Source organism: Pseudomonas sp. SID14000 (assembly GCF_002165135.1).
In the GTDB taxonomy this organism is placed as follows: domain Bacteria; phylum Pseudomonadota; class Gammaproteobacteria; order Pseudomonadales; family Pseudomonadaceae; genus Aquipseudomonas.
Genome location: NZ_NFZQ01000003.1, coordinates 55,568 through 169,464, shown reverse-complemented (window position 1 = coordinate 169,464; position 113,897 = coordinate 55,568). Strand labels below are relative to the sequence as shown.

101 protein-coding genes and 1 tRNA gene (2 of these 102 running past the window's edge) are annotated in these 113,897 nt (G+C 62.5%); 44 read left to right on the top strand and 58 right to left on the bottom strand.

Annotated elements, in window-relative coordinates:
* From CAY82_RS05850 to CAY82_RS05795, 12 genes are all read left to right on the top strand, one after another.
* Positions 1-920 carry the 3' portion of an AAA family ATPase gene (locus CAY82_RS05850; protein ID WP_087500338.1) on the top strand. The gene continues 415 nt to the left of window position 1, outside the view, so the window shows 920 of its 1,335 coding nt (coding positions 416-1,335); its start codon lies off the left edge, out of view; its stop codon occupies positions 918-920.
* A gap of 12 nt (positions 921-932) precedes the next feature.
* On the top strand, positions 933-1,745 hold the full coding sequence (cpaB, locus tag CAY82_RS05845) for a Flp pilus assembly protein CpaB (protein WP_087500337.1): 813 nt from the start codon (positions 933-935) through the stop codon (positions 1,743-1,745).
* An 87-nt stretch (positions 1,746-1,832) separates the two neighbouring features.
* A complete protein-coding gene (locus tag CAY82_RS05840) occupies positions 1,833-3,320 on the top strand; it encodes a type II and III secretion system protein family protein (RefSeq protein WP_087500336.1) in 1,488 nt (495 codons plus the stop codon).
* A 15-nt stretch (positions 3,321-3,335) separates the two neighbouring features.
* Positions 3,336-3,617 carry a hypothetical protein gene (locus CAY82_RS05835; protein WP_087500335.1) on the top strand — a complete coding sequence of 94 codons (282 nt, stop codon included), beginning with the start codon at positions 3,336-3,338 and terminating at the stop codon, positions 3,615-3,617.
* Between the two features lie 11 nt (positions 3,618-3,628).
* The gene (locus tag CAY82_RS05830; protein WP_170931034.1) at positions 3,629-4,975 is read left to right on the top strand and encodes a TadE/TadG family type IV pilus assembly protein; all 1,347 of its coding nucleotides are present in this window, start codon (positions 3,629-3,631) and stop codon (positions 4,973-4,975) included.
* Positions 4,976-4,984: 9 nt separating this feature from the next.
* A complete protein-coding gene (locus CAY82_RS05825) occupies positions 4,985-5,455 on the top strand; it encodes a TadE family protein (RefSeq protein WP_087500333.1) in 471 nt (156 codons plus the stop codon).
* The gene (locus CAY82_RS05820) at positions 5,455-5,961 is read left to right on the top strand and encodes a TadE/TadG family type IV pilus assembly protein (RefSeq protein WP_087500332.1); all 507 of its coding nucleotides are present in this window, start codon (positions 5,455-5,457) and stop codon (positions 5,959-5,961) included. The genes CAY82_RS05825 and CAY82_RS05820 overlap by 1 nt, the downstream gene beginning before the upstream one ends.
* Entirely contained in the window at positions 5,955-7,172 is a 1,218-nt protein-coding gene (locus CAY82_RS05815; protein WP_087500331.1) for an AAA family ATPase, read from the top strand. Before CAY82_RS05820 ends, CAY82_RS05815 begins: the two co-directional genes overlap by 7 nt.
* A gap of 3 nt (positions 7,173-7,175) precedes the next feature.
* Positions 7,176-8,618 (top strand): CpaF family protein, encoded by a 1,443-nt coding sequence (locus tag CAY82_RS05810; protein WP_087500330.1) that lies wholly within the window; start codon positions 7,176-7,178, stop codon positions 8,616-8,618.
* A complete protein-coding gene (locus CAY82_RS05805) occupies positions 8,615-9,601 on the top strand; it encodes a type II secretion system F family protein (RefSeq protein ID WP_087500329.1) in 987 nt (328 codons plus the stop codon). The genes CAY82_RS05810 and CAY82_RS05805 overlap by 4 nt, the downstream gene beginning before the upstream one ends.
* A gap of 26 nt (positions 9,602-9,627) precedes the next feature.
* The gene (locus CAY82_RS05800) at positions 9,628-10,596 is read left to right on the top strand and encodes a type II secretion system F family protein (protein WP_087500538.1); all 969 of its coding nucleotides are present in this window, start codon (positions 9,628-9,630) and stop codon (positions 10,594-10,596) included.
* A 1-nt stretch (position 10,597) separates the two neighbouring features.
* On the top strand, positions 10,598-11,641 hold the full coding sequence (locus tag CAY82_RS05795; RefSeq protein WP_087500328.1) for a lipopolysaccharide assembly protein LapB: 1,044 nt from the start codon (positions 10,598-10,600) through the stop codon (positions 11,639-11,641).
* Between the two features lie 84 nt (positions 11,642-11,725).
* On the opposite strand, the gene CAY82_RS05790 is transcribed toward CAY82_RS05795, so the two are convergent.
* The 6 genes from CAY82_RS05790 to CAY82_RS05765 form a co-directional block, all read right to left on the bottom strand.
* A complete protein-coding gene (locus tag CAY82_RS05790; protein ID WP_087500327.1) occupies positions 11,726-12,736 on the bottom strand; it encodes a DUF4917 family protein in 1,011 nt (336 codons plus the stop codon).
* Between the two features lie 116 nt (positions 12,737-12,852).
* The gene (locus tag CAY82_RS05785) at positions 12,853-14,559 is read right to left on the bottom strand and encodes a SulP family inorganic anion transporter (protein ID WP_087500326.1); all 1,707 of its coding nucleotides are present in this window, start codon (positions 14,557-14,559) and stop codon (positions 12,853-12,855) included.
* 164 nt (positions 14,560-14,723) lie between these two features.
* A tRNA-Gly gene (locus CAY82_RS05780) sits at positions 14,724-14,797 on the bottom strand.
* A gap of 111 nt (positions 14,798-14,908) precedes the next feature.
* The gene (gene phaG, locus CAY82_RS05775) at positions 14,909-15,796 is read right to left on the bottom strand and encodes a (R)-3-hydroxydecanoyl-ACP:CoA transacylase (RefSeq protein ID WP_087500325.1); all 888 of its coding nucleotides are present in this window, start codon (positions 15,794-15,796) and stop codon (positions 14,909-14,911) included.
* Between the two features lie 387 nt (positions 15,797-16,183).
* The gene (locus CAY82_RS05770) at positions 16,184-16,876 is read right to left on the bottom strand and encodes a pseudouridine synthase (protein ID WP_087500324.1); all 693 of its coding nucleotides are present in this window, start codon (positions 16,874-16,876) and stop codon (positions 16,184-16,186) included.
* Positions 16,877-16,885: 9 nt separating this feature from the next.
* Positions 16,886-17,098, bottom strand: coding sequence for a cysteine-rich CWC family protein (locus CAY82_RS05765; RefSeq protein WP_087500323.1), 213 nt, complete (start codon positions 17,096-17,098; stop codon positions 16,886-16,888).
* 143 nt (positions 17,099-17,241) lie between these two features.
* Here CAY82_RS05765 and CAY82_RS05760 point away from each other — a divergent pair, with 143 nt between their 5' ends.
* Entirely contained in the window at positions 17,242-17,691 is a 450-nt protein-coding gene (locus CAY82_RS05760; protein ID WP_087500322.1) for a hypothetical protein, read from the top strand.
* A gap of 57 nt (positions 17,692-17,748) precedes the next feature.
* On the opposite strand, the gene CAY82_RS05755 is transcribed toward CAY82_RS05760, so the two are convergent.
* Positions 17,749-18,855 (bottom strand): enoyl-CoA hydratase/isomerase family protein, encoded by a 1,107-nt coding sequence (locus CAY82_RS05755; RefSeq protein ID WP_087500321.1) that lies wholly within the window; start codon positions 18,853-18,855, stop codon positions 17,749-17,751.
* A gap of 126 nt (positions 18,856-18,981) precedes the next feature.
* On the opposite strand from CAY82_RS05755, the gene ung reads away from it, so the two are divergent.
* A complete protein-coding gene (ung, locus tag CAY82_RS05750; RefSeq protein WP_087500320.1) occupies positions 18,982-19,674 on the top strand; it encodes a uracil-DNA glycosylase in 693 nt (230 codons plus the stop codon).
* A 120-nt stretch (positions 19,675-19,794) separates the two neighbouring features.
* On the opposite strand, the gene CAY82_RS05745 is transcribed toward ung, so the two are convergent.
* From CAY82_RS05745 to CAY82_RS05725, 5 genes are all read right to left on the bottom strand, one after another.
* Complete coding sequence (locus CAY82_RS05745; RefSeq protein WP_087500319.1) at positions 19,795-20,826, bottom strand: AbrB family transcriptional regulator; 1,032 nt, start codon at positions 20,824-20,826, stop codon at positions 19,795-19,797.
* A complete protein-coding gene (locus tag CAY82_RS05740; RefSeq protein ID WP_087500318.1) occupies positions 20,819-22,333 on the bottom strand; it encodes a tripartite tricarboxylate transporter permease in 1,515 nt (504 codons plus the stop codon). Before CAY82_RS05740 ends, CAY82_RS05745 begins: the two co-directional genes overlap by 8 nt.
* A gap of 3 nt (positions 22,334-22,336) precedes the next feature.
* Positions 22,337-22,795 carry a tripartite tricarboxylate transporter TctB family protein gene (locus CAY82_RS05735; RefSeq protein ID WP_087500317.1) on the bottom strand — a complete coding sequence of 153 codons (459 nt, stop codon included), beginning with the start codon at positions 22,793-22,795 and terminating at the stop codon, positions 22,337-22,339.
* 200 nt (positions 22,796-22,995) lie between these two features.
* Positions 22,996-23,976 carry a tripartite tricarboxylate transporter substrate binding protein gene (locus tag CAY82_RS05730; protein WP_087500316.1) on the bottom strand — a complete coding sequence of 327 codons (981 nt, stop codon included), beginning with the start codon at positions 23,974-23,976 and terminating at the stop codon, positions 22,996-22,998.
* Between the two features lie 46 nt (positions 23,977-24,022).
* The gene (locus CAY82_RS05725; protein WP_087500315.1) at positions 24,023-25,312 is read right to left on the bottom strand and encodes an OprD family porin; all 1,290 of its coding nucleotides are present in this window, start codon (positions 25,310-25,312) and stop codon (positions 24,023-24,025) included.
* Positions 25,313-25,512: 200 nt separating this feature from the next.
* Between CAY82_RS05725 and CAY82_RS05720 the strand changes: the two genes are divergently transcribed.
* A complete protein-coding gene (locus CAY82_RS05720) occupies positions 25,513-26,184 on the top strand; it encodes a response regulator (RefSeq protein WP_013974005.1) in 672 nt (223 codons plus the stop codon).
* Positions 26,177-27,556 (top strand): sensor histidine kinase, encoded by a 1,380-nt coding sequence (locus CAY82_RS05715; RefSeq protein WP_087500314.1) that lies wholly within the window; start codon positions 26,177-26,179, stop codon positions 27,554-27,556. The genes CAY82_RS05720 and CAY82_RS05715 overlap by 8 nt, the downstream gene beginning before the upstream one ends.
* A gap of 127 nt (positions 27,557-27,683) precedes the next feature.
* Here CAY82_RS05715 and CAY82_RS05710 read toward each other — a convergent pair whose 3' ends face one another.
* Positions 27,684-28,490, bottom strand: a complete 807-nt coding sequence (locus CAY82_RS05710) for an HDOD domain-containing protein (protein ID WP_087500313.1) — start codon at positions 28,488-28,490, stop codon at positions 27,684-27,686.
* A gap of 56 nt (positions 28,491-28,546) precedes the next feature.
* On the bottom strand, positions 28,547-29,488 hold the full coding sequence (locus CAY82_RS05705; protein WP_087500312.1) for a folate-binding protein YgfZ: 942 nt from the start codon (positions 29,486-29,488) through the stop codon (positions 28,547-28,549).
* Between the two features lie 133 nt (positions 29,489-29,621).
* On the opposite strand from CAY82_RS05705, the gene CAY82_RS05700 reads away from it, so the two are divergent.
* Together CAY82_RS05700 and CAY82_RS05695 are read left to right on the top strand one after the other, a co-directional pair.
* Positions 29,622-29,876 (top strand): succinate dehydrogenase assembly factor 2, encoded by a 255-nt coding sequence (locus CAY82_RS05700; RefSeq protein WP_003252043.1) that lies wholly within the window; start codon positions 29,622-29,624, stop codon positions 29,874-29,876.
* Positions 29,860-30,324 carry a protein YgfX gene (locus CAY82_RS05695; RefSeq protein WP_087500311.1) on the top strand — a complete coding sequence of 155 codons (465 nt, stop codon included), beginning with the start codon at positions 29,860-29,862 and terminating at the stop codon, positions 30,322-30,324. Before CAY82_RS05700 ends, CAY82_RS05695 begins: the two co-directional genes overlap by 17 nt.
* Here the strand turns inward: CAY82_RS05695 and CAY82_RS27260 are convergent.
* Positions 30,315-30,668, bottom strand: a complete 354-nt coding sequence (locus CAY82_RS27260; protein WP_368681554.1) for a hypothetical protein — start codon at positions 30,666-30,668, stop codon at positions 30,315-30,317. The two genes, CAY82_RS05695 and CAY82_RS27260, sit on opposite strands and share 10 nt — an antisense overlap.
* Before the next feature lie 485 nt (positions 30,669-31,153).
* Entirely contained in the window at positions 31,154-32,758 is a 1,605-nt protein-coding gene (nadB, locus tag CAY82_RS05690) for an L-aspartate oxidase (protein ID WP_087500310.1), read from the bottom strand.
* A gap of 434 nt (positions 32,759-33,192) precedes the next feature.
* Here nadB and rpoE point away from each other — a divergent pair, with 434 nt between their 5' ends.
* The 10 genes from rpoE (at position 33,193) to pdxJ (ending at position 43,172) form a co-directional block, all read left to right on the top strand.
* Positions 33,193-33,774: an RNA polymerase sigma factor RpoE gene (gene rpoE / locus CAY82_RS05685; RefSeq protein WP_003252049.1), complete on the top strand. Its 582-nt coding sequence runs from the start codon at positions 33,193-33,195 to the stop codon at positions 33,772-33,774.
* Positions 33,775-33,805: 31 nt separating this feature from the next.
* Positions 33,806-34,396: a sigma-E factor negative regulatory protein gene (locus tag CAY82_RS05680; RefSeq protein ID WP_087500309.1), complete on the top strand. Its 591-nt coding sequence runs from the start codon at positions 33,806-33,808 to the stop codon at positions 34,394-34,396.
* Positions 34,397-34,408: 12 nt separating this feature from the next.
* Positions 34,409-35,371 (top strand): MucB/RseB C-terminal domain-containing protein, encoded by a 963-nt coding sequence (locus tag CAY82_RS05675; protein ID WP_087500308.1) that lies wholly within the window; start codon positions 34,409-34,411, stop codon positions 35,369-35,371.
* A 189-nt stretch (positions 35,372-35,560) separates the two neighbouring features.
* The gene (locus CAY82_RS05670; protein WP_087500307.1) at positions 35,561-36,994 is read left to right on the top strand and encodes a DegQ family serine endoprotease; all 1,434 of its coding nucleotides are present in this window, start codon (positions 35,561-35,563) and stop codon (positions 36,992-36,994) included.
* A 180-nt stretch (positions 36,995-37,174) separates the two neighbouring features.
* The gene (gene lepA / locus CAY82_RS05665) at positions 37,175-38,974 is read left to right on the top strand and encodes a translation elongation factor 4 (protein ID WP_025340425.1); all 1,800 of its coding nucleotides are present in this window, start codon (positions 37,175-37,177) and stop codon (positions 38,972-38,974) included.
* 5 nt (positions 38,975-38,979) lie between these two features.
* Positions 38,980-39,834 carry a signal peptidase I gene (gene lepB, locus CAY82_RS05660; protein WP_087500306.1) on the top strand — a complete coding sequence of 285 codons (855 nt, stop codon included), beginning with the start codon at positions 38,980-38,982 and terminating at the stop codon, positions 39,832-39,834.
* A 161-nt stretch (positions 39,835-39,995) separates the two neighbouring features.
* On the top strand, positions 39,996-40,685 hold the full coding sequence (gene rnc, locus CAY82_RS05655) for a ribonuclease III (RefSeq protein ID WP_003258487.1): 690 nt from the start codon (positions 39,996-39,998) through the stop codon (positions 40,683-40,685).
* Positions 40,678-41,580, top strand: a complete 903-nt coding sequence (gene era / locus CAY82_RS05650; protein WP_063913172.1) for a GTPase Era — start codon at positions 40,678-40,680, stop codon at positions 41,578-41,580. The genes rnc and era overlap by 8 nt, the downstream gene beginning before the upstream one ends.
* Before the next feature lie 124 nt (positions 41,581-41,704).
* Positions 41,705-42,388, top strand: a complete 684-nt coding sequence (recO, locus tag CAY82_RS05645; protein ID WP_087500305.1) for a DNA repair protein RecO — start codon at positions 41,705-41,707, stop codon at positions 42,386-42,388.
* Positions 42,389-42,431: 43 nt separating this feature from the next.
* Complete coding sequence (gene pdxJ, locus CAY82_RS05640) at positions 42,432-43,172, top strand: pyridoxine 5'-phosphate synthase (protein WP_087500304.1); 741 nt, start codon at positions 42,432-42,434, stop codon at positions 43,170-43,172.
* 126 nt (positions 43,173-43,298) lie between these two features.
* Here pdxJ and CAY82_RS05635 read toward each other — a convergent pair whose 3' ends face one another.
* Both CAY82_RS05635 and CAY82_RS05630 read right to left on the bottom strand, forming a co-directional pair.
* Entirely contained in the window at positions 43,299-44,681 is a 1,383-nt protein-coding gene (locus CAY82_RS05635) for a heavy metal sensor histidine kinase (RefSeq protein WP_087500303.1), read from the bottom strand.
* A complete protein-coding gene (locus CAY82_RS05630; RefSeq protein ID WP_087500302.1) occupies positions 44,678-45,352 on the bottom strand; it encodes a heavy metal response regulator transcription factor in 675 nt (224 codons plus the stop codon). Before CAY82_RS05630 ends, CAY82_RS05635 begins: the two co-directional genes overlap by 4 nt.
* A gap of 348 nt (positions 45,353-45,700) precedes the next feature.
* Between CAY82_RS05630 and CAY82_RS05625 the strand changes: the two genes are divergently transcribed.
* Entirely contained in the window at positions 45,701-45,904 is a 204-nt protein-coding gene (locus CAY82_RS05625; protein ID WP_003258490.1) for a hypothetical protein, read from the top strand.
* Between the two features lie 70 nt (positions 45,905-45,974).
* Here the strand turns inward: CAY82_RS05625 and cmoB are convergent, their stop codons facing one another.
* Positions 45,975-46,931 carry a tRNA 5-methoxyuridine(34)/uridine 5-oxyacetic acid(34) synthase CmoB gene (cmoB, locus tag CAY82_RS05620; protein ID WP_087500301.1) on the bottom strand — a complete coding sequence of 319 codons (957 nt, stop codon included), beginning with the start codon at positions 46,929-46,931 and terminating at the stop codon, positions 45,975-45,977.
* Positions 46,928-47,671, bottom strand: coding sequence for a carboxy-S-adenosyl-L-methionine synthase CmoA (gene cmoA / locus CAY82_RS05615; protein ID WP_087500536.1), 744 nt, complete (start codon positions 47,669-47,671; stop codon positions 46,928-46,930). Before cmoA ends, cmoB begins: the two co-directional genes overlap by 4 nt.
* A gap of 211 nt (positions 47,672-47,882) precedes the next feature.
* On the opposite strand from cmoA, the gene CAY82_RS05610 reads away from it, so the two are divergent.
* Both CAY82_RS05610 and CAY82_RS05605 read left to right on the top strand, forming a co-directional pair.
* Complete coding sequence (locus CAY82_RS05610; RefSeq protein ID WP_170931029.1) at positions 47,883-49,076, top strand: alpha-xenorhabdolysin family binary toxin subunit A; 1,194 nt, start codon at positions 47,883-47,885, stop codon at positions 49,074-49,076.
* Positions 49,069-50,022, top strand: a complete 954-nt coding sequence (locus tag CAY82_RS05605) for an alpha-xenorhabdolysin family binary toxin subunit B (RefSeq protein ID WP_256576227.1) — start codon at positions 49,069-49,071, stop codon at positions 50,020-50,022. The genes CAY82_RS05610 and CAY82_RS05605 overlap by 8 nt, the downstream gene beginning before the upstream one ends.
* Here the strand turns inward: CAY82_RS05605 and CAY82_RS05600 are convergent.
* The 5 genes from CAY82_RS05600 to CAY82_RS05580 form a co-directional block, all read right to left on the bottom strand.
* Complete coding sequence (locus CAY82_RS05600; protein WP_087500300.1) at positions 50,019-50,411, bottom strand: protease inhibitor I42 family protein; 393 nt, start codon at positions 50,409-50,411, stop codon at positions 50,019-50,021. The genes CAY82_RS05605 and CAY82_RS05600 overlap by 4 nt on opposite strands.
* Before the next feature lie 170 nt (positions 50,412-50,581).
* Positions 50,582-53,002 carry an endopeptidase La gene (gene lon, locus CAY82_RS05595; protein ID WP_087500299.1) on the bottom strand — a complete coding sequence of 807 codons (2,421 nt, stop codon included), beginning with the start codon at positions 53,000-53,002 and terminating at the stop codon, positions 50,582-50,584.
* A 217-nt stretch (positions 53,003-53,219) separates the two neighbouring features.
* Entirely contained in the window at positions 53,220-55,631 is a 2,412-nt protein-coding gene (locus CAY82_RS05590; RefSeq protein ID WP_087500298.1) for a glucose/quinate/shikimate family membrane-bound PQQ-dependent dehydrogenase, read from the bottom strand.
* Positions 55,632-55,661: 30 nt separating this feature from the next.
* The gene (locus CAY82_RS05585) at positions 55,662-56,996 is read right to left on the bottom strand and encodes a carbohydrate porin (RefSeq protein WP_087500297.1); all 1,335 of its coding nucleotides are present in this window, start codon (positions 56,994-56,996) and stop codon (positions 55,662-55,664) included.
* Between the two features lie 343 nt (positions 56,997-57,339).
* A complete protein-coding gene (locus tag CAY82_RS05580) occupies positions 57,340-59,391 on the bottom strand; it encodes a TonB-dependent receptor (protein WP_087500296.1) in 2,052 nt (683 codons plus the stop codon).
* 165 nt (positions 59,392-59,556) lie between these two features.
* Here CAY82_RS05580 and CAY82_RS05575 point away from each other — a divergent pair, with 165 nt between their 5' ends.
* Together CAY82_RS05575 and CAY82_RS05570 are read left to right on the top strand one after the other, a co-directional pair.
* Entirely contained in the window at positions 59,557-59,778 is a 222-nt protein-coding gene (locus tag CAY82_RS05575; RefSeq protein ID WP_003252112.1) for a VF530 family DNA-binding protein, read from the top strand.
* A gap of 1 nt (position 59,779) precedes the next feature.
* Positions 59,780-60,415, top strand: coding sequence for a Pr6Pr family membrane protein (locus CAY82_RS05570; protein WP_087500295.1), 636 nt, complete (start codon positions 59,780-59,782; stop codon positions 60,413-60,415).
* Positions 60,416-60,447: 32 nt separating this feature from the next.
* Here CAY82_RS05570 and CAY82_RS05565 read toward each other — a convergent pair whose 3' ends face one another.
* The 3 genes from CAY82_RS05565 to CAY82_RS05555 all read right to left on the bottom strand — a co-directional run bounded on the left by CAY82_RS05565 (position 60,448) and on the right by CAY82_RS05555 (position 64,980).
* A complete protein-coding gene (locus CAY82_RS05565) occupies positions 60,448-61,209 on the bottom strand; it encodes a siderophore-interacting protein (protein ID WP_087500294.1) in 762 nt (253 codons plus the stop codon).
* On the bottom strand, positions 61,202-61,747 hold the full coding sequence (locus tag CAY82_RS05560) for a PadR family transcriptional regulator (RefSeq protein ID WP_087500293.1): 546 nt from the start codon (positions 61,745-61,747) through the stop codon (positions 61,202-61,204). Before CAY82_RS05560 ends, CAY82_RS05565 begins: the two co-directional genes overlap by 8 nt.
* A gap of 89 nt (positions 61,748-61,836) precedes the next feature.
* Positions 61,837-64,980 carry a transglycosylase domain-containing protein gene (locus CAY82_RS05555; RefSeq protein ID WP_087500292.1) on the bottom strand — a complete coding sequence of 1,048 codons (3,144 nt, stop codon included), beginning with the start codon at positions 64,978-64,980 and terminating at the stop codon, positions 61,837-61,839.
* Between the two features lie 390 nt (positions 64,981-65,370).
* Between CAY82_RS05555 and CAY82_RS05550 the strand changes: the two genes are divergently transcribed.
* Positions 65,371-66,789, top strand: a complete 1,419-nt coding sequence (locus CAY82_RS05550; protein ID WP_087500291.1) for an amino acid permease — start codon at positions 65,371-65,373, stop codon at positions 66,787-66,789.
* 123 nt (positions 66,790-66,912) lie between these two features.
* On the opposite strand, the gene CAY82_RS05545 is transcribed toward CAY82_RS05550, so the two are convergent.
* Positions 66,913-68,532 carry an FMN-binding glutamate synthase family protein gene (locus CAY82_RS05545; protein WP_087500290.1) on the bottom strand — a complete coding sequence of 540 codons (1,620 nt, stop codon included), beginning with the start codon at positions 68,530-68,532 and terminating at the stop codon, positions 66,913-66,915.
* Positions 68,533-68,789: 257 nt separating this feature from the next.
* Complete coding sequence (locus CAY82_RS05540; protein ID WP_087500289.1) at positions 68,790-73,058, bottom strand: DEAD/DEAH box helicase; 4,269 nt, start codon at positions 73,056-73,058, stop codon at positions 68,790-68,792.
* A gap of 247 nt (positions 73,059-73,305) precedes the next feature.
* On the opposite strand from CAY82_RS05540, the gene CAY82_RS05535 reads away from it, so the two are divergent.
* Entirely contained in the window at positions 73,306-73,719 is a 414-nt protein-coding gene (locus CAY82_RS05535; protein WP_087500288.1) for an NUDIX domain-containing protein, read from the top strand.
* Here CAY82_RS05535 and metR read toward each other — a convergent pair.
* Positions 73,703-74,620, bottom strand: coding sequence for a transcriptional regulator MetR (gene metR, locus CAY82_RS05530; protein WP_087500287.1), 918 nt, complete (start codon positions 74,618-74,620; stop codon positions 73,703-73,705). The two genes, CAY82_RS05535 and metR, sit on opposite strands and share 17 nt — an antisense overlap.
* Positions 74,621-74,816: 196 nt before the next feature.
* Between metR and CAY82_RS05525 the strand changes: the two genes are divergently transcribed.
* Entirely contained in the window at positions 74,817-75,812 is a 996-nt protein-coding gene (locus tag CAY82_RS05525; protein ID WP_087500286.1) for an alpha/beta fold hydrolase, read from the top strand.
* 99 nt (positions 75,813-75,911) lie between these two features.
* On the opposite strand, the gene CAY82_RS05520 is transcribed toward CAY82_RS05525, so the two are convergent.
* The 12 genes from CAY82_RS05520 to CAY82_RS05465 form a co-directional block, all read right to left on the bottom strand.
* Positions 75,912-76,247: a GlpM family protein gene (locus CAY82_RS05520; RefSeq protein ID WP_025754578.1), complete on the bottom strand. Its 336-nt coding sequence runs from the start codon at positions 76,245-76,247 to the stop codon at positions 75,912-75,914.
* A gap of 26 nt (positions 76,248-76,273) precedes the next feature.
* The gene (locus CAY82_RS05515; RefSeq protein WP_087500285.1) at positions 76,274-77,602 is read right to left on the bottom strand and encodes a sigma-54 dependent transcriptional regulator; all 1,329 of its coding nucleotides are present in this window, start codon (positions 77,600-77,602) and stop codon (positions 76,274-76,276) included.
* A complete protein-coding gene (locus CAY82_RS05510; protein WP_087500284.1) occupies positions 77,599-79,503 on the bottom strand; it encodes an ATP-binding protein in 1,905 nt (634 codons plus the stop codon). The genes CAY82_RS05515 and CAY82_RS05510 overlap by 4 nt, the downstream gene beginning before the upstream one ends.
* 73 nt (positions 79,504-79,576) lie before the next feature.
* Positions 79,577-80,311, bottom strand: coding sequence for an amino acid ABC transporter ATP-binding protein (locus CAY82_RS05505; protein ID WP_087500283.1), 735 nt, complete (start codon positions 80,309-80,311; stop codon positions 79,577-79,579).
* Entirely contained in the window at positions 80,308-80,979 is a 672-nt protein-coding gene (locus CAY82_RS05500) for an amino acid ABC transporter permease (RefSeq protein WP_087500282.1), read from the bottom strand. The genes CAY82_RS05505 and CAY82_RS05500 overlap by 4 nt, the downstream gene beginning before the upstream one ends.
* Entirely contained in the window at positions 80,980-81,726 is a 747-nt protein-coding gene (locus tag CAY82_RS05495; RefSeq protein ID WP_015271574.1) for an amino acid ABC transporter permease, read from the bottom strand.
* 142 nt (positions 81,727-81,868) lie between these two features.
* Positions 81,869-82,786: a glutamate/aspartate ABC transporter substrate-binding protein gene (locus CAY82_RS05490; protein ID WP_025340398.1), complete on the bottom strand. Its 918-nt coding sequence runs from the start codon at positions 82,784-82,786 to the stop codon at positions 81,869-81,871.
* Positions 82,787-83,109: 323 nt separating this feature from the next.
* Positions 83,110-87,258: an NEL-type E3 ubiquitin ligase domain-containing protein gene (locus CAY82_RS05485; protein ID WP_087500281.1), complete on the bottom strand. Its 4,149-nt coding sequence runs from the start codon at positions 87,256-87,258 to the stop codon at positions 83,110-83,112.
* Between the two features lie 343 nt (positions 87,259-87,601).
* A complete protein-coding gene (gene glpD / locus CAY82_RS05480; protein WP_087500280.1) occupies positions 87,602-89,134 on the bottom strand; it encodes a glycerol-3-phosphate dehydrogenase in 1,533 nt (510 codons plus the stop codon).
* Positions 89,135-89,318: 184 nt separating this feature from the next.
* On the bottom strand, positions 89,319-90,074 hold the full coding sequence (gene glpR, locus CAY82_RS05475) for a DNA-binding transcriptional repressor GlpR (protein WP_087500279.1): 756 nt from the start codon (positions 90,072-90,074) through the stop codon (positions 89,319-89,321).
* Positions 90,075-90,273: 199 nt separating this feature from the next.
* The gene (gene glpK, locus CAY82_RS05470; protein WP_087500278.1) at positions 90,274-91,773 is read right to left on the bottom strand and encodes a glycerol kinase GlpK; all 1,500 of its coding nucleotides are present in this window, start codon (positions 91,771-91,773) and stop codon (positions 90,274-90,276) included.
* 51 nt (positions 91,774-91,824) lie between these two features.
* Positions 91,825-92,676: an MIP/aquaporin family protein gene (locus CAY82_RS05465; RefSeq protein ID WP_087500277.1), complete on the bottom strand. Its 852-nt coding sequence runs from the start codon at positions 92,674-92,676 to the stop codon at positions 91,825-91,827.
* A 303-nt stretch (positions 92,677-92,979) separates the two neighbouring features.
* Here CAY82_RS05465 and ybaK point away from each other — a divergent pair, with 303 nt between their 5' ends.
* Entirely contained in the window at positions 92,980-93,450 is a 471-nt protein-coding gene (ybaK, locus tag CAY82_RS05460; protein WP_016713736.1) for a Cys-tRNA(Pro) deacylase, read from the top strand.
* 141 nt (positions 93,451-93,591) lie between these two features.
* Here the strand turns inward: ybaK and CAY82_RS05455 are convergent, their stop codons facing one another.
* Positions 93,592-94,701, bottom strand: a complete 1,110-nt coding sequence (locus CAY82_RS05455) for an ABC transporter ATP-binding protein (protein WP_087500276.1) — start codon at positions 94,699-94,701, stop codon at positions 93,592-93,594.
* A complete protein-coding gene (argF, locus tag CAY82_RS05450; RefSeq protein ID WP_087500275.1) occupies positions 94,698-95,618 on the bottom strand; it encodes an ornithine carbamoyltransferase in 921 nt (306 codons plus the stop codon). The genes CAY82_RS05455 and argF overlap by 4 nt, the downstream gene beginning before the upstream one ends.
* A gap of 394 nt (positions 95,619-96,012) precedes the next feature.
* Here argF and CAY82_RS05445 point away from each other — a divergent pair, with 394 nt between their 5' ends.
* Positions 96,013-98,121 carry a molybdopterin-dependent oxidoreductase gene (locus tag CAY82_RS05445; RefSeq protein ID WP_087500274.1) on the top strand — a complete coding sequence of 703 codons (2,109 nt, stop codon included), beginning with the start codon at positions 96,013-96,015 and terminating at the stop codon, positions 98,119-98,121.
* 91 nt (positions 98,122-98,212) lie between these two features.
* On the top strand, positions 98,213-98,548 hold the full coding sequence (gene grxD / locus CAY82_RS05440; RefSeq protein ID WP_087500273.1) for a Grx4 family monothiol glutaredoxin: 336 nt from the start codon (positions 98,213-98,215) through the stop codon (positions 98,546-98,548).
* A 56-nt stretch (positions 98,549-98,604) separates the two neighbouring features.
* On the opposite strand, the gene bfr is transcribed toward grxD, so the two are convergent.
* Positions 98,605-99,078 carry a bacterioferritin gene (bfr, locus tag CAY82_RS05435; RefSeq protein WP_003258014.1) on the bottom strand — a complete coding sequence of 158 codons (474 nt, stop codon included), beginning with the start codon at positions 99,076-99,078 and terminating at the stop codon, positions 98,605-98,607.
* Positions 99,079-99,278: 200 nt separating this feature from the next.
* Complete coding sequence (locus tag CAY82_RS05430) at positions 99,279-99,497, bottom strand: bacterioferritin-associated ferredoxin (protein WP_087500272.1); 219 nt, start codon at positions 99,495-99,497, stop codon at positions 99,279-99,281.
* A 224-nt stretch (positions 99,498-99,721) separates the two neighbouring features.
* Between CAY82_RS05430 and CAY82_RS05420 the strand changes: the two genes are divergently transcribed.
* Entirely contained in the window at positions 99,722-100,324 is a 603-nt protein-coding gene (locus tag CAY82_RS05420; RefSeq protein ID WP_087500270.1) for a peroxiredoxin, read from the top strand.
* A 161-nt stretch (positions 100,325-100,485) separates the two neighbouring features.
* Here CAY82_RS05420 and rnt read toward each other — a convergent pair whose 3' ends face one another.
* Both rnt and pyrC read right to left on the bottom strand, forming a co-directional pair.
* On the bottom strand, positions 100,486-101,160 hold the full coding sequence (rnt, locus tag CAY82_RS05415) for a ribonuclease T (protein ID WP_087500269.1): 675 nt from the start codon (positions 101,158-101,160) through the stop codon (positions 100,486-100,488).
* Complete coding sequence (pyrC, locus tag CAY82_RS05410) at positions 101,157-102,203, bottom strand: dihydroorotase (RefSeq protein ID WP_087500268.1); 1,047 nt, start codon at positions 102,201-102,203, stop codon at positions 101,157-101,159. Before pyrC ends, rnt begins: the two co-directional genes overlap by 4 nt.
* Before the next feature lie 130 nt (positions 102,204-102,333).
* Between pyrC and CAY82_RS05405 the strand changes: the two genes are divergently transcribed.
* Positions 102,334-103,308 (top strand): OmpA family protein, encoded by a 975-nt coding sequence (locus CAY82_RS05405; RefSeq protein WP_087500267.1) that lies wholly within the window; start codon positions 102,334-102,336, stop codon positions 103,306-103,308.
* 515 nt (positions 103,309-103,823) lie between these two features.
* Positions 103,824-105,041 carry an argininosuccinate synthase gene (locus CAY82_RS05400; protein WP_013973956.1) on the top strand — a complete coding sequence of 406 codons (1,218 nt, stop codon included), beginning with the start codon at positions 103,824-103,826 and terminating at the stop codon, positions 105,039-105,041.
* A 70-nt stretch (positions 105,042-105,111) separates the two neighbouring features.
* Here CAY82_RS05400 and CAY82_RS05395 read toward each other — a convergent pair whose 3' ends face one another.
* Complete coding sequence (locus tag CAY82_RS05395; protein ID WP_087500266.1) at positions 105,112-105,594, bottom strand: hypothetical protein; 483 nt, start codon at positions 105,592-105,594, stop codon at positions 105,112-105,114.
* A gap of 369 nt (positions 105,595-105,963) precedes the next feature.
* On the opposite strand from CAY82_RS05395, the gene CAY82_RS05390 reads away from it, so the two are divergent.
* Positions 105,964-106,587: a response regulator transcription factor gene (locus CAY82_RS05390; protein WP_087500265.1), complete on the top strand. Its 624-nt coding sequence runs from the start codon at positions 105,964-105,966 to the stop codon at positions 106,585-106,587.
* 57 nt (positions 106,588-106,644) lie between these two features.
* On the opposite strand, the gene CAY82_RS26630 is transcribed toward CAY82_RS05390, so the two are convergent.
* From CAY82_RS26630 to metG, 7 genes are all read right to left on the bottom strand, one after another.
* Positions 106,645-106,821, bottom strand: coding sequence for a PA3496 family putative envelope integrity protein (locus CAY82_RS26630; protein ID WP_087500264.1), 177 nt, complete (start codon positions 106,819-106,821; stop codon positions 106,645-106,647).
* A gap of 104 nt (positions 106,822-106,925) precedes the next feature.
* Positions 106,926-107,564 carry an endonuclease III gene (nth, locus tag CAY82_RS05380; protein WP_087500263.1) on the bottom strand — a complete coding sequence of 213 codons (639 nt, stop codon included), beginning with the start codon at positions 107,562-107,564 and terminating at the stop codon, positions 106,926-106,928.
* A gap of 4 nt (positions 107,565-107,568) precedes the next feature.
* Positions 107,569-108,093 (bottom strand): NADH:quinone oxidoreductase, encoded by a 525-nt coding sequence (locus tag CAY82_RS05375; RefSeq protein ID WP_087500262.1) that lies wholly within the window; start codon positions 108,091-108,093, stop codon positions 107,569-107,571.
* Positions 108,086-108,688 (bottom strand): RnfABCDGE type electron transport complex subunit G, encoded by a 603-nt coding sequence (locus CAY82_RS05370; protein WP_087500261.1) that lies wholly within the window; start codon positions 108,686-108,688, stop codon positions 108,086-108,088. The genes CAY82_RS05375 and CAY82_RS05370 overlap by 8 nt, the downstream gene beginning before the upstream one ends.
* The gene (locus tag CAY82_RS05365) at positions 108,685-109,659 is read right to left on the bottom strand and encodes an RnfABCDGE type electron transport complex subunit D (RefSeq protein ID WP_087500260.1); all 975 of its coding nucleotides are present in this window, start codon (positions 109,657-109,659) and stop codon (positions 108,685-108,687) included. Before CAY82_RS05365 ends, CAY82_RS05370 begins: the two co-directional genes overlap by 4 nt.
* A complete protein-coding gene (locus CAY82_RS05360) occupies positions 109,656-110,204 on the bottom strand; it encodes an Rnf-Nqr domain containing protein (RefSeq protein WP_087500259.1) in 549 nt (182 codons plus the stop codon). Before CAY82_RS05360 ends, CAY82_RS05365 begins: the two co-directional genes overlap by 4 nt.
* 152 nt (positions 110,205-110,356) lie before the next feature.
* Positions 110,357-112,396 carry a methionine--tRNA ligase gene (gene metG / locus CAY82_RS05355; RefSeq protein ID WP_087500258.1) on the bottom strand — a complete coding sequence of 680 codons (2,040 nt, stop codon included), beginning with the start codon at positions 112,394-112,396 and terminating at the stop codon, positions 110,357-110,359.
* 158 nt (positions 112,397-112,554) lie between these two features.
* On the opposite strand from metG, the gene apbC reads away from it, so the two are divergent.
* Entirely contained in the window at positions 112,555-113,649 is a 1,095-nt protein-coding gene (apbC, locus tag CAY82_RS05350; RefSeq protein WP_087500257.1) for an iron-sulfur cluster carrier protein ApbC, read from the top strand.
* Between the two features lie 186 nt (positions 113,650-113,835).
* On the opposite strand, the gene CAY82_RS05345 is transcribed toward apbC, so the two are convergent.
* On the bottom strand, positions 113,836-113,897 hold the final stretch of the coding sequence (locus tag CAY82_RS05345) for a cold-shock protein (RefSeq protein ID WP_003254922.1). The gene runs 148 nt beyond the window's last position; the window shows 62 of its 210 coding nt (coding positions 149-210); its start codon lies beyond the right edge, outside the window; it ends in the stop codon at positions 113,836-113,838.

Below are 113,897 nucleotides of genomic sequence, written 5' to 3'. Positions count from 1 at the left end.
GCCGCATCAGTACGCAGGACATGCATGCTGCGTTCGCTGGCGTAGTGCTCTCGGAGAGCATGCTCGATCAACTGGGCGTAGCGTTGAACTCCGGGCGCGCCATCATGATTTACGGCCCTGCAGGCACCGGCAAGACCTACGTCAGCAGCCGCCTGATCCGCCTGTTCGCCGAAGCCATCTGGGTACCCCATGCCATCGAGATCAACGAGTCGGTCATCGAGGTGTACGACCCTCAGGTGCATCAACGCCTGGAGGAGCAGGGCCAGTCCGCCAGCCTGTTGCTCAACGAAGGCATCGACCGGCGGCTGGTGCGCTGTAAACGCCCGGTGGTGATTACTGGCGGCGAACTGGGCATGGAGCAACTGGATGTCCGTTTCGATCCCAGTACCCGCCAGTACCAGGCTTCCCTGCAACTCAAGGCCAGCAATGGCCTGTTCATCATCGACGATATGGGGCGCCAGCGCATGGCCCCGGCCGAGCTGCTCAACCGCTGGATCGTACCGATGGAGGAGAAGCGCGACTTCCTCAACCTGGGAGGCGGGCGCCATTGCGAGCTGCCGTTCGATCTGGTGCTGGTGTTTTCCACCAACCTGAATCCCCTCGAGCTGGCCGACGAAGCGTTCTTGCGGCGCATCGGCTACAAGCTGCAGTTCAGCTACCTGAAGGTCGATGAGTACGAACGCATCTGGCGCCAGGAATGCGAACGCCTGGGCCTGGCTTACGACCCGTCGCTGTTGCGTTATGCGCTACAGGCGCTATATGAGGCCGAAGGCGTGCCGCTGGTGCCCTGCCACCCTCGCGACCTGCTGAACATGGCGCTTGACCGCCAGCGTTACCTGGGCGGCGATGGTCCGCTGTCGGAGCAGGAGCTGAAATGGGCCTGGCATAGCTACTTCGTCCAGATCGACTTCCTTGGATAAGGAGATGCAGACATGAGTGCCCGTACGCTGACCCTGGTTGCCGTTTCCCTGACCTTGGGGCTTGGCGCCGCCTTGATGGCCAACAACTGGCTCAATGGTCGGCTCAACGCCGCCCCGGATGACAACATGAAGAACGTGGTGGTGGCCACGGTGGAGATCCCGTTCGGGCAGATGATCGAGGCCCAGCAGGTCGCTATCGTGCGCATGCCCAAGGATGCAGTGCCCGACGATGCCTTCGACAGCAATGAAAATGTGGTTGGCAAGATTGCCACCTTCGCCATGCTGCGCGGCGATGTGCTGCGCAGCGCACGCGTGGCTGAGCACTTGGGCGGCAGTACCCTGGCTTCGTTGATAGCCCCCGACAAACGAGCCATTTCGGTGCGGGTGGATGACGTGGTCGGGGTGGGCGGGTTCCTGTTGCCGGGCAACCGGGTCGATGTACTGGCGACCAAACGCAGCGACGGCAGCAGTAATGAATCAGAGTCCAGGACCATCCTTCAGGACTTGCGCGTACTGGCCGTGGACCAGACAGCGGGGACGGACAAGACCCAGCCGGTGGTGGTGCGTGCCGTGACCTTGGAAATGTCGGCCAAAGAGGCCGAGGTACTGGTCAAGGCGCAATCGGAAGGGAAGTTGCAATTGGCCCTGCGTAACCCGCTGGATGCACAGAAACAGCCACCAGCCGTTGCAGCTGTCGAACCGGTCAAGGTAGCGCCGCCAGTAGTCAAACCCCAACCGAAGCCGGTGGCAAAAGGTAACGGTGGAGTTGGTGCGATCACCATTATCCGCGGGACTGAAGTTGAAGTAGCGAAAACAAGGTTTTAAGGCAGCTGGCGTCCCAATAGCTAACCTTCGGCAGGAACAAGATCACCTCGCAAGGAGTTGTGCATGAATACTTTGCAGAGATTAGGGATGTACCTGTTGTGCGGGCTGGGTACGCAGCTGCTGTTCGCTGGCGTGGCGCAGGCTGCAGAACCGGGTGCGGGCTACAGCGCCATGCCGGCGGCCAACACCAACATGGTCCAGGTACCCATCTACAAGTCGCGGACGATCAGCACTCGTACACCGGTCAGGAAAATCTCGGTCGGTAACCCGGATATCGCCGATATCCTGATCACCAGCCCGACCCAGCTCTATCTGCTTGGCCGTTCCCTGGGCACTACCAACGTGTTGCTGTGGGACAGCAGCAACCGCTTGATCGAGACCATGGATGTGGAGGTCGTGCATGACCTCACCGGGCTCAAGACCAAATTGCACCAGCTGTTGCCCGAGGAGAACATCGAGGTGTTCAGTGCCCAAGGGGCGCTGGTGCTGCGTGGCCAGGTGCGCAGCGCTGCCGCCATGGACACGGCGATGAAGGTTGCCAAGACCTATGCCGCGCAAACCGCCAGCGTGGTGCAAGGCAAGGGTGAAGCTGCCGAGGCGACACCGACCCAGTCGCTGGAGGTGATCAACCTGCTCAGCGTCGGTGGCAGCCAGCAGGTGATGCTGGAAGTCAAGGTGGCGGAAATGCAGCGCAGCCTGATCAAGAACCTCAATATACGCTTCAATGCTCTTGGCACCTCCGGCAACTGGAGCGGTGGCGGGTTCAACAATGGTCAGGGGCTGGGCCTAAGCCCTGGTGGCGGGTCGATCCTTTCGCCTGGTTCGCTGATTGGTGGCGGCAAAGGCTTGTTCGCCCAGTTCCTGTCCGACGATTTCCTCTTCAACGTGGTGCTGGAGGCGTCCAAGGACAATGGTTCGGCCAAAGTGCTGGCCGAGCCCACGCTCACCACGCTGACCGGCCAGCAGGCAGAGTTCATTTCCGGTGGCGAGTTCCCGATTCCGATCACCGAAGATGATGGCATCACCATCGAATACAAGGAATTCGGTGTCGGCGTGAAGTTCCTGCCGGTGGTGCTCGACTCCGGGCGCATCAACCTCAACCTGAATGTCTCGGTGAGCGAGCTTTCCAACGTCAACTCGCTGGTACTCGACACAGGCCTGAACAGCATTCTGGGCGATGGTGTTACCCAGGTCATTCCATCGCTGACCAAGCGCAGCGCCGAGTCCACGGTCGAACTTGGCAATGGTCAGACCATCGCCATCGCGGGCCTGATCAGTGAAAACACCCGCGATTTCGTCAGCCGTTTCCCGGGGCTGGGCGACCTGCCGATACTCGGGCACCTGTTCCGCAGCCAGTCGTTCATCAACGGTGAAACCGAACTGGTGATTCTGGTGACGCCACACCTCGCCAAGCCTGTGGATGCCAAGGCGGTGCGCCTGCCCACCGAGAGGTTCGTCGAGCCCAGTGACCGGGACTTCTACCTGCTTGGCAAGACCAAGGGAAGTGAGCCTGGGCGAGCGGTACCCGTCAGCCTCGGGGTCAGCGGTGGCAACTTTGGCCATGATCTGAACTGATCGGAGAGAACCAGCATGAGAACCATGATTGTGTTTTGTGCGCTGCTATCGGGGTTGTCCGGTTGCATGTCATACGACGAAGGGCGCGTTGGCCCGCTGGGCTACAGCGTCTACCAGACCACTTACCAGCAGATTGCCGACAAGCAAGTGGCCGCCAACCCAGGTACCGAACTACCTGCCGCCGGCCCCGACGGGCCGTTGCTGGAGAAGGTGATCAATGGTTATCGGGGGGCGACCGGCGATGCGCAGCAGGTCGGTCAGCCAATCCAGATCCAAGTCACTGATTCAACTCGCTGATTGAGGGCGCGATCATGACTCCTCGAGCTCAACGGATGTTCACCGCGCCGCCGGCCCAACAGCGGGGGGCAGTGACTGTCATCATCGTGATCGCCCTGTTGGCGATATTGATGATGGCCGCGTTGGTGCTCGATGGCGGTCACATGTTGTTGAACAAGACTCGGCTGCAGAACGCCGTGGACGCCGCTGCCCTCAGTGGTGCCAAGACCCTGAGCCAGGTGATGGGCGCTGCCAATGCTGCCAGTAACGCGCGTGACGCCGCCCTCTCTACCCTGCAAAAAAATGCCAGTGCCACCGGCAACCAGGAGCTGGCGACGGCAATCGGCGGCAACCCTGGCGGATTTGCGGTGGTAGAACTGGCAGACAACGTCTATGGGCCTTTCTCCTACCCGGGGCCGGCCAATGCCACCTACGTACGGGTCTCGGTAGCGAATTATTCACTGGCGGGTTTTTTCTGGGACTTTGCCCAGTCATTCACCGAAGGCACCGCGACCACCAAACGTGTGACGGCAATTGCCACCGCGGGGCCGAGCCCGACCAGCCCATGTGATCTTGCGCCGCTGCTGGTGTGTGGCAACCCGGCTCAATACAACCCGGATGCCGGCATGTTCTGGGGTTATCGCTTTGGTGACCTGGAGGTCTTGAAATCAGCTTCCAAGAACAGCGACCCGATTGGCCCTGGCAATTTCCAGTTGCTCGATTTTGGCTCGGGCGGCAAGACCATTGGCGAGCTGATGGCCGGCGGCAGCTCAGTCTGCCGCAATGTCGGCGACAATGTGGCCACCAAGCCTGGCAACACGGTTGGCCCTTCCGTCAAAGGCCTGAACACTCGCTTCGGCGAGTATTCCGGGTCGCTCAATAGTTCGGACTATCCGCCCGACCTGGTGACGACCTATAGCAATCCGGTGATGAAGTACAACGATAAAACCACGCCTCACCAGGTGGAGCATCAGGGCCAAGTCGTCACTTCGAGCAATGGCAACCTGTCTGCAGGTGGCACGCCGCTGTTCGACTACAACGATTATGCCGCGCAGACGGCCGCATGCGTCGCAGGCGGGGGCACGGGGTGCCAGTCGAACGGGGTTTTCGAGCGGCGGATGTTGAAGATCGTGGTAGGCGACTGCTCGGGCAAGAACTCGGGGGCATCGTCGATTCCGGCCATCGGTTTCGGTTGCTTCTATGTAGTACAGCCGGCCGACAACTCGGGTGGGGATTCGCAGATCTTCGGCCAGTTCGTCAAGCAATGCGAGGGTGATGGCGTGCCTGGGCCTACACCGCAAGATGATTCTGGTCCGCAGATTATCCAGCTGTACAAAACCTTTATCAGTGGCAGTGGTTCACCGAGCACCGACTCCTAGGAGCGTGTCATGGAACTTCAACGGCTCAAGCGTGCGCAGCGCCAGCAAGGGGTGGCAATCGTCGAGTTCACCATCGCCCTGCCGCTGTTGCTCCTGACCTTGATGGCCTTCGGCGAATTTGGCCGCATGCTTTACCAGTACAACAGCTTGCTGCAGGGCAGCCGGGATGCCGCGCGCTTTGTCGCCAGCCAGGCCTGGAACTCTACCTTGGGCCAGGTCGAGGTGAGCGCCGATCTCGAGTGCATGACCAAGTACGTGGCAGTGTACGGTGCTCCTTCCACGCCGCCCTGCAGCCTGACCGGAATGCCGGCCAACACCACTGTGCAGGTGGCCAAGGTGGCGGGCACCAACGATCACGTGCAGGTGACCATCAGTGCTGTTTTTTCCCCGCTGATCGCCAACGGCATTCCGGCCTTCATCGGAGGCAGCACGGCGCTGAACTTTCCGTTGGTCGCCACCACCGTGATGAGGGCATTGTGATGAAGCGCAGAGGCATGCAAGAAGGTGTCTACGTCGTGGAGTTCGCGATCATCAGCGCATTGCTGTTCACGCTGTTGTTCGGGGTGCTGGAAATAGGCCGGCTGTACTACACCGTGAACGTACTGAATGAGTCCGTTCGGCGTGGTGCACGTCTGGCGGCGGTGTGCAACATCAGCGACCCGGTAGTGCTGCGTCGGGCGATATTCAACAGCGCCAGCGACAGTGGCGCCAGTACCCTGCTGGCCGATCTGGACACCTCGGACCTGACCCTGCGTTACCTGGACAAGAACGGTGCACAGGTCGCCAATCCCGGTGATCTGGTGAACGCCACCGGGTTTGCCTCTGTCCGCTATGTCCAGCTGACGCTGCAGAACTATCAATTCAGCCTGTTTATTCCAGGTTTTGGGGTGCCCATTACCCTGCCAGTATTCAAGGCGACCTTACCTCGCGAGAGCCTCGGGCGGCATACCGAGGCGGATGTCGTACCGGAGATCACGCCATGCTGAATCTTAGGGAATCTTCCGTATCCGCTACCTCCATCAAGCCCGGGATGCGTCTGTTGATCAGCAGCTCTGACGCCTTGGCCTTGCGTCAGTTGCAAGAAATCTGTCAGCGCATCTCCGGTCTGGAGGTGAATGTTCGTCAGGTGAGCAATGGGCATTCCGACCCACTTTTCGGGCTGGACCGGATGCCCGACTTCTTGCTCTTGCGCGTTGGCCACTTGTGGCGGGAGGAGCTGGCAGCCCTGTTGCAACGCCCGGCCCATGAGCGCCCGCCGCTGTTGGTGTGTGGCCTGCTGGACGATCGGGAAGGCATGCGCCTGGCGATGCAGGCCGGTGCCCGCGATTTTCTGCCGGAGCCTATCGTTGCCACGGAGCTTATCGCGGCCTTGAACCGTATGGTCATTGAGAGCCAGACCAGCAGCACGGCAACAGGCAAGCTGATCGCGGTGATGAATGCCAAGGGGGGCTCCGGCGGCACGGTACTGGCCTGCAACCTGGCGCATCAGCTCAGCCTCAAGGGCAACGCCCTCTTGCTGGACCTGGACCTGCAGTTTGGTAGCGTGTCGCATCATCTGGATGTGGCGCAGTCGCACAGCCAACTGGATGTGTTGCAGCAGATAAAAGAGATGGACGGGGTGGCACTGCGCGGGTTCTGTAGCCATTTCAGCCCGTCCTTGCATGTGCTTGGCAGCCGTGCCAATGAGCTGTGCCTGCCGCAAGATGTCCAGGCCGAGCAGCTCGATGCGCTGCTGCAACTGGCGCGTGCCAACTATGACTGGGTGGTGGCGGACTTGCCGCGGCAGATCGACCATATCACCGCCTCGGTGCTGGAGCAGGCAGACCGGGTGTACGTTGTCATGCAGCAGAGCGTCAACCATCTGCGTGACGCCAGTTCCCTGGCGCGCATCCTGCGCGACGACCTGGGCGTACGCGGCAATCAGCTGGAGGTGGTGGTCAACCGCTACGACAAGGCGGCGCCGGTCAGCCTCAAGGATATCGGCGAGGCGCTGCGATGCACCAATATCGTGAAACTGCCCAATGACTTCAGCGTCATCAACCAGAGCCAGAACACCGGTGTGCCATTAGGCTTGCAAGCACCTCGCTCCCCGATCGCCCAAGCGCTGCGTGGGTTGGCCGAGGAATTGGTTGGCAAGCAGGTAGACACTGATAGTGGACTGTTCAAACGCGCCTTCAAGCGTGTTTTTCGGGGGTGAACCATGCTTAGCGATTTCCGTAACCGTTTGCGCAAACAGGCAGTCACCCCTGAGGCATCGACGCCGTCGATGCTGGGTGGAGGCGTGAAGGACCCGGCAGAGGCGCTGATGGCGTGGGAACATTCAGCACCGGATGTTCTGTTTGAAACGAAAAGCCAGGTCACCTCGGTGGAAGCCGAGTGGCGGGAAAAAATCTATCAGCAGCTGCTCAAGGTCATGGACCTGTCCTTGCTCGACTCGCTCGAGCAGGCCGAGGCCGTGCGGCAGATCCGCGATATCTGTCAGCGCCTGCTCGATGAGCATTCGGCGCCAGTGAGCTCTGCCAGCCGCCAGTTGATCATCAAGCAGATCACCGACGAAGTGCTTGGCCTTGGCCCGCTGGAGCCGCTGCTGGCCGACCACACGGTGTCCGATATCCTGGTCAACGGGCATGACTCGGTGTACGTCGAACGGTTCGGCAAGTTGCAGCGCACCGATGTGCGTTTTCGCGATGATCAGCACCTGCTGAACATCATCGACCGCATTGTTTCCAGCCTCGGCAGGCGTATCGACGAGTCTTCGCCGTTGGTCGATGCCCGGCTCAAGGATGGTTCACGGGTCAATGCGATCATTCCGCCGCTGGCCATCGATGGGCCGAGCATCTCGATCCGCCGCTTTGCGGTGGACCTGCTCAATGCCGAAAGCCTGATCCAGGCGGGCGCGCTGACGCCGGCGATCGCCTTGCTGCTCAAGGCGATCGTGCGGGGCCGGCTGAACGTGCTGATCTCTGGCGGCACCGGCTGCGGCAAGACCACCATGCTCAATGTGCTGTCCAGTTTCATTCCCCATAACGAGCGCATCGTCACCATCGAGGACTCGGCCGAGCTGCAACTGCAGCAGCCACATGTAGTGCGCCTGGAAACACGGCCTGCGAACATCGAGGGGCGCGGCGAGGTAGGCCAGCGTGAGCTGGTGCGCAACAGCCTGCGGATGCGCCCGGACCGTATCGTGATCGGTGAGGTGCGTGGCGCCGAGGCGCTGGACATGCTGACGGCGATGAACACCGGCCACGATGGCTCACTGACTACCATCCACGCCAACACTGCGCGCGATGCGCTGGGCCGGGTCGAGAACATGGTTTTGATGTCTGGCGCGACGTTCCCGATCAAGGCCATGCGCCAACAGATCGCATCGGCCATCGATGTGGTGATCCAGCTCGAGAGGCAGGAAGACGGCAAGCGGCGGTTGGTCAGTGTGCAGGAGATCAACGGCATGGAAGGCGAGATCATCACCATGACCGAGATCTTCTCTTTTGTCCGCAATGGTGTGGGCGAGCAAGGCCAGGTGCTTGGCGACTTCCGGCCAAGTGGCATGGTCCCGGCCTTTCGCGATGCTTTGGCCAAGCGCGGGATCGAATTGCCGCTGACGATGTTCAGGCCTGAATGGATGGAGGCTCGTCAACCATGAGCCAGATACCCGGTGAATATATCCTGATATTTCTTGGCATGGTGTTCGTTGCCGTTTTTCTCCTTAGCCAAGGGTTGGTGGTGCCAGTGTTCGGCGAGGCGGGCAAGGTACGCAAACGTATCCGCAGCCGACTTGTGCTCCTGGAGCGTGCAAGTCATTTGCCGAACATGCAGACCGTGCTGCGGCAGAAATACCTGACGCGTTTGTCGCCGCTGGAGGCGCGGCTCGAACAATTGCCCTTCATGGCGACGCTGACGCAACTGATCGAGCAGGCCGGGCATGATTATCGGGCCTATCGGGTACTGCTGCTGGGGTTCGTGCTGGCAGCGGCTGCCGGAATGCTGGCCTGGCTGTTCTTTCCATACTGGTGGTTGGCGCTGGCGGCAGCATTCGTGGCGTTTTGGCTACCGCTGCTGAAAATCTCCCATGACCGTGGCAGGCGTTTCGTCAAGTTCGAGGAGGGTTTGCCGGATGCGCTGGAAGCCATGTGTCGGGCGTTGCGCGCTGGGCACCCCTTCAATGAAACCCTGCGTTTGGTGGCAGATGAACACAAGGGACCGGTGGCGCATGAATTCGGTCTGACTTTCGCCGATATCAACTACGGTAATGATGTGCGCAGGGCCATGCTTGGCCTTCTGGAGCGGATGCCAAGCATGACGGTGATGATGCTGGTGACCTCGATCCTCATTCACCGCGAGACTGGCGGCAACCTGACGGAAGTGCTGGAGCGTCTGAGCAACCTGATCCGCGGGCGTTTCCGCTTTCAGCGCAAAGTCAAGACAATGTCGGCCGAGGGGCGAATGTCAGCCTGGGTGCTGATAGCCATTCCCTTCGTATTGGCCGCAGCGATCGTTGTCATGAACCCTGCGTACTTGACGTTGCTGGTCAAGGACCCCGTTGGGCAAAAGCTGATCATGGGGGCTTTTGGCTCCATGTTGGTGGGGATTTTCTGGATTCGTAAAATCATTCGTATCCAGGTTTAGGCAGTTCTCGCATGGGGGCGTCGGTCATGGACTATTTGCTCGGTTTGTTGAGTCAGGTCACGGACAATGAGGCCCTGACTCGCCTGCTGGTCGTCGGTGCAATCGGGGTGAGCACGGTCATTGCGGTGGTCACTGTGACGTTACTGGTGCTGGGGTTGCAGAGCCCTCTGCAACGCCGTCTTGCATTGATTAAACGTGGCCACGCCAGCGTTGGAGTTGGTCGAGAGGCACCAGGCAATCTCCAGCTTTTACTGGAGCGGGTCGGTCGGCGCCTTGGCCCGTCTACGGAGGGGGAGGTGTCAACCACCCGAACCCTGTTGACCCACGCGGGTTACGGCTCGACGTCAGCGGTACAGGTGTACTGGGCGGTGCGTTTGCTGTTGCCGTTGATGTTGGTTGGTGCCTCGCTGTTGACACTGCCACTGGTTCCCAACCTTTCTTCGACCAAGATCCTCGCTGTGGTGCTCATGGGGGCTGCCGTTGGATGGCTGCTGCCGGCAGTGTATGTCGAAAAGCGCAAAAAGGCTCGGCAGGAGCGGTTACGTGCGGCCTTTCCTGATGCCCTGGACCTGATGGTGGTTTGCGTGGAGTCGGGCCTGGCGTTGCCCCAGGCGATCGAGCGGGTGGCCGAAGAAATGGCGGTCAGCCAGGCCGAGCTGGCCGAGGAACTGGCCTTGGTCAATGCGCAGATCCGAGCCGGCATTTCCAGTACCGAGGCGCTCAGACAACTGGCGGATCGCACCGGTCTGGAAGACATTCAAGGCTTGGTCAGCCTCTTGGCCCAGAGCATCCGCTTCGGCACCAGCGTAGCGGCCACCTTGCGCATCTATGCCGAGGAGTTTCGTGACCGACGTATGCAGGCCGCCGAGGAAATGGGCGCGAAGATCGGAACAAAGCTGGTTTTTCCGCTAATTTTCTGTCTGTGGCCAAGTTTTTTTCTGGTTGCCATCGGCCCGGTGATCATCGGGATACTTAGAATGTTCGGGAAGCTATGACATGAACAGGATCAGCTTGCTGTTGACCATGATAGCCGTGCTCTCGGGTTGCCAGAGCACGGGGCCAGACTTGAATGGGGTACGTTCTGTCTACTCCGGTGGCAATTCGGTGCTCTACCAGGTGCAGTCGCAGAGCAACTCGCCCGACCAGGCGATGCAGGTTGCGGCGATGGCTTACCAGGCCGGTGACCTGGACCAGGCGCTATACCAGTACTTGCGCGTCCTCGAGCTGGCACCCGAACGTTATGAAGCCCTGGTCTGGGTTGGCCGTATCCACCGCGAACGCGGCAATAACCAGCTTGCCGAGATGGCCTTCACCGAGGTACTGGGCAAGGCGCCTGAAAACCCCGATGCCCTGACCGAAATGGGCCTGCTGAATCTGTCCATGCGTAAACATGAGCAAGCCAAGGCGATGCTGTTGAAGGCCGTTGCCGTGGATCAGAAGCGCTTCGCCAAGGACCCGGCCAACACCCAGACAGGGGCGGCTGCGCTCAGGGTCGACAGCAAGTCACCGCTCAAGGCGTATAACGGCCTGGGTGTGCTAGCGGATCTGGCCGACAACTTCGCCGAGGCGCAGACGTACTACCGCCTGGCCGAGCTCATCGATCCACGTTCGGCGTTGGTGCAGAACAGCCTGGGGTATTCCTACTACATGGCCGGGCAATGGTCCGAAGCCGAACTCAGGTACAAGCGTGGTGTGAGCTACGACGGTACCTACAAACCGCTCTGGCGTAACTATGGGTTGCTGCTGGCTCGCATGGGGCGCTATGAAGAAGCAGTATCTGCCTTCGAACAGGTCGAAAAGCGTGCCGAGGCCAGCAATGATGTGGGCTATGTCTGCCTGGTGGAAGGCAAGCTGGATGTGGCTGAGCAGTTTTTCCGCAGCGCGATCGAGTTGTCGCCGGGGCACTATGCCGTCGCCTGGGAAAACCTGAACAGGGTTCAGCAGATTCGACAAATCCGTCAGATGGGCGGCGATGTAGCGATGCCCGAGCCAGTTGCAATTGGCCCGGCCGTGCAGGTGACAACCGCATCGGCGCCTTGATGGGGCGAGTGGTTCAGCGGGCAAGCCCTGATGCCTGGCAGATAGCGTTAACGGGGCCGCAAAGCGGCCCCCGATTGGTCCACTTCACCTGTGGGTGAGCGGTGCTTCAATAGCCAACGCTGCTTGCCCCAACGGATGCGTACAGGCATCAAAGAAATGCAGCACTGTCCCCGGCATATCCCCGAACCGATCGACGAAATGCTGCTTCTGGTTGATCACCGATGCCTCGCTCAACGGCCTGATGGCAATCGAAAGATGCGCCGGCCGGGCCAGCCGGATGGCTTCGAGCAAGTGCTGGTCACTGCTGTCCAGGTGCTGCCCGAGCAGGCATAACCCTTGGCTTTCCCGTGCCAGTTGCCCCAGGCACCAGCCCAGGTAGTCCGAGTTGCGGATGGTGCGCAGTTTCTCGTCGCTGCGGTCTTCGTTGATGAACAGAGGCACTTCGCCCGGGATGTTCACGGCAAAACCATCGAGCAGTTCGGCGCTGTCGGCGCTGCGTTGGCGGGTGGTGCCGTCGGGCAGCTTGAGCAGGTGCAGGCCGCCATGCAGGTGCATCACCCGGGTGCCTTCGCCGCTGGTGCGGCGCACGTCGAAGAAACCTTGCTCGTCGAACAGTTCGGCGAAGCCGTGCGGGGCGTGTTGCACCGCCCATGGTAGTAGCAGGTCGTAGTTGCTGGTGTAGACGCTGCGGTAGCCGCGCAGGGCCTGGTTGAGGGTTGCCAGGGTGGCGGCCGGCATGAGTGGCCACGGCAGGTGCACCGTGCGTATGGCGTGGATCAGCGCTTCCTTGATCGAGTAGTAGCGGTTCAGCGGTGCGGTGGAGTTGATGGCCAGCGCGGCGTTGACGCGCACGGTGTTGTTGAGGGCGCTGAGCACCGGTTCGAACAGTTCCGTACCCAGTGACTTGAACAATGCCTGGTCGCTGACGGCCAGGCCTTTCTTGCGACCGGCGCGTTGCGCTTCCTCGAACAGCGAGAAGTAGCCGAACGGCTTCCACAGCGCGCGGCTGGCGCCGTTGCCCAGCAGCAGGGCGTCGCAAGGGTGGCGGGCGGCGAGTTCTGGCCAGGGGGTGAGGGGGGCGTCGAGTGCGGGCATGCAGGGGTCCGTTGGGTGGAGCGGGAACGGGGGCGACTTTAGCATGTCATGCAAGGTGTGCGAGGGTTGGTGTCCAGGCAACTGCTTTGTGAAACCAGTAGCAACGACGCAATTCTTCAACCTTGTTCAGCCAGTTGCCCACGGCGACTCCTGTTACGCCACACCCGATATGCGCGGATGCCCGCCCGCACCGAGCCGAACAGCAGTTTGTCTTCCATCTCCCGTGCCATCCCCGAGCGCACCAGCATGCGCAGGAAGGTGCCGCGGGCGCGGGCGATGGCGAAGAAGATGCCCTGAGCCGCCAGGGTGTCGCGCACCTCGCGCAGGGCGGCGATGCCGCTGACGTCGATGCTGGTTACCGCTTCGGCATCGAACAGCACGGCCTTGGGCTGGTCCTGGCTCTGCACTGCTTCGAGCAGGCGCATCTTGAAGTAGTCAGCGTTGAAGAACAGGATCGCGTCGTCGAAGCGGTACACCACCAGGCCTGGCACGGTACGGGCATCCTTGTGTTTGCGGATGTCCACCTGGCCTTCGGTGCCCGGCAGCCAGCCCAGCACCGCGTCGGTGGGCTGGTAGATGCTGTACAGCAGGCGCAGGATCGCCAGGGTCACGGCAAATACGATGCCGGGCAGCACCCCCAGGCTCAGCACGCCAACGGTGGTCAGCAGGCACAGCCAGAACTCGAAGCGGCTCAAGCGGCGGATGTGCCTCAGCGACTTGATATCGATCAGCCCCCAGCCGGCCATCAGCAGCACTGCGCCCAGCGCGGCCTGCGGGATCCACGCCATCGGCGCGGTGAACAACAGCAGGATCAGGGCGATGACCAGCGCGGCGATGATGCCCACCAGCTGGCTTTTGCCACCGACCATGTCGTTGACCGCGGTGCGCGAGTCGGCGCCGCTGATGGCAAACCCCTGGGAAACCCCGGCTGCCAGGTTGCTTACGCCCAGGGCGACGAATTCGTGGTTGGCGTTGATCGCGTAGCCGTGCCGGGCGGCAAAGCTGCGTGCGGTGAGCATGGCGCTGCAGAAGCTGACGGTGGCGATACCCAGGGCATCGCGCAGCAGGCTTTTCATTTCTGCCAGGTTACTGTGGGGCCACGTCAGTTGCGGGATACCGGCAGGTACCGGGCCGAGGATGGCGACGCCGAAGCGGTCGAGGCCGAACAGGCCGACCAGCAGCATGAACAGCGCCACTACCGTCAGTGCCGCGGGCAGGCGTGGGTAGCGCCGTGGCAGCCAGATCAGCAGGCCCAGTGCGGCGACGCCGATGAGCAGCGTCACCCAGTGGATTTCGCCCAGGCGCTGGAGGAAGTTGATCAAACTGAGGATGAAACCGTCGCCCTCGATCTTGAACCCCACCACCTTGGACAACTGCCCGGCGATCAGGCTAAGGCCGATGCCGTTGAGATAGCCGATCAGGATCGGACGCGAGAAGAAGCTGGCAATGAACCCGGCCCGGGCCACGCCGGCGGCAATCAGCATCACCCCGACCAGCAGGGTGACAATCACTGACAGTTCGGCAATCCGGTGCGGATCGCCCATGGCCAACGGCGCCACGGCGCCGGCGATCATCGCGCAGGTGGCGGCGTCGGGGCCGACCATGAGCTGGCGTGAGCTGCCGATCAGGGCGTAGACCATCATCGGCAGCACACAGGCGTACAGGCCGTACTGCGGCGGTAGGCCGACAATTTGCGCGTAGGCGATGGCAATGGGGATCTGGATCGCCGCCACCGAAAGACCGGCCTGCAGGTCGGCGTGGAACCACTCGCGGCGGTAGTGCAGCAGGTTGGCAAGGCCCGGTAGCCAGCGGGAGAGAAACATGCGTCGTCCTTTCGAAATGTTTCACGAATCCATCCACGCATTGAAGCGGAACGGCAGGCAAATGGCCATGGGACAGGTCAAAGGGAGGGGCAGAAACGAAAAAAGGAGCCAAGGCTCCTTTTGACAGCGATGACGTTACTGGAACGCCATGCGGTAATGCGATGTGGAGCGGGTAGAGGGAATCGAACCCTCAACTAAAGCTTGGGAAGCTTTCGTTTTGCCACTAAACTATACCCGCATCTGCGCTGCACTTTTTACCAGAACCCTCCGCGAATTAGAAGCCCGAGTTATAAAAAAGCTTGTCGGCACCCCATAGGCTGCGGGTATCACCTACAGGGCGCCGATGCGCTCAGATGGCCAATGCATGCTGCCCCTGATGTACGTTCTGGTAGCGTTGACGAGGCTCGCGCACGGTAGGCTTAAGGAAGCCGAGCAGGACGCTGCGGGTGTCCTCGCAGGCGGCCTTGTTTTCCATGTCGAGGAAGTGGCCCGCGTCACGGATCACGCTGAACTGGCTCTTGCCTACATGCTTGCTGAACTGCCGGGCATCCTCGACCGTGGTGTACTCGTCGCGTTCGCCGTTGATGAACAGCACCGGGATGTCGATGTTCCGCGCGCCGTTCAGGGCCCGTTCCAGGTCATGCTGCAATACTTCGTTGATGTGGAAGTGCATCTGTGCGTACTCGTGGCTGTCCAGACTGCTGACGTGGCGGTAGTTGAAACGCTTGAACAGTGACGGCAGGTGCTTTCCGATGGTGTCATTGACCAGGTTTCCGACCTGATAGCGGTCGCAGGCGGCCAGGTACTGGCAGCCACGGTCCAGGTAGTCGCGCATCGGTTCGTTGATTACCGGCGAGAAGGAGCTCACCACCGCTTTCTTCACGTGCCGCGGCTGGTGCGCCAGCGCCAGCAGCGTGCTTGCGCCACCCCACGAGAACGACATCACGTGGTCTGCCTGGAAGTGCTCGATCAGCTCAAGGAGGATATGCGCTTCGGTCTCCTTGCTGATCAGGCGTTCCTGGCGATTGTGCGGCTTGGATTTGCCCGCATATGGCTGGTCGAACAGTACTACGTTGAACTGCGGGTGCAGGTTACGCACCGTCTGGGCGAACGAGGCCGTGGTGGCCAGCGAGCCATTGATCAGGATGATCGTTTTCTCGGCCGCATCCGCGCGATAGAACTCCGTGTAAACCCGATACTGACCTTGGATATCAAGTACAGCGATTTCTGGCCTCATGTCATCGACTCCTGGCGCAAAAAGGGTATTCGCGTCACCTAGGGTGCACGTTCTTTATGACAGGTAGGCATTTGCCTGAAGAGAAACCGGGGGGCCCTGTGTCGATCCTTGGCACGTGCGTCGACGGTATTGTTTTTGGCGGGCAATTTGCCGTGCCCCAAGGCATCGAGGCCCCGGGTGGCCGACAAAAGGTGTCTTCGACCGCAATCGTGACTTAGTAGTCACATGCGGACTGACGATTTGGATTCAAGCAGTGGGTGGGGAATCCCGCAAGTGCCGTTCGGGGGAAAATGTGACTTTTGGCGCTGGGCGGTCGTATGACGCACCCCGTGCGGCCTGTTCCTGCCTCTTCGCGGGCGTGCCCGCGAAGAGGCAGGAACAGGCTGACTAGACCGTGGCTACTTCTTCTGCCGTCAGCTCACGAAATTCCCCTGGCGCCAACCTCGGGTCCAGCCGTATCGCCCCCATGCTCTCGCGGTGCAACCCCACCACCTTGTTGTCGAAGTGGCCGAACATCCGCTTCACCTGGTGATATCGCCCTTCGACGATTGCCAGTCGCGCCTGGCGTGGCCCGAGGATGTCCAGTTGGGCGGGCAGGGTGGTGAGGCCTTCGAAGGCGAAGTAGAAACCCTCGAGGAACTTGGCCACATAGTGCTCGCCAATCTCGTCCTCGGTTTCCACCAGGTAATGCTTGGGCAGCTTGGTCGCGGGTTGGGTAAGCCGCCGTGACCACTGCCCATCGTTGGTCAGGATCATCAGGCCGGTGGTGTTGAAGTCCAGGCGCCCGGCAATGTGCAGGTCCTCACGCAACGCGGCGGGCAGCAGGTCGAGCACGGTGCGGTGTTGTGGGTCCTGGGTGGCGCTGACACAGCCAGTGGGCTTGTGCAGCATCAGGTAGCGCGCCGGGCGGCCAGCCTGCAGCAGCTGGTCGTCCAGCTCTACGCGGTTGAATTCGCGCACCTCGGCCAGCGGGTCGCTGACCACCTGGCCATCCACCCGCACACGGCGCTGTGCCAGCATCAGGCGGACTTGCTGGCGGTTGTGGCTGGGCAGGCTGGCGAGGAAACGGTCGAGGCGCATGGCAAACGGTCAGCGGGAAGCGGGGGAGCGGAGTTGTTCTTCAACGGCGGCGCAGCGCGGACACAGGCAGGCTTTGTCACGCAGCTCGGCGGGCAGGGCCTGGAGCACGGCTGGGTCGATGCTCACGCCGTAGCACCAGCAGGCCTGGGTGGCCCGGCGCGGATCGGCCAGGCTGCACTGGTTGAGGGCACCACAGGCGGGGCAGTGCTGGTTGTCATGCATGGCTGCCGCGCTCCTGTATCAAATTGTTGCAGAAATGGCACTGCACTTCGGCGCCACGGTCTTATTCAATGTCGATGATCGCATTTCACATCGACGCTCGCCAGCGCCGCTGTTCGGGCACTCCAGCGGTCCAGGAGGCCGCCATGTCCTATCGAATTCTGTTGATCGCCCTGTTGGGGCTGATGACCTCCGCCTGCGTTCCGTACTACGAGGACGGGGGCTATTACCGATCGGACCACTACTATGCCGATCGTTATGTGTCGCCGGGTTATTACCGCTACGACCGCTATTACGTAACGCCGCAACCGCGCTATTACTACCAGCCGGCGCCGCGCTACTACTATCGCTCGGCGCCAGCGCCTCATTACCGGTCTCATCCGCAGCCGGGGATGAAGCAGTGGTATGGCAACCCACGCTATGACTATGGCAACCGCCAGCGGTATGACTATGGGCGCGACCGGGACCGTCATGATTATCGCGGTGGCAGCCAGCGCTACCAGAATGACCGTTGGCACTCCAACGGGCGGGGGGATGGTGACCGGCGTTGGGACGGGCGACGCGGGCATGGGCAAGGGAGGAACTGGCAGCGGTAGATGAATTGAAAACCGGGGGCGCTTTGCGCCCCTTTCGCAACGCGAGGCCCCAGGCGCCTAACCCAGATCCGCCAGCGGGTGCCGTCCCTCCCACGCCTTGGCAAAATGTGCCTCGACCACCGCCGCCGGCACTTGCGCCACATCAGGCCAGTGCCAGTGCGGCTGGTTGTCCTTGTCCAGCAAGCGCGCACGCACGCCTTCGCTGAATTCCGGGTGGCGGCAACAGTTCAGGCTCATGCTGTATTCCATCTGGAACACCTGCGCCAACGACAGGTGGCGTGCCCGGCGAATTTGTTCCCACACCAGGTGGGCGGTCAGCGGGCAACCTTCATGCAACCGTTGGCCGGCATCTGCCAGCAGCGGGTCGTCGTGGTGCTTGAGCCCCTCCAGCGCGCGCCAGGCGGCGGCAGCATCGGCCACGTCAAGCAACTGATCGATCACCTGCCGTCGCGGCAGCCACTGGGCTTCGGGCAACTCGGCGCAGGCGCGATGCTGTTCGGCCTTGAGCAGGCTGTTCAGTTGCAGGGCGGTCTGTTCCTGCCAGTTCAATTGCAGCAGTTCCTCGATCAGCGCATCTTGCTGGTGTTCGCCCAGGAAGCGGTCGGCCAGGTCCAGGTCAAGGGCGTCGTGGGCATTGATCGGCGCGCCCGTCAGAGCGAGGAATAACCCCAGCTTGCCCGGCAGGCGGGCAAGGAACCAACTGGCGCCCACGTCCGGGTACAGGCCGATGCTGATTTCCGGCATGGCCAACCGACTGCTGGGGGTAACGATGCGCACATTGGCGCCTTGCAGCAGGCCCATGCCACCGCCCAGCACATGCCCGTGGCCCCAGCACAACAGCGGTTTGGGATAGGTGTGCAGGGCAAAGTCCAGGCGGTATTCGGCGGCGAAGAAGGTGGCGGCCAGCGGGGGCACGGTGCCCGGGTGGTCGCGGCAGGCTTGCACCAGCGCACGCACATCGCCGCCGGCACAGAAGGCCTTGGCACCGTTGCCGCGCAGCAGCACGCAGACGATCCCTGGGTCGCGAGCCCAGGCGTGCAGCTGTTCGCCCAATACCTCGATCATCGGCAGGTTCAGGGCATTGAGCGCCTTGGGCGCATCCAGGGTGGCGATGCCGATGCGGGCGCCATCGGCGCCGGTGAGTACCTCGCAATGAATGGCCATGGACTACCTCGCGCAAGTCATCGGACAAGTATGGCTTGCCTGGCCGAACATGCCGGTCGTCGGTCGGATCGTTTGACAAGCGGGAAGGGCTTACCTAGTGTCGCGCCATTGTTTATGGAAGGCCCCATGACTGACGACGATCGCATCAAACTCGAACCCAGCTGGAAGGCTGCCTTGCGCGCCGAATTCGACCAGCCCTACATGCATCAGTTGCGCGAGTTCCTGCGCAGCGAGTACGCCGCCGGCAAAGAGATCTACCCGCCAGGGCCGTTGATCTTCAATGCGCTGAACTCGACGCCGCTGGACCAGGTGAAGGTGGTCATCCTCGGCCAGGACCCGTACCACGGACCAGGCCAGGCGCATGGCCTGTGCTTCTCGGTGCAGCCGGGCGTGGCCACGCCACCGTCGCTGGTCAACATCTACAAGGAACTGCAGCGCGACCTGAACATCCCGATTGCCAGTCATGGCTACCTGCAGAGCTGGGCCGAGCAGGGTGTGCTGTTGCTCAACACGACCATGACCGTGGAGCGCGCCAATGCCGCGTCGCATGCCAAGAAGGGCTGGGAGTTCTTCACCGACCGGATCATCCAGGTGGTCAGCGAGCAGTGCCCGAACGTGGTGTTCCTGCTGTGGGGTTCGCATGCGCAGAGCAAGCAGAAGCTGATCGACGGGACCAAGCACCTGGTGCTGAAGTCGGTGCATCCATCGCCGTTGTCGGCTTACCGTGGGTTCCTGGGGTGCGGGCATTTCAGCCGGGCCAACAGTTTCCTCCAGCAGCGTGGGCTGGCGCCGATCAACTGGGCGTTGCCACCATTGTAATGGCCTGACATACCGCGTTGCCGTCTTCGCGGGTGAACCCGCTCCCACAGTTACTGCACTACCCTCAGGGCTTGTGTGGTCCCTGTGGGAGCGGGTTTACCCGCGAAGGGGCCGTCACAGTCATTCCGAGGTTGCATTCCACACCCGGAACAACGGCTCTGCCAGAAACAGCACGAACAACAAGCGCATCACCTGCAGCGCCGTCACCAGCGGCACCGACAACTGCAGGGTATCTGCCGTCAGGCTCATCTCGGCAATTCCGCCCGGCATCATCCCTAGTGTCAGCGAGCGTAAATCCAGCGCGGTCATCACGCTCAGTACCCAAGCGGCACTGCCGGCAATCGCCATGCACAACGCCGTGGCCACCAGGGTACGCCCAAGGAATGACGGTGCGCGGCGGAAGAATGCGCGGTTGAAGTGGCAGGCCAGGCTGCTGCCGATCAGCCATTGGCCGATCTGGCTGGCGCCGTTGGGCAGGGCAATCTGCAGGTTGCCAGCAAGGCTCACCGTGGCTGCCACCAGCAATGGCCCGAACAGCCACGGGTTGGGCTGGCGCAAGCGCTGCCAGAGCCAGGCGATGGCAACGCCCAGCGGGGCAATCAACGCCAGCCAGCCCCAGTTCACGCTGCCGGTGTGATTCAGCGGCACCCCATCACCCAGCAGGAACTTGAACAGCGCCGGCACGCACAGTACCACCGCCAGTACGCGCAGGCTCTGCGCCGCCGCCACCTGGCTGAGCACCGCGCCATTGCGCGCGCCAAGGTTGACCATCTCCCCCGAACCGCCTGGCATGCTGGCGAAGAACGCCGTGGCACGGTCCTCACCGGTGCGCCGCAGCAGCCATACGCTGATCACGCTGGACAGGGTAGTGAACAGCGCGCCGAAGAAGATCAGTGCGAAATGGCTGGCAACCTGCTCGATCACCGCTGGGGTGAAGTGCAGGCCAATGCCGATGCCAATGATCCACTGCCCGCACTTGCGGCCATTGGGGATATCCGAAAGCTGCCAGCGCGTCAGGCAGCGTACCAGGATGATCGCCAGTAGCGAGCCGACCATCCACGGCAAAGGCCAGCCGACCTTGCTGGCGGCAAAACCGCCAGCAAGGCCGACCAGCCCGGTCGCGACAAACAACGGCAACGAGCGATCAGGCATCGGCCATCGCCCGGCGCTGCAGGCTGCGTTTGCGCCAGCTGCGCAGCAGCGGCAGGGTCAGCATGCAGATGGTCAGCACCCATACCGACATGCTGATCGTGCTCGACCAGAGGATGCCCAGTTCGCCGTTGGAGATCGACAGCGCCCGGCGCAGGTTCTGCTCCATCAGCCCACCGAGGATGAAGCCGAGCAGGATCGGCGACAGCGGGAAGTCCAGCTTGCGCAGGATATAGCCCATGATGCCGATGCCGACCATCAGGAACAGGTCGAAGGTGGTGGCATGCACGGCGTACACACCGATCGCCGTGATGATGGCGATCACCGGCACCAGCGCCCAGTTCGGCACGGCGAGGATGCGGGTGAAGATGCGGATCATCGGGATGTTGAGGATCACCAGCATGATGTTGGCGACAAACAACGAGGCGATCAGGCCCCAGACGATGTCTGGTTGCTGTTCGAACAGCAGTGGCCCCGGGGTGATGTTGTACAGGGTCAGTGCGCCGATCATCACTGCGGTGGTGCCCGAGCCGGGTACGCCCAGGGTCAGCATCGGTACCAGAGCGCCACAGCAGGAGGCGCCAATGGCGGTTTCCGGGGCGGCCAGGCCACGGGCATCGCCCTTGCCGAATTTGCCTTTGTCACCGGCCAGGCGTTTCTCGGTCATGTAGGCCACGGCACTCGCCAGCGTTGCACCGGCACCTGGCAGCACACCCATGATGAAACCCAGCAGGCCGCAGCGGATATTGACCGTGAACACCGAGGCCGCCTCCTTGAGGTTGAACAGCATGCGCCCGGTGGCTTTGACCGCCTGATGGCCATGATGGGTCTTTTCCAGCAGCAGGAGGATTTCGCTGATGGAGAACAGGCCCAGCACCAGCACCACGAACTGGATGCCGTCGGCCAGGTGTACGCTGTCGCCGGTGAAACGGTACACGCCACTATTGGCATCGATACCGACTGCCGACAGGAACAGGCCGATCAGTGCGGCAATGAAGGTTTTCAACGGCTTGTCGCCGGCCATGCCGCCGAGGGCGACGATGGCGAACACCATCAGCACGAAGTACTCCGCGGGGCCGAAGGCGATTGCCCATTTCGCCAGCAACGGGGCGAACAGCACCATGCCGCAGGTGGCGATCAATGCACCGATGAACGAACTCCAGGCCGACAGCGAAAGCGCTACGCCAGCCAGGCCATTGCGGGCCATCGGGTAGCCATCGAGGGTGGTCATTACGGTCGAGGCTTCGCCGGGAATGTTCAGCAGAATCGAGCTGATGCGCCCACCGTACTCGCAGCCCAGGTATACCGCCGCCAGCAGGATCAGTGCCGATTCGGGTGGCAGACCGAGGGCGAAGGCGATGGGGATCAGCAAGGCCACGCCGTTGATTGGCCCCAGGCCCGGCAGCAGGCCGACCACGGTACCGATCAGCGTGCCGGTGAGGGCGGTGACCAGGTTGTAAGGGGACAGGGCGACGCCGAAGCCCTGGCCCAGGTAGCTCAAGGTATCCATGTGTCAGTTCTCCAATACGCTCAGCAGGCCAAGGGGCAGGGGCACGTCCATCACGCGGTCGAACAGCCAGTAGAGGAACAGGCTCATGCCTGCCACCACGATGGCGCTATGCAGCCAGCGGCCACCATACAGGCGGGCCATGGGTACGCCGACGAGGATGGCGCTGAGGATGAAGCCCAGGGCTTCGAAGGTGCTGGCGAAAACGATCAGCAGGCCGACGCAGGTGGCGATCTTGATCAGGGTTTGGCGGTCCAGTTCCGGCTCGTCGTCCTTGCGCACGATGGGCGTGGGGCGAAACACCAGGTACAGCAGGCCCAGGCCCAGCAGGCCGAGCATCAGCAGCGGGTAGGCGCGCGGGCCCACCGGTTCATAGGAAAACGCCGCCTGGTAAGGCCAGGCCATCACGGCCAGGGCGGCGCACACCGCCAGCAGGGCCAAGGCGAAGATGCGTTGCAGGATCATCAGAGAGTCCTCGTTGGGATCGCTCAAGCGACATGCAAATCCTGTGGGAGCGGCCTTGCGTCGCGAAGCGGCCGCAAACCTGCCGCAAACCTGCCACTGCGATCTGTCTGAAGCATCGCATCGGCTGAGACAGGGGCCGCTGTGCGGCCCATCGCGGCACAAGGCCGCTCCCACAGGGATTGTGGTGACTCCGGCCAGTGTTACTGGATCAGGCCAAATTCCCTGGCCAGTGCCTTGTAGTCAGCCACTTGCTTCTTCACATAGCCGTCCAGCTCTGCACCGGTCATGGCGAAGGGGAACAGCTCGCGCTGGTCACGGAGCTTGGCGAAGTCTTCCGAGGCCAGCATCTTGTCGAATGACTGCTTCCACCAGGCGTAGTCCTCGTCGCTCACCTTTGGCCCCAGGTAGAAGCCGCGTACCACTGGCCAGACGATGTCGTAGCCCTGTTCCTTGGCGGTAGGAATGTCTTTCATCTCGGGCTCGTCCAGGCGCTTTTCCGAGAACACTGCGAGGATGCGCATGTTGCCGCTCTGAATGTGCGGCATGGAGTCGGAAATATCGGTCGAGCCCACCTGGATGTGCCCGCCCAGCAGCGCCGTGGCGATCTCGCCGCCGCCTTCCAGCGCCACATAGCGCAGGTCACGCGGGTTGATGCCGGCGGCCTTGGCGATCAGGGCGGTCTGCATCCAGTCCTGGCTGCCAACGGTACCGCCAGAGCCGATCACTACCTTGCTCGGGTCTTTCTTCAACGCCGCGACCAGATCGTCGAGGGTCTTGTAGGGCGAGTCGCTTTTCACCGCGATGGCGCCGTAACTGGTGCCCACGGCCGCCAGCCATTTCACCGCATTCTCGTCGAAGCGGCCGAACTTGCCCTGGGCCAGGTTCAGCAGCGAGCCACTGGACCAGGCCACCAAGGTGCCGGCATCGGCCGGGCGCTGGGCGACCACGGCGTTGTAGGCCACTGCGCCGACACCGCCGGGCATGTAGGTGACGCGCATCGGCTTGGTAAGGATCTTTTCCTGCACCAAGGCGCTTTGCACCAGTTTGCAGGTCAGGTCGAAGCCGCCGCCGGGCGAGGCGGGGGCAATGCATTCGGGGCGTTTCGGTTCTGCAGCGAGGGCGTGGCCGGCCAACAGCAGGCAGCCGGTAGCGAGGACGAGGCGGCGCAGTGAAAAGGTCATCGTCTATCTCCGTGGGCGTTGTTGTTATCGGGTTACCGCTATGGGGTTACCACAGCGCGACGCTGTAGCTCACCAGCAACCGCACCTCGTCCGCGTCGCGGGCAAAGTTGGAGCGGAAGGTGGCGTTGCGCAGGCGCACGGCGACGTTTTTCAACGGGCCGCTTTGTACCACGTACTTCATTTCGGTATCGCGTTCCCATTCCTTGCCCTCGCCACCCGCGGCGCGGCTGACGTTGTCGCCGCTGATGTAGCGGGTCATGAAAGTCAGGCCGGGCACACCGAGTGCGGCGAAGTTGTAGTCGTAGCGTGCTTGCCAGGAGTGCTCGTCAGCGCCGGCAAAGTCGTTGATCTGGACGAAGTTGACCAGATACGGGTCGGCGCCATCGACGTAAGGGAAGGCGCTCTCGCCGGACAGTTGCTGCCAGGCGGCGCTGATCTTGTGCCCGCCCAGGGCGTAGCTGAGCATGCCGTTGACGGTGGTGTTGTCGATGTTGCCGGCCTTGGCGGAGCCAGCGTCGTCACTCACAGCCAGGCGCAGGTCGACGCCGAAGGTGCCCGGGCCCCATGGCTGGGTGGCGACCATGCCGATGAAGTGCTGGCGGTAGATATCGTCGAGCTGGGCAAAGTGGTAGCTGCCGGTGATGCGATCGGTGAACTGGTAGTCGAGGCCGGCCAGGTCCAGGTTGTCGGCGCTGAACGAGCCACCGAAGCGGCCGTTCTTGTTGTTCAGAGCCAGGTCTTCCCAGTTGGTGTCGTTGCGGTCCTTGGCCTTGTCCAGTCGGCCGCCGGTAAAGGTCAGGCCCTTGACCTCCTTCGAGGTGAGCAGGCCGCCTTCGAAGGTTTGCGGCAGGATGCGTCCATCGTTGGGCTGCAGGGTCGGCAGTTCGGGGATCAGGGTGCCGACCTTCAGTTCGGTCTGCGACACCTTCACCTTGCCGGTCAGGCCGAGCTTGGAGTACTCATCGGCGGCCTTGCCGTCATCGTGGGTCGGCAACAGGCCGGTGTCGGTGCGGTCGGGGCTGGAGTCGAGCTTGATGCCAAGCATGCCCAGCGCATCCAGGCCGAAGCCGACGGTGCCATCGGTGTAGCCAGACTCGAAGTTGAGGATGAAGCCCTGGGCCCACTCGTCGCGCTTGGATTGCTGCGCACTGGTGCCGTCGCGGAAGTCGCGGTTGAAGTACATGTTGCGGGTTTCGAGGGTGGCCGTGCTGTCTTCGAAGAAGGCGGCCTGGCTCATCGGGGCGACACCGGCAAGCGCCAGGGCGCTGGCGATGGCGGAGGGGCGTGCGGCAAAGGAACGGGTAGGCGCGAACGCCTGCGGCTGCGATGACAGCATCACTGATGGCTCCGTTTATTGTTCTTATTCGTTGCACCTTGCTGGTGCTTTTTTCGGCGCGAAGAGCGACCGTAGTGCGATGCTAGGTAACCAACCTTTCGCTAACCTTTCAGCGTGAAAGGTTTGTCGACGGGGGCTTCACAGGCCCGCCGACAGCGGTACACTCCGCGCCACCGTCCCACCTGAGCAGGGAGAATCCGATGCGTGTGCTGCTGGTCGAAGACCACCTGCAACTGGCTGAAAGCGTGGCCCAGGCCTTGAAAAGCCATGGCCTGACCGTGGATGTGCTGCATGATGGCGTGGCCGCCGACCTGGCCCTGGCCAGCGAGGAATACGCCGTGGCCGTGCTGGATGTCGGCTTGCCGCGCATGGACGGCTTCGAGGTGCTGGCGCGCCTGCGTGGCCGTGGCAAGACCCTGCCGGTGCTGATGCTGACCGCGCGCAGCGACGTCAAGGACCGGGTCCACGGCCTGAACCTGGGTGCCGACGACTACCTGGCCAAGCCGTTCGAGCTGACCGAACTGGAAGCACGGGTCAAGGCCTTGCTGCGTCGCAGCGTGCTCGGTGGTGAGCGCCAGCAGCGCTGCGGGCCGCTGGTGTACGACCTGGATACCCGGCGCTTCACCCTGGGTGGCGATAACCTGACCCTGACCTCGCGCGAGCAAAGCGTGCTGGAAGCACTGATTGCCCGACCGGGCCGGGTGATGAGCAAGGAGCAGCTGGCCGCCCAGGTGTTCGGCCTGGACGAAGAGGCAAGCCCCGACGCCATCGAAATCTACATCCACCGCCTGCGCAAGAAGCTCGACGGCCACCCGGTGGCCATTGTCACTTTCCGTGGCCTGGGCTATCTGCTCGAGCACCGCGATGCGTGACAACGGCAGCCTGCGCGGGCGCTTGCTCGGCAACCTGGCCTTGCTGCTGGTGGTGCTGATGCTGGCCAGCGGCCTGAGCGCCTACTGGAACGGGCGTGAGGCCGCCGACACCGCCTACGACCGGACCCTGCTGGCCTCGGCGCGGACCATTGCCGCCGGCTTGTCCCAGCGTGACGGTTCGCTGAGCGCGGATGTTCCCTATGTGGCCCTGGATACCTTTGCCTACGACAGTGCCGGGCGCATCTACTACCAGGTGCTGGATATCCAGCAGCGGCTGATTTCCGGCTACGAGAACCTGCCAGCGCCCCCGCCGGGCACGCCGCGTACTGACGATTACCCGGCGCTGGCGCGGTTCTACAATGCCACCTACCTGGGCCAGGACGTGCGCGTGGTCAGCCTGCTCAAACCCGTGAGCGAGCCGAACATGAACGGCATGGCGGAAATCCGCGTAGCCGAAACCGAGGAAGCGCGGGTGCGCATGGCCCGTGGCTTGATGGCTGACACCCTGCTGCGCCTGGGGATGCTGGCGCTGGGTGCGCTGGTGATGGTGTGGTTTGCCGTGAGTGCCGCGTTGCGGCCGCTGGAGCGCCTGCGCACGGCGGTGGAAGAGCGCCAGCCGGACGACCTGCGGGCCTTGCCGGTGGTACAGGTGCAGCGTGAGCTGAGCCCGCTGGTGCGGGCTTTGAACCACTTCACCGAGCGTTTGCGCGGCCAGTTCGAACGCCAGGCGCAGTTCATCGCCGACGCCGCCCACGAGTTGCGTACGCCGCTGGCCGCGCTGAAGGCGCGGGTCGAGCTGGGCTTGCGTTCGGCCGAGCCGCAGGAGTGGCGGCAGACGCTGGAGTCCGCGGCCCAGGGCACCGATCGGCTGACTCATCTGGCCAACCAGTTGCTGTCGCTGGCGCGGGTCGAGAACGGTGCGCGGGCGATTGCCGAAGGCGGCGCGCAGCGCCTGGATTTGAGCCAGTTGGCTCGCGAGCTGGGCATGGCCATGGCACCGCTGGCGCACAAACGCGGGGTGGCGCTGGCCCTGGAGGCCGAGGCGCCGGTGTGGCTGAAGGGGGAACCAACGCTGCTCAACGAGCTGTTGAGCAACCTGGTGGACAATGCCCTGGCCCATACGCCAGCGGGTGGCAACGTGATCTTGCGGGTGGTGGCGCCGGCGGTGCTGGAAGTGGAAGACGACGGGCCGGGGATTCCCGAGGCCGAGCGTGAGCGGGTGTTCGAGCGCTTCTACCGGCGCAGTGCGCAGGGCAGCGGGCTTGGGTTGGCAATCGTTGGCGAGATCTGCCGGGCGCATCTGGCGCAGGTGAGCCTGCATGACGGTGCGAAGGGCGGGTTGCGGGTGCGGGTGAGTTTTATCGCGGATTGATGTGTTGCCTGTGTCGGCCCTTTCGCGGGTAAACCCGCTCCCACAAATATGGCGCAGCCTTCAGCAGCGGCGCGGTCCCTGTGGGAGCGGTTTTACCCGCGAAGAAGGCCGAACAGGCTGACACCGGTCAGCGCAACATGCTCCGCGCCTCGATCAGTTCATCCACTTCCAGCTCGGTGCCGTAGGGCAGGCCAAGGTGGCGGTACGCCGGCAGTGCCGCCAGCGGTCGGTGGCGTCCGCGCTGGCTGATACAGCGGGCGATCTGCACGATGTCGATGTAGTCGATCTTGTCGGTCTGTCGGTCCAGGTCCTGCACCTGGCTCGGCAGGTTGACCAGTTGCTCCGGAAACTCCCAGGCCTTGAGGATCTTGTTGCCCAGCACCGGCTGGATCTGTTCGATCACATAATGCAGGCACACCGGGTCGGACAGCAGTTCGTTGTGCTCTTCGGCATAGATCAGTACCGGCAGCGCGCCAATCTGGTGGACCAGCCCCCCGAGGGTGGCCTGGTCGGGCTTGAGTTGCGTGTAGCGGTGGCAGATTTCGTAGCTGATGCCCGCCACTTCCAGGCTGTTGGCCCAGATATCGCGTAGCTTTTGCTCTACTGCCGGCGCGCGGGCGTGGAAAATCTGCTCGATAACCAGGCCAATGGCCAGGTTGCAGCTGTAGTTGATGCCCAGCCGCGTAATGGCGGTGTGCAGGTCGGTGACCTCGACCGCCGCGCGCAGCAGCGGGCTGTTGACAACCTTGATCAGGCGCGCAGAAAGGGCCGCATCGCGACCGATCACCTTGCTCAGGGCCGCTACGCTGATCTCGCTGTCTTCCGCTGCCTCGCGGATGCTCAAGGCAACCTCGGGCAGGGTCGGCAGGACCAGGTCATCCTTTTCGATGGCATTGAGCAACTGTGCTTGAACCATCTCGGCCAGCTTGTTCATGGGCGTGTCTACCGCAGTCGGTGGTGCGGCCCCGCCACGTAGGCGGGGCAGGCTGGTCAGCGCTGGATTTCCCGGTCGCGGTCCAGTTCGTAGGGCAGGGTCAGCACTTGCAGGCGCGGGCCTTCGAGGCTGCCCAGGTGCAGGTTGTCGTCCTCCACCGCTTCGGCGCTGAGCACCGCGAGCAGTTCGCAGCCCGTGCCGCTGCTGGCAGCAATGACCACCTCACCGACCGACGAACCATGAGTGGGCGAGAAGATCTCGGCGCCCGGGGCCGGAATGGCCTGCTGGTCCAGTGCCAGGCGGTACTGGCGGCGCTTGAGCTTGCCCAGGTACTGCATGCGGGCAACGATTTCCTGGCCGGTGTAGCAGCCTTTCTTGAAGCTGACGCCGTCGACGGCCTGCAGGTTGATCATCTGCGGGATGAACAGCTCGCGGGTTGGCCCCATGACCTGACCGATACCGGCGCGAATCTGCCCCAGCAGCCAGTCGTTGAGGCTACCTTCGGGCAATGCCGCAGCCAGCGCCTGGCGAACGCTTGCGGCGCTGTCCGCCGGGGCCCACAGCTCTACGCGGCCAGCGGACACGGCAATGGCGATCAAGCCGTCGTGGCGTGCGGTGCTGCCGGCTGCTGGTGGCACATCGAGCCCCAGCGCCTGTAGCGCCGCATCGCCGCCGTGCAGGCCGAAGCGTGCCCAGGCAGCGCTTTCATCGGTCAGCGTGGCCTTGGAGAACACGGCGTACTTCTTGAGGTCGGCCAGTTGGGCGTCGAGCAGCTCGCTGGCCATTGCCAGCAGGTAGCCGTTGCCCTCTGGCAGGATGCGGAAACTCGACTGCATGCGTCCCTTGACCATGCAGCGGGCGCCGAGGCTGGCGTGTTCCAGGCTTAGGTAGTTGATGTTGCAGGTCAGCTGGCCTTGCAGGAACTTGCCTGCATCGGAGCCGCGGACAGCGAGGATGCCCTCGTGGGACAGGGGGCAGAAGAAAACGGAATCGGCCATGGGTCATCGCGGTGGCTAAAGACTGGCGGCCATCATAGAACGCCGGTAACAAAATAGGTAGGTGACTAGACCAACGCCCGGTGTCGCTTCGCTCGCCTGGCTGTATACTGACGGGCCATTCGAGGAGGGCCCCATGGTCGAACAAACTGAACTCAACCGGCTTTTCTGGCACAGCCGCCGCGGCATGCTGGAACTGGACGTACTGCTGGTGCCTTTCACCCAGGAAGTCTACCCCACGCTCAACGAGACCGACCGCGAACTCTACGTGCGTCTGTTGAGCTGCGAAGATCAGGACATGTTCGGCTGGTTCATGGAGCGCACCGAGTCCGAAGACCCGGAGCTGCAGCGCATGGTCCGCATCATCCTGGATCGTGTCCAGCCCAAGTGAGTGCTTCGAGTGCCGCTGGCAAGGTTCGCGCCTGCTGCTAGCGGCCTACCTGGGGTGCCAGGTACTGGCGTGGTTTGCCGTATGGGTGAGCCCGCTGCCCGGGTGGTTGGCCCTTGCTGCTGTCGCCGCCTGTATTGCCCACGCTGGCTGGGTCATTCCCCGACGTATTTTGCTGACGCATGAACATGCCGTCGTTGGCCTGCGCCGTGATGTGCGCGGCTGGCAGGTATTCAGCCGTGCCCGTGGCTGGCAGCCGGTTCGCTTGTGTCGGGACAGTGTGGCATTGCCGGGGCTGGTGGTGTTGCGCTTTGTGCGGGCGGGGCGCTGGTTGGGGGAGAGCCAATGCGTGCCACTGGATGCGCTGGGGGCTGATGAGCACCGGCGCTTGCGGGTGCGGTTGAAGTTCAGCCGGCGCAGGTGGGCAGGGGTGGGGGCGAGTCAGGGCTGACAGGTGTTCGTCGTGGCAGCTTCAGCGCCTGCGAGATCGAGCGCCGCCCGCGCGGCGCTTCGCGGGGCAAGCCCGCTCCCACATTTGTTGCAACGTGCCGAACCTGTCAGGCCATGGTTGCCAGCCTTGGTGGGTTGACTGGATTTCTGAGTTGGCATTGCTGCCGCATCACCTGCCCCAAGCCATGCCCCCCAGGCTGACAACGCCTCTCCCACAGGCATGGGCACGTTGCAACAAATGTGGGAGCGGGCTTGTCCCGCGAAGCGCCGCGCGGGCGGCGCTCGATCGGGGTAATCCAGGGTGTAATGCAGCCCGCGACTTTCCTTGCGTTGCATGGCTCCCACATTTGTTGCAACGTGCCGAACCTGTCAGGCCATGGTTGCCAGCCTTGGTGGGTTGATTGGATTTCTGAGTTGGCATTGCTGCCGCATCACCTGCCCCAAGCCATGCCCCCCAGGCTGACAACGCCTCTCCCACAGGCATGGGCACGTTGCAACAAATGTGGGAGCGGGCTTGCCCCGCGAAGCGCCGCGCGGGCGGCGCTCGATCGGGGTAATCCAGGGTGTAATGCAGCCCGCGACTTTCCTTGCGTTGCATGGCTCCCACATTTGTTGCAACGTGCCGAACCTGTCAGGCCATGGTGGCCAGCCTTGGTGGGTTGACTGGATTTCTGAGTTGGCATTGCTGCCGCATCACCTGCCCCAAGCCATGCCCCCCAGGCTGACAACGCCTCTCCCACAGGCATGGGCACGTTGCAACAAATGTGGGAGCGGGCTTGTCCCGCGAAGCGCCGCGCGGGCGGCGCTCGATCTCGCAGGCGCTACAACTTTCAGAGAGGACTAAGAATGGTGTCCTTGGCCTCGTCCAGCATCCCGGGGTAATCCAGGGTGTAATGCAGCCCGCGACTTTCCTTGCGCTGCATGGCTGACAGGATCATCAACTCGGCTACCTGCGCCAGGTTGCGCAATTCGATCAGGTCGCGGCTGACCTTGTAGTTGCTGTAGAACTCATCGATTTCGTCCAGCAGCAGGCGAATACGGTGCTGTGCTCGCTGCAGGCGCTTGCTGGTGCGCACGATGCCGACGTAGTCCCACATGAAACGCCGCAGTTCGTCCCAGTTGTGCGCAATTATCACGTCCTCGTCCGAGTCGGTGACCTGGCTGGCATCCCAGCCGGGCAGGGCCTTGGGCATTGCCACTTCATCCAGGTGCGCCTGGATGTCGGCCGCGGCGGCACGGCCATAGACGAAGCATTCCAGCAGCGAGTTGCTGGCCATGCGGTTGGCGCCGTGCAGGCCGGTGAAGCTGGTTTCGCCAATGGCGTACAGGCCCGGCACGTCTGTGTGACCGCGGTCGTCGACCATCACACCGCCGCAGGTATAGTGCGCCGCCGGTACCACCGGGATCGGCTGGCGGGTGATGTCGATGCCAAACGCCAGGCAGCGCTCATACACGGTGGGGAAGTGGCTCTTGATGAAGTCGGCCGGCTTGTGGGTGATGTCCAGGTACACGCAGTCCACGCCCAGGCGCTTCATTTCATGGTCGATGGCGCGGGCCACGATGTCGCGCGGGGCCAGCTCTTCGCGCGGGTCGAAGCGCGGCATGAAACGCTCACCATTGGGCAAGCGCAGCAGGGCACCTTCGCCGCGCAGGGCTTCGGTGATCAAAAAGCTCTTGGCCTGTGGGTGGTACAGGCAAGTCGGGTGGAACTGGTTGAACTCCAGGTTCGCCACCCGGCAGCCGGCCCGCCAGGCCATGGCGATGCCGTCGCCGCAGGCACCATCGGGGTTGCTGGTATACAGGTAGACCTTGGCCGCGCCGCCAGTGGCCAGCACGGTGAAGCGTGCGCCGAAGGTGTCCACCTCGCCGGTGTTGCGGTCGAGCACGTAGGCACCCAGGCAGCGCTCGCCGGGCAGGCCGAGGCGGCGTTCGGTGATCAGGTCGACCGCCACGCGTTGCTCAAGCAACTGGATGTTCGGGCGTTGGCGGGCCTGCTCCAGCAGCGTGGTGAAGATGGCTGCACCGGTGGCGTCGGCGGCGTGGATGATGCGCCGGTGACTATGGCCGCCCTCGCGGGTCAGGTGGAACTCGAAGCCGCCGTCGTCGACGCTGTAGTGCTCGTCGCGGGTAAAGGGCACGCCTTGCTCGATCAGCCACTCGATGGCTTCGCGGCTGTGCTCGACGGTAAAGCGCACTGCCTCTTCATGGCAAAGGCCACCGCCAGCATTGAGGGTGTCCTCGACATGCGATTGCACGGTATCGGTGTTGTCCAGCACCGCCGCGACACCGCCCTGGGCCCAGAAGGTCGAGCCATTGGCAAGGTCGCCCTTGCTGAGCACGGCGATTCGCAGGTGACTGGGGAGGTTCAGTGCCAGGCTGAGACCGGCGGCACCGCTGCCGATCACCAGGACATCATGTTGGAATTGTTGGCTCATGTCAGGACACTAGTATTCTTTGGAAGGGGCGCGGCACAATAGTCACGCGCCGATGGCATTGTGAAACTATCGTTAAAGCTGGCCGGGTTGCCTTTATAGCAGCCCCGGGTGGCCAATTTCCATGCCACCTGCTTGGTCGCGACAACCTTTGTGGGAACTTTCCGACACAGCCGGAAATCCTATGAAGGCTGCCCACGCGCCACAACTTGCCGCGGCGACGCAGGGCGGCAGGCCTGTCCGGGCTGTCCCTGCGTACTCGAAACCTGATTATCGACGTAGCCGGCCGTGACCGCGCCGCGTCTTTCGTGCAAGCCGACCAAGGGCTGCAGGAAACTTGCTTGGAGGGGAGAACTTTTGCGCAAAGCCCGAGTCTATGGTTGCAAGCCTGAACGATGGCTGTTGCAACGCTCCTTCGAGTTCACTGAGGAGTGTTCATGCTAACCCAGGAAGAGGATCAGCAGCTTGTCGAGCGCGTTCAGCGCGGCGACAGGCGAGCGTTCGATCTGTTGGTGCTGAAGTATCAGCACAAGATTCTCGGGTTGATCGTGCGGTTCGTTCACGACACCCACGAGGCCCAGGATGTAGCACAGGAAGCCTTCATCAAGGCCTACCGTGCGCTTGGCAACTTCCGCGGAGACAGTGCGTTCTATACGTGGCTGTACCGCATCGCCATCAACACGGCGAAGAACTACCTGGTGTCCCGTGGAAGACGGCCGCCAGACAGTGATGTGAGCTCCGAGGACGCGGAGTTTTACGACGGCGATCATGGTCTCAAGGATCTAGAGTCCCCAGAGCGCTCGTTGTTGCGGGATGAAATCGAAGGCACTGTCCATCGCACCATCCAGCAACTGCCTGAAGACCTGCGCACGGCGCTGACCCTGCGTGAGTTCGACGGGCTGAGTTACGAAGACATTGCCAGTGTCATGCAATGTCCGGTGGGTACCGTGCGCTCTCGAATCTTCCGCGCTCGGGAGGCCATAGACAAAGCCCTGCAACCTTTGCTGCAGGAAACCTGAGACAGCGGCGACAGCCAAGAGAGGAACCGCCATGAGTCGTGAAGCTTTGCAGGAATCGCTGTCCGCGGTGATGGATAACGAAGCGGACGAGCTTGAACTGCGTCGTGTGTTGAACGCCGTAGACGATGCTGAAACCCGTGCCACCTGGTCGCGTTACCAGGTTGCTCGCGCAGCGATGCACAAGGAGCTGCTGCTGCCTAATCTGGATATCGCCTCGGCGGTGTCTGCCGCGCTGGCTGACGAGGCCGTGCCGGCCAAGGTCAAGAAGGGCCCATGGCGCAGCATTGGCCGTCTGGCGGTAGCTGCCTCGGTCACCGTAGCCGTGCTGGCCGGTGTGCGCATGTACAACCAGGACGAGATCACTGGCGCCGAGCTGGCTGCACAGCAATCAGCCCAGCAGGGCCTGAGTGTGCCACAAGCCCAAGGCCCAGCCGTTTTGGCAGGCTATAGTGAGAGCAGTGAGCAACCGACCGGGCCGATGGCCAACGGCGTGCTGCAGAACCAGGCCGGCTGGGATCAGCGTCTTCCAGGCTACCTGCGCCAGCATGCCCAGGAATCTGCGCTCAAGGGCACTGAAACCGCATTGCCGTATGCCCGCGCCGCCAGCCTGGAAAACCGTTAAGTAAGGAGGATCATGCGCGCGCTACCTCTCCTGTCGCTGCTGATTGGCAGCTGCATGACGGTGCCAGCATTGGCGGCCAATTCCTCGCCAGAGGCGAGCGAGTGGCTGAGCAAGCTGGCACAGGCCGAGAAAAATCAGAGCTACCAAGGCTCTTTTGTCTACGAACGTAACGGCAGTTTCTCTTCCCACGAGATCTGGCACAGGGTCGACGACGGCAAGGTCAGCGAGCGGCTGTTGCAGCTCGATGATGCCGCCCAGGAAATCGTGCGTGTGGATGGCAAGGTAGAGTGCGTCAGTGGGGCCTTGGTCAGTGGTGTGACGATACCTCCGGACGCCGCACAGCGTGTGCTTGATCCGCTGAAACTGATGGGTTGGTATGACTTGAGCGTGGCGGGCAGGTCACGGGTCGCCGGGCGCGATGCCGTGATCGTGACGCTCACCCCGCGCGACCAGCACCGTTATGCCTTCGAATTGCACCTGGATCGTACCACCGGCCTGCCGCTACGCTCGTTGATGATCAACGACAAGGGGCAGTTGCTGGAGCGCTTCCAGATGACCCGCCTCGATACTGAAGTGCCCAGCGATGACGACCTGCGTGCCAGTGCTGCGTGCAAGCCGGTGCAGCATGTGGCTGCTGCCGGTAATGACACAGTCGCCGGCTGGCGTTCGGACTGGCTGCCGCCAGGTTTCGAACTGGTCAACAGCTCGGTACGCCGCGATCCGAAGCGTGACAGCACGGTCAGCAGCCTGATGTACGACGATGGCCTGGCACGCTTCTCGGTATTCCTCGAACCGGTGACGGATGAGGGCGGGACCGACATGCGTACCCAGCTTGGCCCGACGTCGGCGGTTTCCCGGCGGCTGAACACGCCCAAGGGCAAGGTGATGGTCACTGTGGTCGGCGAAATTCCGCTGGGTACCGCAGAGCGTGTGGCGCTGTCGATGCGCCCTCAGGATGGCCAGGCGCGCCAGTAATGGCGCGCTTTTGCGGGCCTGACGTGTGGGCCATGCCAAGGCACGCGGGCCTGCTGCTGAAATGAAATTAAAGCATTGTCATTTGCAATCCATCGGCAAATTTTCTATAGGTCAGGCTTCTTGGAGCCTGGCCTTTCCTGCTTTGTGCAGGGGCCTTTCTAAACTACCGCTCGTTGTGACGGGAGCCGTATGTCAATACCACGCTTGAAATCCTACCTATCGATGTTCGCCGCCGTGCTGATGCTCGGCCAGGTGCTCAGCGCCCAGGCCGAGGAAGGCCTGCCGGACTTCACTACCCTGGTCGAGCAGGCCTCGCCAGCCGTGGTCAACATCAGTACCAAACAGAAGCTGCCGGATCGCCGCATGGCTGCCGGGCAGATGCCCGACCTGGAAGGCCTGCCGCCGATGTTCCGCGAGTTCTTCGAGCGCAACATGCCGCAGCAGCCGCGTTCGCCGCGCGGCGACCGCCAGCGCGAGGCCCAGTCGTTGGGGTCGGGCTTCATTATTTCCAGTGATGGCTATGTGCTGACCAACAACCACGTGGTGGCCGATGCCGACGAGATCATCGTCCGCCTGTCGGACCGCAGCGAGCTGCAGGCCAAGCTGGTCGGCACCGACCCACGCACCGACGTGGCCCTGCTCAAGGTCGATGGCAAGAACCTGCCGACCGTCAAGCTGGGTGATTCCGAGAAGCTCAAGGTGGGTGAGTGGGTGCTGGCCATCGGTTCGCCGTTCGGCTTCGACCATTCGGTGACCAAAGGTATTGTCAGTGCCAAGGGCCGTACCCTGCCCAACGACACCTACGTGCCGTTCATCCAGACCGACGTGGCCATCAACCCAGGCAACTCCGGTGGCCCGCTGTTCAACATGAACGGTGAAGTGGTGGGTATCAACTCGCAGATTTTCACCCGTTCCGGCGGTTTCATGGGCCTGTCGTTCGCCATCCCGATCGACGTGGCGATCGATGTCTCCAACCAGCTGAAGAAAGACGGCAAGGTCAGCCGCGGCTGGCTGGGCGTGGTGATCCAGGAGGTCAACAAGGACCTGGCTGAATCGTTCGGCCTGGACAAACCGGCCGGCGCCCTGGTGGCCCAGGTGCTGGAGAACGGCCCGGCCGCCAAGGGTGGCCTGCAGGTAGGTGACGTGATTCTGAGCATGAACGGTCAGCCGATCATCATGTCGGCCGACCTGCCGCACCTGGTCGGCAGCCTCAAGGATGGCGAAAAGGCCAAGCTGGAAATCATTCGCAACGGCAAGCGCCAGAACCTCGACATCAGCGTCGGCGCACTGCCGGACGATGATGCCGACATTGCTACCGGCGTCGAAGGCAGCGCTGAGCGCAGCAGCAACCGCCTGGGCGTCTCGGTGGCCGATCTGACCGCCGAGCAGAAGAAAGCCCTGGAACTCAAGGGTGGTGTGGTCATCAAGGAAGTCCAGGATGGCCCAGCCGCGATGATCGGCCTGCGGCCGGGTGACGTCATCAGCCACCTGAACAACCAGGCTATCGGTTCGGCCAAGGAATTCACCGAAATCGCCAAGGAACTGCCGAAAAACCGTTCGGTGTCGATGCGCGTGCTGCGTCAGGGCCGTGCCAGTTTCATTACCTTCAAGCTGGCTGAATAAGCGGCTTCGCAACAGAAAAGGGCAGCTTCGGCTGCCCTTTTTCATGAAAATTCACAATTGCAAAGGCGAATGCTGTGTACAGCCCGATAGAGGAATCTCCCATATCCCGGCAGCTTAAGGTACAATTCCCGGCTATTTTTCGGCGGGCGTCCGGCTCGCAGCCTTTTCGAGTGTTGACCCGTGAGTGATTTGAGTCATATCCGCAATTTCTCCATCATCGCCCACATCGACCATGGCAAGTCGACGCTGGCCGACCGTTTCATCCAGATGTGCGGTGGCCTGTCGGCACGCGAGATGGAAGCCCAGGTGCTCGATTCCATGGACCTGGAGCGTGAGCGCGGTATCACCATCAAGGCCCACAGCGTCACGCTCAACTACAAGGCGCAGGACGGCAAGGTCTACCAGCTGAACTTCATCGATACTCCCGGCCACGTCGACTTCACCTACGAAGTCTCGCGTTCGCTGGCAGCCTGTGAAGGCGCGCTGCTGGTGGTGGATGCCGGGCAGGGCGTCGAGGCCCAGTCCGTGGCCAACTGCTACACCGCCATCGAGCAGGGCCTGGAGGTCATGCCGGTACTGAACAAGATGGACCTGCCCCAGGCCGACCCGGATCGCGTCAAGGACGAGATCGAGAAGATCATCGGCATCGACGCCACCGACGCCGTGGCCTGCAGTGCCAAGAGCGGCATGGGCGTGGACGAGGTGCTCGAGCGCCTGGTGCAGACCATCCCCGCGCCGGAAGGCGATATCGAAGCGCCGCTGCAGGCGCTGATCATCGACTCCTGGTTCGACAACTACCTGGGCGTGGTCTCGCTGGTGCGCGTGCGCCACGGCCGCGTCAAGAAAGGTGACAAGATTCTGGTCAAGTCCACCGGCAAGGTGCACCTGGTCGACAGCGTGGGCGTGTTCACTCCGAAACACACCCAGACCGCCGACCTGAAGGCCGGTGAAGTGGGCTTCATCATCGCCAGCATCAAGGACATCCACGGTGCCCCGGTCGGTGACACCCTGACCCTGTCCTCGACCCCTGAGGTCGAAGTGCTGCCAGGCTTCAAGAAGATCCAGCCGCAGGTATACGCCGGCCTGTTCCCGGTCAGTTCCGACGACTTCGAGGACTTCCGCGATGCGTTGCAGAAGCTGACCCTGAACGACTCGTCGCTGCAATACATGCCGGAAAGCTCCGATGCTCTGGGCTTCGGCTTCCGTTGCGGCTTCCTCGGCATGCTGCACATGGAGATCATCCAGGAGCGCCTGGAGCGCGAATACGACCTGGACCTGATCACCACTGCGCCAAGCGTGATCTACGAGCTGGAGCTGAAAACCGGCGAGACCATCACCGTCGATAACCCATCGAAGCTGCCAGACGTCTCGGCGGTCGCCGACTTCCGCGAGCCGATCGTCACTGCCACGATCCTGGTGCCGCAGGAGCACCTGGGCAACGTCATCACCCTGTGCATCGAGAAGCGTGGCGTGCAGCGCGACATGCAGTTCCTCGGCAGCCAGGTGCAGGTGCGCTACGATCTGCCGATGAACGAAGTGGTGCTGGACTTCTTCGACCGCCTCAAGTCCACCAGCCGCGGCTATGCTTCGCTGGACTATCATTTCGATCGCTACCAGTCGGCCAATCTGGTCAAGCTGGACGTACTGATCAACGGCGACAAGGTCGATGCCCTGGCATTGATCGTGCACCGCGACAACGCGGCCTACAAGGGCCGTGCGTTGACCGAGAAGATGAAGGAACTGATCCCTCGGCAGATGTTCGACGTGGCGATCCAGGCAGCTATCGGCGGCCAGATCATCGCGCGGACTACCGTCAAGGCGCTCAGAAAGAACGTACTGGCCAAGTGCTACGGCGGTGACGTCAGCCGTAAGAAAAAACTGCTGGAGAAGCAGAAGGCCGGTAAGAAACGCATGAAACAGGTGGGTAACGTGGAGATTCCACAGGAAGCCTTCCTCGCCGTGCTCAGGTTGGATAGCTAGGTCCTATGTCGCTAAATTTCCCGCTGTTGCTAGTCATCGCCGTCTTCGTCTGCGGCCTGCTGGGCTTGATCGACCTGCTGTTCCTGGCCCCGCGCCGGCGTGCGGCAATCGCCAACTACCAGGGCAGCGTCAGCCAGCCCGAGATGGCGGTGGTCGAGCGCTTGGGCAAGGAGCCGTTACTGGTCGAGTACGGCAAGTCGTTCTTCCCGGTGCTGTTCATCGTGCTGGTGCTGCGTTCGTTCCTGGTCGAGCCGTTCCAGATCCCTTCGGGGTCGATGAAACCGACCTTGGAAGTGGGCGACTTCATCCTGGTGAACAAGTTCTCGTACGGCATTCGCCTGCCTGTGATCGACAAGAAGGTCATCGAGGTGGGTGATCCGCAACGCGGTGATGTGATGGTGTTCCGCTACCCGAGCGACCCGAACGTCAACTACATCAAGCGTGTGGTCGGCCTGCCAGGCGACGTGGTCCGCTACACCAGTGACAAGCGGTTGTTCGTCAATGGCCAGCCGATTGCCGAACAACTGGTGGGCACCGAGCCGGGCACCCTGGGCAGCGCCGAGCTGTACAAGGAAAAGCTCGGCGAGGCCGAACACCTGATCCGCAAGGAAATGAGCCGTTACCGCATGCCGCCAGACCAGCAATGGACCGTGCCGGCAGGCCATTACTTCATGATGGGCGACAACCGCGACAACTCCAACGACAGCCGTTACTGGGATGACCCGAACATTCCGAAGGAACTGCACGGCATGGTTCCGGACCGGAACATCGTCGGCAAGGCCTTCGCGGTGTGGATGAGCTGGCCAGAGCCCAAGCTCAGCCACCTGCCCAACCTGTCGCGGGTCGGTCTGATCCATTGATACCCATCGGCGCTGGCCAGCAGGCAGCGCCGAATGCATTTCTGACATAGGCTGTGTTCTCAGGGATAGGGAGATTCGTCGCACGTCGCTACGGGCCACAGCCAAACAGTCTTTCAGGATGTTGATTTGAACAACGCGTTGAACAACGAACGGGTGGCTGCATGAGTGCTCCCCTTGCCCGTCTGGAGCGAAAGCTCGGTTATACCTTCAAGAACCAGGACCAGATGCTCCTGGCACTGACCCATCGCAGCTACGCCGGGCGCAACAACGAGCGCCTGGAGTTTCTCGGTGATGCCATTCTCAACTTCGTCGCCGGCGAAGCGCTGTTCGAGCGCTTCCCGCAGGCCCGCGAAGGCCAGCTGTCGCGTCTGCGCGCTCGCCTGGTCAAGGGTGAGACCCTGGCCCGCCTGGCCCGTGGTTTCGACCTGGGCGATCACCTGCGCCTGGGTTCGGGTGAGCTCAAGAGCGGTGGCTTCCGCCGCGAGTCGATTCTGGCCGACGCCCTGGAGGCGCTGATTGGTGCCATCTACCTGGACGCCGACATGGAAACGGCCCGGGAGCGCGTGCTGGCCTGGCTGGCCGATGAGTTCGAAGGCCTGACCCTGGTCGATACCAACAAGGACCCGAAGACCCGCCTGCAGGAGTTCCTGCAGTCGCGCAGCTGTGAGCTGCCGCGTTACGAAGTGGTGGATATCCAGGGCGAACCGCACTGCCGGACCTTCTTCGTCGAATGCGAAGTGGTGCTGCTGAACAACAAGAGCCGTGGTCAGGGCGTTAGCCGGCGTATCGCCGAGCAAGTCGCCGCCGCGTCTGCACTGATCGCCCTGGGCGTGGAGAATGGCAATGACTGATAGCAACCCGACCCGCTGCGGCTACGTGGCCATTGTCGGCCGCCCCAACGTGGGCAAGTCGACCCTGCTCAACCACATCCTTGGCCAGAAGCTGGCGATCACCTCGCGCAAGCCGCAGACCACCCGCCACAACATGCTCGGCATCAAGACCGAGGGTGACGTGCAGGCGATTTACGTCGATACCCCCGGTATGCACAAGGCCAACGACAAGGCCTTGAACCGCTACATGAACCGCAACGCCTCGGCGGCCCTGAAGGACGTCGACGTGGTGATCTTCGTGGTCGACCGCACCAAGTGGACCGACGAGGACCAATTGGTACTGGAGCGCGTGCAGTACGTGACCGGCCCACTGATCATCGCGGTCAACAAGACCGATCGCATGGAAGAGAAGGCCGAACTGATCCCGCACTTGCAATGGCTGCAGGAGCAGTTGCCGAACGCCGAAGTGATGCCGATCTCCGCACAGCAGGGGCACAACCTCCAGGCGCTGGAAGCACAGATCGCCAAGCACCTGCCCGAGAACGATCACTTTTTCCCGGAAGACCAGATCACTGACCGCAGCAGCCGCTTCCTGGCCGCCGAACTGGTGCGCGAGAAGATCATGCGTCAGCTGGGTGCGGAATTGCCGTACCAGATCACCGTGGAAATTGAAGAATTCAAGCAGCAGGGCCACGTGCTGCACATTCACGCGCTGATCCTGGTCGAGCGCGACGGCCAGAAAAAGATCATCATTGGCGACAAGGGCGAGCGCATCAAGCGCATCGGCTCCGAGGCGCGCAAGGACATGGAAGTGCTGTTCGACTCCAAGGTCATGCTCAACCTGTGGGTCAAGGTGAAAGGCGGCTGGTCCGACGACGAGCGCGCCCTGCGTTCGCTGGGCTACGGCGACCTTTAAATTCGCCTGACGGCTCAGGTTACTCTGTGGGAGCGGGTTTACCCGCGAATGCGTCAGTGGGTTCACCATCGCATTCGCGGGTAAACCCGCTCCCACAGTTGTCTGGGGCTTTTAGAGAGCGTTTATGGAACAACCTGTCGGCCAGCCAGCCTACGTGCTGCACAGCCGTGCCTACAAGGAAACCAGCGCGCTGGTGGACTTCTTCACCCCGCAGGGCCGCATGCGCGCGGTGTTGCGCCGTGCGCGTGGCAAGGGTGGCAGCCTGGTGCGGCCGTTCGTCCCGCTGGAGCTGGAGCTGCGCGGGCGTGGCGAGCTGAAGAATGTCGGGCGGATGGACAGCGCCGGCATCGCCGCCTGGCTGCATGGCGATGCCCTGTTCAGCGGGTTGTACCTCAACGAACTGCTCATGCGCCTGCTGCCCGCCGAAGCGCCTTTCCCGGCGCTGTTCGAGCACTACACCCTGACCTTGCAGGCCCTGGCCGCCGGTCGCCCGCTGGAGCCGCTGCTGCGCTCTTTCGAATGGCGGCTGCTGGATGAGCTCGGTTATGCGTTTTCGTTGCACCACGACGTCAATGACCAGCCGATGGTGGCCGACGGCCTGTACCGCTTGCGTGTGGATGCCGGCCTGGAGCGGGTCGAGCTGGTGCAACCTGGGTTGTTCCGCGGCACCGAACTGCTGGCCCTGGCCGAAGCCGACTGGGATGCCCCAGGAGCTTTGCTCGCTGCCAAGCGCCTGATGCGCCAGGCACTGGCGGTTCATCTGGGGGCAAAACCGCTGGTCAGCCGGGAACTGTTTCGCAAGCGCTGATCACGACGTATGCTGTGTGGCTCAATCTTCAGGAGAGCCTTTCGTGACTCACAGCAACCGCATGCTTCTTGGCGTAAACATCGACCACGTGGCGACCCTGCGCCAGGCCCGGGGCACGCGCTACCCTGATCCGGTCAAGGCTGCCCTGGATGCCGAGGAAGCAGGCGCCGATGGCATTACCGTACACCTGCGTGAAGACCGCCGGCACATCCAGGAGCGTGACGTGGTGCTGCTCAAGGACGTGCTGCAGACCCGCATGAACTTCGAGATGGGCGTCACCGAAGAAATGATGGCCTTTGCCGAGAAGATTCGCCCGGCGCATATCTGCCTGGTACCTGAAACCCGTCAGGAACTGACCACCGAAGGTGGCCTGGACGTGGCGGGCCAGGAGGCACGGATCAAGGCGGCGGTTGAACGCCTGTCGCGTATCGGTGCCGAAGTGTCGTTGTTCATCGATGCCGACGAACGGCAGATCGAGGCGTCGCGCCGGGTTGGCGCTCCGGCCATCGAGCTGCACACCGGGCGTTACGCCGATGCCGAAACCCCGACCGAAGTGGCCGAGGAACTCAAGCGTATCGTCGATGGTGTGGCGTTTGGCGTGGGGCAGGGGCTGATCGTCAATGCCGGCCACGGCTTGCATTACCACAACGTCGAGGCGGTGGCGGCGATCAAGGGCATCAATGAGCTGAACATCGGCCATGCGCTGGTGGCGCATGCGCTGTTCGTCGGCTTCAAGGCCGCAGTGGCCGAGATGAAGGCGCTGATCGTGGCCGCGTCGCGCTAATCATTGGTCGCCTGTGCCGGCCTCTTCGCGGGTAAACCCGCTCCCACAGGGATCGCACAAGCCTCAGGCCTGTAGGGTACCTGTGGGAGCGGGTTTACCCGCGAAGAGGCCGGCACAGGCAGCCGATCAATCGGTAGGAAACACCAGGGTAAACCGGGTAGGCCCCAAGGGGCTGCTGCTAACCTCGACCCGCCCGCCATGCAACTGCATGATCGATTTCACGATCGCCAGCCCCAACCCGGTCCCACCCTCCAGCCGCGAGCGCCCCGAGCCCACCCGGTAAAACCGCTCGAACAAGCGCGACTGGTGCTCTTCAGCAATACCAGGCCCCTGGTTTTCCACCGAAAGCTGAATTTCGCTACCCAGGCGCTCGATGCGCAACTCCACAGGCTTGCCACCGGGGCAGTGCCGAATGGCATTGCTCAACAGGTTCGACAACGCCCGTTGAAACATCAGCCGATCCCCCAATGCCGTCCCCCAGCCCTGAACACGCAGCTCAACGTCTTTCAGTTCGGCACTGAACGTGAACAGTTCGACAACCCGCGCAGTCTCGTCGGCCAATGCCATGGGTTTCAGCACCACCTGGGTTTGAGGCTGGCTGACCTGGGCGAGAAACAGCATGTCATTGATGATGCGGTTGAGCCGGGTCAGTTCTTCGATGCTGTCTTCCAGCACTTCCCGGTAATTCGTGTTGTCCCGTTCACGGGCCAGGGTCACTTGCGCCTTGCCCATCAGGTTGCTCAGCGGTGTGCGCAGTTCATGGGCCAGATCGTCGGAAAACTGCGACAGCTGGCTGACGCCTTGATCGAGTCGATCGAGCATCACGTTGATGCTGCTGGCCAGCTCTGCCAGCTCCAGCGGCAGGCCGGTCGCGGGCAGGCGATGTTGCAGGTCCTGGGCTGACACCTGCCCGGCGATGCGCCGGAAGTGCCGCAGTGGCTTCAGGCCACGTTGCATCAGCCACCAGGCGCCGGCACCGATCAGCAGTAACAGCAACGGCAGTGCGAGCAAGGTGGAGTGCAGGTAGGCCTGCAGCAGGGCGTTATCGTCGGCGCGGTTGAGCGACATCATCACCTTGACCGGGGTGTCGTCGCGCAGGCGCATAAGCCGGGTCACGGTGAGTATCTGGTTGCCATTGCTGTCGCGCCATGCATGAAAGGCCAGGCGGGCATCGGTGCGCAGTTCGCCGACCCGCGATTCCAGCGCTGGCCCGAGGCTGAGCAGGTGCGGGTGGCGGCCCTCGATGGCCAGCACACTGAGGCTGAGGTTGTCGTGCCCCATCACCAAGTCGAGCAAGGGATGGGCGCGGCTGCCCAGGTCTTCGCTACGCAGGTCTACGCGCAGGTTGTGTTCGACCTGCAGCATCTTGCGCGCCAGGTCCTTGCGTGCGCGGCTGTCCAGTTCGTGATCGAGAGCGAACACGGCCAGGCAGGCTAGCAGCAGCACCAGTGCGGCGCCCATCAGTGTCACGCCAAGGCCCAGGCGTAGTGACAGGCTGGCGTTTTTCAAAAGCGTGCCTCGAGCACGTAGCCGACGCCACGCAGGGTATGGATCAGTTTGTTGTCGAACGGGTCGTCGATCTTTGCCCGCAGGCGCCGGATCGAAACCTCGACCACATTGGTGTCGCAGTCGAAGTTCATGTCCCACACCAGCGAGATGATCTGGGTGCGCGACAGCACCTCGCCGGTCTGGCGCATCAACAGGTGAAGCAGGGCGAATTCCTTGGCGGTCAGGTCGATACGCTGCCCGGCGCGGTAGGCGCGGTGGCGGCCGGGGTCCAGCTCCAGATCGGCGACGCGCAGAGTGCTGGGCTGCAGTTGCTGGTCGTTGCGGCGCAGCAGGCTGCGGATGCGGGCCAGCAGTTCCGGGAACTCGAAGGGTTTGAGCAGGTAGTCGTCGGCACCCATGTCCAGGCCCTTTACCCGGTCGGCCAGGCGACCGTGGGCGGTGAGCATCATGATGCGCGTGGCCGATTCGGCGCGCAGCCGCTGCAGCACGGTCCAGCCATCGAGTTCGGGCAGGTTGACGTCGAGGATGACCAGGTCGTATGACTGCTGGCGGGCCAGGTGCAGGCCATCGGTGCCGGTGTGGGCGCAGTCGACCACGTAGCCGTTTTCGCGCAGGCCCTGCTGGAGGTAGTCGGCGGTACGCAGTTCGTCCTCGATGATCAATAGGCGCATGGGTGGGCTCGGTGTGATGACGGGGGGCGATTCTCGACCCTGTAGGGGCATCAGGGTCAAGGGGCAGGATGTTACGGCATGAGAATGGGCCTGCGGTGCAGATAACGGATTTGTAATGCTGCTGTTATCTGGCTGCCTGTTCCGGCCCCTTCGACGGTAAACCCGCTCCCTCAGGATCTTCACAGACGCTGAAATCTGTGCAGTTCCTGTGGGAGGGGTTTACCCGCGAAGAGGCCAGCACAGACAACACAGGGCCACATTGCAAGACTGTAATCCCCGCCTCACCTTGCCGTTAGCTAGCCCTCGCTAGGATGGCCCTGTCTGATCGGTTATCACGAGGCAACCACGATGAACCTGACCAAATTCCTGCTGTTGGCCACCCTTGCCCTGGGCAGTGCCAGTGTTTACGCCGAGGGCGGTGCGGAACGTTCGAAGCAATTCTGGCAAGCGTTCCGCGAAGACCAACAGCGCCTGTACGGCGACAAGCAACAGGCCGTTGCCGAGCGTGAGCGCAAAGCACAGGAGAAGGCCCGCGAGTTGGCCAAGGACTGAGGTAACAGCACATGCGCCGCGACAGCTCCTCGGCGCAGGTGTATTCATGCGCCCGTCCGGGCGCATTTTTTTATTTGCGCGCCAGCAGGGTGGCGCGGCGTGGGGCCGGCAGGCCTTCGATTGTCTTGCTATGGTCGTTCGGGTCAAGGAAGTCGCCCAGTGACTGGTAGCGCATCCACTCGGTGCTGCGTTGTTCCTCGACGCTGGTCACGCTTACATCGACGCAACGTACATCGCTGAAACCGGCACGGCGCAACCAGCGCTCCAGGGCCGGTACCGACGGCAGGTACCAGACGTTGCGCATCTGCGCATAGCGGTCCTCAGGTACCAGCACCTGGTTTTCGTCACCCTCGATCACTAGGGTTTCCAGCACCAGTTCACCGCCTTTGACCAAGCAGTCCTTGAGCGCCAGCAAGTGCTCGATGGGTGAGCGGCGGTGATAGAACACACCCATGGAAAACACCGTGTCGAAACCTTCGAGGTTGGCCGGCAGATCTTCCAGGGCGAATGGCAGGTGCCAGGCGGGCAGCTCGGGCAGGTATTGCTGGACAGCCTGGAACTGGCAGAAGAACAGCCAGTTGGGGTCGACGCCAATCACCATGTCGGCGCCGGCTCCGAGCATGCGCCACTGGTAGTAGCCGTTGCCGCAGCCCACATCGAGCACGCGCTTGCCCTTGAGGTTCAGGTGCGGGCCAACCCGGGACCACTTCCAGTCCGAACGCCATTCGGTGTCCACATGCACGCCGAACAGGTCGAACGGCCCTTTGCGCCAGGGCGACAGGCCCATCAGTGCCTGGCGCATCTGTGCACGGGTGGCGTCGTCGCAGTCGCAATCCAGGCGCAGCCCGTTGACCAGGTCGATTTCGCTTGGCTGCAGGGCGGGCAGGGCCTCCAGTGCGCCGCGCCAGCGGTCGAGGTCACCGTGACCCTTCTCCAGCTTGGCTTCCAGTTGCGCTTGCAGGCCTTGCGACCAGGAAGCCAGGGGCGTGCCCGCCAGGCGGCGGACGAGGGGGGACAGATCGATCATGGCAGGGCTATCAACGAGGCGAAGTTAAGGCATTGGAACCAAGGCACCACCTTCGAGAAACCGGCAGCGCGCAGGCGCGCCTGATGGGCTTCGAGGGTGTCGGGCCGCATCACGTTCTCGATGGCGCTGCGCTTCTGGGCAATTTCCAGTTCGCTGTAGCCATTGGCACGTTTGAAGTCCAGGTGCAGTTCATTGAGCAGGTCCTGCTGTTCAGCATCGGCGAAGCGCAGTTTTTCCGAGAGGATCAGTGCGCCACCGGGCAACAGCGCTTGTCTGATGCGGCCGAGCAGTTCCAGGCGCTGGTCGGGGGCGATGAACTGCAGGGTGAAGTTCATCGCCACCACCGAGGCGGGCTCGAAGGGCAAGGCCAGGATGTCGGCCTCCAGCACCTGCACCGGTAGCAGTTCCTGGAACATCGAGTCCTGGGCGGTGAGGTACTGGCGGCAACGCTCGACCATTGCTGCGGAGTTGTCCACGGCGATCACCCGGCAGCCGTCGCTGCGCACATGGCGGCGCAGCGACTGGGTGACGGCGCCCAGCGACGCGCCAAGGTCGTACAGCGCGGTGTGCGGTTGGGCGAAGCGTGCGGCCAGCACGCCGAGGTTCTCGACGATGGTCGGGTAGCCCGGTACCGAGCGCTTGATCATGTCCGGGAACACACGCACCACATCCTCGTTGAAGACGAAGTCGGGCACTTGCTCCAGGGGCTGGGCGAAAAGGCGGTCGGGTTGTTTGCTCACGGCGGGCTCGATACAGGGTGAAACGGATGCGCATTTTAGCCAAAGGCCGCGATTCTTGCCATGGCAGCGCTTCAGGGTCAGGGCGTTCATTCCTAAATTAGTGAACTTTCCTACGAACTTAAGTTAGCGAAGTGAATTTATCAAAGTTTCAGGGTGTGGGACTTTTATAGGCGTTTACAAACTAAAACTCTACGGACAAGGTCATGGTTGAATGATGAATGTTATGCCTGAGCAGGAAGGATTGCCCATTGAGGAAATCGATCTGGCGGTTAAGGCCAAGGTATTACCAGAGCGCTATTTTGCTTTTATTGGCAATCGTCTCAACAGTGGTCAGCAGGTGGGTAGCCTGTTGACTGCGGAAAACCTGAAAGTAATAAAGCAGTACGCCAACACCGTGACGCACTTGCCGCGTACCCGGACTGAGATAGAACAGGATGTAAATTACGATGCCATGGGGATCGATGCATCGCTGGTGCATAACTTGTATATAGCCCTGCACCGACATGTTGCTGAATGGGACAAGCTTGAGCGCAGTATCAAGCAATTGGGGCCGGAGATAGAACTGTTCGCCGACACGCTGGTGCAACGTGGCGGTGCCTTGCTGGACAACCTCGAGCGCAGCGAGGTTTTCCAGCAGATCAAGCGACGCAAGGCCGAGCGTGGCGCGGATGTCTACAACCATGACCTGACTGACGAAGAGCGTGAACAGATCACGGCTGTGCTTGGTAGTGGCATGAATGGACTGATCAGGGAAATCGAATATACCCGACGGTGCATTGGCGATGTCGATGTCCGGGCCAGCTGGTTCAACCGTGAAATCAGGGTTGAACTGAAGCCGCGCATGGCGCGTTTGTTGAAGCACTTCGATGAAAAACTTGCTGGTAACGATGTATTGGAGAAACGCCAGCAACTCGACCGTTGGGATGAGCAGATCGACCAGCTGAAGTCCGAGTATGACGCCAATGTGGGTTACGCCTTTACCGGCCTGGTATTGGGCCCGGTGGGGTTGCTGGTGACCGGTGGTGTGTTCGGGGTCAAGGCGGAACAGATTCGCGCGGCCAAGAACGCGCTGATCGGCCAGCGCAATGAACTGGCACGTGCGCTTGTGCAACTGGAGCCCGCTCGCAAGGACCTGGAACGGGTAAGAACACTGGTCCGGGACCTCGAGTTCAGGTGCAAGGACTTGTCGGTGGCCACCAAGCGGCTGGCGGATGTCTGGTTGTTCCTGGCTTCGTATGCCGAGAGTTCGGTCAACGAGTCAAAAGAGCTGGCCGATATCAATCAGCTTGAATCCTTTGTCCATGACTTTTCCGAAGTTATCAAACCATGGGCCAAGATAGGCAGTATTTGCCACACGCTGTCGGGTTTGTTCAACGAACTGATCGAGGAGTACGAGGATGCCTGACATGGACGTAACCAGGGTCGCGTTGATCATTCCGGATTTTATAACCATGCAAAAAGTGCAGGGGCAGATATTCCTGTTGATCAATACTTGGGACATGAACGTCCTGCCCGCGGCACGCGAGCAATTGGCAGATTTGCGTGCGTTGCTGGTGAGCGTTGAGCGTGCGTTCGAGGAGAGCCTGGTCGGCGGCATCGTGCTACTGGAAGATCGGACGTTTCCCCCGCTTGCGCAAGGGGCAACTACCGACGACAGGCTCGCCAATGTGATTGCCCGGTTGAACCAGCAGCATTCGCTCTTGGTAAGGCAGAACTTGAGGCTGGAGCTTTTTTCTTTGTCTGCCCTGAAAGAACAGGTCGCAACGCTCGAGAGCCGAGCCACCCTGCTGGGCAACCAAGTGGCGGAATTCGAACGTCGCTTGATGCATCTGCGGCAACAACGGGCGGATATCGTACAGGCTATCGAACTGTTTGAAAAACCGTCGATTGCCAGTGCATTGAAGGGCCTTATACCGACCGAAGCTGACATCGAGCGGATCTTTGGGGTAATCAGTGATCCGAAAATCGACACCGAACTGCTCAAGGCCGTGACACACAGGCTGACCGGCCACATCGATATGCTGGAGGGGGCCAAGACATTCGCTGACTTGAGCAAGGCGCGCTCCAGGCTCGATGTGAAAATCGGGGAAACGGTCGGCGACCAGGCTCAGGTACAGCTGTTACTGCAGGCTACCCAGAAGGAAATGAAGGCAATCCATGCATTGTCCGGGCTGGAGCCACTCAAGGATGAATGGCTGCAGGAACTTCGCAAAGTGGAGCGAGAGTGGCAGACCCAAGCCGGAAGGCTGTCTGCAATGATGGGCCATGAGGCCGCTACAATCGCGCTGAGCGACCTCTATGCCTACCTTGTGGCCGTGCAGGTTGCCTATGACCGGAGCTACAGCCTTTAGCGGACGATGATCTTGCAGTCGAATGTTTGCACGGGGGCGATATCTGTGGCCCAAGGCTGCTGGTAGACCAGTACCAACTGGGCATTGCCGGTGCTGCTGGCCTCGTAGCGCCAGGTGGAGGCGCCGGCGCTGCCGACTACGTCCTCGTCCTCGGGAGCGCTGTACACCTCCGGGCCAAGGCTGCGCAATACATTGGAGGCGGGGTTTTCGATGCGCCAGCGGTAGCCCGTGGACGGGTTGCTGGGCAGGGTCAGGGTGAGCACCTGACCAACCTGCAGGCGCGTCGGGCATTCGCTTTCGGCGTCCAGTTCTACGGGTTGTGTGGGCTGTTGGGCACAGGCAGAAATCAGGGCGAGGCTCAGGGGAACGAGCAGACGAGGGGCGGTCATGTTGGCTCCGGAGGCTGACGATGGCCTGAGGATAACCGATGATCGAGGAGATTTGTGTTGCCTGTGCCGGCCCTTTCGCGGGTAAACCCGCTCCCAAGGGTATCTCACCGGGCTCAGGCCCTGCGCTATCCCTGTGGGAGCGGGTTTACCCGCAAAGAGGCCGGTGCTGGTTAGAACAGGACTTTGGCCACGTCGGCAAAGCGCTTGGCGAAATGCACGGTCAGGCCTTCGCGCAGGTAGTCCGGCAGTTCTTCGTAGTCCCCACGGTTAGGCTCCGGCAAGATCAGCTCGAAGATCTTCTGCCGCCGCGCCGCAATCACTTTCTCGCGCACACCACCAATCGGCAGTACTTGCCCGGTCAGGGTCAGCTCGCCGGTCATGGCCACGCCCTTCTTCGGCGCCTGGTCACGGGCCAGCGACAGCAGGGCACTGGCCATGGTGATACCGGCACTCGGGCCGTCCTTGGGCGTAGCGCCTTCGGGCACGTGCAGGTGAATGAACGCTTCGTTGAAGAAACCAGGATCCCCCCCAAACTGCTTGAGGTTGGAGCTGACGTAGCTGTAGGCAATCTCGGCCGACTCTTTCATCACCTCACCCAGCTTGCCAGTCAGCTTGAAGCCGCGGTTGAGGGTGTGGATGCGGGTGGCTTCGATCGGTAGCGTTGCGCCGCCCATGCTGGTCCAGGCCAGGCCGGTGATGACGCCTTTGCCGGCCAGTACCTGCTCGCTGCGGAACACCGGTATGCCGAGCGCGGCCTCCAGGTCCTTGGTGCCGATCCTCAGCTTGGCATCGGGGTTGTCCAGCAGCTTGACCACGGCCTTGCGAACCAGCTTGCCCAGTTGCTTTTCCAGCTGGCGTACCCCGGCTTCGCGGGCATAGCCTTCGATTACCGCGCGCAGGGCACTGTCGCTGATGCCGAGGCTGGTCTTGGCCACGCCGGCCTTTTCCAACTGCTTGGGCCACAGGTGGCGCTTGGCGATGGCCAGTTTCTCTTCGGTGATGTAGCCGGACAGGCGGATCACTTCCATGCGGTCGAGCAATGGCCCGGGGATCGAGTCCAGAGTGTTGGCGGTGCACACGAACAGCACCTTGGACAGGTCCAGGCGCAGGTCGAGGTAGTGGTCGAGGAAGTCGACGTTCTGCTCCGGATCGAGGGTTTCCAGCAGTGCTGAAGCCGGGTCACCCTGGTAGCTCTGGCCCATCTTGTCGATCTCGTCGAGCATGATCACCGGGTTCATCACTTCGACGTCCTTAAGGGCCTGCACCAGCTTGCCGGGTTGGGCGCCGATGTAGGTGCGACGGTGGCCTTTGATCTCGGCTTCGTCACGCATGCCGCCGACGCTGAAGCGGTAGAACGGCCGCCCCAGCGATTCGGCGATGGACTTGCCGATGCTGGTCTTGCCTACCCCAGGCGGCCCCACCAGCAGCACGATAGAGCCGCTGATCTCGCCTTTCCACGCGCCCACGGCAAGGAATTCGAGAATGCGCTCCTTGATGTCGTCGAGGCCAGCGTGGTGCTGGTCGAGGATTTTGCGCGCGTGCTTGAGGTCGAGCTTGTCCTTGCCGTACACGCCCCAGGGCAGGGCAGTGGCCCAGTCCAGGTAGTTGCGGGTGACGGCGTACTCGGGCGAGCCGGTTTCGAGGATGGCCAGCTTGCCCATCTCTTCATCGATGCGCTTGCGCGCCTGGTCCGGCAGGGTCTTGCCTTCGAGGCGCTGCTCGAACTGCTCGAGGTCGGCGCTGCGGTCGTCCTTGGTCAGACCCAGCTCCTGCTGGATGACCTTGAGCTGTTCCTTGAGGAAGAACTCGCGCTGGTGCTCGCCTATCTGCCGGTTGACCTCGGCCGAGATTTCGTTCTGCAGGCGCGCGACTTCCACCTCTTTGCGCAGCATCGGCAGGACCTTTTCCATGCGCTTGAGCATGGGCACGCAGTCGAGCACTTCCTGCAACTGGCTGCCAGTGGCCGAGGTGAGAGCGGCGGCGAAGTCTGTGAGCGGCGACGGGTCATTGGGGCTGAAGCGGTTGAGGTAGTTCTTCAGCTCTTCGCTGTACAGCGGGTTGAGTGGCAGCAGCTCCTTGATCGCGTTGATCAGCGCCATGCCGTAGGCCTTGACCTCGTCGGTCGGCTCGGCGGGCTGATGCGGGTACTCGACCTCGACCAGGTACGGCGGGCGGTGATGCTTGAGCCAGGTACGGATGCGTACCCGGGTCAGGCCCTGGGCGACGAACTGCAGCTTGCCGTTTTCGCGGCTGGCGTGGTGCACCTTCACCAGCGTGCCGTACTGTGGCAGCGCCGAGGTATCGAAGTGGCGGTGGTCTTCTGGCGGGGTGTCCATGAAGAACAGGGCCAGGCAGTGGTCTGGCGACTTGGCAACCAGGTCGAGGGTTTCTGTCCAGGGGTCCTCATTGACGATGACCGGTAGCACCTGGGCCGGGAAGAACGGACGATTGTGAATCGGGATCACGTAGACCTTGTCCGGCAACTGCTGGCCGGGCAAGGCAAGCGCGTGGCCGGCTTCGGCCTGGTGGGTGGTGTGCTCGACTTCGCTGTGTTCGTCGGGATGTTCCGGGAAATCCTGCTGGTCGGTCATGGGGCACCTGCGTAAATGACTATGGTGCTTAGATGGGGCGGGGGGAGATGGGTTTCAATGGTAGATGAAGGGTGCAGAGAGGAGTGATGCCTGTACCGGCCTCTTCGTGGGTGAACCCGCTCTCACAGGTACGGCGCCGACCTTGGGCACAACGCCGTACCTGTGGGAGCAGGTTTACCCGCGAATGCGGCAGCAGGTCCACTGCCGCATCGCAGGATTACTCAGCCAGCTTGTAGGCGATGATGTAGTCGCCCATCCTGGTGCCCAGCGAGCCATGCCCGCCGGCAGTCACCAGCACGTACTGCTTGCCATCCTTGCCGGTATAGCTCATCGGCGTGGCCTGGCCACCCGCTGGCAGGCGGGCTTTCCACAGTTCCTTGCCGTTGTTCACGTCATAGGCGCGCAGGTACTGGTCCAGGGTGCCACTGAGGAAGCCGACGCCACCGGCAGTGACGATCGAGCCGCCCATGCTCGGCACGCCAACCGGCAGGCCGATCGGCACTGGGGTACTGTCGCGGGTGGTGCCATTCTTGTGCTTCCACACTACCTTGTTGGTGAACAGGTCGATGGCGGCGACATAGCCCCAGGCCGGGGCCTGGCACGGTACGCCCAGTGGCGACATGAACGGGTGCATGGTCACTGCGTACGGCGCGCCGGTGTTCGGCTGCACACCGCTGGTCTCGCTTTCGCGCTTGCTACCTTCGGCCACCTGCTCACGCGGGATCATCTTCGATACGAAGGCCATGTAGTTGGGCGAGGTGAACAGCAGTTGGCGCACCGGGTCGACCGACACGCTGCCCCAGTTGAACACACCGACGTTACCCGGATAGACCAGCGAACCTTGCTCGGACGGCGGGGTGTACTGGCCTTCGTAACGCAGCTCGCGGAACTGGATGCGGCACAGCATCTGGTCGAACGGCGTGGCGCCCCACATGGCCTGTTCGGTCAGCTCAGGGCCAAGCAGGTTCAGGTCGGAGCGGGCCTGGGTCGGCGAGGTGTGATCGCCCTTCACCGCACCTTGAGGAGTGGGGATTTCGCGGATCGGCACGATCGGTGTGCCGTCGCGGCGGTCGAGCACGTACAGGCTGCCTTGCTTGGTCGGCACGATGATTGCCGGTTTCACGCCGTCGTTGGTCTTCAGGTGGACCAGGGTCGGCTGGCTGCCGACGTCCATGTCCCACAGGTCGTGGTGGGTGAACTGGTAGTTCCAGCGGGCCTTGCCGGTGGCCAGGTCCAGGGCGACCACGCCTGCGCTGTACTTCTCTGCACCCGGGGTGCGATCGGCGCCCCACTGGTCCGGGGTCTGGTTGCCCAGTGGCAGATAGATCATGCCGAGGTCTTCGTCGACGCTGGCGATAGACCACATGTTGGCCGAGTTGCGGCTGTACATCTTGCCGGGTGCCAGTGGCTGGGTGTCGTCCGGGTTGTTGCTGTCCCAGTTCCACACCAGGTGCCCGTCGTGCACGTCATACGCTCGGATCACGCCGGACGGCTCGTTGGTCGACTCGTTGTCGGTGACATGGCCACCGATGATGACCAGGTCACGGGTGACGGCGGCGGGCGAGGTGGAGTAGTAGCCGCCAGCGGTGAACGGGCCGATGCCGGTGGTGAGGTCGATCACGCCTTGGTTGGCGAAGCCTTCGCAGACCTTGCCGTTGTCGGCGTTGATGGCGATCAGGCGGGCGTCCGCAGTCGGCAGGTAGAGGCGGCGCGGGCAGGCCTGGGCCACGGCCAGGCCGGCGTCGGTAATTTTCGGTGCCGGGCTGCCATCGCGGCTGACGTAGCGGTTTTCGTCATAGTACGAAACGCCGCGGCAAGTCATGTGGGCAAAGCCCTTGAAGGTGCCGACCGGGCTCTTGACCTGTGGGTCATAGCGCCAGATTTCCGCGCCGGTGTCCGGGTCCAGGGCCAGCAAGCGGCTGTGTGCAGTGCAGGCATAGAGCATGCCGTTGACCTTCAGCGGGGTGTTCTGGTTGGTCAGTTCCACCGGGTCGTTTTCGGTCGGCAGGTCACCGGTGCGGATGCGCCAGGCCTCTTCCAGGCGGTAGGCGTTCTGCGGGGTGATCTGACGCAGCGGAGAATAGCGGTCGCCGTGCTCGGTGCGGCCGTAGGCCTGCCATTCGCCGTCGGGCATGGCCGGGGCGGTGCTGGCCATTTCGCTACTGTCGCGGCCCAGTTCGCCGAACACTTCACCGGGGTGGGTGAACTGGCTGCCCAGCGCGCAAGCACCCGATGCGACCACTGCAATGCTGAGCAGCGCAGTGTTGGCCTTGCTGGCCGGGCCGATCAGCGGGCGACGTGCCCAGGGCAGCAGCAGGAGCACGCCGATGGCAAACCAGATGGCCAGGCGCGGCACCAGTTGCCACCAGTCCAGGCCCACTTCGAGCAGGGCCCACACCGTGCTGCCCAGTAGTACCAGGCCGTACAGGCCCAGGGCGATGCGACGCTGGGCCAGCAGCAGGATGCCCGACAGGGCAAAGCCGATACCGGCGATCAGGTAGTACAGCGATCCGCCCAGCTGGCTCAGCTTGATGCCGCCGGCCAGCAGGGCCAGGCCCATCAGCAACAGCAGCGCGCCGATCAGGCGCGGTAGCCAGCGGCTTCCATTGTTGGCACTTTCAGTGCTCATCGTAGGTTCTCCGTCAGGTCAAAAAGGGGGTTAGAAACTGCTCTGGATCTTCAGGCCGCCGATCAGGGCACTATCGACCTGCGACACCCCGCCGGGGTGGCGGATGTACTGCAGGTTGGGGCGTACCGTGAGCCAGTCGGCCAGGTGGATGCCGTAGTACAGCTCGGCGCTGTACTCGGTGTCCTGCACCGGCAGGAAACCGGGGTTGTCGTAGTCGTCGATGCCGGCGGCCTGGTTGGCCAGGCGTGCGTTCTTGCGATAGGCAGGGTTGACGTGCACGCGGGCCAGGGCGAAACCGATGTCGTCCTTGGCGCGGGCGTCGAAGGGCCCTTTGTATACCAGTCCTGCCTGCACATAGTTGTCGATGGCATTGGTCTTCTTGTCGTGCACCGTGGCGTTGGCGAACAGGCTCAGGCCACGCGACTGGTCGGACGCCAGCGAAGTCACCTGCTGCTGGGCGCCGAGCCACAAGCCGTGCTTGCTCGAACTGCTGCGGTAGGCGGCGCCGCTGAGGGCTGCCGGCTGCCCGTTGCTGTCCTTGAGAACATCCTGTGCCTTGGCATTACTGTAGTAGTAGCCGGCACGATATTCCCCCTTCAGGCCATTGACCCGTGGGCTCCACACCAGTTCGACCGGCATTACCGCGCCTTGGGTGCCGCTGCCGCTGAGCTTGAAGCCGTTGCCCGACTCCAGGTTGGAGGGGTTCTGCTCGAACACGCCGACCTGGGCGTAGAGCGCTTCGCTGAGGTTGTAGCGCACGCGCAGGGCCCACTGGCTGACCGGCCAGTTGTACCAGATGCCACCTACCCAGTTGCCTACCTGCGAGCCGCAGAAGGCCAGGTTCTGGAAGTCGCAGGGGAAGCTGTTGAAGTCTTCGCCTTCACCGAAGCGGCCGAATTTCACGTCCAGTGCACCATCGAAGTACTTCTGCTTGATCCACATCTGCGTCAGCCGCCAGGTTTCGCCACGGCCCCAGACCTCCTGGGCAGAGGTGAAGCCGCCAACACGCGGGTCGTTGATGCGGTCGTTGCTGATATTGTCGCCGTGGCGCTCGGTGATGGTCAGCTTGAATTCGGTGTCATGCCAGCCGAGGATCTTCTCCAGGTCCAGGTGGCTACCGAAGGTGAACTGGTCGCTGTAGCGCGCGGTGCGGTCGTGGTCGTAGCCACCGTGCAGGTTGCTGCCCATTTCGCCGGTGTAGCCGAGGGTGAAGTCGTAGCCTTTTTCAAGCAGTTCGCTGCGGGTGCCACCCCAGTCGCCGAGCATCCATGGGGAGTCGCTGGCGAACATCTCGCTGGCACTGGTGGAGGTCGCCAGGGCACTGAAGGCAAGGCCGATGTAACAGGTTTTGGGCAGTTGGAGCATGAGATAGCGCTATCTTTTGATTGTTGAACAAACGGCAAGCACATCGAAGGGCGGGCCCTCCAATGGATATGGCGACAAGATGGTTTCGATGAAGCGATTCAGCTTGCGGCGGGGAGGATATAGGGGAAGTTGTAAGAAAAAAAGACAAATTGTCGCAGTGGATTGTTGCTCATTGGGTAACAGTACAGCTGATGAGAGGGCACAGCGGGAACTGTGGGAGCGGGTTCACCCGCGAATGCGATGGTGGTCCTGGCATCGCATTCGCGGGTGAACCCGCTCCCACAGGGATCTCGCCAGCTTCAGGTCTTAAGTAAAACGGTTGATCCCAAAAGGACCCGGTAGATCAGAAGGTGGTACGCAGGCCCACTTCCACGCTACGCCCTGGTGCCGGGGCGATATCGCGCAGGATCGAGCTGGCATAGCGTACGGTCTGGTCGGTCAGGTTCTCGCCGCGCACAAACGCCAGCCACTGGCTCTGGCCAACTTCGAAGCGGTAACCAACGCTGGCCCCCAGCGTGGTGTAGCCATCGGTGCTGCTTTCATTGGCTGGTTTGCGGTGCTGCGACGCAGCATGCTGCACATCGACCCGCGCCTGCCAACGGTCCAGCTCCCAGACCAGGCCGCTGTTCACGCGCAGCGGGGCGATGCGTGGCAGCGGCTCGCCACTGTCGAGGTTTTTCGCCCGGGTGTAGTCACCGGAGAGTTCCAGCGCGAAGCTGCCATAACGGTTCTCGGCCAGTTGCCAGCGGTCCTGGGCCTCGATGCCATAGAAGCGTGCCCGCACGCCCTGGTACTGGTATTCCGGGAAGCCGTCGTGCTCATGACCATGGTCGTGGTCATGGTCATCCTCGTCATGATCGTGGTCATGTCCCTCACGTATGTTGCCGGTGCCGATCAGGCCGATGTAGTTGCGGAAGTGGCTGTAGAACACCCCGACACTGCCCTTGTGGGTGCCGTTGTCGAAACGCAGCGCCAGGTCGGCGGAAATGGCCTTTTCCTTGTTCAGGCCGGCATCGCCGACTTCAAAGGCCCCGGTGGCCACATGGGCACCATTGGCATACAGCTCGTAGAAGGTCGGGGCGCGCTCGGTGTAGCCGAGGTTGGCGGCCAGCGACCAGATCGGGTCGAGCTGGTACACCGCCCCGGAAGACAGGCTGAACGCGTTGAAGCTGCTGGCGCTGTCGGCGCCGACGAAGTTCTCGTTGCCTTTGGCATCCGGGTCGACTCGAGTGTGCTCCATACGTGCGCCCAGGCTCAGGTTCAGGCGCTCGGTGGCTTGCCACTGCTCCAGCATGAACAGCGCCAGGCTGTCGGTGTCGGTGTGCGGAACGAAGGCTTCCTCGCCCAGGGCGGAGAATTCGTTGCGACTGACCTGGGCGCCGATCACGCCCTCCACCGGCCCGAGCGGTTGGTGGCGTGCTTCGATGCGTGCTTCATAGCCCTTGTTCTTGAAGGTGGTGTGGACTTCGCCTTCTTCGATTTCACTGTGCTCGTAGTCGGTGTAGCCGGCATCGACCTTGACCGAAGTGAACGGGCCGTCCAGGTCACGCAGCTCGGAGGCGAAGGCGTAGTGGTCCTGCTTCATGTCCAGACGCACACCTGGTTCGGCCACCGAGCCATAGTTGCTATCGTAGCGGCTGTACGACAGGCCGGCGTAACCATGGTCCCAATGGTAGGCGCCACCCACCGCGCCACCGTCCTGGCGGCCGTCGCTGTTTTCCAGGCGGTGTTTGCTTCCGGGCTCGTCGGCATCACGTACCTTGGAACTGCGGGCGTAACCGGGGATGCGCAGGTCGTTGAACTGGCGGCTGTTGGCATCCAGGTGCAAGGCGAAGGCTCCGTTGCCGGCCTCCAGCTTGCCGGCGCTGCTGCGGGTGGTGTCGGCGCCACCGTAGCGCAGTTCACCGGCACCGTGGATGCCCTCGATGGGGGCGTCCGGGATGCGGTTGTCGAAGGTGCTGACCACGCCACCAATGGCGTTGCCGCCATAGAGCAGGGCCGCCGGGCCACGGACGATCTCGACGCGGTCGACGGTCACCGGGTCCAGCGGAACGGCGTGGTCGTAGGACAGCGACGAAGCATCCAGGGCACCGACGCCATTGCGCAGGATGCGAATGCGGTCGCCATCCAGGCCACGAATTACCGGGCGACTGGCGCCAGGGCCGAACCAGGTGGAGGCGACCCCGGGCTGCTTGTTCAGGGTTTCACCGAGGCTGGCGTGCTGTTGTTGCAGCAGATTGTCGCCTTCCAGCACGGTGCTGGGGGCGGCCAGCTGGCGGTTGCCCAAAGGGTTGGCGGTGATGACCTGGGGTTCGAGTTCCACGGCGTGGCTGGGTGATGCGGCCAACCACAGCGCGACGGCGAGGGGAGAGAGGCGAAGCGGTGTGTACAGCATGGGGATGGGGCGTTCCTTGGCAGATGCTTTTGTGTTGTTACAATATAACATCTCTATTTCAGCACAGCGGTTTTGCGCCTGGCCAGTGGTTTTTCTGACGACTCGCCTGATCCCACCCACCACTACACTCGTGTAAGGTGCGCATCTTTCCTATGGAGCACTGGCATGAGCACGGCCCAACACAACGCGCTGCACGGCAAGACCCTCGAACAGATCCTCACTGAGCTGGTGGCGCACTACCAATGGCAGGGCCTGGCCGAGCGCATCGATGTGCGCTGCTTCAAGAGCAACCCGACCATCAAGTCGAGCCTGACCTTCCTGCGCAAGACGCCGTGGGCACGGGAAAAGGTCGAGCAGTTGTACGTGAAGCTGCAGCGCCAGGCCTGACATGCCGCGCTATCCCTGGCTAACCGGCATGGCCGTGCTGGGCTGGTTCGGCCTGACCGTGCAGGTGTACCTGGTGCTGCTGGCGCGTTGGCAGGAACAGGCCAGCTTGGTGGGTGGCCTGATCAATGTGTTCGGGTATTTCACCGTATTGACCAATACCCTGGCGGCAACGGTGCTCAGTTATGCAGCGTTCGGTCGGGAAGGCCGTGCCAAGCGCTTTTTCCTGTCGCCTTCGGTGAGTTCCGCGGTGGCCGCCAGCATCGTGCTTGTGGCATTGGCCTACAGCGTGCTGTTGCGTCACTTGTGGCAACCGCAGGGCTGGCAATGGCTGGCGGACGAGTTGCTGCACGATGTGATGCCCGTGCTATATGCCTTGTATTGGTGGTGCCACGTGCCCAAGGGCAGATTGCGGCTATGGCACTTGCTGGTCTGGGCGGTGTACCCGGCGGTGTATTTTGCCTACGCGCTGTGGCGAGGGAGCGAGATTGGCGTGTATGCCTATCCGTTCATCGATGTGGCGAGCCTGGGGTATGGGCAGGTGTTGCTCAATGCCTTGGGGGTGTTGGCGGGCTTCTGGGGGATTGGGCTGGTGTTGCTGGCGCTGGATCGGTGGCGGGGGCTGCACAGATTGGCTTGACCTGCACAGGCCCTCTCGCCGGCAATAAATAATCACTCGTCGTCCGCGGTCCCGTCGGCACGCCAGTAGGCCACAGCCTTCAGCGCGTCCTCAGGCACGCCTTTCTCCAGCAACAGTGCCTTGACCTGGCGGGTCAAGTTTTTTTCCAGTGCCACCCAGCCGTACAACTGGCCTTGCGGCAAGGTCAGGTTCTTCACCAGTGCCAGCAAGTCTTCCTGTTGGCGACGTACCCAGATCACCTCCACCTGTGCCTTGCTCGGCAGTGACTGGCGTTCCTGCTCGTCTTCGATCTGGATGACAGCCAGCACTTGGCGGCCTGCGGGCAATTCCTCCAACCGGCGGCCAATGGCCGGAATGGCGGTTTCGTCGCCGATCAGCAGGTAGCTGTCGAAGATGTCCGGCACCACCATCGAAGCCCGCGGCCCGGCGATGTCAAGGGTTTGCCCGGGCGCGGCCTGGGCGGCCCAGGTGGAGGCAGGGCCATCGCCGTGCAGTACGAAGTCGATGTCCAGCTCGTTGACTACCAGGTCGATGCGCCGTGGTGTGTATTCGCGCATGGTCGGCCGTGCGCCACCGTCCCGCCCTAGATTACGGGCCTCGATCGCCTGTTGTTGCTCTGGCGTTTCGGCGAACAGCAGCTTGATATGGTCGTCACTGCCCACGCTGGTAAAGCCTTGTAGTTCGGCACCACCGAGGGTGATGCGGCGCATGCGTGGGGTCAGTTCGGTGACCCGCAGCACTTGTAGGCGGCGTTGGCGGATCTCGTGGTTGACGCGGTGAATGGTGTCACTCATGGGGTGTCTCCCTGACAGGTTCGGCCGGCCCGGAGGCGATGGCCTTGGCGGTGTGGTTGAGCAGGTCGCGGACCCGCTCGATTTCTTCCGGTGTCCAGCGGCCGCTGTGCATGTGCAGTGCGTGGCGCAGGTTGCCGACCGCTTCATGAATCTCTGGTGGGCGGTCGTGGCCGCGCAGGGCGCGTTTGCTGACTTCGATGCGCATGCGCACGCCGTCCAGGGCGACGGCCTGTTCGGCCAAGGCGATGCGGCCGGCTTCGGTTATGGCATAGAGGCGTTTGCTGCCCTGCACCTGGCCGCTGATCAGCTCGGCCTCTTCGAGGAAGTTGAGGGTGGGGTAGATCACCCCGGGGCTTGGGCTGTAGCTACCGTCGAACAGGTTTTCGATCTGGCGGATCAGGTCGTAGCCGTGGCCTGGCTGTTCGGCGAGCAGGGCCAGCATCAGCAGCTTGAGGTCGCCTGGGGCGAAGACGCGAGGGCCGCGTTCGCCACGACCGGGGCGCCGCTCGAAGGGGTCATGGGGGGTGTGTTCGCGCATGGGGGCAGGGCTCCGTCGTTTGCGATATATCGTAAGATATTACTCAAGATATATCTAAAGACAAGCCCTTAATTGCAGATGATTATCATCTAGTTGTTCGATGCCTCCCTTTGGGGCGTGTGCATTGCCACCTGCGGCGGTTTGCACTCATTCGGATTGCCCGGTTGCAGGTACGGCATGAGAATTGGAGCCATGCCCTTGAGTACCTGCACCGGCAGTGCCGAGGTGAACTTGAATGCCTCTGCCGAGCGCCCCGGCACGAACGCGGTCAATGTGCCGAAGTGGTTGTCGCCCAGGAAGAACACGAAGGTGGCGGTACGGTTCAGCGAGCGCGAGCCGATCAGCCGGCCGCCAGCACCAAAGCTTTCGATGCGGTTGTCACCGGTACCGGTCTTGCCGCCCATCACCAATGGCGTGCCGTCCTGCAGCTTGAAGCTGCCGGAAATACGCCGCGCGGTACCTGCATCCACCACCTGCGACATGGCGCCTTTGAGCGCGCGCGCTACTTCGACCGGCAGAATCCGCACACCCCGGTCCGGGTCGGTGACCAGCTTTGTCTCGTAAGGCGTGTTGGCCGCAAAGTGCAGGGTGTCGATACGCAAGGTCGGTAGGCGCACGCCGTCATTCTGGATGATGCCAACCAGTTCGGAGAGGGCGGCGGGGCGGTCGCCCGAGCTGCCGATGGCGGTGGCCAGCGACGGCACCAGATGGTCGAATGGATAGCCCACGCGTTTCCAGCGCTGGTGAATGTCGAGGAACGCTTCGATCTCGACCATGGTGCGAATGCGGCTGTCACGGGCGCCTTGGTGGCGGCTCTTGAACAGCCAGCCGTATACCTCCTGGCGCTCGAAACGGCTGGCATTGACCATTTCGGTCAAGGTCGAACCGGGGTTCTTCAGCAGGTAACCGAGCAGCCACAAGTCCAGCGGGTGGACCTTGGCGATGTAGCCCTGGTCGGGCAGGTCGTACTTGCCCGGGCCATAGGCGTCGTACATCTCCGACAGGCGGCCATCGGTCAGTTTGCCCAGGACGATCTTGTCACCCTTGAGGTGAGCGCGGACGAAGGCGTTGAAGGTTTCCTGGCCCGCCTCGGGGAACAGGTAGCGGTGCACGGCCGCCAACCGTTGCGGGGTCACGCGCATGCTGTCAAGAAAGGTGTCCAGGCGCTGCTGCGAGGTCTTGCGCTGGTATTTCTTCCAGAAGCGCATCAGGTAGTTGGTGCCTTCCTTGTCGGCGAAACGGGCCAGGTATTCCTGGCGGCGCGGGTCGGAGTCGTCCTTGAGCAACGGCACGCGGTTGTACGGCTGCTGGTAGGTCACGTAGCGCACCAGGTCGCGCATCAGGCGGATGAACGGCAGGTTGATCGATTCGCGCAACGCATCCTTGAGGGTAGGGTTGCGGCTGTTGTCTTCCTTGCGGAAGTTGTTGAACACATGCATGCCGCCGCCGGTGAAGAAGGCTTCGCCGGTGTTGGCCGAATACTTGCGCTCCAGCGCTGCATCGAGCATGGCGTCCAGGCCCTGGTTCTTGCTGTTCTGCGCCAGCCATTCCAGCGACCACTGGCTGATGCGGTCGAGTTCGGCGACTTCGACTTTCTTCAATTCGGCGGCAGGCTTGCCGGCGTACTTGTCGTGCAGTTCGGCGATGATCTCCAGGTAGGTGGTGAGCACCCGCAACTTGGCAGTGGAGCCCAGCTCCAGCTTGCTGCCTTCGTTGATATCGAAGGGTTGATCGGTGCTGTCGGTCTGCACCCGTACCCGCGAGCCATCGGCGGTGCGCTCGAACAAGGTGAAGCTGTAGCTCACCTGGTCGGTGGTCTTGGCAGTCAGCAGGCGTTCGCCGATCAGGCCGATCTGCGCCGCGAACTCAGGGTCGGCAAGGTTTTTCAGGTACTGGCTGACCTGCAGTTGCAGGTCGGACTGCAGGGTACTGGTGGCCGACAGATCGAGCCGGTCGAGGTCATACAGCGGGCGGTTGAGCATGGCCGCCAGGCGGTTGCGTGCCAGGCTGATACCCTTGTTGGTGACGATCGGCACGATGGTCGGTTGCGCCACCCAGTCGCGGTATACCGCCTTGCTGGCCAGTGCAGCGTCGGCCAGTGGCTGCTCGATGACCTTGTTGGCGGCCAGTACGCGGATGTGCGCGTCAGTCAGCTCGGCCAGCTCGATCCGGCCCTTGGACAGGTAGTGCGAGGGCCGACGCTGGGCAATCATCAGCGACAGCACCTGGCGTAGGGCCAGGCCGCGCGCGGCCATGCTCTCGGGGTCGCTGGCGGTGGAGTTCAGGGCCTGGTTGACCTGGTCGAAATCGGCGCCGTACCACACTCTCAGGCCTTCGGCCATGCCATGTACTTCACCGTGCCCAGGCACTGCCGACAGCGGCACGCTGTTGAGGTAGTCACGCACGATTCGCTGGCGCGCCTCGGTGGTGTCGGGGCCGCCCTGGTAAGCGCGCACGCTGGCGGAAATCATCTGGCGGATCTTCTCGGCGCCGGATACGGTCAGGCCGTCCGGTGAGTGGCGGTATTTTTCCAGCTGCGTGGCCAGGGTGCTGCCACCGGCGGACTGGCCGGGCAAGGCCAGGTACTTGGCTACCTGGCTGTAGGCGGCCTTGGCGAACCGGGGCCAGTCCACGGCCGGGTTGTTGCGTGGGTCCTTGGTGTCGAGCAGGTCGCGGTTCTCAATGAACAGCAGGCTGTTGACGATCACTGGCGGGATCGCTGCAAAGTCCGGGTACAAGTGTTGCGGGTATTTGTACTGGTAGAGCATGTCGCCGCGGCAGTCGGTGATCGACAGGCCTGCCTGGATCTTTTCGACATAGGGCGCGAACAGCCCATGATCGACGTAGTTCATCAACGCTGGTGAGAACCTCACCTGCTCGCTGATCAGGTAGTCACGCTTGAGCAGGCGCGGCAGGAATTCGCCCAGGGCGCTGTAGCCCAGGCGTTTGTCGAACGGCCCTTCACCGGGGTAGACGATGGCATCGCTGGGGCCGGGTTGCAGCGAATAGGTGAGGGTGCTGGCCAGCTTGCTGAATTCCCGCGACTGCAGGTTGGAGGTACGGAATTCGTCGTACGCAGCGAAGCCGATGGCCACCAGCGCCACCAGCAGGATGAGGATGATCAGCCGCCACCATAGCCGACGCTGACGGGGGGACTGGGGTTGTGGCGTCTCGGCCGGAGGTATTTCGGGTGCTTCCGTTCTGCTTGGTTCCGATTGCCACAGTGCGCCCATAGTCTTCTATCCGGCCAGGTATTTTCGTCTTGCTTGTCTGAAGCTTAGACGTTGAGCGGGTCAGGTGAAAAATTTGTAAGAGACGGAGAAAAGTGGCGTAGGGCTATGCGGCTTTAGTGTGGGTTTCTTCATACGGCGATGTTGCTATGGTGGCCGGGCGATTTCGGGGCCGCTTCGCGCCCCAGAGATCTTGCTGAATTTTCCTGTTTATACAGCGAAAAAAACTGCAACGGTCTTCCTATACTGCTCGCCCCCTTCGCCTTGCCGGGCGCTCTATTCCGGCACACGGGCTGGCACACGAAGCCAGCCCGGCAAGCCAACGTCACGCCTATCGGCCTGGCCGGTGCTGCACGAAGGTCAAATCCAATAACAAAATGAGGTTGTATTGCTATGTCAGTCGGCAACCACCCTGCCCACGGCCAGGCCACTGAAGGCGGCCCGCTCAAGCGTGAACTGGGCGAACGGCACATCCGCCTGATGGCGCTGGGCGCCTGTATCGGTGTCGGTCTTTTCCTCGGTTCGGCCAAGGCCATCGAAATGGCCGGTCCCGCCATCATGCTGTCCTATATCATCGGCGGCCTGGCCATTCTGGTGATCATGCGCGCCCTTGGTGAAATGGCCGTGCACAACCCTGTCGCCGGTTCGTTCAGCCGTTATGCCCAGGACTACCTCGGCCCGCTGGCGGGCTTCCTTACCGGCTGGAACTACTGGTTCCTGTGGCTGGTGACCTGCGTTGCCGAAATCACCGCAGTAGCCATCTACATGGGTATCTGGTTCCCCGACGTACCGCGCTGGATCTGGGCCCTGGCGGCGCTGGGCAGCATGGGGGCGGTCAACCTGGTGGCAGTGAAGGCCTTTGGTGAGTTCGAGTTCTGGTTCGCCCTGATCAAGATTGTCACCATCATCGCCATGGTCCTTGGTGGCATCGGCATCATTGCCTTTGGCTTTGGCAATGACGGCGTGGCAGTGGGTATCTCCAACCTGTGGAGCAACGGCGGCTTCATGCCCAATGGCGTGACCGGCGTGCTGATGTCGCTGCAGATGGTGATGTTCGCCTACCTGGGCGTGGAAATGATCGGGCTGACCGCCGGTGAAGCACGCAACCCGCAAAAGACCATCCCGCAGGCCATCGGCTCGGTGTTCTGGCGTATCCTGCTGTTCTATGTCGGTGCGCTGTTCGTGATCCTGTCGATCTACCCATGGAACGAAATCGGCAGCCAGGGCAGCCCGTTCGTCATGACCTTCGAGCGCCTCGGCATCAAGACCGCCGCCGGCATCATCAACTTCGTGGTCATCACTGCAGCGCTGTCGTCGTGCAACGGCGGCATCTTCAGCACCGGGCGCATGCTCTACAGCCTGGCGCAGAACGGCCAGGCCCCGGCGGCCTTTGCCCGTACCTCGAAGAACGGCGTGCCGCGCAATGCGCTGCTGCTGTCGATCGGCGCGCTGCTGCTGGGTGTGCTTGCCAACTACCTGGTGCCGGAGAAGGTCTTCGTCTGGGTCACTTCGATCGCTACCTTTGGCGCGATCTGGACCTGGGTGATGATCCTGCTGGCGCAGCTGAAGTTCCGCGCCGGCCTCAGCACAGCCGAACGCAAAGCACTGAAGTATCGCATGTGGCTGTGGCCGCTGAGCTCGTACCTGGCGCTGGCCTTCCTGGTCCTGGTGGTCGGCCTGATGGCGTACTTCGAGGACACCCGCGTGGCCCTTTACATTGGCCCGGCGTTCCTGGTGCTGCTGACGGTGTTGTACTACGCCTTGCGCCTGGCGCCGAAAGAAGCGCAGGGTGTGGCCAGCACGGCTTCCTGATCTGATATGGCTGGGGCCGCTTTGCGGCCCTTTCGCGACACAAGGCCGCTCCCACAAGAGATCGCGTACTCCTGTGGGAGCGGCCTTGTGTCGCGATGGGCTGCGTAGCAGCCCTAGGTTCAATCAGGCCGCCACCTCGCTGTGCGGCTCGAAGCTGTCCGCCCGCGCCAGCTGCCACATGCGCGAATAGAACTGGCCATTCACCTCGCCAGTCAGCAGTTCGCCCGGCTTCAAAAACACATGCATCTGCGAGAACAGCTTGATCTCGGTGGCCGAGATGCGTCGCACCAGGTGCTTGGCTTCCAACTGCGCCGGGTGCTCCAGGCCCGCTGCCGCAAGCATTTCGGCCAAGGCACGCAAGGTGTTGTGGTGGAAGTTCAACACCCGCTGGGCTTTATCCGGCACCACCAGCGCACGCTGGCGCAGCGGGTCTTGCGTGGCTACACCGGTCGGGCACTTGTTGGTGTGGCAGCTCTGCGACTGGATGCAGCCAATGGCGAACATGAAGCCGCGCGCCGAGTTGGCCCAGTCGGCGCCAATGGCCAGCACGCTGGCAATGTCGAAGGCGCTGACGATCTTGCCGCTGGCGCCCAGCTTGATCTTGTCGCGCAGGTTCAGGCCGACCAGGGTGTTGTGCACGAACAGCAGCCCTTCGCGCAGCGGTACGCCAATGTGGTCGGTGAACTCCACCGGCGCTGCGCCGGTGCCGCCCTCCTTGCCGTCGACGACGATGAAGTCGGGCAGGATGCCGGTTTCCAGCATGGCCTTGGCGATGCCCATGAACTCCCACGGATGACCCAGGCAGAACTTGAAGCCTACCGGTTTGCCGCCAGACAGCTCACGCAGTTGGGCAATGAACTGCATCATTTCGATGGGGGTGGAGAATGCGCTGTGGCGCGACGGCGAGATGCAGTCTTCGCCCATCAGTACGCCACGGGTTTCGGCAATTTCCTGGGTCACCTTGTGCTTGGGCAGAATGCCGCCGTGGCCGGGCTTGGCGCCCTGGCTCATCTTGATTTCGATCATCCGCACCTGCGGGCTGCGTGCCTGGGCGGCGAAGCGTTCGGGATCGAAGCGCCCGTCCGGCGTGCGGCACCCGAAGTAGCCGCTGCCCAGTTCCCAGACCAGGTCGCCACCGTGCTCGCGGTGATAGGGGCTGATGCTGCCTTCGCCGGTGTCATGGTGGAAATTGCCCAGCTTGGCGCCCTGGTTGAGGGCGCGGATGGCATTGGCGCTGAGTGAGCCGAAGCTCATCGCCGATATGTTGAAGATCGACGCCGAGTATGGCTGGCTGCACTGCGGCCCACCGACGATGACCCGGAAGCTCGCCGGGTCGGCCAATGGTGCCGGGCGCATGGAGTGGCCGATGAACTCGAAGCCGGACTCGTACACGTCGATCAGGGTGCCGAAGGGTTTGTCCGAGGCTTCGTTCTTCGCCCGCGCATACACCAGTGAGCGCTGGGCGCGGGAGAACGGCAGGGCGTCGCTGTCGGCTTCCAGCAGGTACTGGCGGATTTCCGGGCGAATGGCCTCGACCAGGTAGCGGATGTTGCCCAGGATCGGGTAGTTGCGGCGTACTGCGTGGCGTTGCTGCAGCAGGTCGAACAGGCCGATCAGGCTGAGGATGGCAGTGGTCAGGGTGAACGGCCACAACCATTCGTGTTGGGTGAAGGGCAGGCTCGCCAGGGTGAACAGCACACAGGCGGCGAAGAAGGCATAGCGACTGAGAAGTGACAGGCTCATACAGGATCCTTGCAATGGCGCGGTCAGGCTCAGGGCCTGGGGCAAACCCCGACCATAGCCAAGTTGCACGGCTGTGCAAATTAAAATCGGGGTAGCGAAAAAATAGTCTTCAGGCCAACACGGGCTTTTGTAGGAGCAGCCTTGTGCTGCGAAGAGGCCATCATTGCCGAAGACAATCTGTTTCCCTACTGGCCTCTTCGCAGCACAAGGCTGCTCCTACAAGTGCTGTGCATGCCCTGAAGTCAGCAAAAAAACATTCAGACAGTGTCGCGCAGCAGCTTCTGCCGCCAGCTTTCCTGCTCTTGTGCCGGCGCTTCGACCAGGTACGAATAGTGCCCGGCCACCCGCACCGCCACTGGCACTCCGTCGCGGTACAACAGGCGGTTGCCACTGATCGCCGGCACTTTCGCCCCCGGCAGCAACGACCCGACCAGGTTCAGCGGGTCACTGGCACTTACCATCACCAGTGCCCCGTCCTGCTCACGCCGCCGCACTTGCCGCAGCAACCCCACCGCCTCTGGCAAGGCGAACTGTTCACCGGCCAGTCCGGCAATGAAGCGCCCGCCACGAATCTCGCCACGCGCTTCAAGCCGGTGATAGCAGCGCAGCAGCTCGCGCCACGGCGGCAGCGCATCGCTTTCGCGCTCCAGCAGCCGCCAGCACACCACGCCATAGCGCCGTAGCAAGGCACGGGCGATGTGCTCCAGGCGCTGGCTGTCGTCCACGGCGCCCCTGCGCAACAAGGCCCAGCGCCCGGCATGGGACATGCTGCTGGACAGCGGCGGATGCCCGCGTCGGCTGTTGCGTGATGCGCGTTTCGCCGCAGGGGTGATCAGGCTGCGCAGGCCGGTGAAGCTGTCAGCCCCCACCAGTCCTGCGCCTACCAGTTCCTGCAAGGCCGTCTCCAGTTCGCTGGGCAGCAGGTGGGCATCGTGTGTCAGCTCGTCGAAGAACAGCGCACCCTGGGCTTGCAGCACCTCGTGGACGCGTTGCGCCCGTGGGCTGAGGCTATCCAGGGCTGGCACGGGGGCAAGGCTGCGCCACAGGCCAAGGTGCTCGCGCGGCAGAAGCACCAGCGGTGTGCTCGGCAAGGTGTTGCTCGACACGGTCGCCGCCAGCCGGCTCCAGGCGAACTGCCCGCTGCGGCAGGCGTCGTCGAGCCAGTGCGGGCAGTAGTCCTTGATGCGTGCCGGCAGCAGTTCGGCCTCCCAGGCGCCAGCGGCACTCGGGAAGCCTTGCAACTGGCCCAGTACCTCGGCCACGGCTTGCGGGCCGCACAGGCGTGTGTCGTTGGCCAGGTACTGCCAGTCGAACAGAAAGCGCATGAAGTCCTGCAGGCTGACCGGCTCGATCTCCCGGCGCAGGCGTTTGACCGTGTAGCGGTGGATACGCGCCAGCAAATGGCGCTCGCACCACTGCAGTTCGCTTGCGCCGGGGCTGAAATGCCCACGCAGCACATAGCCTTCGGTTTCCAGGCGGGCCAGTGCCTGTTCGATGGCCGGCAGCGGTTTGCCAAGTGCTGCCGCAATCTGCGCACGGGTCAGCGGGCCATGGCCGCTCAGGCGGGCTCGCAGCAGTTCGACCAGCGCAATGTCAGGCTCGATGGCCTGATCGAAGCCTGGCAGTACCTGCAACGCAGGTTCCAGCCGGGCGCCGGGATACAGCACTTGCAGCAGGCTCAACCGCTCACGCGCCAGCCACAGCTTTTCATCCACCAGGCGCAACGCACGCCCTGCCTTGGCCAACTGACGCAGCAGCAGCTCCCAGCTGGCATTGCCCTGCACTTCGTCCTGGCTGATGGCACCCAGGCCCATCAACGCTTCATGCATTTCATCGGCATTGCCCGGCTGCGGCCAGGCCTCGGCAGCGACGGCGGCAATGGCATCGGCGTCCAGCGCGCCCAGGTCGTCGCCGCTGTGCACCTCGTTCCAGCGTCGGTTGAGTACCGCCTGAGTGCGCCGTTCTTCCAGTGGTGCGTCATCCAGAAAGGCATAGGGTCGGGCATTGAGGATGGCTGAAGCCAGCGGCGAAGGGGCGGGCAGGTCACGGCACAGCAGGCGTACCCTGCCGCTTTCCATACGTCGCAGCAGCGCCAGCCAGCCTTCGCTGTCCATTGCCTCGTGCAGGCAGTCGTCCAGGGTTTGCTCGACCAGCGGATGGTCGGGAATCTGCCGCTCGCCGACGATGTTCTCCAGGCATGCGATCTGGTCGGGAAATACGGCGGCAATCAGGTCTTCGCTTTTCATCCGCTGGATCTGCGGCGCCACCTTGCGCCCACCGACAAACCGCGGCAAGGCCATGGCCACGCTGGCGTTCCAGCGCCAGCGCACGCCAAACAGCGGTGCATCGAGCAGAGCCTGGACAAGGATCGGCTCGGCGCTGCGGCTATTCAGGTAACGCCAAACGTCGTCCAGTTCGAAACTGTGGCTGGTGGACAGCGACAGCACGATGGCGTCCTCGCTTGCGGCCGCCTGCAACTCAAAATTGAAGGTACGGCAGAAGCGCTTGCGCAGGGCCAGGCCCCAGGCACGGTTGATGCGGCTGCCGTAGGGCGAATGGATGATCAGCTGGGTACCGCCGGACTCATCGAAGAAGCGCTCCATAACCAGCGTATCCTGTGAGGGCAGGGCGCCTAACACTTCGCGGGTACGGGCCAGGTAGTCGAGCAACTGGCCGGCGGCGGCTTCGCCCAGTTCGAAGGTGCCCTGCAACCATTCCAGCACCTCGACCTGGTTGTTGCCGGCCAGCTGTTGATCGATCTGCGCCTGCAGCCGGGCCACCGCAGCAGACAACTCGTCGCTGCGCCCCGGCGCCTCGCCCAGCCAGAATGGAATGGTCGGTGGCAGGCCCTGGGCATCTTCCACTCGCACCCGGCCTGGCTCGACGCGCAGGATGCGATAGGAGGCGTTGCCCAGTTGGAAGATGTCGCCGGCGATGCTTTCCACGGCAAAGTCTTCGTTGACGCTGCCGATGTTCAGTGCCTGTGGTTCGAGCAGCACGGCGTAGTCGGCGTTGTCGGGGATGGTGCCACCGCTGGTCAGGGCGGTCAGCTGGCTGCCACGGCGGCCACGCAGGGTGCCGCTGACCGCATCGCGGTGCAGGTAGGCGCTGCGCACGCCCTGGCGGCCGTTGTAGCCCTCGGCGAGCATGCGCAGCAGCGCCTGGTAGTGTTGCTGATCGAGTTCGGCGTAGGGCGTGGCCTGGCGCAGGCAGTCGAACAGGGCCTGTTCGTGCCAGGGCTGGTTGCTGGCTTCGGCGACGATCTGCTGGGCCAGTACGTCCAGCGGTGCACGGGGGATATGCAACTCGTCCAGCTCGCCCCGGCGTACGCAATCGAGCAGGGCCACGCATTCGATCAAGTCGTCGCGCGAGGTCGGGAACAGGCGCCCCTTGGGCACGCCATCGACCTGGTGGCCAGCGCGACCAACCCGCTGCAGCATGGCCGCGATCGAACCTGGCGAAGCGATCTGGCAGACCAGTTCGATGTCGCCGATATCGATGCCCAGTTCCAGCGACGCGGTGGCCACCAGCACCTGCAACTGGCCGTTTTTCAGGCGTTGTTCCGCCTCCAGGCGCAGCTCCTTGGCCAGGCTGCCGTGGTGCGCGGCGACAGCTTGCTTGCCCAGCCGATCGCTGAGGTGGCGGGTGATGCGCTCGGCCAGACGCCGGGTGTTGACGAATACCAGGGTGGTGCGGTGTTCCCGGGCGAGTTCGGCCAGGCGGTCGTAGACCAGCTCCCAGACATCGGTGGCCATCACCGCCCCTAAAGGCACTGGCGGTACTTCGATGGCCAGGTCGCGCTGCCGCGCATGGCCGACATCGACAATGGCGCAGGGGCGGCCGTTGCCGACCAGGAACTGCGCCACCCGCTCGACCGGGCGTTGCGTGGCCGACAGGCCGATACGTCGCAGTGGCTGGTTGCACAGGGCCTGCAGGCGCTCCAGGGTCAGCGCCAGGTGGGCACCACGCTTGTTGCCGGCCAGGGCATGGATTTCGTCGACGATCACCGTGTGCACGCTGGCCAGGCCTTCACGACCCGAAGCCGAGCCCATCAGTACGTAGAGCGATTCGGGTGTGGTCACCAGGATGTGCGGCGCCAGCTTGCGCATGGCGGCACGCTCCTTCTGCGGGGTGTCGCCAGTGCGCACGGCCGTGGTGATGCGCGGGGCGTTCAGGCCCTGGTCCGCGAGGGCCTGGCTGATGCCTTCGAGCGGGGCTTGCAGGTTCAGGCGGATGTCGTTGGACAGCGCCTTGAGTGGGGAAACGTAGACCACCTGGGTTTGCGCAGGTAGCTCGCCTTGCTGCTCCAGGCCCAGGCGGAACAGTTCGTCGAGCACGGCCAGGAACGCGCTGAGAGTCTTGCCCGAGCCGGTCGGCGCGGCCAGCAGCATCGACTGGCCGGCATGGATCAATGGCCAGGCCTGCGCCTGGGCATCGGTCACCGTGGCGAAATGGCGACGGAACCAGGTGCGCACAGCGGGGTGGAACAGCTCGAGCACCGGGTGGTGTTTGGCGGGCAGGTTCATGTGTTGGTTATGGAGGGTGTGGGGCGGGTTGGCAAGGGGCCGTTCGTCTGCCAGGTCGGCTATGACCTGTGCCGGCCTCTTCGCGGGTAAACCCGCTCCCACAGGTACTGCGCTGCTCTCTGGCCCTGTGGGGATCCCTGTGGGAGCGGGTTTACCCGCGAGGAGGCCGGCACAAGAAACACTGGCCTTGTCAGGCCAGGACCCCCATGGGATCCTCCCCGGCCATTGTTTCAAGCGAGCCCAGCCCATGCCCAAGACCATCCGCATCGCCGCCGCCCTGCTGATCGACCCTCAGGGCCGTACCTTGCTGGTACGCAAACGCGGCACCCAGGCCTTCATGCAGCCCGGCGGCAAGATCGATGCTGGGGAAACCCCGCTGCAGGCGCTGGTGCGCGAGCTGCATGAGGAACTAGGCCTGCACATCGACCCGACCCAGGCCGTGCACCTGGGCAAGTTCAGCGCCCCGGCCGCCAACGAGCCGGGCTTCGAGGTACGGGCCGAACTGTTCCGTGTCGACAGTGCCGCCGCCGTGCTCCCGGCAGCGGAGATCGAAGAAGTGGTGTGGCTGGCAGCTGACCAGGCCCCCGCCATGCAGCTGGCCCCCTTGACCCGCGACCTGATCCTGCCGCTGTACCGGCAGGTCGTCAGCGCACCGCGCTGACACCATCAAGGGTGGCGAACGAGGTGTCCTTGGCAGTCAGCAAAAAGTCGCGCATGTATGGCGCATCGAGCATGTCGGTGCGCACTGCGGCATAAAGCGTGGCGAACAGGCCTTTTTCACCCAGGCGCTTGCCCTTCACATACCCGCGCGAGCTGTACTCATGCAGCGCCCAGTGCGGCATGCCGCACACGCCACGGCCGCTGGCCACCAGTTGCATCATCATCACCGTCAGTTCCGATGTGCGCACAGCGGCCGGCTCGATGTCGGCCGGCTCCAGGAAGCGGGTGAAGATGTCCAGGCGGTCGCGCTCCACCGGGTAGGTGATAAGGGTCTGGTCGAGCAGGTCCTGCGGCACGATGTAGGGTTTGCTGGCCAACGGATGCTGGTTGGCTACCGCCAGCATCGCTTCGTAGGTGAACAGTGGCACGTAGGTGATGCCCGCCAGGTCCAGCGGGTCGGAGGTTACCACCAGGTCGAGGTCGCCGCGGGCCAGGGCCGGCAGCGGGGCGAAGGCAAAGCCGGAGGCCAGGTCCAGTTCCACTTCCGGCCAGGCATCACGAAACTGGTCGATGGTCGGCATCAGCCACTGGAAGCAGCTGTGGCATTCGATGGCCATGTGCAGTCGCCCGGCGGTACCACCGGCCAGGCGCGCAATGTCACGTTCGGCGCTGCGTAGCAGCGGCAGGGTGGCATCGGCCAGTTGCAGCAGGCGCAGCCCGGCGCTGGTGAAGCGGATAGGCTTGGTCTTGCGAACGAACAGCGGCAGGCCCAGGCGTTCTTCCAGCTCCTTGAACTGGTGCGACAGCGCCGACTGGGTCAGATGCAGGCGCTCGGCGGCTTCTACCAGGCTGTCGGCGTCGCGCAGGGCATGAAGGGTTTTCAGGTGGCGGATCTCCAGCACAGCTGACTCCGGGGTATGGATTTGAGGAAGTAGGGAATTAGTTGAGTTTCCCTCATGTTGCCACGCCTGTCGACTGGACGTTCGGCCGCACCGCCTGGCGGGAGTCATCAAACTGTCACTGAACTGTGGCAGCGCGCCCGAACAGAATTCATCAGACTCGCGCTCTAGTGGGGATCTGCATTCTGGTGTTTCTTTCATGCGGGCTTTTTGGCTATTTCTTTTCTTTGTATTGGGCGTACCTGCGAGTTTCGCCGAACAGCGTTGTGACGCCCAGGTGCCGGTGCAGCGGGCCGAGCTGGGCGCGGTCAGCCTTGTCTACCAGAGCGTCGGCGCGCCAGGCGACCCTGCCTTGCTGCTGGTGATGGGCCTGGGCGGGCAACTGATCCACTGGCCGGACGACGTGGTCGAGGCGTTGTGCCGCCAAGGCTTTCGGGTGATCCGTTATGACAACCGCGATGTCGGCCTGTCACGCTGGAGCCAGTTGCCACCATCAGCCAACCTGACGGTCGAACTGCTGCGCTACAAGTTGGGGCTGCCGGTGGCTGCGCCCTATACGTTGACTGACATGGCGGACGATGGCTTACGTCTGATGGATACGTTGGGTATTCGCCAGTTCCACGTGCTGGGGGTAAGTATGGGCGGCATGATTGCCCAGCACCTGGCGGCCATGGCGCCCGAGCGCGTGCGCAGCCTGACGCTGGTCATGTCCAGTTCAGGTGCTGCGGGCTTGCCGGCGCCGGATCCGGCGCTGGTGCAGCTGCTTGCCCGGCGCAGTGCAGCGAACCGCGAAATGGCCATCGCACAGCAGGCCGACCTGCTGGCGGCGCTGGGCAGCCCCGAGGTGCGTGACGACCGTGCAGCCTTGCTGCAGCAGGCGGCCGTGGCCTACGACCGGGCGTTCAACCCTGACGGGGCCAAGCGCCAGATCATGGCGATCCTGGCCGAACCGAGCCGCGTCGAGCTACTGAACCAGTTGAGGGTGCCGACATTGGTGGTACACGGCACGGCCGACCCGTTGCTGCCGGTCATGCATGGCGTGCACCTTGCGGCACATATTCAAGGTAGCCAGTTGCGTTTGATACCGGGGTTGGCGCACCGCTTCCAGGAGCCGTTCAAGGCGCCGCTACTGGGGGCTGTGTTGCCCTACCTGCAGGCGCATCGGCAGGATGTTACGCATATCGCAGGGCTCTGAATCCGCGTTGGCTTCTTCGCGGGTACGGCACAGACCTCAGGCAATGTGAGGACCCTGTGGGAGCGGGTTTACCCGCGAAGAAGCCAGCGCCGATTCCGATCAGTGCATCCGCACCCACAAGGTCACCAGCACGGTAGCTGCCATCAGCCAGGCCACCGTGGCCAGTGCCAGCGACGCCTCCAGGCGCAGGCGGTCAACCAGCACATACAAGGTAGCCAGGTACACGAAGTACGGAATGATCGACCACATGCCGAACAGGATGGTGGTCTTCAGGTCGGCAATGCTGCGCCCCTTGCCGACGATGTAGTGGGCAATCAGGGCGAAGGTAGGGAACAGCGGCACCAGCCCGGCGATATAGTAATTGCGCGTCTTCGACAGCACCGCCAGCAGCAGCACCACGCCCGCGCCCAGGGCCGCTTTGAATACCAGGTCCACGTTGTCTTTCCAGGTTGGGGTTGAGGTCAGCCAAGGCCGTATTTTTTCACTTTGTCGAACAGCGTGGTCTTGGCCATGCCCAGTTCCTGGCTGGCCTGGCTGAGGTTGCCGCCAGTGCGTTGCAGGGCATCGCTGAGCAGGTTGCGCTCGAACGCTTCCACCGCCTCGGCAAAGCCCAAGCCTTGGCTGGCACCACCGCTGGGGCCTTTCTTGAACGCCGGCAGGCCGAGGGCATAGCGCTCGGCGACGTTGCGCAGCTCACGCACGTTGCCCGGCCAGTCGTGGGCCATCAGGCGCGACAGTGTCTGGCTGTCCAGGGCAGGTGTCTCACGGTCGAAGCGCAGGGCCGACTGCTGCAGGAAGTGTTCGAACAGCTGCAGAATGTCTTCGCGGCGCTCGCGCAGCGGCGGCAGTTCCAGGGTTACCACGTTCAGCCGGTAATACAGGTCACTGCGGAACTGGCCGCTCTGACCCATGGCATCCAGATCGGACTTGGTTGCGGCGATCACCCGGCAGTCCACCGGAATGCTCTGGTTCGAGCCCAGCCGCTCCAGGGTGCGTTCCTGCAGCACGCGCAGCAGCTTGATCTGCAGGTTGATCGGCATGCTCTCCACTTCGTCGAGGAACAGCGTGCCGCCGTTGGCATGTTCGATCTTGCCGATGCGGCGTTTGCCGGCACCGGTGAAGGCGTTGGCCTCGTGGCCGAAAATCTCGCTTTCGAACAGGTTTTCCGGCAGGCCGCCACAGTTCAACGCCACGAACGGCTGCCCCTGGCGGCGGCTGAAGTCATGCAGGCAGCGGGCGACCAGTTCCTTGCCGGTACCGGTCTCGCCTTCGATCAGCACGTTGGCCGAGGTATCGGCGACGTTGGCGATCAGTTCACGCAGGTGCTCCATGGCCGGCGAGCGCCCAATGATGCGCCCCTCCAGGCTGCTTTGCCCGGCCAACTGGCGGCGCAGGGCCACCACTTCGCGCGACAGCCCGCGCTGTTCAAGGGCGCGGCGTACCACGTCGACCAGGCGCTCCGGGGAGAAGGGCTTTTCCATGAAGTCGTAGGCGCCATTGCGCATCGCGCCGACCGCCATGTCGATATCGCCGTGGCCGGTGATCAGCACCACCGGCAGGCTGCGGTCACGGGCCTTGAGGCGGTTGAGCAGTTCCAGGCCATCGATGCCCGGCAGGCGGATATCGCTGACGACGATGCCGGCGAAGTCGTCGCCGATGCGCTCCAGCGCCTGCTCGGCGCTGCCCACGCCTTCGCAGGCGATGTCTTCCAGGGCCAGCGCCTGTTGGCAGCCGAGCAGCACATGCGGGTCGTCTTCGACGATCAGGACGGTAAGTGGCGCTTGGTTCATGGATGCTCTGCCGATTCGCTAGGGGGTGAGACCAGGGGCAGGGCCAGTACAAAGGCTGTGCCGCCGCTGGCGGGGTGCTCGACGTTGAGGCTGCCCTTGGCGGCGGCGGCAAGGCTCGCCGACAGGGTCAGGCCCAGGCCCAGGCCGTGTTCGCCCGGTTTGGTGGTGAAAAAAGGTTCGAACAGGTGCTTGCGCGCCTCGACGTCGATGCCGTGGCCGTTGTCGCGCACCTGCAAACGGTACTTGTCGCCTTGCAGCTCGCCTTCTAGCCACAGTTGCGGCAGCGGCTGGGCCGCCATTGCATCCAGGGCGTTTCCGATCAGGTTGACCAGGATCTGCTCCAGGCGGGTCTGGTCGATGGCCAGCTGCTGGTCCTCGAACTGATTGTGCAACTGCAGGTGACAGGCGCTGATGCGGTTGGCCAGCACTTGCAAGGTAGCATCCACCGCCTTGGCCAGCGAGGCTTGGCCGCTGTCGTCACCGCGCCGGGCGAACGAGCGCAGGCTGGCGGTGATGCGGCCCATCCGGTCGATCAGGTCGTTCATGGTGCGCAGGTTGGTGCTGGCGGTTTCCAGCGCCCCGCGTTCGAGGAAGCGCACTGTGTTGCCGGAAAGGGTGCGCAGCGCGGCCAGCGGCTGGTTCAGTTCGTGGGCAATGCTGGTGGACATCTGCCCGATGGCAGCCAGCTTGCCGGCCTGTACCAGCTCATCCTGGGCGTGGCGCAGGGTCTGCTCGGCATGCCGACGCTCGCGAATCTGGCCTTTCAGGCGTTCGTTGCTGGCGCGCAAGTCGGCCGTGCGTTCGGCAATCCGTCGCTCCAGCTGGCTGTTGGCTTCCTGCAGTGCCTCGCGGGCTGCCAGGCGGGTGGCGATGACCTTGCGCCGTTCGTTCCAGGCGATGCCGAGGATCGCCAGCAAGGCGAAGGCCACGCCCACCAGGATGCCTTGTACCATGGATTCGCGGCGCAGGTCCTGCAGTGGGGTCAGCAGGGTGAAATGCCAGGGCGTATCGACCAGGCGCCGAGTCTGTGCCAGGTAGGCCATTTCGCCAGCCTTGCCCTGTGCGGTTTCGCTGTTGGCCGGGAAGGTCAGCTTTTCCACGCCATCGGCCAGGGCTTCCCGGGCCAGGGGCTGCAACTCGTTCAGCGGCCACCAGTAATACTGCAGGCTGCGGGCCAGGCGCTCCTTGATTTGCGGGGTCAGCGGGCGTACCGACTTGAGGCGTCGGGCCGGGTCGCTGGAAAGGATGATGATGCCGTTCTCGTCGCTGACGAACGCCTCCAGGCGGGCACGCTGCCAGCGCTCCTCGAGGGTGTCCAGGCGCACTTTGATCACCGCCACGCCAATGATCTTGCCGTGCTCTTCCAGGCCATGGGCCAGGTAATAGCCGGCCTCGCCGGTGGTGCTGCCGATACCGTAGAAACGCCCGGGCTCACCGCGCACGGCGGTCTGGAAGTAGGCGCGGAAAGACAGGTCCTCGCCGAGGAACGAGTCGGCGTCGCGCCAGTTGCTGGTGGCCTGGACCCGGCCGTTGGTGTCGAGGACGAAGATGGCCCGGCTGCGGCTGCGCCGGTTCAGGCCTTCGAGGTATTCGTTGACGATCTGCCGCGAGCCGCCGTCAGGGTCGGTAAGCAGGTGCGAGACGCTGTCTTCCAGCTCCAGCAGGCTCGGCAGGTAGGTGTACTTGCTGATTTCGCTTTCGACCGTGCGCGCGTGCAGCTCCAGCTGGCGTTCGCCATTTTCGCTGAGGGTGCGGATGCCGTTGCTCTCGCTGATCAGGTAGCCGGCCATTCCCAGGCCGACCATCAGCAGGATGATCAGTGGCGGCAACAGCATTTGGCGGAGCAGGCGGGATTTCACGGCAGGCTTGGCAGGGAGAAGAAGCGAAGGATCGCATTTCATCACAGTGGCCTTGTCACGACCAGCGCCTGCTGCCCGAAAGGGCAGCGGCGCCGACCGCTTCAGTGAAGCAAAATCAGTGTTGCAGGATCTTGCTGAGGAAGTGCTGGGTACGCTCGTGGCGGGCGCCGGGGTTACCGAAGAAGTCTTCCTTCTGGCAATCCTCGATGATGTTGCCCTTGTCCATGAAGATCACGCGGTTGGCCACTTTGCGGGCGAAGCCCATTTCGTGGGTCACGCACATCATGGTCATGCCTTCGTGGGCCAGCTCGACCATCACGTCCAGTACTTCGTTGACCATTTCCGGGTCTAGCGCCGAGGTCGGTTCGTCGAACAGCATGACGATCGGGTCCATCGACAGGGCGCGGGCGATGGCCACGCGCTGCTGCTGGCCGCCGGACAGCTGACCGGGGTGTTTCTTGGCGTGGGCACCGAGGCCGACGCGGTCGAGCAGGGCCAAGCCCTTCTTGGTCGCTTCTGCTTCGCTACGGCCAAGCACCTTGCGCTGGGCAATGGTCAGGTTCTCGGTGATGGTCAGGTGCGGGAACAGCTCGAAGTGCTGGAACACCATGCCAACGCGTGAACGCAGCTTGGGCAGGTTGGTCTTGGGGTCGGCGATGGAGGTGCCGTCGACCACGATGTCACCTTTCTGGAACGGCTCCAGGGCGTTGACGCACTTGATCAGGGTGGATTTGCCCGAGCCCGACGGGCCACACACCACTACCACTTCACCCTTCTTGACCTCGGTGCTGCAGTCGGTCAGTACCTGGAAGTCCCCGTACCACTTGTTGACGTTCTTGATGGAAATCATACGGCGATCCTTTTTTGCAGGCGCTTGACCAGCCACGAAGCGGAGAAGCTGATGATGAAGTACACGACACCGGCGAAGATCAGGAACTCATGGGAGCGCCCGATGATGTCGCCGTTGGAGCGTGCCGAATTGAGGAAGTCCACCAGGCCCACGGTGTACACCAGCGAGGTGTCCTGGAACAGGATGATGCTCTGCTGCAGCAGCAAAGGGGTCATCTTGCGGAAGGCCTGGGGCAGGATGATCAGGCGCATGGTCTGGCCGTAGGTCATGCCCAGGGCCTGGGCGGCGCCCATCTGCCCCTTGGAGATCGACTGCACGCCGGCGCGGACGATTTCGCAGAAGTACGCGGCCTCGAACATCATGAATGCCACCACGCAGGAGGTGAAGGCACCCACCGGGGTGTCCTCGCCGGTGATCCAGCGCAGCACGAACGGTACCGCCAGGTAGAACCAGGTGATTACCAGCAGCAGCGGGATCGAGCGGAAGTAGTTGACATAGGCACCGGCCACGTTCGACAGCAGCTTGCTCGACGACAGGCGCATCAGGGCCAGAATGGTCCCCAGTACGATGCCGCCGACCACGCCCATGACCATCAGCTGCAGGGTCATGACCATGCCTTCCCACAGGGCAGGCAGGGCCGGGATGATTTCGCTGAAATCCATGTCCATTTATTTGCCCCCTACGGAAATCAGGCCGGGCACCGAGACTTTCTTCTCGACCATGCGCATCAGCAGCATCAGGCCCATGTTCAGGGTGAAGTAGATCAGCGTGGCCAGGGTGAAGGCCTCGAACAGGTTGGCCGAGAATTCGGCGGTCTGCTTGGTTTGTGCCAGCAGTTCCATCAGGCCGATCAGCGACGCCACCGACGAGTTCTTGAACACGTTCAGGAATTCCGAAGTCAGCGGCGGAATGATGATCCGGTAGGCTTGCGGCAGCAGCACGTTGGTGTAGATCTGCGACAGGCTGAAGCCCATGGCGCGGGCGGCGGCTTCCTGGCCGCGGGGCAGCGCCTGGATCCCGGTACGCACCTGTTCGCACACGCGGGCGGCGGTGAACAGGCCCAGGCAGATGACCACGCTGATCAGCGCCGAGGTGGTCGGGTTGAGGTCCTGCTTGAACCATTCCTGCAGGCCTTCTGGCAGCAGGTCCGGCACCAGGAAGTACCAGATGAACAGCTGCACCAGCAGCGGTACGTTGCGGAAAAGCTCCACATAGGCGGTGGCGATACCCGATACCAAACGGTTCGGCACGGTGCGCATGACACCGAGGACCGAGCCCAGCAGCAAGGCGATGACCCAGGCGGAGATGGCGATGGCGATGGTCCAGCCCAGGCCGGTGACGTACCAGTCCAGATAGGTTTCGCTGCCCACGCCGGTGGACTTGAAGAACACGCCCCAGTCCCAGTTGTAATTCATCGGGATTTCCCCTCAGACGGTTGTTTCACGGGCACCTTCCAACATCCGAGGGCATACGGCCCTCGGATGAAAGGTTAGACACTAACGGGTGGCCTGCAGGTTTAATTCGCGCTTTGCAGCGCAACAGGCCATGGGCTGGTGGTCAGGACTTTTTCTCGTCCGCAGCCTTGTCGGTCGGCTCGGCGATCAGTTTCTTCAGCTCGTCGCTCATCGGGAACTGCAGGTTCAGACCCTTCGGCGGGATTGGCTGTTGGAACCATTTGTCGTAGCTCTTGTTGACTTCGCCCGACTTGAAGTAGCCGACGATGGCGTCATCGACCGCTTTCTTGAAGGCCGCGTCATCCTTGCGCACCATGCAGCCGTAAATCTCGTAGGACTGCGGGGTACCGGTGATGACCCAGTCCGACGGCTTGCGAGCCTTGGCCATTTCGCCGGCGAGCAGGGCGTCGTCCATCATGAAGGCCACGGCGCGGCCGCTTTCGAGCATGTTGAAGGCTTCACCGTGGTCCTTGGCGGAAATCACGTTCATCTTCATCTGCTTGTCGGCGTTCATCGCCTTGAGGATGCGTTCGGAGGTGGTACCGGCGGTGGTTACCACGTTCTTGCCGGCCAGGTCCGGGAAGTCCTTGTAGGCTGGCTGACCGTCCTTGACCTTGGTCAGCAGGCGGGTACCGACTTCGAAGATGCCGACCGAGAAGCCGACTTGCTGCTGGCGCTCGACGTTGTTGGTGGTGGAGCCGCACTCGAGGTCCACGGTGCCGTTCTGCACCAGCGGGATGCGGGTCTGGGAGGTGACGAGGTTGTAGCGGACCTTGATGTCCGTGCCCAGCTGCTTCTTCAGGGCGTCGACGACAGCCAGCTGGATGTCATGCGAGTAGCCCACGGGCTCTGGCTTGCCGGCCAGGTAGGAAAACGGGATGGAGGAGTCGCGGTGGCCCAGAGTGATGGTGCCCGAATCCTTGATCTTCTTCAGGGTGCCGGTCAGTTCTTCGGCCATGGCCGGTGAAGCGATCACAGCGGCCGCGATGGCGGCGCCCAGCAATTGACGAACGATACGCATCAAATTTTCCTCGACGTGTTTGTTTTTTTTATGGAGCCGTTGGCGGACTCTTTCGTTCAACGAATACAGCAGGAAGCGAGTGCATTCGGCTACCAAGTGTAGAGCATGAGTCGTGCCAAGCCCTGGCATTGATCATAACGCCTCGAATTCATTGGGAATCAACCTTTCGCACTCATCGTATGACGATAAGTTTCATTCGCCATTCCGAATGAGTGGCGGTCAGTCGTTCGGAAATCCGAACGGATTTGCCAGCCCTGGATCGCAATGCACGGGCGATCAGGACCGCTGCCATGCAGAGCCTGATCGCAGTGCTTCCAGCCTGGTCAGCGGGGCATGAGCCGCTCTTGTGGCGTCTGGTTCCAGCGCGCCCAGGCCTCGGTAGTGAGGGTGCGAATCAGCACTGACTCCTCGGCGGCAAGTTCGCGCATCAAAACCCTGGCCTGGTCTTCATAGCCCGCTTCCTGGCCGGCCACGGCCCGTGCCTCGAGCGCTTCCATTCGCTCGTGATAAGGCCTTGCGGTCGCCTCGAAACGGTCAGCATAGGTTTCTCGCAGGTAGTTCTGCCAGTAAGGGCGGCCTGCAAGCGCGTCCAGCATCGACAAGGTGCTGTAGCTTTGCAGTACTTCTATTTCTGCTGCATTCAGATCCCGCGTTGTCACGTGGGCGAATGATGCGAAGTGCATTTCATCCGGTGGTGCTGGCAAGTCAAGTGGCCCTGTCAGCCGCAGGCGATAGAAAAGCCGAACTTCGATTTCATCTACTCTGCGTCCTGCTTCGCGCAGGGCTTGGATGTGCCGGTTGGCAATATCGTCAAGCAGGTCCAGGCGGTGCAGCTGGCCGCCCAGATACAGCAGGCGGCTCTCTCTCATTTCCGCTGGCACTCCTTCGATGCCCTGGAAGGCCAGCACGCCCACTTCCATCTGGTTGAGCAGCAGCAACAGGCGGTCCTCGCAGGTACGCGGCCCGTCGGCCTCGCGAAACAACTGCTCGCGTAACGCTTCGTTGTTTTCGCAGGCTTCAAGGATGTGCCAGAGACGGCGTCGATAATGCCGCGGATGGGCCTCGAAGTCTTCGCTCTGGGCAAAGTCGGCCAGGAATCTGAACAGGCCTCCAGAGCCCGGCTCCTCGCTCAGGCGGTCCCAGGCTGCCTCCCGTTCTGCACGGAGGAGCTCGTTTCTGGACGCTACCCAGGTTGCACGGGTTTCCTCACCGATTGGCTCGTGGGCATACGACGCGCTGCCTCGGGCGCCTGTTCCGCTGGCACCCTGTGCTTGGTCCAGATACTCGATGCTGCCTTCGCTCAACGGATTGTCATGCAGGTTCAGCCGCTGCAGGCGCAGGCGCAAGCCGCGCATCTCGCGTTGCAGCTCGCTGATTCTGTTGTCGCGCAAGTCGATATGGGCGCGTAGCGCCACGCTCTGGTGGACCAGGCCAATGTCCGCCTGACCCGTTGCTCGCAGGCGCAGGTCCTGCACATGTGGCAAGGCCGAGAGGTCGGGCATGCCGTTGAGTGGGTTGTTGTTGAGTATCAGCGTGTTCAGGCGTTGCAGTTGAGCCAGGCGGCTGTTACCTGCGGCATCCAGTGCAATCAGGTTGTTGCTCAGGTTCAAGCGCCGTAGCTGGCCGAGAGCCTCGATGCCCTCGGGGACCGAAGTTAGCCGGTTGCCGCTGAGGTCCAGGTCCACGACGTTGGGAAACAGCCTGAGGAACCGCGCGTCGATCTGCTGCAAGCGCATGTTGCGCAAGGTCAGCCGGCGCACATGTCGGTATTCCACACCTTCCGGCAAACCTGGCAACGCATCGATGTGCTCGCCATCGATGGTCAGTTCATACTGGTCGTTGCCGTCCACCAGTTTGCGCCGCCAACTGCGGCGAAGGGTATCGGCTATGCGGCGTCTGCGAATGGCGTCGATTGGCGATTGCCAATCGGCCTGCCAGATCTGTAGTGTTTCGCGCAGGTCGGCAAGCTGGCGTTGCAGCGCCTGGTAATGGTCCCACAAGCTCTCCCCGCGCTGGCGCACCGCTTCCAGGTAGGCGTCCAGTTGCAGTTCGGAGAGTGTGGGGAATATTTGATGGATCCCTTGGCGAATAGCGCTCTGGCTGCTTTCACCACCGCCGCTGAGTGCATAGGCCAGCCTGCCGTCGGCGAAACGCCGGGGCGGCCTGATATTTGCGCGGATGCCGGACATACCGAGCAGGCTGGCCGTAGAGTTGCGATCCTGTTCGGCCGCCATGGCCAGTACGTCACGTAGTTGCTTGAGCTGCAGATTGCGGTTCCCCAAGCGGGTTTTCTGCTCGTCGTCCAGGCACCCCAGGACCGCTGCCAGCAAGGGCTTGCCCTGGTTATCTTCGCCTGCCAGGGCGTAGCCTTGCGTGTTTTTGACAATGGTTCGTACGTTCTGCGCCGTCTCGCTCTGGCTGGCAAATATCAGTAATCCCTCCTGGGCGCCGTGGCGTAACTCTATTCGCACAGAGTCTGGCCATGGGGCGTCCCGTTCGATGAGGCGCAGCGCCAATAGGTCGCTATCTGTGTTGGCCAACTTTTGCAGACGCAAGCCAAGGCAAGCCCGGTCGATACGGCTGGCGCTTTCATACCAGCGCGCATGTTGCGCCATGCTCAGTGGCATCCGTCCGGAAACTCGCAACTGTTCTATCTGGGCGGTACTACTATGGTCGATGATTTCCTGGGCGCCCCTTGGTGACAAACCCCGGAAAACCCCGATCAGCCTGGCCTGGTCGGCAGATTGCGGTGTTTGCCACGCCTGAAGTCGCTGCTCGAAGGCTTGTCCTTTCAGAGTTGGATCCTGCTGGTGCAGCTTGATCCGGTCGTGGAGGTCGAGCAGCCGCGCGGGTGGTGCAGCGTTCTCCAGGCAAAGTCGGCGCAGCTGGTCCACGTTGAGACCTGTGGCCTGTAGAAGCATCCGGCCATGATCTGACAAAGTATCGGCAAAGTGCTCCCCTTGCAGGCTTTCCAATAATACCGATACATCTTCCTCGGCAGGTAGGTAACGGAGGTTTCTGGCTAGCCTGATGCCACCGGCAGGCAACACCGTTGGCGCAAGACTGTCAACAAAAACTGTTCGTCGCAGCGTGTGCAGAGCCCCTGCGGTCAGGCCTGTGGTCGCCACGCCCTGGGCTATATTGAACAAATGCTCCAGCGCTCCTTGGCGATCACCTAGTTGCCAGTCCTGGTAGCCTTCATAGACGTCATCGAGCAATTGCGCCGCGCTGACGACCAATAGCAGGTCACCGAGCACCGGTACGACCAAAGCTGCCAGCCCCAGCAGGTTCAACCCGGCGCTCAGCATGCCCTGCAAGCGCCGGTGCCTGCTCAGGCGATCTTCAAGGTCCGTTGGAACAGCGAGGTAGGCTGCATCATCGAACATTCGCCCGAGTAATAGCGCTCGTACATGTGCGAACACATCCCCCTTGATGGGCAGGTTTCGCCCGTCGAGCTGCAGTTTCATCGCCCCAGGCGACGCTGTCAGCCGTTGTGCAAGTTCCTTGGCGAACTCGCTTGTGTCCCGTGCCGTGATGAAACGCCGAAAAAACTGACGGAATGAGCGCTGCTTGAGGCGAGTGGCCAGGTCGTTGTAAACATCGTCCCAACTGTCGTAGAAGCGCAGGCTTTGCCCGGGGGCATCGGGTATCCAGACGATGATCTCGTCGATGTCTTCAGCCGGAGCAGGGCGCCACTCAAGTGTGATGACCCCCGTCACGCGTTTGCCGAGCAGATAGAGTTGGCGAGCTGTCAGCGTGCCCTTGCCATAGGGTGCAAGTGCAGGTGCTTCGAGCATCGGCCGCAGCCGAAGCAGATCCCGCTCGTCCAGTTGCCCCTTGAATCTGGCCTCGTAAACCGCTGCCTGCATGCGCGTACGTACGCCGCTTTCAAACAGGTGCTTTATTGTCGTGCGCGCTTGATCGCCCGATTGGCCACGGCCAGCCTTGGGCTCGAGTACCGTCCTGAGCAGCGTCTGATACTTGCCGCCCAGGTCCAGTGAACGGCACAGGCGAACGAAGTGCTCGAAGGTCATGGCCAGCTTTTCGCCTTTCTCGCTCTCCAGATGCGCTTTGCGCAACAGCCAGGGTTCAGCTTCGTGTGCTTCGAAGTTATGCAGGGCAGCGGCCAACAGCGTTTGTCGCGTTCTATGGGTAACAGTCGGCGTATAGAAATGCTCCGCTGCCGAAGGCAGTTGGAACTCTTCGCTGACGACTACGTGCCCAAGTTGCGGGTCGACATGCCCCAGCCCCTGCACACGCAGGGCGCGTTCGAGCAGGGGCTTGGCGAAGTCTTCGAGGCGAGGGATTCTTTCGAGCAGATGGCCAAGCCTGTCCGCAGCCTGTTGCTGTGCACGCAAGGCCTTGCCGTAGGCTTCTAGGTGCATTGCATCGGCGCCGGTCAACCAGTCAGGTAGTTGCCGGGCGATCAGGGTGTCGACGGAATACGACGGGTTGTTTTCGGTGGGTGGCACGTGGTGATCTCCGGGTCTGAAAGACACCGGAGCATCACTGCCGGGGATGTGGTTTGGTGGTAGTTACTGCTGCGCCGACCTCCCACTGTGCCAGCCGGGCTCGCTGGCGACTGGCCGGACGTGCCAGGGGGCGCTGGATGAGCATTGATTAGTGCTCATCCCAAGCGCGCAAGGCTGTGTTTGCGGCAGTCGTTCGATCTACCACGCCCGCCGGGCACGATACATTTGAAGACTTCGCCAACGTTACCCAGCCATACCTGAGCAGCGTTCAGAGTCGTGAACTGGTAATCGAAGCCGTGAAAGCCTGATTGCCGCGTTCCAGTACGTGCGAGCAAGCCATGGCTCACGCCGCTTGGGTGCGCGCCTGTTGCTCTCGTTGCAGATAGTCTGCAAGCGCCTGTTGCTCGCCCGTGCTGGTGAACAGGCCCAGCTTGGTGCGGCGCCAGAGAATGTCTTCAGCGCTGCATGCCCATTCGTTGTGTACAAGGTAGTCCACCTCCCGGCCGAACAACCCACCGCCAATTGCCTGGCCCAGGTCTTCCGGCCCTTTAACGCCCTCCAGCAACTGCCATACACGGCTGCCATAGGTCAGCACCCAGCGCTTCGCGATATCGACAGGCAACCAGCCACAGTGCGCCAGCACCGCATCGACCAGAGCCTGCACCGTCGTCATGTGCTCACCACCTGGTAGCGGCGCGCCAGCGGTCCAGCTGCCACGCATCTGTGGGAAGTGCGGCTTGAGCTCGGCCATGGCCGACTCGGCCAGTTTGCGGTAGGTGGTCAGCTTGCCACCGAATACCGACAGCAACGGCGCTTGCCCTTCACTGGCGGACAGCCCCAGGGTGTAGTCGCGGGTGACCGCGGACGGGTTGTCCGATTCGTCGTTGCACAGTGGGCGCACGCCGGAATAGGTGTGCACGATGTCGCTGCGGCTGATCTGGTGGTTGAAATGGGCGTTGACCACCTTGAGCAGATAATCGGTTTCCTGCTCGGTGATCGCGACTTTGGCGGGGTCACCGCTGTACTCCCGATCGGTGGTGCCGATCAACGTGAAGCGCTCCAGGTACGGGATGCAGAAGACGATACGCTGGTCCTCGTTCTGCAGGATGTAGGCATGATCGCCTTCGTACATGCGCGGCACGATGATATGGCTGCCCTGGATCAGGCGGATGCCATAGGGGGCATCGAGCTTGAGGTCATCCTTGATGAAGCTGGCCACCCATGGCCCTGCAGCATTGACCAGAGCGCGGGCGCGAATGGTCTGCAGGCGGCCGTCAGCATGCTGCAGCTCGACCTGCCACAGGCCATCCACACGCTCCGCGCGCAGGCAACGGGTGCGGGTATGGATATGGGCACCTTTTTCACGTGCTGCCATCGCATTCAGCACTACCAGGCGGGCATCGTCCACCGCGCAGTCGGCATATTCGAAGCCACGGCTGATTGCAGGCTTGAGCGGGTAACCCGGGCCGAAGTGCAGGCTGCGCGAAGCACCCAGGCGCTTGCGTTTGCCGAGGTGATCGTAGAGGAACAGGCCGGCGCGAATCATCCAGGCCGGGCGCAGGTGCGGGCGGTGCGGCAGCACGAAGCGCATCGGCCTGACGATGTGGGGGGCTTTGGCCAGCAGCACTTCACGCTCGGCCAGCGCTTCACGTACCAGACGGAACTCGTAGTGTTCCAGGTAGCGCAGGCCGCCATGGATCAGTTTGCTGCTGGCCGACGAGGTGTGCTGGGCCAGGTCATCCTTTTCGCAGAGGAATACCTTGAGGCCACGCCCGGCGGCATCGGCAGCGATGCCCACGCCATTGATGCCGCCGCCGATCACGGCGAGGTCATAGCAGTCGGCAAGTGGGAGCTGGGACGAAACGGGCTGGGACACGGGCAAGGCCTCCTGGGACTGTTCACATCGAATATGAACATTAATGTTCGTTTTCGAAAATACTAGCGCAACAGAAAGCCGGTCGCCAGTCAGTCTTCATAGAAAAAACTGATCAGATGACAATGAAATGAACATTTACGAAAATATTGGATGATCGGTTTGAAAGGTGTAGCGCCTGCAGCCCTCACACCACCTCAAGCCGAATCTTGTACTGGTTCAGCAGCTGGGTGAGAGCGGGGGCTGGCGCCTGGTCGGTCACCAGGCAGTCGACCAGGCTAATCGAGCCCATGCGCACCATGGCGTTGCGCCCGAATTTGCTGGAGTCGGCGGCAAGGATCACTTGCCTGGCATTCGCAATGATCGCCTGGGATACCCGTACTTCCTGGTAGTCGAAATCGAGCAGGCTGCCGTCTTCGTCGATGCCGCTGATGCCCACCAGGGCGAAGTCGACCTTGAACTGATTGATGAAGTCTACGCTGGCCTGGCCTACCACACCGCCGTCGCGGCGTACCGTGCCACCCGCCACCAACACTTCGAAATCGTCCTTGGCGGCAAGGATTGCGGCCACGTGCAGGTTATTGGTGATGACCTTCAGGTGATGATGGTTGAGCAGCGCCCGAGCGATAGACTCGGTGGTCGTGCCAATGTTGATGAACACCGAAGCGTGGTCAGGAATCTGCTGGGCTACGGCGTCGGCGATACGTTGCTTTTCGTCGCGCATCTGGTCGGCGCGCATGGCGTAGGCAGTGTTCTCGATGCTCGAGTCATAGGCTGCACCACCGTGGTAACGGCGCAACAGGTTGAGCTCGGCAAGCTGGTTGATATCACGGCGGATAGTCTGCGGAGTGACGACGTACAACTGCGCCATTTCTTCGATACTGACATAACCGCGCTCGCGCACCAGTTCGAGGATTTGTTGTTGGCGAGGGGGCAGATTCATGGGCGGTCCTTTGGGGCTGCCGGACAAATGCTGCAATGATGCCGTAGGACGCGGACGACGACCAGTAGACTATCGGGGCGGCCGCGGGGACAAAGGCCCTGCATCGATCTTCTGGCCTGCGCTGCGCTTTTTTTGTGGGAGCGGCCTTGTGTCGCGAAAGGGCCGCTCCCACAGGTGGTGTAGCGCCTGTCAGGTAGGATCAGGCCTCGTGATCTTCCCAGTCACGAGTACGCTCGACCGCCTTCTTCCAGCCGGCATACAACTTCTCTTTCTGCGCTTCATCCAGCTGCGGGCTGAACTCGCGCTCGATGATCGCTTTGTCGCGCAGCTCGTCCAGGCCGCTCCAGAAACCACAGGCCAGGCCTGCCAGGTAGGCCGCACCCAGTGCCGTGGTTTCGCGCATCTTCGGCCGCTCCACGCAGGTGCCGAGGATGTCGGCCTGGAACTGCATGAGGAAGTTGTTGGCCACCGCACCGCCGTCCACGCGCAGCTCGGACAGGCGCTGGCCGCAGTCCTGCTGCATGGCGTCGAGCACGTCGCGGGTCTGGTAGGCGATCGATTCCAGCGCGGCACGGATGATGTGGTCCACCTTCACGCCACGGGTCAGGCCGAACAGCGCGCCACGGGCATACGGGTCCCAGTACGGCGCCCCCAGGCCGGTAAAGGCGGGCACCAGGTACACGCCGTTGCTGTCCTTGACCTTGCTGGCGAAGTACTCGGTATCCAGAGCGTCGTTTACGATCTTCAGTTCGTCACGCAGCCATTGCACGGTGGAGCCACCGTTGAATACCGCGCCTTCCAGCGCATAGGCCACTTCACCACGCGGGCCGCAGGCGATGGTGGTGAGTAGCCCATGGGATGACTTCACCGCCTGGTTGCCGGTGTTCATCAGCAGGAAGCAGCCGGTACCGTAGGTATTCTTGGCCTGGCCCGGTTCCACGCACATCTGGCCGAATAGCGCCGACTGCTGGTCGCCGGCGATGCCGGCAATGGCGATACCGCTCTTGGTATGGCCGTAGACCTCGGAAGAAGGGCGTACCTCGGGGAGCATCTGCCGTGGGATGTCGAGGATTTCCAGGAGCTTGTCGTCCCACTGCAGGCTGTGGATGTTGAACATCAGCGTGCGCGAGGCGTTGGTGTAATCGGTGACATGCACCTTGCCGCCGGAGAATTTCCAGATCAGCCAGGTATCAATGGTGCCGAACAGCAGCTCGCCGCGCTTGGCACGTTCGCGGGCGCCTTCGACATTGTCGAGGATCCACTTCAACTTGGTGCCGGAGAAGTACGGGTCGGTGACCAGACCGGTGGTTTCGCGAATGTAGTCTTCATGGCCGTCGCGCTTGAGTTGGGCGCAGATCTCGGTGCTGCGGCGGCACTGCCAGACGATGGCGTTGTAAACCGGGCGGCCGGATTCCTTGTCCCACACCACGGTGGTTTCGCGCTGGTTAGTGATACCCAGTGCGGCGACCTGGGCGTGGCTGATGCCCGCCTGGGCCAGGGCCTCGACCATGGTCGCGCTCTGCGTGGCGAAGATTTCCATCGGGTCGTGCTCGACCCAGCCCGGCTGCGGGTAGTGCTGGGCGAACTCGCGCTGGGAGGTACCCACCACATTGGCGTCGCGGTCGAAAATGATGGCCCGCGAACTGGTGGTGCCCTGGTCCAGGGCGATGATGTAGTTCTTATCCTGGGTGTCTGTCATGGTCGTAGGCCTTGCGAAAATAGGGGGTCAGGGCTGGGCATGGTGCCGGCGTCAATTGACTTGAGTATCGCCCTGGGGATTGTCATTTGTCTCAGGGTTCACGGCGGCTGCCAATGGCAGGTTGCGGGCGATCAGGCCGCGATAGGTCGCGGCACCCAGGCAGGCACCAAGGATCGGTGCGAACACCGGAACCAGGAAATAAGGCATGTCCCGACCGCCAGTGAAGGCGATTTCGCCCCAGCCGGCCAGGAAGGTCATGAGTTTTGGCCCGAAATCGCGGGCCGGGTTCATGGCGAAGCCGGTCAACGGGCCCATGGCGCTGCCGATCACGGCGATCAGCAGGCCGATCAGCAAGGGGGCCATGGCGCCGCGCGGCAGGCCGTTGTTGTCGTCGGTCAGGGCCATGATCACGGCCATCAGGATGGCGGTAATGATCACTTCGACCAGGAAGGCCTGGCCGGTGGACAGCGACGGGTGCGGATAGGTGGAGAAAACAGAGGCCAGCTCCAGGCTGGCTTCGCTACCGCGCAACATGGCGTGGGCCTGTTCGAAATCGAAGAACAGGTTGCTGTACAGGGTGTAGACCAACGCTGCGCCGCAGAACGCGCCGCACACCTGGGCCAGCATGTAGAAGGGCAGCTTGCGCTTGTCGAAACCGGCGAACAGGGTGAGGGCGATACTCACCGCCGGGTTCAGGTGCGCGCCGGAAATACCGGCGGTCAGGTAGATCGCCATGCTGACGCCCACGCCCCAGATGATACTGATTTCCCACAGGCCGAAGCTGGCGTCTGCGACCTTTAGCGCGGCGACGCAGCCGGTACCGAAGAAGATGAGTAGTGCAGTGCCGAGGAACTCGGCCAGGCATTGGCTGGACAGCGTGGGTTGGCGTAGAGCAGTCGTCATGTATGACCTCGTTTTTTTTGTTGTGAGGCGCGTGGCGCTCGACAGCAAAGCCTGGAGTCTATCCCCGTTGATCCCAGGCAGATGTTGGAAATGCACCTTAAAAGTGCACCATTTATTCAGAAACGAAAAAATATAGACAAGAAACGCTGATGTCAAAGGTCGAAAGTGAACGCTCGGTCACGAACTGTCTGTTGAATTCAGGTGCGGATCCGCGTACTAGACGGGTGCGACTGAGGTGCGCTGGCTGCGATGTGGGAATTGTCCTAAAGTAGCCGCCGAGCTGTCCCCGACCGGAGCCCCTGCATGACCCCCGCCCTAGACCTGTTGAAGAAGCACCGAGCCGAGCATCGTGTGCACAGTTACGAACATGACCCCAAGTCGGCGTCATATGGCCTGGAGGCGGCGGAAAAGCTAGGCCTCGACCCGCAGCAGGTGTTCAAGACCTTGCTGGCGAGCAGTGAGAAGGGTGAGTTGCTGGTAGCGGTGGTGCCTGTGGTGGGCACGTTGGACCTCAAGGCCCTGGCCCATGCCGCCGGGGTGAAAAAGTGCGAGATGGCCGACCCGGCAGTGGCACAGCGCGCCACGGGGTACCTGGTGGGTGGGATCAGCCCGCTGGGGCAGAAGAAGCGCCTGCGCACCTTTATCGATGACTCGGCGCAGAACTTTGCAACCATTCATGTCAGCGCTGGGCGGCGTGGGCTGGAAGTAGAGTTGGCGGCAGCGGTATTGGCCGAGCATACCCAGGGCAAGTTTGCCGGGATCGGGCGGGGCTGAGAATTTTCGGGGCTGCTTTGCAGCCCTTTCGCGACACAAGGCCGCTCCCACAGGTACAACGCCGCCCGTGAATGGTGCGCTGTACCTGTGGGAGCGGCCTTGTGTCGCGAAAGGGCCGCAAAGCGGCCCCAGGGTTTCGAATCAGGTCGCCGAACTGTACCGACGCACGCCGTTTTCCTGCCGAGGCAACTGCGCTGCCACGCTGCCCGGCACCGGGAACAGCACCAGGTGATCGGCCTTTACCGCAATCCCCACATCCTCACCGACCTGATGGTCGTCATGGCTAGGGAAAATCGCCTCCAACTGGCTGCCGGTCGGCAACTGCAGGCGGTACAAGGTCGATGCACCCAGGAAGCTCTTGCCGACGATGTTCGCCCGCAGCGCACTGCCCGGTGCGTGGACGATATCGTCAGGGCGCAGCAGCACATCCACCGAGCTGCCCGGCGCCATGATGTAGGCGCGGTTGCCGCGCAGTTCACCCAGCTCGGTATTGACCGCCTCGTGGCTGCTCATCTGCCCGCGGATGAAATACCCCTGGCCAATGAAGCTGGCCACGAACGGCGTCTGCGGCTCGTGGTAAAGGTTGTAGGGCGTGTCCCACTGCTCCAGGCGGCCTTCCTTGAACACGCCGACCTGATCGCTTACGGCGAAGGCTTCTTCCTGGTCATGGGTCACCAGGATGGCGCTGGTGCCGCGGCTCTTGAGAATGTCGCGAACCTCATGGCTCAGGCGCCGACGCAGCTCTACGTCGAGGTTGGAGAATGGCTCGTCGAGCAGCAGCAGTTGCGGCTCCGGTGCCAGCGCACGGGCCAGGGCGACCCGTTGCTGTTGGCCGCCGGACAGTTCATGCGGGTAGCGCCCGCCCAGGCCGCCCAGTTTGACCAGTTCGAGCATCTCTTCGATGACCTCGGCCTGGCGCGGGTGCTTGGCGATGCCGAAGGCAACGTTCTGCGCCACGGTCAGGTGCGGGAACAGTGCATAGTCCTGGAACACCATGCCGATGCGGCGTTTTTCTGGGGCCAGGGTGAAGCCGGCCCGGGAAATGACCTCGCCAGCCAGCTGGATCTCGCCGTCATGTACCGGCTCGAAACCGGCGATTGCGCGTAAGGTGGTGGTCTTGCCGCAACCGGATGAACCCAGCAGGCAACCGATGTCGCCTGCGTTCAGGTGCAGATTGAGGTTCTGGACGATGCGCTGGTCGCCATAGCCGCAGGCGAGGTTGCGCAGGTTGAGCAGTAGGGGTTGACTCATGCGTGGTGGTAAGCCGGTTCTACAAGGAATTCGAGAAGGGCCTTCTGTGCATGCAGGCGGTTTTCAGCCTGGTCCCAGGCGACCGAGCGTGGGTCGTCGAGCAGGTCATGGCTGATTTCCTCACCGCGGTGTGCTGGCAGGCAGTGCATGAACAGGGCATCGGGTGCCGCCAGGTCGAGCAGTTCGCGGGTGACCTGGTAAGGCGCGAAATGCGCCAGGCGCCGTGCAGTTTCCTCCTCCTGGCCCATGGAAGTCCAGACATCCGTGGTCACCAGATGGGCGCCGTGCACGGCTTCCTTCGGGTCGCGCACAATTTGCACGTGGTCACCGCCAATGGCCATGAAGCGTGCATCCGGCTCGTAGCCTTCCGGGCAGGCGATGCGCAGCTGGAAGTCGAACTGCCTGGCCGCCTCGATGTAGGAGTTGCACATGTTGAAGCCGTCGCCGATCCACGCCACGGTCTTGCCCTGGATCGAGCCGCGGTGTTCGAGGAAGGTCTGCATGTCGGCCAGCAGCTGGCACGGGTGCGACTCGTCGGACAGGGCGTTGATCACCGGCACACGCGAGTTGGCGGCGAATTCGGTCAGGGTGCTGTGGGCGTGGGTACGGATCATCACTACGTCGAGCATGCTCGACAGCACGATGGCGCTGTCGCCGATCGGCTCGCCACGGCCCAGCTGGGTATCGCGCGGGGACAGGAAAATGGCCTGGCCGCCGAGCTGGATCATGCCGGCCTCGAACGACACGCGGGTACGGGTCGAGGATTTCTCGAAGATCATGCCCAGTACGCGGTTCTTCAGGGGCTCGAACAGCACGCCTCGCTTGCGCAGGTCCTTCAGCTCGATGCCGCGGCGGATCACACCGAGCAATTCGTCGGAGGTGAAGTCCAGCAGGGAGAGAAAGTGCCTAGCGCTCATGATTGACTACCTTATCTGCAACGGTATGCAGGTCGACCGTATGGTTTTTTTTGACAACGGGAGTGACCCGCGGCGTAAGCCGCACGGGGCGGACGAAATAGGGAAAGGCGCAATACTATAAGTAAATGTCGCCTGAAGCCAAGAGGGGAAACAGCTGCCCAGTACCAAAGGGTGTTGCAAAGGGTGTCTTTACCCGACGGGCAGTGCTGTTTTTTATTTGCTACAGAGGGTTGTACACGGCTTGCTGGCAATTTGGCAAATGGCTGTCGCAAATCGTGTGCCTGATGTCGGTGGATTCACGCCGCGAAGCGCACTGGCCGGTGGTAGAGACTGGGCGCATAGTCGATGTTCGACAACTCTCCACAACAACCTCTACAACAAGGCAGAGGCGGCCATGACCAAGACCCTGCATCACCGTGCCTGTCACCTGTGCGAAGCGATCTGTGGGCTGAACATCGAAGTCAGCCATGACGACGACGGTCGGGCACTGATCAGTTCGATCAAGGGCGACCCCCAGGATCCGTTCAGTCGCGGCCATGTCTGCCCAAAGGCCGTGGCCCTGCAGGACATCCAGAACGACCCCGACCGCCTGCGCCAACCGCACAAGCGGGTGGGTGAGCACTGGCAGGCCATCGGCTGGGACGAGGCCTTTACCCTGGCCGCCGACAGGCTGTGGGCGATCCAGCAGGCCCATGGGCGCAATGCCGTTGCGGTGTACCAAGGCAACCCGAGCGTGCACAACTACGGCTTGATGACTCACAGCAACTACTTTCTGGGTCTGCTGAAAACCCGCAACCGCTTCTCTGCCACCTCGGTGGACCAGTTGCCGCAGCACCTGGTCAGCCACCTGATGTATGGCCATGGCTTGCTGCTGCCGATCCCGGACATCGACCAGACCTGTTTCATGCTGATCCTCGGTGGCAACCCGCTGGCCTCCAATGGCAGCATCATGACCGTGCCGGATGTGGAAAAGCGCCTGAAAGCCCTGCGGGCCAGGGGCGGGCGCCTGGTGGTGGTGGACCCGCGTCGCAGCGAAACGGCGGCCATGGCCGACAATCACCTGTTCATCCGCCCTGGAGGGGATGCGGCCTTGTTGTGTGGCTTGCTCAACACTCTGTTCGCTGAAGGTCTGGCGCGTGGCTCGCACTTGCCGGTCTCCGGCCTGCAGCGGGTGCGCGAAGCGATCGCGCCGTTCAGCGCAGAGGCCATGAGCGCGCACTGTGGCATTGCCGCGGCAGACATCCGCCAGCTGGCGCGGGACTTCGCCGCAGCCGACAAGGCGGTGTGCTATGGCCGCATGGGGGTTTCGACCCAGGCCTTCGGCACCCTTTGCCATTGGTTGGTGCAACTGATCAACCTGGTGACCGGCAACCTTGACCGCGAAGGCGGCGCGTTGTGCACCGAGCCTGCCGTCGACCTGGTGGCGACCACCTCGGGCGGCCATTTCAACGCCTGGCAGAGCCGGGTGTCGGGCTTGCCCGAGTACGGCGGCGAACTACCCGTGGCGGCGTTGGCCGAAGAAGTGCTGACACCCGGCGAAGGGCAGGTGCGTGCCCTGGTGACGGTGGCTGGCAACCCCGTGCTGTCCACACCCAACGGCCGCCAGTTGGATGTGGCGCTGGAGGGGTTGGAATTCATGCTCAGCATCGACCTGTACATCAACGAAACCACCCGCCATGCCGACCTGATCCTGCCCTCCACCTCGGCGCTGGAAAACGACCATTACGACAGCACGTTCAACTTGCTGGCCGTGCGCAACGTGACCCGCTTCAACCGGGCGATCCTGGCCAAACCCGAAGGGGCACTGCATGACTGGGAGATTTTCGTTGGACTGGCACAAGCGTTCGCCAAGCGCGCCGGGCTGGAACTGAAACCGACCTCGGCGCCAGCGCAGATGATCGACCTGGCCCTGCGCAAGGGGCGCTATGGCGAAGCGACGCCCTGGCAGTTGTCGCTGGCAACGCTGGACAAGCACCCGCATGGTCTCGACCTGGGACCATTGCGCGCCAACCTCGCTGCGCGCCTGACGACTGCCAGCAAGGCTGTCGACGCGGCGCCCCAGGTGCTGCTGGACGACCTGCGCCGGCTGGCACAACAAGCCCCTCTGGCGCCGGGCGAACTGCTGCTGATCGGCCGTCGCCATGTGCGCAGCAACAACTCGTGGATGCACAATTTCCATCGTCTGGTGAAGGGCAAGCCGCGACATCAGTTGTTGATGCACCCGCAAGACCTGCAGCAGCGGCAACTGCAGGACGGCCAGCGGGTGCGTATCCGCTCGCGTACAGGGGACGTTGAAGTCGAGGTGCAGGCCTGCGAGGACATGATGCCGGGGGTGGTCAGCCTGCCCCATGGCTTCGGTCATTCTCGTCAGGGCGTGCACATGCAGATCGCCCAGGCGCAACCTGGCGTGAGCGCCAACGACCTCACCGATGAGCGCCTGCGTGACCAGGTTTCCGGCAATGCCGCCCTCAATGGCGTACCGGTGCAGGTAGAGGCCGCGTAAGGAACGGTAAGGCCGAGCATGCTGCTTGGCTTTCCGTTACAATGCGTCACCGTGCCGACGACCGCGTCGGAAAGTTCAGCCGAGGTGCTACATGGATATCATCGAAACGATCAAAGAGCAGATTGCCAACAACACCATTCTGCTTTACATGAAAGGCTCGCCGAATGCCCCGCAGTGTGGCTTCTCTGCGCGTGCATCGCAGGCCGTGATGGGTTGTGGCGAGAAGTTCGCCTACGTCGACATCCTGCAGAACCCGGAAATCCGCGCGAACCTGCCAAAATACGCCAACTGGCCGACCTTCCCGCAACTGTGGGTAGCCGGTGAGCTGGTCGGCGGCAGCGACATCATGCTGGAAATGTTCGAGAAGGGTGAGTTGCAAACCCTGATCAAGGAAGCGGTTGCCAAGGCCAAGGCTTCCGAGGCCTGATTTTCGGCAAGCATGAAAAAACCCGCTGATCGCGGGTTTTTTCATGGGGCGAATATTTATTCTTCGCCCATTTGCGACTGCAGGTAGTTCTCGATACCGATCTTGTCGATCAGCCCCAGCTGGGTTTCCAGCCAGTCGATGTGTTCTTCCTCGGACTCGAGGATATCTTCGAGCATGTCACGCGAGCCGAAGTCGCCAGCGGTTTCGCAATGAGCGATGGCTGCTTTCAGGTCGACCAGGCCTTTCTGTTCGATCTTCAGGTCACATTCGAGCATCTCTTTGGTGTGCTCGCCAATCAGCAGCTTGCCCAGGTCCTGGACGTTGGGGATGCCTTCGAGGAAGAGAATACGCTTGATCAGTTTGTCAGCGTGTTTCATCTCGTCGATAGATTCCTTGTACTCGTGCTTGCCGAGTTTGTTCAGGCCCCAATCTTCGTACATGCGTGCGTGCAGGAAGTATTGGTTGATCGCGACCAGCTCGTTTCCGAGGATCTTGTTGAGATGCTGGATGACGCTTACGTCGCCTTTCATGTCGGGTTCCTGCCCTGTAGAAGTGTGCCAATACAGGGAAGTTTGAGCCCGATACTTAGGTGTGTCAAACCTAAGTTCTTGAATAATAAGTGAAAATTAATGGAAATAAGAATGTTTGTGAACCGCGTTGAAGCGCTAACTTATTGAATTACGGGCATAAAAAACCGGACGCAAGGTCCGGTTCTTCAAATTCCGGGTTTTCAGGCTGCGGTAAATTCCACAGGGTAGGGCAGGGCTGCCTGGCTGATCTGGAGCTCGGTCAGGGTCTCGCGGACCACCTGCTTGGCCACGCAGGCACATTTGCCACACTGGCTGGCGACATTGGTCGCGGCTCGCACTTCCTTGTAGCTGCAGCATCCTTCGTAGATCGCATCGCGGATCTGTCCGTCGGTAACGCCGACACAAAGACACACATACATAAAGGCTGACCATCGTTGGTGGGCTCGATGGGGTGGAGCTTAATGTTAATGAGAATGCTTGTCAAAGGAGTTTGTGAAAGGGCCGTGCTTGAGCGACCGGCGGTTGCTTCGTCGTTGGAGTCGGCCTGTCATCAGAAGCCGTGTATGATGGTCGGCCTTTGTTGGATGTCGGGCAAGCCCGTCTGGCCCGGCAAACGGTTTTTCACCCTCATCAGGAGATTACAATGAGCGTACTCGTTGGTAAGAAAGCCCCCGATTTCACCGTTCCGGCCGTGCTGGGCAATGGCGAGATCGTCGACAGCTTCAACCTGGCTTCGGCCATCAAGGGCAAGTACGGCCTGGTGTTCTTCTACCCGCTGGACTTCACCTTCGTTTGCCCGTCCGAGCTGATCGCCCTGGACAACCGCATCCCTGACTTCCAGGCGCGCAACGTGGAAGTGATCGGCGTGTCGATCGACTCGCACTTCACCCACAACGCCTGGCGTAACACCCCGGTCAACAACGGCGGTATCGGCCAGGTCAAGTACACCTTGGTTGCCGACATGACCCACGAAATCTGCAAGGCCTACGACGTCGAGTCCGAAGGTGGCGTGGCCTTCCGTGGCGCCTTCCTGATCGACACCAACGGCGTTGTCCGTTCGCAGATCGTCAACGACCTGCCACTGGGCCGCAACATGGACGAGCTGCTGCGCCTGGTCGACGCCCTGCAGTTCCACGAAGAGCACGGCGAAGTCTGCCCTGCCAACTGGAAAAAAGGCGACAAAGGCATGAACGCTTCGCCAGAAGGTGTTGCTGCCTACCTGAGCGAGAACGCTGGCAAGCTGTAATTGCCGCCTGCATGAAAAAACCGGCCCTGGTGGCCGGTTTTTTTTGTGCCGTCCTGTGCCGGCCTCTTCGCGGGTAAACCCGCTCCCACAGGTGCCCCACAGGCCTCATCCATGGTGCGATCCCTGTGGGAGCGGGCATGGCCCGCGAATGCTTTTTCGACTCAGTCGTTGAAGTCGCGCCAGCCGCCCATCTCTTTCCAGCGGTTGACGATGCCGCAGAACAGCTCGGCCGTCTTCTCGGTGTCGTAACGCGCCGAGTGCGCTTCACGCCCGTCGAAATCGATGTCGGCACTCTGGCAGGCCCGTGCCAGCACGGTCTGGCCATAGGCCAGGCCCGCCAGGGTAGCGGTGTCAAAGCTGGAGAACGGGTGGAACGGGTTGCGCTTCAGGTCGTTGCGCGCCACCGCCGCGTTGAGGAAGCCCAGGTCGAAGCTGCTGTTATGGCCGACCAGGATCGCCCGCTTGCAGCCATTGGCCTTGAGTGCCTTGCGCACGCCACGGAAGATGTCGGTCAGCGCGCTTTCCTCGCTGACCGCCATGCGCAGTGGGTGGTCCAGCTTGATCCCGGTAAATTCCAGCGCCGCCGGCTCGATGTTGGCACCCTCGAACGGCTCTACCCGGTGGAAGTAGGTGTGCTCGGGGAACAGGAAGCCCTTTTCGTCCATGCCGATGGTGACGGCGGCAATTTCCAGCAGGGCATCGGTGGCGCTGTTGAAGCCACCGGTCTCCACATCCACTACCACAGGCAGGTAGCCTCGGAAGCGCTCGGCCATAGGGTGGCGCGAGCTGCTGCTGCCTTGGGTGTCGAGGTCGTCTTCGTACAGGTCTTCGCTCACGCGTTTTCCTCCAGCAGGCGCCAGCGCAGTTTTTCGCCGGCGCGCAGCGGGACCACGGTCTGCTCGCCAAATGGCAAGCTGTCCGGGGCGGTCCATTCTTCGCGGACCAGGGTAATGGTGTCGGTGTTCGCCGGCAGGCCATAGAAGGCCGGGCCATGCAGGCTTGCGAAGCCTTCCAGCTTGTCCAGCGCATTACGCTGCTCGAAGGCTTCGGCGTACATCTCGATGGCTGCGTAGGCGGTGTAACAACCGGCACAACCGCAGGCGGCTTCCTTGGCGTGACGGGCGTGCGGGGCCGAGTCGGTGCCCAGGAAGAATTTCGGGTTGCCGCTGGTTGCCGCGTCCAGCAGTGCCACCTGGTGAGTGTTGCGCTTGAGGATCGGCAGGCAGTAGAAGTGCGGGCGAATGCCGCCAACCAGCATGTGGTTGCGGTTGTACAGCAGGTGCTGAGCGGTGATGGTCGCGCCGACGTTGGCCGGTGCCTCGGTGACGAACTGCGCGGCATCGCTGGTGGTGATGTGCTCGAACACCACTTTCAGTGTCGGGAAACGTTCGACCACACGACGCATGTGTTCGTCGATGAAGCGTTTCTCGCGGTCGAACACGTCGATTTCGCTGCGGGTCACTTCGCCGTGCACCAGCAGTGGCATGCCGGCTTCTGCCAGCGCCTCGATGGCCGGGAAGATGTTGTCGATGCTGGTCACGCCCGAGTCGGAGTTGGTGGTGGCACCGGCCGGGTACAGCTTTGCGGCGTACACGAAGCCGCTGGCCTTGGCCGCGCGGATGTCCTCGGGGCTGGTGCGGTCGGTGAGGTAAAGCACCATCAGTGGCTCGAAGCGGCTGCCGGCCGGACGGGCGGCCAGGATGCGTTCACGGTAGGCGCCAGCCTCGGCGGCATTGCGCACCGGCGGAACCAGGTTGGGCATGATGATGGCACGGGCGAAAGTACGCGCCACGTCGCCAACGGTGTGGGGCAGGACGGCACCATCGCGCAGATGGATGTGCCAGTCGTCGGGACGCAGGAGGGTCAGGCGATCGGACATTGGGGATTCCAGGCGGGTCGAACTCAAGCCCCAATGCTACCGGAAAACCCTGGGTGGAGCACGGCTATCAAGTTTTCCGGCAGGCGCCCGATAGCCTGCAGGTAAGCCGTCAGAATTTGTGGAGCCGCCTGTGCGCCAGCGTTACCTAGCCCTGTTGACCCTTTTCGCCAGCCTGCCGGCCGGCGGGCTGACCTTCCAGACGCGCATGGAGAACATTGCCTGGCAGGTCGAGGGTGACCAGTTCGAATGCCGGCTGATCCAGCCGATCGACGGTTTTGGCAGTGGTGAGTTCGTACGCCGCGCGGGCGAGCAGCCGGTGTTCCAGCTGCGCTCGAACAGCAATGTACTGGGTGCGGGCACGGCCACCTTGCTGGCAGCCGCTGCGCCGTGGCAACCCGGGCGCAGCGACATCAATCTGGGCAGCGTGCGCATGGCTCGCACCGGGGTGCTGTTCAGTTCGTCCCAGGGCCAAGCCAGTCGCCTTATCAACGGCCTGCTCGACGGGCGCAGCACGGTGGTGCGCAATTACACCGGCGAGGCAGGCAAGCCGATGGAAGTGCGTGTGCTGCCGGTCAGCTTCACCAAGGCTTATAGCGACTACCAGACTTGTGTCGGCAAGCTACTGCCAATGAACTACGACCAGGTGCGCCAGACCCAGGTGCGCTTCCCCGGAGGGGGCATCGAGCTGGATGACGCGGCCAAGGCGCGGCTGGACGTGATCCTCGATTACATGAAGGCCGACCCGACGGTGAACCATGTCGAGCTCAACGGCCACTCCGACAATAGCGGCAACCGCCTGACCAATCGCGACACGTCGCGCCGCCGCGCATTGGCCGTGGCCGACTACCTCAAGGCCCATGGTGTGCCGGAAGAGCAGATTACCGTGCGTTTTCATGGTGAGCGTTATCCGTTGGCCAAGAACAACAGTGCTGCCAACCGGGCGCGTAATCGTCGGGTGAATATTGAACTGGATCGGGTGGCTGTGATCGAGAAGCCGGTGGAAAAGCCGGTTGAGCAAGCGGCGCCTGCTGCTCCGGCGCCAGCGCCAGCCAGTCCGCCTGCTGCCGCTCCGGCCTCGGGCGCGCCGGGGGCGAAGGTGCCCTGAAATCGGGTTGGCCATCGGGGGCATGGCTGGGGATTGCATCGGGGCCACCAGGTGTTCGCCACAGCATTTTCAGCGCCTATGAGATCGAGCGCCGCCCGCGCGGCGCTTCGCGGGACAAGCCCGCTCCCACATTTGTTTCGGGCCAATTATTCCTGTGCCAGGCGGGTTGCAGTCTTGGTGCATGGCTGGAAATGGATGAAGAGCAGCTTTGACCCCTTCGATATCGAAGGGAACAAACAAGGCGGGCAGAGGTGCCCTCGCAGGAGTGACTGGCCCGAAACAGATGTGGGAGCGGGCTTGTCCCGCGAAGCGCCGCGCGGGCGGCGCTCGATCTCACAGGCGCTGAAGATGGCGAGGCATGCATCTGGCACCCCTGACCAAATCCCCCTCCGCACCCCCGTCGCCCTTCCGAAACTTCCTGTCGCTTTGTCGTCAGAAGCTGTCGCCCCACTGTAAATTTATCCGTAACGTCGTTAGAATCGATGCCTTTCCGTACAACCCCGTGGAGTGATGGCATGGCGGACGTAAAAAAGGTCGTACTGGCGTATTCCGGCGGCCTTGATACTTCGGTGATTCTCAAGTGGCTGCAGGATACCTACAACTGCGAAGTGGTGACCTTCACCGCTGACCTGGGTCAGGGCGAGGAGGTCGAGCCGGCCCGTGCCAAGGCCCAGGCAATGGGCGTTAAAGAGATCTACATCGATGACCTGCGCGAAGAATTCGTGCGTGATTTCGTGTTCCCGATGTTCCGCGCCAACACCGTCTACGAGGGCGAGTACCTGCTGGGTACTTCCATCGCCCGTCCGCTGATCGCCAAGCGCCTGATCGAAATCGCCAATGAAACCGGCGCCGACGCCATTTCCCATGGCGCCACCGGCAAAGGCAACGACCAGGTGCGTTTCGAACTGGGCGCCTACGCCCTGAAGCCAGGCGTCAAGGTCATCGCCCCATGGCGTGAGTGGGACCTGCTGTCCCGCGAGAAGCTGATGGATTACGCCGAGAAGCACGGCATCCCGATCGAGCGCCACGGCAAGAAGAAGTCGCCGTACTCGATGGACGCCAACCTGCTGCACATCTCCTACGAAGGCGGTGTTCTGGAAGATACCTGGACCGAGCACGAAGAAGACATGTGGCGCTGGAGCGTCTCGCCCGAGAACGCCCCGGACCAGGCTACCTACATCGAGCTGACCTACCGCAACGGTGACATCGTTGCCATCGACGGCGTCGAGAAGACCCCGGCCACCGTCCTGGCCGACCTGAACCGTATCGGTGGTGCCAACGGCATCGGCCGTCTGGACATCGTCGAGAACCGTTACGTCGGCATGAAGTCGCGTGGCTGCTACGAGACCCCTGGTGGCACCATCATGCTCAAGGCCCACCGTGCCATCGAGTCGATCACCCTGGACCGCGAAGTCGCTCACCTGAAGGATGAGCTGATGCCGAAGTACGCCAGCCTGATCTACACCGGCTACTGGTGGAGCCCGGAGCGACTGATGCTGCAGCAGATGATCGACGCTTCGCAGGTCAACGTGAACGGTGTGGTACGCCTGAAGCTGTACAAGGGCAACGTCACCGTGGTCGGCCGCAAGTCGGACGACTCGCTGTTCGACGCCAACATCGCCACCTTCGAGGAAGATGGCGGCGCTTACAACCAGGCGGACGCTGCAGGCTTCATCAAGCTCAACGCCCTGCGTATGCGCATTGCTGCCAACAAGGGCCGCTCGTTGCTCTGATAGCTGGCATGTGCAGTAAAAGCCCCGGCCCAGGCCGGGGTTTTTTTTGCCTGTGAAATGCCTGGGGTATTCAATGGCCGTCGTTCGCCACCTGGCCATCGAGCGCGCTGATCGACAGTTGTGCGCAAAGGCGTTCATCCAGATTGCAAAAGCGCCACGTGCGCGCTGGCTGACGCGGTTGGGCAAGGGCTAGCAGCAGCTGTTGCTCCATCATGCGATAGGCATCGGGGCCGGAAAACATGAACGTGACTGGCTCGCCCTGTAGCGCTTCGCTGGCATTACCGGGCATTCCAGGTTTGGCCAGACTGTTTGCTGCCGGCGTGTTCTCGTTTGCCGTTTCGTTTGGCGAGGGGCCATAGAAGGACTTGTTATTGAAGTTGAGCGTGAGGAAGAACAGTGCCGTCAGGAAGAACGGGAAGCCCACCAGAAACCAGGTATAGAGATTTTGGCTGGACTCGCTGAGAAACGGCAGGGTGGCAAGGGCGGAGGCTTCGATAATCCCCGCGAAGATGGCAATGATCGTCAGTGGGGCGACAGGTTGTGCTTGGGGCATATGGGCCGTCTCCAGCGATTTTGCCCATCTTTAACCTACAGCGATGCTCAACTAAAGACTGGATTGTTTTCCGGGTGAAGAATAATCGCCAGCAATCCTCACAGCCTTGTTTGTTCAGCGTATTTGAGTTGCCTATTCCCTCAGATGATGGCCGGTTTTCAACTGGTGCACTTTTACAGGTGGATGATAAGTTTCATTCCGGCGGCAGGAATTTGATTGTTACAACTGCAGTAGTTGTGTGTAGGAAATTTCTGTAAGTGCTGTAGGTTTCATCTGTTCATGTATTTCACCGGTCAATCACCGCGCCAGCAAGGGTTCTGTCGGTTATCTTGGCAGGCCAAAGCAAAACAATGAATGAATGGATATCGCATGAATAAAGTGCTTATCGTGGATGATCATCCGGTCATACGCCTGGCCGTACGCATGCTGATGGAGCGGCATGGGTATGACGTCGTGGCGGAAACCGACAACGGGGTGGCTGCCCTGCAGCTGACACGGCAACACCTGCCGGATATCGTGGTGCTCGATATCGGTATCCCCAAACTGGATGGCCTGGAAGTGATTGCCCGCATGACTACCTTCAGCCCGGGCAGCAAGGTGCTGGTTCTGACATCGCAGGCCCCAGGCAACTTCTCGATGCGTTGCATGCAGGCGGGGGCGGCGGGATATGTATGCAAGCAACAGGAGCTCACCGAGCTGCTGAGCGCCATCAAGGCCGTTCTGTCGGGCTACAGCTACTTCCCCAACCAGGCCTTGCATGTGTCACGGGGCAGGGGAGGCGGAAGCGAGACGGATATGGTCAACCGCCTCTCGGCTCGCGAAATGACGGTGTTGCAGCAGCTGGCGCGAGGGCGTTCGAACAAGGAGATTGCCGACAGCATGTTCCTCAGCAACAAGACGGTCAGTACCTACAAGTCGCGCCTGTTGCTCAAGCTCAATGCGCGGTCGCTGGTCGACCTGATCGAGCTGGCGCAACGGCAAGGGTTGAACTGACCATCAAGGCCGTAAAGCCTCCGGCCAGGAGGCTTTGGCTGAGTTACAGGTCGCGGGCTACAGATCGTAGTCGAAGTCGGCCAGTTGCTTCTGCAGGCGCCTTTCTTCCAGCATGTTGTCGATGGTGCGGCGTTTGCTGAGGTTGGTCTTTGCGGTTTCCACCTGAGGTTCCGCTTCATCATCTGCGGCAACAAAATCATCATCGATCGACAGGTCGTCTTTATCGCTACTCATGAGTCGCTCCAAGCCAAGGGGCCATTGGCCGTCCTTATAACCAGAAAGCAGACGCTGGTAAAAAAGATTTTTTCAATCGCGACGAGTGGTTTCTAGCTATCGCCTCAATCGTCGGAGGTCTTGTGCTTGTACTCGCACAAGTCTTCGATCCGGCAACTGCCGCACCGTGGCTTGCGTGCCTGGCACACGTAGCGCCCGTGCAGGATCAGCCAGTGGTGGGCGTCGAGCAGGTAATCTTTTGGCACGAACTTGATCAGCTTTTTCTCCACTTCCAGCACCGTCTTGCCTGGCGCAATGCCTGTGCGGTTGCTGACCCGGAAGATATGGGTATCTACCGCCATGGTCGGCTGGCGGAACGCCGTGTTGAGCACTACGTTGGCGGTCTTGCGGCCCACGCCAGGCAGCGCCTCCAGGGCTTCGCGGGTTTGCGGTACCTGGCCGCCATGGCGCTCGATCAGCAGCCGGCAGGCTTCGATGACGTTCCTGGCCTTGCTGTTGTACAAGCCAATGGTCTTGATGTACTCGCTCAGGCCTTCGACGCCCAGGGCATAGATGGCCTCGGGGGTATTGGCGACCGGGAACAGGCGTGCGGTGGCCTTGTTGACGCCGACATCGGTGGACTGCGCGGACAGTGTCACGGCGACCAGCAGTTCGAACGGGGTAGTGTAGGCCAGTTCGGTCTTCGGGTCGGGGTTGTCTTCGTGCAGCCTGCGAAAGATCTCCAGGCGTTTGGCGGCATTCATGAAATCAGAGCTTTCCTTGACGACGTGGTTGGGCGAGGCCCGGACGCAGGCGATTGTACAAGGCCAACAGCAGTCCGAGCAGTAGCAAGGCGCCCGGGGCCAGGCTGGCCAGGTGCAGGCTGGCACTGTCGGCCAGCCATTGGCGGCTGGCACCAAGCAGCAGGCAGGTGGCAAGCAGCGCGCAAAGGTGGCTGGCGAGCAGGCGCCAACGCCCTTGATCGGGCAGCAGGTGGTCGGTGGCCAGGCATTGCAGGCACAGCAGTGCGGGATAGTGGCCGAGGGCGAGTGCCAGTGGTAGCAGCCAGGCACGTAGCGCAAGTTGCAGGCAACTGGCCAGGGCCGCCAACAGCAGCAGGCTGGCCAGCACGTAGCTCCAGCTGGCGAGCCGCTGGCGCAGGGGGGCCAGCAACAGCTGGTGAAGGCTGCTCATCAGCACCGCACACACGCCGATGGTGGCGCCTTCGCCCAGTGTCCGGGTGGCGCCCAGCAGGGGCACAAGGCTTGCGCCGAGCAGGTAGAACCTATTCATGCGTGGCACCCTCCAGCAGCACGCTACGCTGCTCATCGAAATAACTCAGCGCCTCCTGCAGCGCGCCGATCACTGCCCGTGAGGTCACGGTTGCGCCGGCCAACTGGTCAAAGTCGCCCTGGTCGCGCTTCAGCGCCCAGCGATCACTCAGCTGGCGGTTGGCAAATTGCCCCAGCCAGTTCACCTGCGGATCACCCAGGCGTGCGCCCAGCCCGGGGCTTTCCTGTTGTTCGACCACCTGGCTGCCGATCAGTCGGCCGTCCGCGGCGATGGCCACGCTCAGCACGATCGGCCCGGCATAACCCTGGGCCTGGGTGACCAGTATGATGGCGGCCGGTTTGCCCGCCAGCGTCGCCCGGTAAGCTGCCAGGATACGGCTGTTTGGCCGCTGTGCGGCGGGCCTGGGCAGCGGGCTGTCCAGGGGCTGGTTGTCGTAACTGCCTTCTGGCAGCACCGCCAGCCGCTGGCGGGTATTCAGTTGTTTCTCGGCGTCGGTGATGGCCGCGCTGGTCCAGTGCTGCCAGGCCAAGGTGGCGGACAGCGCCAGTGCTCCGGTCAGCAGTAGCAGGCTCACATCACGCACCCAGTGCTTCATCGGGCAACCTGCTGGCGCTGCTGGGCCAGGCGTTCGAGGCTCGGCGCCATGAGGTTCATCAGCAGGATGGCGAACGCCGTACCGTCCGGGTAGCTGCCCCAGGTGCGGATCAGGTAGATCAGCAGACCCGCCCCCAGGCCGAACCCCAGCTTCGCCCACGCCTGCCGGGGGCCGGACACCGGTTCGGTGGCAATGAAGAACGCCGCCATCATGGTCGAGCCGGAGAACAGGTGCAGCAGGGGCGAGCCGTTGGAGTCCGAACCCGAGCCATTCCAGCCCATCAGGCTGAACAGGAACAGCCCTGCCAGCAAACCAACCGGCGCATGCCAGCTGATCACCTTGCGTTGCAGCAGGAACAGGCCGCCCAGCAGGAACGCCAGGTTGACCCATTCGCTGCCCTGTCCACCGATGTTGCCGAAGCCTGGGTGGCTGGCGAACAGTTCATCGATGGTCAGGCTGCGGTTGTGGCGCAGGCCGTCGAGCAGTGTAGGCCTGGCCCAGGCATCGATCTGCTCGCTGCCGGCAAATACCTGATGCAGGCTGTCGAGCAGACCAGGTGCTGGCCCTGGCCAATGGTTCATCTGCGACGGGAAGCTCAGCAGCACGAAGGCGTAGCCGACCATGGCCGGATTGAACAGGTTGCGCCCGACCCCGCCAAAGGCCTGCTTGCCGATGCCGATGGCAACGCTGGCAGCGACCACCGGCAACCACCACGGAGCCAGGGTGGGCAGGGCGGCGGCCAGCAGCACGGCGGTCACCAGCGCGCTGCCGTCATTCAGCGCCGTGCGCAGCGGTTGTGCTTGCAAGGCGAGCAGCAACGCCTCGCACAGCAGTGCGGCACTGGCGCACAGCAGCAGGTTCAGTAGCAAACTCCAGCCATGCAGCCAGAACAGCGCCAGCAGGCCAGGCATGCAGGCCAGCAACACCAGGCCCATGCTGGTGCGTAGCCGCGGATCGGGCTTGGCGGTCATTGGGCGAACAGCCCGTTGAAGCCGGAAAACGCCATGGCCATCACCCCGCCACCGAGCAGTTCGATGGGCAGGCCGCGCAGCGCCCCGGGGACGTCGACATGGGCGCTGCGCTGGCGCAGGTCGGCGAACAAGATCAACGCCAGCCAGAAGCCACCGCCGGCCAGCAGGCCTTGCAGCAGCGTGGCGAGCCATGTGCTGTCGTCGCTTGCCTGTTGCAGGGTCAACCCCAGTACTGCCGCATTGCTCAACAGCAACGCAGGCAACTCCGTCATCGGCCAGGTCGGGCGCCACCTTGTCAGCAGCCATGGCACGCCCCAGGCGAGCACGGCCAGCCAGGGCAACAACAGGAACAGGGCAAGGTCCTGAGCCTGCAACGGGGCAAGCACCACCTGCAACAGTAGCTGCGCGCCGAACATGCCCAAGGTGATGCACAGTGCGCAGGCAAGGCCGTGCACGTGCAGGTGCAGCCTGGGGAGTGGCTGTTGTTGCAGGCACAGGTGATTGACCAGCGCGGCGCTGATCAGGACCAGGATATAGTCGCTCATGAAATGACGATAGCCGGGAATCGGGGCGATTGTCCGGGTTCCGGAGTCATTGTGGGAGCGGGCTTGTCCGCGAACACCGGCAACGCCGGTGCCATGCACCGCGTAGTCCGTTTCGCGGGCACGCCCGCTCCCACAAGGTCCAGCAGGTTTTGTTACTTGATGCGCTGGCCTGGCTTGGCACCGCTGTCCGGGCTCAGCAGGTAAATCTCTTCGCCGCCAGGGCCGGCCGCCATGACCATGCCTTCGGACACGCCAAAGCGCATCTTCCGTGGCTTGAGGTTGGCCACCATCATGGTCAGGCGGCCTTCCAGCTGGGACGGGTCGGGGTAGGCCGACTTGATGCCGGAGAACACGTTGCGGCGCTCGTCACCGATGTCGAGGGTCAGTTGCAGCAGCTTGTCGGCACCCGGTACGGCTTCGGCCTTGACGATCAGCGCCACGCGCAGGTCGACGGCCGCGAAGGTGTCGAACTCGATTTCCGCCGACAGCGGGTCTTTGGCCAGCTCGCCATTGCCGACCGGGGCCTTGGCTTCGGCGGCCAGCAGGTCTTCCTTGCTGGCGGCGACCATGGCTTCGACCTTGGCCGGCTCGATGCGGCTCATCAGCGCCTTGAACGGGTTCAGCTGGTGGTTTTCCAGGCGCGACAGGTGGTCGTTCCAGGTCAGCGGGGCCACGTTGAGGAAGGCCTCGGCGTCGGCAGCCAGCACCGGCAGCACCGGCTTGAGGAAGATCACCAGCTGGCGGAACAGGTTGATACCCTGGGCGCAGATAGCCTGCACTTCATCCTGCTTGCCTTCCTGCTTGGCCAGCGACCACGGGGCCTTGTCGGCGATCCAGGCATTGGCGCGGTCGGCCAGCGCCATGATTTCGCGCATGGCGCGGCCGAAGTCGCGGCCTTCATAGGCGTCGGCGATCGACGGGGCGGCCGCCAGGAATGCTTCGGTCAGCTCCGGTGCGGCATCACCAGCCACCATCACGCCTTCGTTGCCCTTGTGGATGAAACCGGCGCAACGGCTGGCGATGTTGACCACCTTGCCGACCAGATCGGAGTTGACCTTCTGCACGAAGTCTTCCAGGTTCAGGTCCAGGTCATCGACGCCACGGCCCAGCTTGGCCGCGTAGTAGTAACGCAGGTATTCCGGCTGCAGGTGGTCGAGGTAGGTGCGGGCCTTGATGAAGGTGCCGCGCGACTTGGACATCTTGGCGCCGTTCACGGTCAGGTAGCCGTGCACGTTGACCGCGCTCGGCTTGCGGAAGCCGGCGCCTTCGAGCATGGCTGGCCAGAACAGGGCGTGGAAGTTGACGATGTCCTTGCCGATGAAGTGGTACAGCTCGGCTTTGGAGCCTTCGTTCCAGAACGCGTCGAAGTCCAGCTCCGGACGGCGTGCGCAGAGGTTCTTGAAGCTGGCCATGTAGCCAATCGGCGCATCCAGCCACACGTAGAAGTACTTGCCTGGCTCGCCCGGGATCTCGAAACCGAAATACGGCGCGTCGCGGGAGATGTCCCATTCCTGCAGGCCCGAGTCCAGCCATTCGGCCAGCTTGTTGGCTACTGCCTCCTGCAGCGTGCCGCTACGGGTCCACTGCTGCAGCATGGCCTGGAAGTCCGGCAGCTTGAAGAAGAAGTGTTGGGAATCACGCAGTACCGGGGTGGCACCGGAGATGGCCGATTTCGGGTTCTTCAGCTCGGTGGGCGCGTAGGTGGCGCCGCATTTTTCGCAGTTGTCGCCGTACTGGTCTTCGGCCGCGCACTTGGGGCAGGTGCCCTTGATGAAGCGGTCGGCGAGGAACATGCCCTTTTCCGGGTCGAAGTACTGGGTCACCGAACGGGTGGCGATGTGCCCGGCTTCACGCAGGCGCGTGTAGATCAGGCCCGACAGCTCGCGGTTCTCTTCGCTGTGGGTCGAGTGGAAGTTGTCGAAATCCACCAGGAAGTCGGCGAAGTCGCTGCTGTGCTCGGCCTGGACATTGGCGATCAGCTGTTCCGGAGTGATGCCTTCCTTCTCGGCGCGCAACATGATGGCTGAACCGTGGGCGTCGTCGGCGCAGACGTAGATGCACTGGTTGCCGCGCAGCTTCTGGAAGCGGACCCACATGTCTGTCTGGATGTACTCGAGCATATGGCCAAGGTGGATCGATCCATTGGCATAGGGCAAGGCGCTGGTGACGAGAATCTGACGTGGCTCGGACATGGTGGCTCGGCTACTTATCTGGCGACGGGGTAAAAATGAGGTTGATCGGCCACTATAAAGGGCTGGCGAAGATATTTCACCCCGCATGCGCATCTGCTGACGATTGACGGGTTAGGATAGGCGCCTGTTCTACATTCAGTTTGCCAATGGGAGTCTCCATGAGTGCCGTCACCCGTGCCGCCGTCGAGGGCGTGCTTCGCCAGTACACCGACCCCTACCTGAACCAGGACCCGGTCAGCGCCGGTTGCGTGCGCGCCATCGATATCCAGGGCGGGCAGGTCAGCGTGCAGTTGCAGCTGGGTTATGCCGCAGGGCTGTTCAAGGGGGGCTGGGCCCAGGTGCTGCAGACCGCCATCGGCAACCTCGAGGGCGTCAGCAATGCCCAGGTGTCGATCGACTGCGTGATGGCCGCGCACAAGGCCCAGGCCCAGGTGCCGGCCATGGCCAACGTCAAGAACATCATCGCCGTGGCCTCGGGCAAGGGCGGGGTGGGCAAGTCGACCACCGCGGCCAACCTGGCCCTGGCGCTGGCCCGAGAGGGGGCGCGAGTGGGTATTCTCGATGCCGACATCTATGGCCCCAGCCAGGGCGTGATGTTCGGTATCGCCGAAGGTACCCGCCCGCAGATTCGCGAGCAGAAGTGGTTCGTGCCGATCAAGGCCCATGGCGTGGAAGTCATGTCCATGGCGTTCCTCACCGACGACAACACGCCGATGGTCTGGCGTGGCCCAATGGTTTCCGGCGCGCTACTGCAGCTGGTGACCCAGACCGCCTGGGACGACCTGGATTACCTGGTGATCGACATGCCGCCAGGCACCGGTGACATCCAGCTGACCCTGGCGCAGAAGGTGCCGGTGGCCGGTTCGGTGATCGTCACCACGCCGCAGGACCTGGCGCTGCTGGATGCCAAGAAGGGTGTGGAGATGTTCCGCAAGGTCAACATTCCGGTGCTGGGCGTGGTGGAGAACATGGCCGTGCACATCTGCTCGAACTGCGGCCATGCCGAGCACCTGTTCGGCGAAGGCGGTGGCGAGAAGCTGGCGAGCCAGTATGGCGTCGACCTGCTGGCGTCGTTGCCGCTGTCGATGCTGATTCGCGAACAGGCCGATAGCGGCAAGCCGACGGCGATTGCCGAGCCGGAAAGCCAGATTGCCATGGTCTACCAGGAGCTGGCCCGTCAGGTGGGCGCGCGGATCGTGCTGCAGGAAGCGGCGGCACCGGCGATGCCGAGCATTACCATCAGCGAAGATTGACCTGTCAGGCCTGGTCGCCTGCTTCGCGGGTAAACCCGCTCCCACAGATATAGCGCAGCCTTCAAGTATCGCGCGGTCCTTGTGGGAGCGGGTTTACCCGCGAAGAGGCCGACTCGGTCTATCGGTCAGGCATAAAAAAACCCGCCGAAAGGCGGGTTTTTTTGAAAGCTAAAAAGCTAGATCGACTTAGGCGATCTGAACTTCTTCAGCCTGCATGCCTTTCTGGCCGCGGGTAGCGACGAAAGTAA

Coding starts and splice junctions, on each gene's coding strand:
- cpaB (WP_087500337.1), top strand. CDS start 933: ATGAGTGCCCGTACGCTGACCCTGGTTGCCGTTTCCCTGACCTTGGGG.
- CAY82_RS05840 (WP_087500336.1), top strand. CDS start 1,833: ATGTACCTGTTGTGCGGGCTGGGTACGCAGCTGCTGTTCGCTGGCGTG.
- CAY82_RS05835 (WP_087500335.1), top strand. CDS start 3,336: ATGAGAACCATGATTGTGTTTTGTGCGCTGCTATCGGGGTTGTCCGGT.
- CAY82_RS05825 (WP_087500333.1), top strand. CDS start 4,985: ATGGAACTTCAACGGCTCAAGCGTGCGCAGCGCCAGCAAGGGGTGGCA.
- CAY82_RS05820 (WP_087500332.1), top strand. CDS start 5,455: ATGAAGCGCAGAGGCATGCAAGAAGGTGTCTACGTCGTGGAGTTCGCG.
- CAY82_RS05815 (WP_087500331.1), top strand. CDS start 5,955: ATGCTGAATCTTAGGGAATCTTCCGTATCCGCTACCTCCATCAAGCCC.
- CAY82_RS05810 (WP_087500330.1), top strand. CDS start 7,176: ATGCTTAGCGATTTCCGTAACCGTTTGCGCAAACAGGCAGTCACCCCT.
- CAY82_RS05805 (WP_087500329.1), top strand. CDS start 8,615: ATGAGCCAGATACCCGGTGAATATATCCTGATATTTCTTGGCATGGTG.
- CAY82_RS05800 (WP_087500538.1), top strand. CDS start 9,628: ATGGACTATTTGCTCGGTTTGTTGAGTCAGGTCACGGACAATGAGGCC.
- CAY82_RS05795 (WP_087500328.1), top strand. CDS start 10,598: ATGAACAGGATCAGCTTGCTGTTGACCATGATAGCCGTGCTCTCGGGT.
- CAY82_RS05790 (WP_087500327.1), bottom strand. CDS start 12,736: ATGCCCGCACTCGACGCCCCCCTCACCCCCTGGCCAGAACTCGCCGCC.
- CAY82_RS05785 (WP_087500326.1), bottom strand. CDS start 14,559: ATGTTTCTCTCCCGCTGGCTACCGGGCCTTGCCAACCTGCTGCACTAC.
- phaG (WP_087500325.1), bottom strand. CDS start 15,796: ATGAGGCCAGAAATCGCTGTACTTGATATCCAAGGTCAGTATCGGGTT.
- CAY82_RS05770 (WP_087500324.1), bottom strand. CDS start 16,876: ATGCGCCTCGACCGTTTCCTCGCCAGCCTGCCCAGCCACAACCGCCAG.
- CAY82_RS05765 (WP_087500323.1), bottom strand. CDS start 17,098: ATGCATGACAACCAGCACTGCCCCGCCTGTGGTGCCCTCAACCAGTGC.
- CAY82_RS05760 (WP_087500322.1), top strand. CDS start 17,242: ATGTCCTATCGAATTCTGTTGATCGCCCTGTTGGGGCTGATGACCTCC.
- CAY82_RS05755 (WP_087500321.1), bottom strand. CDS start 18,855: ATGGCCATTCATTGCGAGGTACTCACCGGCGCCGATGGCGCCCGCATC.
- ung (WP_087500320.1), top strand. CDS start 18,982: ATGACTGACGACGATCGCATCAAACTCGAACCCAGCTGGAAGGCTGCC.
- CAY82_RS05745 (WP_087500319.1), bottom strand. CDS start 20,826: ATGCCTGATCGCTCGTTGCCGTTGTTTGTCGCGACCGGGCTGGTCGGC.
- CAY82_RS05740 (WP_087500318.1), bottom strand. CDS start 22,333: ATGGATACCTTGAGCTACCTGGGCCAGGGCTTCGGCGTCGCCCTGTCC.
- CAY82_RS05735 (WP_087500317.1), bottom strand. CDS start 22,795: ATGATCCTGCAACGCATCTTCGCCTTGGCCCTGCTGGCGGTGTGCGCC.
- CAY82_RS05730 (WP_087500316.1), bottom strand. CDS start 23,976: ATGACCTTTTCACTGCGCCGCCTCGTCCTCGCTACCGGCTGCCTGCTG.
- CAY82_RS05725 (WP_087500315.1), bottom strand. CDS start 25,312: ATGCTGTCATCGCAGCCGCAGGCGTTCGCGCCTACCCGTTCCTTTGCC.
- CAY82_RS05720 (WP_013974005.1), top strand. CDS start 25,513: ATGCGTGTGCTGCTGGTCGAAGACCACCTGCAACTGGCTGAAAGCGTG.
- CAY82_RS05715 (WP_087500314.1), top strand. CDS start 26,177: ATGCGTGACAACGGCAGCCTGCGCGGGCGCTTGCTCGGCAACCTGGCC.
- CAY82_RS05710 (WP_087500313.1), bottom strand. CDS start 28,490: ATGAACAAGCTGGCCGAGATGGTTCAAGCACAGTTGCTCAATGCCATC.
- CAY82_RS05705 (WP_087500312.1), bottom strand. CDS start 29,488: ATGGCCGATTCCGTTTTCTTCTGCCCCCTGTCCCACGAGGGCATCCTC.
- CAY82_RS05700 (WP_003252043.1), top strand. CDS start 29,622: ATGGTCGAACAAACTGAACTCAACCGGCTTTTCTGGCACAGCCGCCGC.
- nadB (WP_087500310.1), bottom strand. CDS start 32,758: ATGAGCCAACAATTCCAACATGATGTCCTGGTGATCGGCAGCGGTGCC.
- rpoE (WP_003252049.1), top strand. CDS start 33,193: ATGCTAACCCAGGAAGAGGATCAGCAGCTTGTCGAGCGCGTTCAGCGC.
- CAY82_RS05680 (WP_087500309.1), top strand. CDS start 33,806: ATGAGTCGTGAAGCTTTGCAGGAATCGCTGTCCGCGGTGATGGATAAC.
- CAY82_RS05675 (WP_087500308.1), top strand. CDS start 34,409: ATGCGCGCGCTACCTCTCCTGTCGCTGCTGATTGGCAGCTGCATGACG.
- CAY82_RS05670 (WP_087500307.1), top strand. CDS start 35,561: ATGTCAATACCACGCTTGAAATCCTACCTATCGATGTTCGCCGCCGTG.
- lepB (WP_087500306.1), top strand. CDS start 38,980: ATGTCGCTAAATTTCCCGCTGTTGCTAGTCATCGCCGTCTTCGTCTGC.
- rnc (WP_003258487.1), top strand. CDS start 39,996: ATGAGTGCTCCCCTTGCCCGTCTGGAGCGAAAGCTCGGTTATACCTTC.
- era (WP_063913172.1), top strand. CDS start 40,678: ATGACTGATAGCAACCCGACCCGCTGCGGCTACGTGGCCATTGTCGGC.
- recO (WP_087500305.1), top strand. CDS start 41,705: ATGGAACAACCTGTCGGCCAGCCAGCCTACGTGCTGCACAGCCGTGCC.
- CAY82_RS05630 (WP_087500302.1), bottom strand. CDS start 45,352: ATGCGCCTATTGATCATCGAGGACGAACTGCGTACCGCCGACTACCTC.
- CAY82_RS05625 (WP_003258490.1), top strand. CDS start 45,701: ATGAACCTGACCAAATTCCTGCTGTTGGCCACCCTTGCCCTGGGCAGT.
- cmoB (WP_087500301.1), bottom strand. CDS start 46,931: ATGATCGATCTGTCCCCCCTCGTCCGCCGCCTGGCGGGCACGCCCCTG.
- CAY82_RS05610 (WP_170931029.1), top strand. CDS start 47,883: ATGATGAATGTTATGCCTGAGCAGGAAGGATTGCCCATTGAGGAAATC.
- CAY82_RS05605 (WP_256576227.1), top strand. CDS start 49,069: ATGCCTGACATGGACGTAACCAGGGTCGCGTTGATCATTCCGGATTTT.
- CAY82_RS05600 (WP_087500300.1), bottom strand. CDS start 50,411: ATGACCGCCCCTCGTCTGCTCGTTCCCCTGAGCCTCGCCCTGATTTCT.
- lon (WP_087500299.1), bottom strand. CDS start 53,002: ATGACCGACCAGCAGGATTTCCCGGAACATCCCGACGAACACAGCGAA.
- CAY82_RS05590 (WP_087500298.1), bottom strand. CDS start 55,631: ATGAGCACTGAAAGTGCCAACAATGGAAGCCGCTGGCTACCGCGCCTG.
- CAY82_RS05585 (WP_087500297.1), bottom strand. CDS start 56,996: ATGCTCCAACTGCCCAAAACCTGTTACATCGGCCTTGCCTTCAGTGCC.
- CAY82_RS05580 (WP_087500296.1), bottom strand. CDS start 59,391: ATGCTGTACACACCGCTTCGCCTCTCTCCCCTCGCCGTCGCGCTGTGG.
- CAY82_RS05575 (WP_003252112.1), top strand. CDS start 59,557: ATGAGCACGGCCCAACACAACGCGCTGCACGGCAAGACCCTCGAACAG.
- CAY82_RS05570 (WP_087500295.1), top strand. CDS start 59,780: ATGCCGCGCTATCCCTGGCTAACCGGCATGGCCGTGCTGGGCTGGTTC.
- CAY82_RS05565 (WP_087500294.1), bottom strand. CDS start 61,209: ATGAGTGACACCATTCACCGCGTCAACCACGAGATCCGCCAACGCCGC.
- CAY82_RS05560 (WP_087500293.1), bottom strand. CDS start 61,747: ATGCGCGAACACACCCCCCATGACCCCTTCGAGCGGCGCCCCGGTCGT.
- CAY82_RS05555 (WP_087500292.1), bottom strand. CDS start 64,980: ATGGGCGCACTGTGGCAATCGGAACCAAGCAGAACGGAAGCACCCGAA.
- CAY82_RS05550 (WP_087500291.1), top strand. CDS start 65,371: ATGTCAGTCGGCAACCACCCTGCCCACGGCCAGGCCACTGAAGGCGGC.
- CAY82_RS05545 (WP_087500290.1), bottom strand. CDS start 68,532: ATGAGCCTGTCACTTCTCAGTCGCTATGCCTTCTTCGCCGCCTGTGTG.
- CAY82_RS05540 (WP_087500289.1), bottom strand. CDS start 73,058: ATGAACCTGCCCGCCAAACACCACCCGGTGCTCGAGCTGTTCCACCCC.
- CAY82_RS05535 (WP_087500288.1), top strand. CDS start 73,306: ATGCCCAAGACCATCCGCATCGCCGCCGCCCTGCTGATCGACCCTCAG.
- CAY82_RS05525 (WP_087500286.1), top strand. CDS start 74,817: ATGCGGGCTTTTTGGCTATTTCTTTTCTTTGTATTGGGCGTACCTGCG.
- CAY82_RS05515 (WP_087500285.1), bottom strand. CDS start 77,602: ATGAACCAAGCGCCACTTACCGTCCTGATCGTCGAAGACGACCCGCAT.
- CAY82_RS05510 (WP_087500284.1), bottom strand. CDS start 79,503: ATGAAATGCGATCCTTCGCTTCTTCTCCCTGCCAAGCCTGCCGTGAAA.
- CAY82_RS05505 (WP_087500283.1), bottom strand. CDS start 80,311: ATGATTTCCATCAAGAACGTCAACAAGTGGTACGGGGACTTCCAGGTA.
- CAY82_RS05500 (WP_087500282.1), bottom strand. CDS start 80,979: ATGGACATGGATTTCAGCGAAATCATCCCGGCCCTGCCTGCCCTGTGG.
- CAY82_RS05495 (WP_015271574.1), bottom strand. CDS start 81,726: ATGAATTACAACTGGGACTGGGGCGTGTTCTTCAAGTCCACCGGCGTG.
- CAY82_RS05490 (WP_025340398.1), bottom strand. CDS start 82,786: ATGCGTATCGTTCGTCAATTGCTGGGCGCCGCCATCGCGGCCGCTGTG.
- glpR (WP_087500279.1), bottom strand. CDS start 90,074: ATGAATCTGCCCCCTCGCCAACAACAAATCCTCGAACTGGTGCGCGAG.
- glpK (WP_087500278.1), bottom strand. CDS start 91,773: ATGACAGACACCCAGGATAAGAACTACATCATCGCCCTGGACCAGGGC.
- CAY82_RS05465 (WP_087500277.1), bottom strand. CDS start 92,676: ATGACGACTGCTCTACGCCAACCCACGCTGTCCAGCCAATGCCTGGCC.
- ybaK (WP_016713736.1), top strand. CDS start 92,980: ATGACCCCCGCCCTAGACCTGTTGAAGAAGCACCGAGCCGAGCATCGT.
- CAY82_RS05455 (WP_087500276.1), bottom strand. CDS start 94,701: ATGAGTCAACCCCTACTGCTCAACCTGCGCAACCTCGCCTGCGGCTAT.
- argF (WP_087500275.1), bottom strand. CDS start 95,618: ATGAGCGCTAGGCACTTTCTCTCCCTGCTGGACTTCACCTCCGACGAA.
- CAY82_RS05445 (WP_087500274.1), top strand. CDS start 96,013: ATGACCAAGACCCTGCATCACCGTGCCTGTCACCTGTGCGAAGCGATC.
- grxD (WP_087500273.1), top strand. CDS start 98,213: ATGGATATCATCGAAACGATCAAAGAGCAGATTGCCAACAACACCATT.
- bfr (WP_003258014.1), bottom strand. CDS start 99,078: ATGAAAGGCGACGTAAGCGTCATCCAGCATCTCAACAAGATCCTCGGA.
- CAY82_RS05430 (WP_087500272.1), bottom strand. CDS start 99,497: ATGTATGTGTGTCTTTGTGTCGGCGTTACCGACGGACAGATCCGCGAT.
- CAY82_RS05420 (WP_087500270.1), top strand. CDS start 99,722: ATGAGCGTACTCGTTGGTAAGAAAGCCCCCGATTTCACCGTTCCGGCC.
- pyrC (WP_087500268.1), bottom strand. CDS start 102,203: ATGTCCGATCGCCTGACCCTCCTGCGTCCCGACGACTGGCACATCCAT.
- CAY82_RS05400 (WP_013973956.1), top strand. CDS start 103,824: ATGGCGGACGTAAAAAAGGTCGTACTGGCGTATTCCGGCGGCCTTGAT.
- CAY82_RS05395 (WP_087500266.1), bottom strand. CDS start 105,594: ATGCCCCAAGCACAACCTGTCGCCCCACTGACGATCATTGCCATCTTC.
- CAY82_RS05390 (WP_087500265.1), top strand. CDS start 105,964: ATGAATAAAGTGCTTATCGTGGATGATCATCCGGTCATACGCCTGGCC.
- CAY82_RS26630 (WP_087500264.1), bottom strand. CDS start 106,821: ATGAGTAGCGATAAAGACGACCTGTCGATCGATGATGATTTTGTTGCC.
- nth (WP_087500263.1), bottom strand. CDS start 107,564: ATGAATGCCGCCAAACGCCTGGAGATCTTTCGCAGGCTGCACGAAGAC.
- CAY82_RS05375 (WP_087500262.1), bottom strand. CDS start 108,093: ATGAATAGGTTCTACCTGCTCGGCGCAAGCCTTGTGCCCCTGCTGGGC.
- CAY82_RS05370 (WP_087500261.1), bottom strand. CDS start 108,688: ATGAAGCACTGGGTGCGTGATGTGAGCCTGCTACTGCTGACCGGAGCA.
- CAY82_RS05365 (WP_087500260.1), bottom strand. CDS start 109,659: ATGACCGCCAAGCCCGATCCGCGGCTACGCACCAGCATGGGCCTGGTG.
- CAY82_RS05360 (WP_087500259.1), bottom strand. CDS start 110,204: ATGAGCGACTATATCCTGGTCCTGATCAGCGCCGCGCTGGTCAATCAC.
- metG (WP_087500258.1), bottom strand. CDS start 112,396: ATGTCCGAGCCACGTCAGATTCTCGTCACCAGCGCCTTGCCCTATGCC.
- apbC (WP_087500257.1), top strand. CDS start 112,555: ATGAGTGCCGTCACCCGTGCCGCCGTCGAGGGCGTGCTTCGCCAGTAC.